This window comes from uncultured Roseibium sp., from assembly GCF_947494555.1.
Taxonomy (GTDB): domain Bacteria; phylum Pseudomonadota; class Alphaproteobacteria; order Rhizobiales; family Stappiaceae; genus Roseibium.
Map to the genome: position 1 here is coordinate 631,036 of NZ_CANLVF010000003.1, position 115,343 is coordinate 746,378.

At 57.5% G+C, this 115,343-nt stretch carries 102 protein-coding genes, 1 other RNA gene and 1 pseudogene (2 of these 104 only partly in view); 43 read left to right on the plus strand and 61 right to left on the minus strand.

All coding sequences use genetic code 11. The features are described from left to right. Positions 1-432, plus strand: partial view of an ornithine cyclodeaminase gene (locus Q0915_RS17640; RefSeq protein WP_299476280.1) — the final stretch only. Its footprint begins 477 nt before the window's first position; the window shows 432 of its 909 coding nt (coding positions 478-909); the start codon falls outside the window, past its left edge; it ends in the stop codon at positions 430-432. Positions 433-729: 297 nt separating this feature from the next. On the opposite strand, the gene Q0915_RS17645 is transcribed toward Q0915_RS17640, so the two are convergent. From Q0915_RS17645 to Q0915_RS17720, 16 genes are all read right to left on the minus strand, one after another. Then, positions 730-1,116 carry a VOC family protein gene (locus tag Q0915_RS17645; protein WP_299476283.1) on the minus strand — a complete coding sequence of 129 codons (387 nt, stop codon included), beginning with the start codon at positions 1,114-1,116 and terminating at the stop codon, positions 730-732. Positions 1,117-1,204: 88 nt separating this feature from the next. Beyond that, positions 1,205-1,816, minus strand: a complete 612-nt coding sequence (locus tag Q0915_RS17650; protein ID WP_299476286.1) for a trimeric intracellular cation channel family protein — start codon at positions 1,814-1,816, stop codon at positions 1,205-1,207. A gap of 76 nt (positions 1,817-1,892) precedes the next feature. Next, positions 1,893-2,531, minus strand: a complete 639-nt coding sequence (gene grpE / locus Q0915_RS17655; RefSeq protein ID WP_299476290.1) for a nucleotide exchange factor GrpE — start codon at positions 2,529-2,531, stop codon at positions 1,893-1,895. A 143-nt stretch (positions 2,532-2,674) separates the two neighbouring features. Further along, positions 2,675-2,995, minus strand: a complete 321-nt coding sequence (trxA, locus tag Q0915_RS17660; protein ID WP_299476293.1) for a thioredoxin — start codon at positions 2,993-2,995, stop codon at positions 2,675-2,677. An 85-nt stretch (positions 2,996-3,080) separates the two neighbouring features. Further along, positions 3,081-6,593 (minus strand): double-strand break repair helicase AddA, encoded by a 3,513-nt coding sequence (addA, locus tag Q0915_RS17665; protein ID WP_299476296.1) that lies wholly within the window; start codon positions 6,591-6,593, stop codon positions 3,081-3,083. Then, positions 6,590-9,727, minus strand: coding sequence for a double-strand break repair protein AddB (gene addB / locus Q0915_RS17670; RefSeq protein WP_299476299.1), 3,138 nt, complete (start codon positions 9,725-9,727; stop codon positions 6,590-6,592). The genes addA and addB overlap by 4 nt, the downstream gene beginning before the upstream one ends. A gap of 275 nt (positions 9,728-10,002) precedes the next feature. Then, the gene (locus tag Q0915_RS17675) at positions 10,003-10,704 is read right to left on the minus strand and encodes a nucleotidyltransferase family protein (RefSeq protein ID WP_299476302.1); all 702 of its coding nucleotides are present in this window, start codon (positions 10,702-10,704) and stop codon (positions 10,003-10,005) included. 75 nt (positions 10,705-10,779) lie between these two features. Then, the gene (gene tsaE / locus Q0915_RS17680; RefSeq protein ID WP_299476305.1) at positions 10,780-12,306 is read right to left on the minus strand and encodes a tRNA (adenosine(37)-N6)-threonylcarbamoyltransferase complex ATPase subunit type 1 TsaE; all 1,527 of its coding nucleotides are present in this window, start codon (positions 12,304-12,306) and stop codon (positions 10,780-10,782) included. Positions 12,307-12,318: 12 nt separating this feature from the next. Continuing rightward, positions 12,319-14,829 (minus strand): PAS domain-containing sensor histidine kinase, encoded by a 2,511-nt coding sequence (locus tag Q0915_RS17685; protein WP_299476308.1) that lies wholly within the window; start codon positions 14,827-14,829, stop codon positions 12,319-12,321. 243 nt (positions 14,830-15,072) lie between these two features. Continuing rightward, on the minus strand, positions 15,073-16,461 hold the full coding sequence (gene ahcY, locus Q0915_RS17690) for an adenosylhomocysteinase (RefSeq protein ID WP_299476311.1): 1,389 nt from the start codon (positions 16,459-16,461) through the stop codon (positions 15,073-15,075). A 212-nt stretch (positions 16,462-16,673) separates the two neighbouring features. Further along, positions 16,674-17,984: a cyclopropane-fatty-acyl-phospholipid synthase family protein gene (locus Q0915_RS17695; RefSeq protein WP_299476314.1), complete on the minus strand. Its 1,311-nt coding sequence runs from the start codon at positions 17,982-17,984 to the stop codon at positions 16,674-16,676. A gap of 101 nt (positions 17,985-18,085) precedes the next feature. Then, positions 18,086-18,370, minus strand: coding sequence for an HPr family phosphocarrier protein (locus tag Q0915_RS17700; protein ID WP_299476316.1), 285 nt, complete (start codon positions 18,368-18,370; stop codon positions 18,086-18,088). Positions 18,371-18,378: 8 nt separating this feature from the next. Beyond that, positions 18,379-18,783 carry a PTS sugar transporter subunit IIA gene (locus Q0915_RS17705; RefSeq protein WP_029064232.1) on the minus strand — a complete coding sequence of 135 codons (405 nt, stop codon included), beginning with the start codon at positions 18,781-18,783 and terminating at the stop codon, positions 18,379-18,381. Positions 18,784-18,901: 118 nt separating this feature from the next. After that, positions 18,902-19,369 (minus strand): HPr kinase/phosphatase C-terminal domain-containing protein, encoded by a 468-nt coding sequence (locus Q0915_RS17710; protein ID WP_299476324.1) that lies wholly within the window; start codon positions 19,367-19,369, stop codon positions 18,902-18,904. Next, positions 19,366-21,183: a sensor histidine kinase gene (locus Q0915_RS17715; RefSeq protein WP_299476326.1), complete on the minus strand. Its 1,818-nt coding sequence runs from the start codon at positions 21,181-21,183 to the stop codon at positions 19,366-19,368. The genes Q0915_RS17710 and Q0915_RS17715 overlap by 4 nt, the downstream gene beginning before the upstream one ends. 24 nt (positions 21,184-21,207) lie before the next feature. Further along, entirely contained in the window at positions 21,208-21,906 is a 699-nt protein-coding gene (locus Q0915_RS17720; RefSeq protein WP_029064229.1) for a response regulator transcription factor, read from the minus strand. A gap of 486 nt (positions 21,907-22,392) precedes the next feature. On the opposite strand from Q0915_RS17720, the gene Q0915_RS17725 reads away from it, so the two are divergent. The 8 genes from Q0915_RS17725 (at position 22,393) to Q0915_RS17760 (ending at position 34,572) form a co-directional block, all read left to right on the plus strand. Further along, positions 22,393-24,003: a phosphoenolpyruvate carboxykinase gene (locus tag Q0915_RS17725; protein WP_299476328.1), complete on the plus strand. Its 1,611-nt coding sequence runs from the start codon at positions 22,393-22,395 to the stop codon at positions 24,001-24,003. Positions 24,004-24,142: 139 nt separating this feature from the next. Further along, positions 24,143-24,475, plus strand: a complete 333-nt coding sequence (locus Q0915_RS17730) for an XdhC family protein (RefSeq protein WP_299476329.1) — start codon at positions 24,143-24,145, stop codon at positions 24,473-24,475. Between the two features lie 13 nt (positions 24,476-24,488). Continuing rightward, positions 24,489-25,118, plus strand: coding sequence for a LysE family translocator (locus Q0915_RS17735; RefSeq protein ID WP_299476332.1), 630 nt, complete (start codon positions 24,489-24,491; stop codon positions 25,116-25,118). Between the two features lie 4 nt (positions 25,119-25,122). Next, positions 25,123-25,818 carry an XdhC family protein gene (locus Q0915_RS17740; protein ID WP_299476335.1) on the plus strand — a complete coding sequence of 232 codons (696 nt, stop codon included), beginning with the start codon at positions 25,123-25,125 and terminating at the stop codon, positions 25,816-25,818. Further along, positions 25,815-27,431 carry a molybdopterin-binding/glycosyltransferase family 2 protein gene (locus Q0915_RS17745; protein ID WP_299476338.1) on the plus strand — a complete coding sequence of 539 codons (1,617 nt, stop codon included), beginning with the start codon at positions 25,815-25,817 and terminating at the stop codon, positions 27,429-27,431. Before Q0915_RS17740 ends, Q0915_RS17745 begins: the two co-directional genes overlap by 4 nt. A 285-nt stretch (positions 27,432-27,716) precedes the next feature. Then, on the plus strand, positions 27,717-27,923 hold the full coding sequence (locus tag Q0915_RS17750; RefSeq protein ID WP_299476340.1) for a hypothetical protein: 207 nt from the start codon (positions 27,717-27,719) through the stop codon (positions 27,921-27,923). A gap of 378 nt (positions 27,924-28,301) precedes the next feature. Next, positions 28,302-30,881: a PAS-domain containing protein gene (locus Q0915_RS17755; RefSeq protein WP_299476342.1), complete on the plus strand. Its 2,580-nt coding sequence runs from the start codon at positions 28,302-28,304 to the stop codon at positions 30,879-30,881. A 325-nt stretch (positions 30,882-31,206) separates the two neighbouring features. Further along, a complete protein-coding gene (locus Q0915_RS17760; protein WP_299476345.1) occupies positions 31,207-34,572 on the plus strand; it encodes a PAS-domain containing protein in 3,366 nt (1,121 codons plus the stop codon). A gap of 84 nt (positions 34,573-34,656) precedes the next feature. Here the strand turns inward: Q0915_RS17760 and Q0915_RS17765 are convergent, their stop codons facing one another. The 6 genes from Q0915_RS17765 to Q0915_RS17790 all read right to left on the minus strand — a co-directional run bounded on the left by Q0915_RS17765 (position 34,657) and on the right by Q0915_RS17790 (position 40,513). Continuing rightward, positions 34,657-35,064, minus strand: a complete 408-nt coding sequence (locus tag Q0915_RS17765; RefSeq protein ID WP_299476348.1) for a F0F1 ATP synthase subunit epsilon — start codon at positions 35,062-35,064, stop codon at positions 34,657-34,659. Positions 35,065-35,158: 94 nt separating this feature from the next. After that, positions 35,159-36,592 carry a F0F1 ATP synthase subunit beta gene (gene atpD, locus Q0915_RS17770; protein ID WP_299477079.1) on the minus strand — a complete coding sequence of 478 codons (1,434 nt, stop codon included), beginning with the start codon at positions 36,590-36,592 and terminating at the stop codon, positions 35,159-35,161. 113 nt (positions 36,593-36,705) lie between these two features. Further along, the gene (locus Q0915_RS17775) at positions 36,706-37,590 is read right to left on the minus strand and encodes a F0F1 ATP synthase subunit gamma (RefSeq protein ID WP_299476351.1); all 885 of its coding nucleotides are present in this window, start codon (positions 37,588-37,590) and stop codon (positions 36,706-36,708) included. A 33-nt stretch (positions 37,591-37,623) separates the two neighbouring features. Then, positions 37,624-39,153 (minus strand): F0F1 ATP synthase subunit alpha, encoded by a 1,530-nt coding sequence (gene atpA, locus Q0915_RS17780; protein ID WP_299476354.1) that lies wholly within the window; start codon positions 39,151-39,153, stop codon positions 37,624-37,626. Next, entirely contained in the window at positions 39,153-39,713 is a 561-nt protein-coding gene (locus tag Q0915_RS17785; protein WP_299476357.1) for a F0F1 ATP synthase subunit delta, read from the minus strand. Before Q0915_RS17785 ends, atpA begins: the two co-directional genes overlap by 1 nt. A gap of 296 nt (positions 39,714-40,009) precedes the next feature. Further along, positions 40,010-40,513, minus strand: a complete 504-nt coding sequence (locus Q0915_RS17790; protein ID WP_366525294.1) for an Lrp/AsnC family transcriptional regulator — start codon at positions 40,511-40,513, stop codon at positions 40,010-40,012. 100 nt (positions 40,514-40,613) lie between these two features. Between Q0915_RS17790 and Q0915_RS17795 the strand changes: the two genes are divergently transcribed. Further along, on the plus strand, positions 40,614-41,000 hold the full coding sequence (locus Q0915_RS17795; RefSeq protein ID WP_299476363.1) for a RidA family protein: 387 nt from the start codon (positions 40,614-40,616) through the stop codon (positions 40,998-41,000). Positions 41,001-41,051: 51 nt separating this feature from the next. Here Q0915_RS17795 and Q0915_RS17800 read toward each other — a convergent pair whose 3' ends face one another. Then, positions 41,052-43,247, minus strand: a complete 2,196-nt coding sequence (locus tag Q0915_RS17800) for a primosomal protein N' (RefSeq protein WP_299476365.1) — start codon at positions 43,245-43,247, stop codon at positions 41,052-41,054. A 273-nt stretch (positions 43,248-43,520) separates the two neighbouring features. Here Q0915_RS17800 and fsa point away from each other — a divergent pair, with 273 nt between their 5' ends. After that, the gene (fsa, locus tag Q0915_RS17805) at positions 43,521-44,174 is read left to right on the plus strand and encodes a fructose-6-phosphate aldolase (RefSeq protein ID WP_299476368.1); all 654 of its coding nucleotides are present in this window, start codon (positions 43,521-43,523) and stop codon (positions 44,172-44,174) included. A gap of 180 nt (positions 44,175-44,354) precedes the next feature. On the opposite strand, the gene Q0915_RS17810 is transcribed toward fsa, so the two are convergent. Further along, entirely contained in the window at positions 44,355-44,867 is a 513-nt protein-coding gene (locus tag Q0915_RS17810) for an Hcp family type VI secretion system effector (RefSeq protein WP_299476371.1), read from the minus strand. A 358-nt stretch (positions 44,868-45,225) separates the two neighbouring features. After that, positions 45,226-46,134, minus strand: coding sequence for a sterol desaturase family protein (locus Q0915_RS17815; protein WP_299476374.1), 909 nt, complete (start codon positions 46,132-46,134; stop codon positions 45,226-45,228). Between the two features lie 123 nt (positions 46,135-46,257). Here Q0915_RS17815 and Q0915_RS17820 point away from each other — a divergent pair, with 123 nt between their 5' ends. Further along, entirely contained in the window at positions 46,258-47,217 is a 960-nt protein-coding gene (locus tag Q0915_RS17820) for a tyrosine recombinase XerC (protein ID WP_299476377.1), read from the plus strand. 11 nt (positions 47,218-47,228) lie between these two features. On the opposite strand, the gene Q0915_RS17825 is transcribed toward Q0915_RS17820, so the two are convergent. Continuing rightward, complete coding sequence (locus tag Q0915_RS17825; protein WP_299476380.1) at positions 47,229-47,804, minus strand: GNAT family N-acetyltransferase; 576 nt, start codon at positions 47,802-47,804, stop codon at positions 47,229-47,231. Between the two features lie 84 nt (positions 47,805-47,888). Here Q0915_RS17825 and Q0915_RS17830 point away from each other — a divergent pair, with 84 nt between their 5' ends. The 3 genes from Q0915_RS17830 (at position 47,889) to Q0915_RS17840 (ending at position 49,784) form a co-directional block, all read left to right on the plus strand. Beyond that, the gene (locus Q0915_RS17830; protein WP_299476382.1) at positions 47,889-48,293 is read left to right on the plus strand and encodes a serine/threonine protein kinase; all 405 of its coding nucleotides are present in this window, start codon (positions 47,889-47,891) and stop codon (positions 48,291-48,293) included. Positions 48,294-48,412: 119 nt separating this feature from the next. Beyond that, positions 48,413-48,649, plus strand: coding sequence for a hypothetical protein (locus Q0915_RS17835; protein ID WP_299476385.1), 237 nt, complete (start codon positions 48,413-48,415; stop codon positions 48,647-48,649). Positions 48,650-48,818: 169 nt separating this feature from the next. Further along, positions 48,819-49,784 (plus strand): metallophosphoesterase, encoded by a 966-nt coding sequence (locus Q0915_RS17840; RefSeq protein ID WP_299476388.1) that lies wholly within the window; start codon positions 48,819-48,821, stop codon positions 49,782-49,784. A gap of 9 nt (positions 49,785-49,793) precedes the next feature. Here the strand turns inward: Q0915_RS17840 and Q0915_RS17845 are convergent, their stop codons facing one another. Next, the gene (locus Q0915_RS17845; RefSeq protein ID WP_299476391.1) at positions 49,794-50,432 is read right to left on the minus strand and encodes a cation transporter; all 639 of its coding nucleotides are present in this window, start codon (positions 50,430-50,432) and stop codon (positions 49,794-49,796) included. 82 nt (positions 50,433-50,514) lie between these two features. Here Q0915_RS17845 and Q0915_RS17850 point away from each other — a divergent pair, with 82 nt between their 5' ends. Together Q0915_RS17850 and Q0915_RS17855 are read left to right on the plus strand one after the other, a co-directional pair. Next, positions 50,515-50,934, plus strand: coding sequence for a helix-turn-helix domain-containing protein (locus Q0915_RS17850; RefSeq protein WP_299476394.1), 420 nt, complete (start codon positions 50,515-50,517; stop codon positions 50,932-50,934). A gap of 16 nt (positions 50,935-50,950) precedes the next feature. Continuing rightward, on the plus strand, positions 50,951-51,730 hold the full coding sequence (locus tag Q0915_RS17855) for a methyltransferase domain-containing protein (RefSeq protein WP_299476397.1): 780 nt from the start codon (positions 50,951-50,953) through the stop codon (positions 51,728-51,730). Positions 51,731-51,737: 7 nt separating this feature from the next. Here the strand turns inward: Q0915_RS17855 and Q0915_RS17860 are convergent, their stop codons facing one another. From Q0915_RS17860 to Q0915_RS17910, 11 genes are all read right to left on the minus strand, one after another. Further along, on the minus strand, positions 51,738-53,243 hold the full coding sequence (locus tag Q0915_RS17860; protein ID WP_299476400.1) for a hypothetical protein: 1,506 nt from the start codon (positions 53,241-53,243) through the stop codon (positions 51,738-51,740). A 146-nt stretch (positions 53,244-53,389) separates the two neighbouring features. Beyond that, positions 53,390-54,793: a dihydrolipoyl dehydrogenase gene (gene lpdA / locus Q0915_RS17865; RefSeq protein ID WP_299476403.1), complete on the minus strand. Its 1,404-nt coding sequence runs from the start codon at positions 54,791-54,793 to the stop codon at positions 53,390-53,392. 47 nt (positions 54,794-54,840) lie between these two features. Then, a complete protein-coding gene (locus tag Q0915_RS17870; RefSeq protein ID WP_299476406.1) occupies positions 54,841-55,599 on the minus strand; it encodes an SDR family oxidoreductase in 759 nt (252 codons plus the stop codon). A 50-nt stretch (positions 55,600-55,649) separates the two neighbouring features. Further along, the gene (locus Q0915_RS17875; RefSeq protein ID WP_299476409.1) at positions 55,650-56,264 is read right to left on the minus strand and encodes a LysE family translocator; all 615 of its coding nucleotides are present in this window, start codon (positions 56,262-56,264) and stop codon (positions 55,650-55,652) included. Positions 56,265-56,302: 38 nt separating this feature from the next. Next, the gene (gene odhB, locus Q0915_RS17880; protein WP_299476412.1) at positions 56,303-57,814 is read right to left on the minus strand and encodes a 2-oxoglutarate dehydrogenase complex dihydrolipoyllysine-residue succinyltransferase; all 1,512 of its coding nucleotides are present in this window, start codon (positions 57,812-57,814) and stop codon (positions 56,303-56,305) included. 63 nt (positions 57,815-57,877) lie between these two features. Beyond that, positions 57,878-60,865 carry a 2-oxoglutarate dehydrogenase E1 component gene (locus tag Q0915_RS17885; RefSeq protein WP_299476415.1) on the minus strand — a complete coding sequence of 996 codons (2,988 nt, stop codon included), beginning with the start codon at positions 60,863-60,865 and terminating at the stop codon, positions 57,878-57,880. Positions 60,866-61,066: 201 nt separating this feature from the next. Next, the gene (sucD, locus tag Q0915_RS17890) at positions 61,067-61,972 is read right to left on the minus strand and encodes a succinate--CoA ligase subunit alpha (RefSeq protein WP_299476417.1); all 906 of its coding nucleotides are present in this window, start codon (positions 61,970-61,972) and stop codon (positions 61,067-61,069) included. Next, a complete protein-coding gene (gene sucC, locus Q0915_RS17895) occupies positions 61,973-63,172 on the minus strand; it encodes an ADP-forming succinate--CoA ligase subunit beta (protein WP_299476420.1) in 1,200 nt (399 codons plus the stop codon). It abuts the gene before it with no gap. A gap of 77 nt (positions 63,173-63,249) precedes the next feature. Continuing rightward, entirely contained in the window at positions 63,250-64,212 is a 963-nt protein-coding gene (gene mdh, locus Q0915_RS17900) for a malate dehydrogenase (protein WP_299476423.1), read from the minus strand. A 173-nt stretch (positions 64,213-64,385) separates the two neighbouring features. Next, the gene (gene zapE / locus Q0915_RS17905; RefSeq protein WP_299476426.1) at positions 64,386-65,567 is read right to left on the minus strand and encodes a cell division protein ZapE; all 1,182 of its coding nucleotides are present in this window, start codon (positions 65,565-65,567) and stop codon (positions 64,386-64,388) included. 244 nt (positions 65,568-65,811) lie between these two features. Beyond that, positions 65,812-66,273, minus strand: coding sequence for a MarR family transcriptional regulator (locus Q0915_RS17910; protein WP_299476429.1), 462 nt, complete (start codon positions 66,271-66,273; stop codon positions 65,812-65,814). A 201-nt stretch (positions 66,274-66,474) separates the two neighbouring features. Here Q0915_RS17910 and Q0915_RS17915 point away from each other — a divergent pair, with 201 nt between their 5' ends. Both Q0915_RS17915 and Q0915_RS17920 read left to right on the plus strand, forming a co-directional pair. Next, positions 66,475-67,239 carry an alpha/beta hydrolase gene (locus Q0915_RS17915; RefSeq protein WP_299476432.1) on the plus strand — a complete coding sequence of 255 codons (765 nt, stop codon included), beginning with the start codon at positions 66,475-66,477 and terminating at the stop codon, positions 67,237-67,239. A gap of 25 nt (positions 67,240-67,264) precedes the next feature. Further along, entirely contained in the window at positions 67,265-67,744 is a 480-nt protein-coding gene (locus tag Q0915_RS17920) for a Rid family hydrolase (protein ID WP_299476435.1), read from the plus strand. Positions 67,745-67,828: 84 nt separating this feature from the next. Here the strand turns inward: Q0915_RS17920 and Q0915_RS17925 are convergent, their stop codons facing one another. The 3 genes from Q0915_RS17925 to Q0915_RS17935 form a co-directional block, all read right to left on the minus strand. Then, positions 67,829-68,614, minus strand: a complete 786-nt coding sequence (locus tag Q0915_RS17925) for a hypothetical protein (RefSeq protein WP_299476438.1) — start codon at positions 68,612-68,614, stop codon at positions 67,829-67,831. A gap of 73 nt (positions 68,615-68,687) precedes the next feature. Then, the gene (locus tag Q0915_RS17930) at positions 68,688-69,212 is read right to left on the minus strand and encodes a protease inhibitor Inh/omp19 family protein (protein WP_299476441.1); all 525 of its coding nucleotides are present in this window, start codon (positions 69,210-69,212) and stop codon (positions 68,688-68,690) included. 100 nt (positions 69,213-69,312) lie between these two features. Next, positions 69,313-69,624 (minus strand): hypothetical protein, encoded by a 312-nt coding sequence (locus Q0915_RS17935; RefSeq protein WP_299476444.1) that lies wholly within the window; start codon positions 69,622-69,624, stop codon positions 69,313-69,315. 70 nt (positions 69,625-69,694) lie between these two features. Here Q0915_RS17935 and Q0915_RS17940 point away from each other — a divergent pair, with 70 nt between their 5' ends. The 10 genes from Q0915_RS17940 (at position 69,695) to Q0915_RS17985 (ending at position 79,522) form a co-directional block, all read left to right on the plus strand. After that, positions 69,695-70,189, plus strand: a complete 495-nt coding sequence (locus Q0915_RS17940) for an MAPEG family protein (RefSeq protein WP_299476446.1) — start codon at positions 69,695-69,697, stop codon at positions 70,187-70,189. Between the two features lie 107 nt (positions 70,190-70,296). Next, positions 70,297-71,202 carry a 1-acyl-sn-glycerol-3-phosphate acyltransferase gene (locus Q0915_RS17945; protein ID WP_299476448.1) on the plus strand — a complete coding sequence of 302 codons (906 nt, stop codon included), beginning with the start codon at positions 70,297-70,299 and terminating at the stop codon, positions 71,200-71,202. An 843-nt stretch (positions 71,203-72,045) separates the two neighbouring features. Next, positions 72,046-72,966 (plus strand): SMP-30/gluconolactonase/LRE family protein, encoded by a 921-nt coding sequence (locus Q0915_RS17950; protein WP_299476451.1) that lies wholly within the window; start codon positions 72,046-72,048, stop codon positions 72,964-72,966. A 22-nt stretch (positions 72,967-72,988) separates the two neighbouring features. Further along, complete coding sequence (locus tag Q0915_RS17955; protein ID WP_196896608.1) at positions 72,989-73,849, plus strand: xanthine dehydrogenase family protein subunit M; 861 nt, start codon at positions 72,989-72,991, stop codon at positions 73,847-73,849. A 14-nt stretch (positions 73,850-73,863) separates the two neighbouring features. Next, a complete protein-coding gene (locus tag Q0915_RS17960) occupies positions 73,864-74,352 on the plus strand; it encodes a (2Fe-2S)-binding protein (RefSeq protein WP_196896607.1) in 489 nt (162 codons plus the stop codon). Between the two features lie 11 nt (positions 74,353-74,363). Next, entirely contained in the window at positions 74,364-76,847 is a 2,484-nt protein-coding gene (locus Q0915_RS17965; RefSeq protein ID WP_299476459.1) for a xanthine dehydrogenase family protein molybdopterin-binding subunit, read from the plus strand. A gap of 8 nt (positions 76,848-76,855) precedes the next feature. After that, positions 76,856-77,782, plus strand: a complete 927-nt coding sequence (locus Q0915_RS17970; RefSeq protein ID WP_299476462.1) for a 3-keto-5-aminohexanoate cleavage protein — start codon at positions 76,856-76,858, stop codon at positions 77,780-77,782. Further along, positions 77,779-78,519, plus strand: coding sequence for a TetR/AcrR family transcriptional regulator (locus tag Q0915_RS17975; protein WP_196896604.1), 741 nt, complete (start codon positions 77,779-77,781; stop codon positions 78,517-78,519). The genes Q0915_RS17970 and Q0915_RS17975 overlap by 4 nt, the downstream gene beginning before the upstream one ends. 4 nt (positions 78,520-78,523) lie before the next feature. Beyond that, complete coding sequence (locus Q0915_RS17980) at positions 78,524-78,925, plus strand: hypothetical protein (protein ID WP_299476468.1); 402 nt, start codon at positions 78,524-78,526, stop codon at positions 78,923-78,925. Between the two features lie 204 nt (positions 78,926-79,129). Then, the gene (locus Q0915_RS17985; RefSeq protein WP_299476471.1) at positions 79,130-79,522 is read left to right on the plus strand and encodes a VOC family protein; all 393 of its coding nucleotides are present in this window, start codon (positions 79,130-79,132) and stop codon (positions 79,520-79,522) included. A 392-nt stretch (positions 79,523-79,914) separates the two neighbouring features. On the opposite strand, the gene Q0915_RS17990 is transcribed toward Q0915_RS17985, so the two are convergent. Further along, positions 79,915-80,772 carry a hypothetical protein gene (locus Q0915_RS17990; RefSeq protein ID WP_299476474.1) on the minus strand — a complete coding sequence of 286 codons (858 nt, stop codon included), beginning with the start codon at positions 80,770-80,772 and terminating at the stop codon, positions 79,915-79,917. 391 nt (positions 80,773-81,163) lie between these two features. On the opposite strand from Q0915_RS17990, the gene Q0915_RS17995 reads away from it, so the two are divergent. The 4 genes and pseudogenes from Q0915_RS17995 to Q0915_RS18010 all read left to right on the plus strand — a co-directional run bounded on the left by Q0915_RS17995 (position 81,164) and on the right by Q0915_RS18010 (position 85,918). After that, positions 81,164-81,637 carry a GNAT family N-acetyltransferase gene (locus tag Q0915_RS17995; RefSeq protein WP_299476477.1) on the plus strand — a complete coding sequence of 158 codons (474 nt, stop codon included), beginning with the start codon at positions 81,164-81,166 and terminating at the stop codon, positions 81,635-81,637. A 172-nt stretch (positions 81,638-81,809) separates the two neighbouring features. Then, complete coding sequence (locus tag Q0915_RS18000; protein ID WP_299476479.1) at positions 81,810-83,006, plus strand: hydantoinase/carbamoylase family amidase; 1,197 nt, start codon at positions 81,810-81,812, stop codon at positions 83,004-83,006. Positions 83,007-83,774: 768 nt separating this feature from the next. Continuing rightward, a pseudogene (gene metK, locus Q0915_RS18005) lies at positions 83,775-84,963 on the plus strand (methionine adenosyltransferase). Between the two features lie 85 nt (positions 84,964-85,048). Next, the gene (locus Q0915_RS18010) at positions 85,049-85,918 is read left to right on the plus strand and encodes a class I SAM-dependent methyltransferase (protein ID WP_299476482.1); all 870 of its coding nucleotides are present in this window, start codon (positions 85,049-85,051) and stop codon (positions 85,916-85,918) included. Positions 85,919-86,273: 355 nt separating this feature from the next. Here the strand turns inward: Q0915_RS18010 and Q0915_RS18015 are convergent, their stop codons facing one another. Next, positions 86,274-87,752: an oligopeptide:H+ symporter gene (locus tag Q0915_RS18015; protein ID WP_299476485.1), complete on the minus strand. Its 1,479-nt coding sequence runs from the start codon at positions 87,750-87,752 to the stop codon at positions 86,274-86,276. Between the two features lie 491 nt (positions 87,753-88,243). Here Q0915_RS18015 and Q0915_RS18020 point away from each other — a divergent pair, with 491 nt between their 5' ends. From Q0915_RS18020 to Q0915_RS18030, 3 genes are all read left to right on the plus strand, one after another. Continuing rightward, positions 88,244-88,753, plus strand: coding sequence for a GNAT family N-acetyltransferase (locus tag Q0915_RS18020; RefSeq protein ID WP_299476488.1), 510 nt, complete (start codon positions 88,244-88,246; stop codon positions 88,751-88,753). Positions 88,754-89,087: 334 nt separating this feature from the next. Continuing rightward, positions 89,088-89,885, plus strand: a complete 798-nt coding sequence (locus Q0915_RS18025; protein ID WP_299476491.1) for an ABC transporter ATP-binding protein — start codon at positions 89,088-89,090, stop codon at positions 89,883-89,885. Continuing rightward, positions 89,882-91,429, plus strand: coding sequence for a permease (locus Q0915_RS18030; RefSeq protein WP_299476493.1), 1,548 nt, complete (start codon positions 89,882-89,884; stop codon positions 91,427-91,429). Before Q0915_RS18025 ends, Q0915_RS18030 begins: the two co-directional genes overlap by 4 nt. A gap of 190 nt (positions 91,430-91,619) precedes the next feature. Here the strand turns inward: Q0915_RS18030 and Q0915_RS18035 are convergent, their stop codons facing one another. Further along, positions 91,620-92,810 (minus strand): MFS transporter, encoded by a 1,191-nt coding sequence (locus Q0915_RS18035; protein WP_299476496.1) that lies wholly within the window; start codon positions 92,808-92,810, stop codon positions 91,620-91,622. Between the two features lie 114 nt (positions 92,811-92,924). On the opposite strand from Q0915_RS18035, the gene Q0915_RS18040 reads away from it, so the two are divergent. Together Q0915_RS18040 and recQ are read left to right on the plus strand one after the other, a co-directional pair. After that, a complete protein-coding gene (locus Q0915_RS18040) occupies positions 92,925-93,836 on the plus strand; it encodes a LysR family transcriptional regulator (RefSeq protein ID WP_299476499.1) in 912 nt (303 codons plus the stop codon). A gap of 367 nt (positions 93,837-94,203) precedes the next feature. Next, positions 94,204-96,093 carry a DNA helicase RecQ gene (gene recQ, locus Q0915_RS18045; protein ID WP_299476501.1) on the plus strand — a complete coding sequence of 630 codons (1,890 nt, stop codon included), beginning with the start codon at positions 94,204-94,206 and terminating at the stop codon, positions 96,091-96,093. A 41-nt stretch (positions 96,094-96,134) separates the two neighbouring features. On the opposite strand, the gene msrA is transcribed toward recQ, so the two are convergent. The 7 genes from msrA to sdhC all read right to left on the minus strand — a co-directional run bounded on the left by msrA (position 96,135) and on the right by sdhC (position 103,155). Then, on the minus strand, positions 96,135-96,770 hold the full coding sequence (msrA, locus tag Q0915_RS18050; protein ID WP_299477082.1) for a peptide-methionine (S)-S-oxide reductase MsrA: 636 nt from the start codon (positions 96,768-96,770) through the stop codon (positions 96,135-96,137). 297 nt (positions 96,771-97,067) lie between these two features. After that, the gene (gene creD, locus Q0915_RS18055; protein ID WP_299476504.1) at positions 97,068-98,510 is read right to left on the minus strand and encodes a cell envelope integrity protein CreD; all 1,443 of its coding nucleotides are present in this window, start codon (positions 98,508-98,510) and stop codon (positions 97,068-97,070) included. A 309-nt stretch (positions 98,511-98,819) separates the two neighbouring features. Beyond that, complete coding sequence (locus Q0915_RS18060) at positions 98,820-99,602, minus strand: succinate dehydrogenase iron-sulfur subunit (RefSeq protein ID WP_299476507.1); 783 nt, start codon at positions 99,600-99,602, stop codon at positions 98,820-98,822. A 70-nt stretch (positions 99,603-99,672) separates the two neighbouring features. Then, positions 99,673-100,518, minus strand: a complete 846-nt coding sequence (locus Q0915_RS18065; protein WP_299476511.1) for an FkbM family methyltransferase — start codon at positions 100,516-100,518, stop codon at positions 99,673-99,675. A gap of 12 nt (positions 100,519-100,530) precedes the next feature. Next, the gene (sdhA, locus tag Q0915_RS18070; protein WP_299476514.1) at positions 100,531-102,357 is read right to left on the minus strand and encodes a succinate dehydrogenase flavoprotein subunit; all 1,827 of its coding nucleotides are present in this window, start codon (positions 102,355-102,357) and stop codon (positions 100,531-100,533) included. Positions 102,358-102,362: 5 nt separating this feature from the next. Further along, on the minus strand, positions 102,363-102,746 hold the full coding sequence (gene sdhD, locus Q0915_RS18075; RefSeq protein WP_299476518.1) for a succinate dehydrogenase, hydrophobic membrane anchor protein: 384 nt from the start codon (positions 102,744-102,746) through the stop codon (positions 102,363-102,365). A gap of 10 nt (positions 102,747-102,756) precedes the next feature. Then, a complete protein-coding gene (gene sdhC / locus Q0915_RS18080; protein ID WP_299476521.1) occupies positions 102,757-103,155 on the minus strand; it encodes a succinate dehydrogenase, cytochrome b556 subunit in 399 nt (132 codons plus the stop codon). A gap of 295 nt (positions 103,156-103,450) precedes the next feature. Between sdhC and Q0915_RS18085 the strand changes: the two genes are divergently transcribed. Next, entirely contained in the window at positions 103,451-104,158 is a 708-nt protein-coding gene (locus Q0915_RS18085) for an MIP family channel protein (protein ID WP_299476524.1), read from the plus strand. 64 nt (positions 104,159-104,222) lie between these two features. Here the strand turns inward: Q0915_RS18085 and Q0915_RS18090 are convergent, their stop codons facing one another. From Q0915_RS18090 to Q0915_RS18130, 9 genes are all read right to left on the minus strand, one after another. After that, positions 104,223-105,128, minus strand: a complete 906-nt coding sequence (locus tag Q0915_RS18090) for a glutaminase (protein ID WP_299476527.1) — start codon at positions 105,126-105,128, stop codon at positions 104,223-104,225. A 55-nt stretch (positions 105,129-105,183) separates the two neighbouring features. Further along, the gene (locus Q0915_RS18095; RefSeq protein ID WP_299476530.1) at positions 105,184-105,882 is read right to left on the minus strand and encodes a sulfate transporter family protein; all 699 of its coding nucleotides are present in this window, start codon (positions 105,880-105,882) and stop codon (positions 105,184-105,186) included. A gap of 118 nt (positions 105,883-106,000) precedes the next feature. After that, positions 106,001-106,606, minus strand: coding sequence for a recombination mediator RecR (recR, locus tag Q0915_RS18100; RefSeq protein ID WP_299477084.1), 606 nt, complete (start codon positions 106,604-106,606; stop codon positions 106,001-106,003). Positions 106,607-106,631: 25 nt separating this feature from the next. After that, complete coding sequence (locus tag Q0915_RS18105; RefSeq protein ID WP_299476533.1) at positions 106,632-106,952, minus strand: YbaB/EbfC family nucleoid-associated protein; 321 nt, start codon at positions 106,950-106,952, stop codon at positions 106,632-106,634. 85 nt (positions 106,953-107,037) lie between these two features. Then, positions 107,038-108,924, minus strand: coding sequence for a DNA polymerase III subunit gamma/tau (locus Q0915_RS18110; protein ID WP_299477086.1), 1,887 nt, complete (start codon positions 108,922-108,924; stop codon positions 107,038-107,040). 108 nt (positions 108,925-109,032) lie between these two features. Next, complete coding sequence (locus Q0915_RS18115) at positions 109,033-109,461, minus strand: hypothetical protein (protein ID WP_299476537.1); 429 nt, start codon at positions 109,459-109,461, stop codon at positions 109,033-109,035. Then, the gene (locus tag Q0915_RS18120) at positions 109,451-109,708 is read right to left on the minus strand and encodes a hypothetical protein (RefSeq protein ID WP_299476540.1); all 258 of its coding nucleotides are present in this window, start codon (positions 109,706-109,708) and stop codon (positions 109,451-109,453) included. Before Q0915_RS18120 ends, Q0915_RS18115 begins: the two co-directional genes overlap by 11 nt. Before the next feature lie 130 nt (positions 109,709-109,838). Further along, positions 109,839-109,936, minus strand: an RNA gene (gene ffs / locus Q0915_RS18125) — signal recognition particle sRNA small type. Between the two features lie 81 nt (positions 109,937-110,017). Next, on the minus strand, positions 110,018-110,650 hold the full coding sequence (locus Q0915_RS18130; protein ID WP_299476543.1) for a LysE family translocator: 633 nt from the start codon (positions 110,648-110,650) through the stop codon (positions 110,018-110,020). 142 nt (positions 110,651-110,792) lie between these two features. Between Q0915_RS18130 and Q0915_RS18135 the strand changes: the two genes are divergently transcribed. From Q0915_RS18135 to Q0915_RS18150, 4 genes are all read left to right on the plus strand, one after another. Next, a complete protein-coding gene (locus Q0915_RS18135; RefSeq protein ID WP_299476546.1) occupies positions 110,793-111,209 on the plus strand; it encodes an HIT family protein in 417 nt (138 codons plus the stop codon). 83 nt (positions 111,210-111,292) lie between these two features. Continuing rightward, the gene (nudC, locus tag Q0915_RS18140) at positions 111,293-112,237 is read left to right on the plus strand and encodes an NAD(+) diphosphatase (protein ID WP_299476549.1); all 945 of its coding nucleotides are present in this window, start codon (positions 111,293-111,295) and stop codon (positions 112,235-112,237) included. Next, positions 112,237-112,815, plus strand: a complete 579-nt coding sequence (locus tag Q0915_RS18145; protein ID WP_299476552.1) for a histidine phosphatase family protein — start codon at positions 112,237-112,239, stop codon at positions 112,813-112,815. The genes nudC and Q0915_RS18145 overlap by 1 nt, the downstream gene beginning before the upstream one ends. A gap of 65 nt (positions 112,816-112,880) precedes the next feature. Continuing rightward, entirely contained in the window at positions 112,881-114,095 is a 1,215-nt protein-coding gene (locus tag Q0915_RS18150) for a lytic murein transglycosylase (RefSeq protein ID WP_299476555.1), read from the plus strand. A 31-nt stretch (positions 114,096-114,126) separates the two neighbouring features. Here Q0915_RS18150 and Q0915_RS18155 read toward each other — a convergent pair whose 3' ends face one another. Beyond that, on the minus strand, positions 114,127-115,343 hold the 3' portion of the coding sequence (locus Q0915_RS18155) for an ABC transporter ATP-binding protein (protein ID WP_299476561.1). It continues 415 nt past the right edge of the window; 1,217 of the gene's 1,632 nt are visible here — the last part of the coding sequence; its start codon lies off the right edge, out of view; the stop codon is at positions 114,127-114,129.

Below are 115,343 nucleotides of genomic sequence, written 5' to 3' on the forward strand. Positions count from 1 at the left end.
GCGGGAACATCACCGGAAGTGCGGAAAAAGGCTGCCAGTCAACCGGCGTTGTCGAATGTGCATCTTGGCGAAACGAGCGAAATCCATGCCGCGCAGGAAGGGGCCGACATGATCTGCATCGCAGGTCCGGACATTAACACCGGCACGTTTCACGCACTTACCTATCTTGACCCGCCCGCCGGTTGTCACATCGACATACTGGATATGACCTCAAGTCTGTCCTCCGAGCTTCTGGAAGACGTACGCCTGTTCACTACAGATTTGTCAGACCCGCCCCGGGCCGAACTCGAATGGGCTGCCGATCTGTCGGAGCTTGCCAAGGGGAATAAAGCCGGGCGCCGGTATTACGGACAAAGGACCTTGTTCCTTCCGGGCAAGAGAACCGGGCTCACGGACTTCACACTTGCCGCACACATTTTTTTGAGAACCTGAGATCTGGATATTGTCCCATGCGACACCACATTTGGTTGCAGCAGGGGGAGAATTCCGGACTGCCACCTCTTTACCGGCTGGCAACAAAAGCAGGGAAGAGCCGCGGTTCACAGATACCGTTTTGCAAAGGAGCAGGACATGCTGAGGACACTTGCCTATTCGGCAAGCCTACCAGCAATTTCGATTGGTCTGATTTTTTACGTGTCAGCCACATCGGGGCTGGTCTACTAGGCCAAACAGAAGCCGGTTCTGAAAGGAACCGGCTTTGTTTGTTTTGAAAGCAAGTTCCTGCCTAAATCAGTTCGCCATTTCCGTTGGCGTCATCCATCCTTGAACAGCACCACCAACGTCCTTAAGGATCGCGATCCTGCCGATGCCCGGTACATCGAACGGTGGCCGCATCACATCGCCGCCGTGCGCAACGGCGAGTTCGAGACGCTCATCGACATTATCGACAGCGATATAGGACATCCAATGCTCGGGAACGCCGTCGAAATGCGGACCTTCCATAGTGAAGAGGCCTGCAACCGGATTTTCGCCAAGCTTTGCCAAGACATAAACACCGCCACCATCCATAGGCATCTCTGTAAATGTCCAGCCCAGGCACTTTTCATAAAACTCCCGGGCTTTTCCGGTATCCCGGGTCATCAGTTCATTCCAGTAGAATACACCGTGTTCAACCATTGCGACCTCCACGCATGACCAGTCTGCCGGGACCACGTTACCGTCATCGGCCGTACATTGCCACGCCAAGCACACATTTGAGGTCACTTCAGTTTTCGGCCTTGTTCCGATAGCCCGGCAACGTCCACCCGCGCAGGATCGCGCCGCCTCGCAGAACGAGTGCAATCGTTGCGGCAACAATCGCTGCCAGGATTTGCGGCGTGCCCAGAAGGCTCAGACACACAAAGCTGCCGGCACCGGCAAAAGCCGCACTTACGTAGATTTCAGGTTTGACGATCGCAGACGCTTCTCCGGCGATCGTGTCGCGAATGACGCCTCCGAATGTGGCGGTTGCAACGCCCATCAGGATTGCGACCAATACCGTGTCCCCCACCGACATCGCCTTCGCAGCACCCATGACCGAATAGGCCGAGATGCCGACTGCGTCCGCCCATCGCAAGGGTTTGCCCAGCCGTTCAATCCGATCCGCCAATACCCAGACACTCACGGAGACGACCAGACACACCAAAAGGTATGTTTCGTTCTCCACCCAGAAGACCGGGACGCCAAGCAGCAAATCTCTCAAGGTTCCGCCGCCGACGCCGGTGACCGTTGCAAAAAACAAAAGCGCAATGAAATCCAGCTGCTTTCTGGATGCGACAATACCGCCGGTTACCGCGAAAACGGCAACACCCAGATAATCAAGCAACTGTAGCAGCATCGGTTACTCCAGCAAAAAACCGCTTCCCGCATATGCCGGAAGCGGCTTCCAAGGACAAATTCGAAATATGCGCGCGTCAGGCGCTCTTGTCGACCGTCTGGCCAGCGTCGCCGGTTTCCTGGGCCTGCGGTGCCGGTGCCTCCTTCGGCCCGCCCTTGGAAACTCCGACCATCGCCGGGCGCAGCACACGCTCGCCAATGACGTAACCTGCCTGAACAACCTGGACAACCGTATTGTTCGGGACTTCCGTGTTCGGGACTTCGAACATGGCCTGGTGGAAGTTCGGGTCAAACTTCTGCCCTTCGGGCTCAAGCTTTCGCACGCCGTTCTTTTCGAGCTGGTTCAGCAGATCACGTTCGATCATTTCAACGCCCTCGATCAGTGCCGCGATACCCGCATCTGCATTTTTGCGGTCCTCGTCCGGCAAGGCGTCGAGCGCGCGGCGCAGATTGTCAGACACAGTCAGCATGTCGCGCGCAAAACCCGAGACGGCGTATTGGCGCGCGTCCTTGATTTCCTTTTCGGTCCGCCGCCGCAGATTTTCCATCTCGGCCATCGTACGCAGGGCGCGGTCCTTGAACTCCGCGTTTTCCGCTTTCAGAACCTCGATCGGATCGACTGCAGCTCCAGGCATTTCAGGTCCCGCCGCCGCGGCGTCGGCCTCGGGCGCTGCATCCGTCGGTTGTTCTTCCGGGGTGTTGTTCTCGTCACTCATGAATGTTCCGTTCGGCTCAAACTCTTTGCGGTTGCTTATAAGACCGGCAGCAGAGATTTCAAAGCAAATCGGCGGACAAGCCGTTGCCTGTCCGCCGGATGCGTTCCTTTTGTCCGCAGCCGGGCAGCCGCTGAAAAACCTTGTTAGATTGCGCTCTTGATCCAGTCGGACAATTTACCTTTCGGCGCCGCGCCGACCTGGGTCGCCATCGGCTCACCATCCTTGAACAGGATCAGCATCGGGATCGACCGGACGCCGTATTTCATGGCCATGTCCTGATTCTCATCGATGTTGAGCTTTGTGATTTTCACCGCACCATCCATCTCTTCGGAGATTTCTTCCAGGGCCGGTGCAATCATTTTACACGGGCCGCACCATTCAGCCCAGAAATCGACCACAACGGGGCCTTCGGATTTCAGGACCTCGGTTTCAAAGGATGCATCGGTAACTTGAGTGGTTGCCATAACTAGATCTCGTGGTTCGAAAATGCGCGCCTACACGATGTAAGCGCGCCAGTTGGCCCGAAGGTAGGTAGCAGGGCGTCCGTCGTCAAGCTGAAGTGCCGTCCGGTTTCAGTGAGGCCAGCGTCCGATCCAGAATATCGGCGGGAATTTCCATCAATGCGGGTCGAGCTGTCCACAATAGATAAGCCGAGACGGGACGATCCGGATAAATCTGGGAGAGCAATTCCCTGTAAACACAAAGCTGTGCGCGGTACTCGAGCGGAACGGCGTCCACCACACCGGGCGGGCGGGCGTTGGTCTTGTAATCCACAATCACAACCCGTTCATCGGTGACAATCAGGCGGTCAATCTGTCCGGAAACCTCAACTTGCGTGCCATCGCTCGCGCGAATCGTTCCGACCAGCGAGACTTCGGCCTGCGATGTGCCATCGAACAGCGGCGCAAACTCATCAGCATGCAAGATCGACGAGATCTCGTTCAGCAAATCTTGCCTGTTTGCCGAAAATTCCGGCTTTAGAACCTGTTTCAGAAATCTGTCCGCCGCACCGCTTCTTTCATCTTCGGGAACGCCTGGCAAAAGTTCCAGCAGCCTGTGGACCAGACGCCCCTTTTCGAGCGGCCAGGACTCCGGCTGGCTTTGCGCCTGGAGCCTGGCAAGGGCGGGAACAGGAACAATGCCGTCTTTTTCCTCCATGTCCTCAAAGGCTTTGGAGGGTTGCAGACGTCTGGTCTTCGGCAAGGGTACAACCTGTTCCCTGAGCCATTCCGGAATTTCAGTTGGTGCCGGTTTGCCAGGCTGTTCGCCCGGCGCCTCCTTCATGCGAACATCGCTTTCCTCCGCCGCCGGTGACTTTTGCCAGCGCCACCCGATCACGTTCCCGGATTGGTCGGTTTTCTCGCGCGCCTCCTGTTTCAACGCTCTTGCGACAAGCGCGTACCAGCAGTCTTCGTGAGCACCGCGTTTTGGCTCCCAGCCACAGACAATCAGGCGGTCTTCGGCGCGCGTGAGCGCGACGTAAAGCAAGCGCCTGTATTCTTCCGCCTGGGTTTCCCGCAGGCTTTCGACCGCTTCCTCGTGCCATGGCGTCCGATCGGCTTTCGGCGGCAACCAGATGAGCGCCGGTGGAAGAAGCTCATTGTCCATCCGCTGGCGCGGTAAAAACGCAGGATCGTGGATTGCGGAGACGGGCGCAGCACCTGGATCAACCAGGAAAACGGTCTTGGCTTCAAGTCCCTTGGAACCATGAACCGTCATGATCCGAACCATGCCTTTGGTGCTGGTCAATTCCCTTTTGATTTCTGTCGGCGCGGCCGCCATCCACGCCAGAAACCCTTCGAGGCCCGGGGTACCGGCCTGTTCGTAGGCCATTGTAAGTGCCAGAAACTCGTCGAGGACATCATCGACCTCAACACCGAGGCGGGCATGAAACGCCTTCCGGCCACCGTCGGCACCCAACAGTCGCGCATAGAATTCATATGGCGGGACAAAGTCGGCGCGCGCGCGCCAATCCTCGAAACGTGTCCGCACCGCCATCCACCTGTCAGATGTTTCGGAGCGTTTGACGAGCATTTGCCAAAGCGTGCCCGGACGGAGCTGTTCAGCACTTTCCCGCGCGACTTCCAACAGATTCTCATCAGTGAGCCCAAAGAGCGGGCTCTTCAGAACCGCCGCCAGGGACAGGTCGTCTTCCGGCAACAACAAAAAGCGCCCGAGCGCTGCAAGATCCTGCACCGCTATGTGCTCGGTCAACACAAGGCGGTCGCTGCCAGCAGCTGGAATTCCGCGCTCCTTCAGCTCTCTGTTCAACGCTTCCACAAAGGGACCGCGCTTGCGCACCAGGATCATGACATCGCCCGGGTCAGCTTCTCCGGTGCGCATCCAGTCTGCGATCTGCGATGCAATGCGCGCTGCGACCGTCAGCATCGGACTGCCAGAGCCGACGTGATCGACGGGCAGCCGCCAGTCATCGGGTTCTTCGATCTCTGCTTCTGCTTCAAGCGGCCAGATATCAACGATACCCGGATCGCGCCTTATGGCTTCGTGGACGGGCGCAGCCGTTTCCTGTGCCAGCCCGCGATGTGCCGATTCATCCTGAAAAACCGTATCCACCGCGCCGAGAACATCCGGCGTCGAGCGGAAGGACAGTTGAAGATTGACCGAATGAAACTCCTGCTCTGCCGCTTCTGCCTGTTTTGAAAAAGCCCGCCTCATGGCATCGAAATACGCAGGCACAGCACCCTGAAAAGAGTAGATCGACTGCTTTTCGTCACCGACAGCAAAGAGGGTTCTTGTCCTGTCACCGGCCCCGTCGCCAACGAAAAACTCGGATGCAAGCGATGTGACCACATCCCATTGACGCGGGCTCGTGTCCTGGGCTTCATCGACCAGAATGTGATCGAGTCCCTGGTCCAGCTTGTACTGCACCCATTGCGCCGCATCGGACTTTTGCAAGAGTGTTGCCGTCTTCACGACAAGATCCTCGAAATCCAGAAATCCGCGAGCGGTCTTGGCTCGTTCATAGTGACGGATCACAGCGTCCGCGAGCCGCAGCAAAGACGAGGTTCCCTCGAAGGTCCCTATTTTCCTGCGCGTGGACAACAAGTCCAGCAGGCGGTCCTGCTCGCCGGTCAGGGCTTCGATCATCTCGGGAAAATCCGCCGCGACTTTCTTGGTCGCAAGAGACTTTCTGGGTTCAAGCTTCGACGTCAAAAAGACCGCCAGCCAGGCGTCCCGAAACGTGTCCGGATCCTTGTGCCGCGCGGCACTCACCAGGGCATCGGCGCGTGCCTGATCTGTTTTGCTGCCGATCTTCAGAGCCTCTGCATAACTCAGGCACTGGTTCAAATCGAAGGGACATTCGGCACGGAAACGCTCATCAAAGCTCGCGAGCCGGTCCGTTGAAGATACCTCCAGCAAAACAGCAAGATCTGTGAGCGCGTTGTCCAGACCGCCGGCATCGACGATCCATCGGCGGAAGGAATCCCGGTTCTGGATCAGTTCCTCAAGCGCCTTTTGCGCACTCGCGTCGCTCATAAGACCGAGCACGGACGCGAGCGCCAAGCCCAAGGAGCTGCCGGGTTCGATTTCGGCCCTGTGCAGTACGCTCGCGCGTGCTTCAGCCATCAGTTCCGCGGCAATTCGGTCGTCAAGGACGGCGAAATGCCCCGCAACATTGGCTTCCAAGGGGAACTGATGAAGAAGCGCTTCGCAGAACCCGTGAATGGTCTGGATTTTCAACCCCCCGGGTGTTTCAAGCGCGCGCGCGAACAGCCGTCTGGCCAGCGCAATCCGTGCACTGTCCGGTGTCCGCCCCTCGATCTCCCGCAACTCCGTCGCCAGCGCGTCGTCTTCCATGGTGACCCAGTCACCGAGGATCCGGAACACCCGTGTCGCCATTTCCGCTGCTGCAGCCTTGGTGAAGGTCAATGCGAGGATCCGGCCCGGATCCGTTCCATCAAGCAGGAGGCGCACGACGCGGCGCGAAAGGACAAATGTCTTGCCCGACCCCGCATTCGCGCTAACCCAGGCAGACGCGCGCGGGCGTGACGCCAAGTCCTGCCTTTTGCGGGTCAGCTCGGGGATCTGGATACCGCTCACGCCGTGTCCTCGCTTCCAAGCGACCATTCCTTGGTGCGGGCGAGATGGTCATAGTCGCCATCCATCACCCGTTCGCGCATCACGCGTGCCCGTGAAAGATATCCGGTTTCCGCTTTTGCATAATGCGCAATCAGCTGTTCGAGACGCTGCCACGCGTCCTCGTTCAGGTCTTCCAGCGGCACGTCTTTCGGGTTGCGCAATACCGGTTCGACGCTGCTCTTCAATTGCAAATACAAAAGCTCGCAAACACGCTCCGTGGCCGGAACATCCTTGAATCCATAACGACTGATCATGGCCGCTTCGAGCGGCAGCTGTGGTGACAACAACGCATCGACCTGCTTCTGCGACGGCACCTGGCCGGTCTTATAGTCGATGACTGAAAGACCTCCTGCCTTCAGGACATCAATGCGATCCGCGCGGCCGCGCAACCGGAATTCAAAACCCGGCAACTTGAGTTCCACACCTCCACCGATTTCAAGGAACCTCTTGTCGATGGCCTTCGAGCGCTCGTCTTCAAAGGCCACGAAATCCGCTGCAATCTTTTGAAACCTCGGCCACCAGAGAGCCCGGATCGCAGGGAAAGCGTCCAAGGGACGGAAAAGACTTTCGCCGATCCGGATCAGGGCCTCAACGGCGGCGTCATCGAATGGTCCATTCCAGGTCGATAGGAACTGCGCCAGCGCATCATGGATCAGATTTCCCTTGTCGGCCGCGCCCGGCTCGCCGCCGATCGGGTCGACGGGCTGAAGGTCCAGAACATGGCGGGCAAATATCGCATAAGGATCCCGGATCAGCCTTTCTATTTCCGTGATCGAAAGCGACTTCGGCCGCGCGTTCAGGGGTGGTGCAGGCTTCGGTCGTGCAGCAGACCTGATCGGCCCATCCGGACGGTCCAGCCCTGCCGCCAGTCTGGAGTAGACGTTGCCGCGCTGTTCCATCGCGCCAGTGACTTCCGGTCCGGCCAGTGTGGTCAGTCTTTGCAGCCAGCGGGACGCGACCGTCGGCGCTCCGTCGGCGCGCCCGGCACGCGACAGCAGGATACGCTTTGCCCCCATGCCTTGCGCGAAATCGTGGGCAGCCGCACCCAGGCGGCGCTCCGGCGGTTCCAGGCCAATGTCCTGTTTCATCGGCCGGTTCAACCACGGGTCATTTCGGGTGCGCTGTGGCCAGACGCCTTCGTTCAGTCCGCCAAGAATGACAAAGTCGAAGCTCTGCAGCCGCGCTTCCATCGGGCCAAGGATCTGAACACGCTGATCACCCGGCAACCGGCGGCGCACTGCCTGTCCTGCCATCAGGGCGGGAAGCACCGTGGGCCATTCGGCAGGCGCAAATTCCAGACCGCCGCTGTCGGCTTCCAGAAGGTCGCCAAGAAACTGGGCGAGCGCTTCCCCTGCCTCGCCGGCAAAGAGTTCCGCAGAGCTGCCGTTCTCATCGATTGCGACAGCCTGAATGACTTCCAGATGACGCCGGGCAAGTTCCGTCACGGATACTGGCTCGGCACGGTCGGCGAGATCCTCAAGGGGGGCGAGCGCCGCCTTCAGCCGATCGACAAGATCGCCGATAACGTCCCAATCCGCCTCATGAACCTTTTTCCAGCGCGGTATGTGTGCCTTGCCGATCTCTTTTTGCGAAGCCTCAACCGCTGCCTTCAGCCCGTCCATTCCCGGAACAGCGCGAGGCCCGCGAACGACACCGCGCTCGAGCGCCCGGGCAGCAGACCGGATTTCCTTGTATGGCAGGCCGAGCCGGGCAAGCGGGTGCTTTAGCAGCGCAAGCAGGTCTATGGGTTCGCATCCGTTCAGCGCTAGCTTTGACGCCAGCAGCGAGAGGACCGCAGGCGCGGTCTGATCGAGCGGACGACCGGCGCTGTCATCCACCTGTATGTTCCAGCGCGACAGCTCGGCCGCCACGCGGCGTGTCAGCAGCCTGTCGGGTGAGATCAAGGCGGCAAGTTCTTGCCGCTCGATTGCCTCGCGAAGCGCGATGGCGAGGCTCAATGCTTCATCTGCTTCGTTACGTGCCACCAGGATGCCGACGTCCTTCAAGGCACCGCTGCGCTCGTCAATGCCTGTTTCACGAAGATAACCGGTCCAGCCATCCGACGTGTCGGCAGGACGAAGAGCCTGGGACACCAGTTTTTCTCTTTCCAGCGCTTCCCGGGCAAGGTTCGGGCCGAGATCGGTTATATCGGCTCTGGTGACACCCAGCCGGTCCAGCAATTGCTTGAGCGAATACTGCGGATGCGACGGCAAGGCCGATATACGCCTCTTGCCTGGCGGGCCCCTGCCGGGCTCACGCGCCTGCTGCTGCCCGATCGAGGTCCAGGATTTATCATCAAGATGCTGATCGACGCCGGGCAGCACGATCACGCCCTTTTCCAGACCCGCCACCACCTTCAACAGCTCTGACGTCGCCGGAACCGAGCCCGTAACGCCCGCGACTATCACCGGATCACGGAGCGCGGCATTCATAAGGCGTTGCGCTTCCCTGCGGATCAACGCGGATCTGCGCGCCTTCGGATCCATCCGCCCGGTCTCCTTCAAATGAGCCGGCCAGGCCTCCTGGACGATTTTCAGAAAGTCGAGAGTGATCTGCCAATACCGCGCAAAATCGTCCGGAACGAGCGTCGACAACTGTGTCCAGTCAGCTTCCTCGGTTTCGATTTCATCCATCAATGACAAGAGATCGGCGGCGAGCCATGCCGCGTCGGCCGTTGAAGCTGGAACCCCCAGTGGTTCGTCGAGGCGCAGGTCGAGCGCTTCACGCCGCAGAGTCCCCTTCCAGGCCTTGACGAGCCGCGTCATGGCCAGATGACGTTCCAGAAGCGGCATTGCCGGCGGAAGCGGCTCCAGATCGGCTTCCACCGCCAGGCTTTGAACATCTTCATCAGCGTCGCCTACCGGTCTGATCGTCGGCAGAAGCACCGGTTTGCCGCCAAATTTTTTCTGGAATACCCGCGGGAGGAGGCGCGCAGATCGCCGTGTCGGCAGATACAGGGTGACAGACGGCAACAGATGTGGCTCTGCCAGAGGGCAAAACCCTGGAATGAGGGTTCCATCGACGAGTGCATCAACAAGTGTTTCGAGAAATGGAACAGAGGGCGAGATGGAATAAAGACGCGCTCGTTCAGTCATGACCGGGCTCTAGGGTACGGACCCATAAATGAAGTTGATTTGGTTTGAATCGTTTTGGCCAGATGAAAGGAGCGAAAGCGCAGGAAATGTGGTTCATTTTCTAGCCTTTCGCGACGCTGCAGCTGGCCAAAACGGCCAAATCCGAAGGACGGCAAAATGGCTTCACCTCGCCGCGTCAACGTGCTTGACCGGGCACAAAGCCCGCTCTTCGCACGTTTCCTCGCGAGAATTCGCCATTTCTGCCGCCAAATCAGCCTCATTTATGGGTCCGTACCCTAGGCCGCGCTTTCGCGCACAGCATATTCCGCCGCCCGGATGGCATCGGGCGTGCCGATATGGAGCCACAAACCTTCCATCTGAACACCAAAGAGCCGCCCGGCCTCGATCGCCCTGTCGAAGAGAATGTTCATCGAAAACGGTCCGTCCGGGGCGCCGTCGAAAAATCGGGGATGAAGGATAGCTGCGCCCGCATAGGCGAACGGCGTCACGCTCTTTTCCAGACGTCTTGTCAGGCTGCCGTCTTTTGCCATTACGAAGTCGCCCTTGCCTGAATATCCGACCGACTTGACGGTCTCAGCAACCAGAAGCAGGGCGTCCATCCGTGTTTCGTCCCAGGCATCAATCATATGTTCCAGATTGGGCTTCACGCCTTCAATCCAGTAGCAGGTGTCGGCATTCAATTGAAAGAACGGTTCATCACCGAGCATCGGCAGCGCTTTCTTGATGCCGCCTCCGGTTTCCAGGAGCTGCTCGCGTTCATCGGAGATCAGGATATCCATGTCCTGGCGGCGGCGTACATGAACTTCAACAAGGTCAGCCAGGTAGTGAACGTTGACAACACACGCCTTCACGCCTGCGGCAGCCAGCCGGTCCATGCCATGATCGATCAGCGCCTGTCCGTTGACCTCAATCAACGGCTTCGGTGTGGTGGCAGTCAGGGGCCGCATCCTTTTACCGAGGCCGGCGGCCAGGATCATTGCTTTGCTCGGTCGGAACCGCTCTTGTTTCATCTTGTCACTCGAATGTTGTCCCCGGCGACGATACAAAGGTATCTATTTCCGGAAACGTCCGTACCAGTCTTTCAAGTCCGACATGCCCGGCCTGTCAAGCACCCGGTCGAAATAGGCTTGCATGCGCGGCAGATGGCCGAGGTAGGCCGGCTTATTATCGCGGCGCGCAAGCCTTACGAATATGCCGAGAATCTTCGAAACCCGCTGCGCAGCCATCACTGAATAGGCCCTTGAAAAGCTCTCCCTGTCAAACCCCGAAGACTGCTTTTCCATCCCTGAAACATAGGCATCATAGAGACCTGTTTCCAGTTCCGGGCTCATTTCGGTGCGGGCGTCGAGCAGAAGAGAGGCAACATCGTAGGCGACAGGGCCGATGACTGTATCCTGCAGGTCTATCAGGCCGATCCTGTCCGTCCCGGCAGCGCCATGTTGCCACAACAGGTTCGGGGAGTGGAAATCCCTCAAAACCCAGCCTTGCTGTGCTCCGGCAATTTCGTCCAGGTATTGCTGCCAAAGCGTTTCAAATTCGCGCCGCAGCTCTGCATCGACCGTTATTTTGCTGAATTCCGGTACATACCAGTCGAGGAACAGCGCCGCTTCGGCAATCAGGGCCTCATTGGAATAATTGGGGACAGTGTAGCTCCCACCATCAGCAAATTGCACCGTCCGCGGCCAGTTCCGGCCATGCATTCGCACCAGAATGTCGACCGCAACCCCATAGCGTTCGGGATCGGGACGACCGTCAACGACAATGGTCTCGCCGCCGAGATCTTCCGAAAGGACCAGGCCCTTTTCAAGATCAGACGCAAAAACCTGGGGCGCACGTATCCCCTGCCGGCGCAATTCAGAACCGATTGCCAGAACGGATCTGCAGTCCTGAGCCAGATGAACGCGGGACATGTAATCGCGAACAGCGTTGGAGACAGCGTCCTGTGAGAACGGCCAGCGCATCAAAATGGATTTCCCGGTTTCGTCGGTCACGGTTTCAAACGTGCGCAGAGAAGCATCCCCTGCCAGAAAACGGCGCTCTGCCGTTGCCAAGTCGGCTGCTTTCAAAAAATTGCGGACTTCAATCGTCTGCCTGATCCGCTGCTCCCAAGCCGGGTCATTGGAAAAAAACGCAAATTGGCGCTCTTCTCCATCGTCAACGGTTTCAGTTATCTGGATCCACAACGCTTTTGCAGGCAGCAGGTCTTCAGCAAGCTCGGGCCACTCGATGAGCGCAGCACCGGTTTCCAGGAGGTCATGGAGGCCAAGTTCCTCGAGCTCCTCCGGCTCCTCCAGCCGATAGAGATCGAAATGGGACAGATCAAAGCGCGGCAATTCGTAGACCTGGACAAGCGTAAACGTCGGACTTGGTACTTCCAATTCCGTATCGTCGGCGCAGGATCTGATCAGGGCACGCGCAAAGGTGGATTTTCCCGCTCCAAGATCACCGGAGAGGCAAACAACGTCACCCGGTCTCAGGATCATAGCGATATCGCCGGCAAGCCGGCGGGTTTCAGTTTCGTCCGAAGCTTCCAGTTCAAGGAATGTTGCAGGGAAACGCCGCAGCCGCTGTTGTGCCATGGGCTGTCCTATTTATTCGGCGGCGACCTGATCAGCCAGTTCGGGACGCGACGGGAAAACGCATGTTACCGTTGTGCCCTTGCCCTCTGCCGATTCAATATCGACCGTCCCGCCGTGCAACTCGACAAAGCTTTTTACAATCGCAAGACCAAGCCCCGCACCCTGGCGCCGACTGCCCGTGTCGTGTCCAACGAAGCGATTGAATACCTGGGTCAGGATTTCGGCGGGAATTCCATAACCGTGATCCTGGACAACGAAGGTAACCTTGTCATCGTCCCGATTGCAGCTCACGTCGACCACGCCGTTTTCTTCCGAATACCGCACGGCGTTGGCGATCAGATTGAACAGGACCTGGCGCAGCCGCCGTTCATCGGCGACGATCACACCAATATCGTCCGGAACATGCGTTCTGAGGCTGATCTTTGCTTCCGCAATCCGGTCCTTTAAGCCTTCAACGGCCGCCGAAACAGTCGAGGCGACGTCGACCTCACCAAGATCCAGCTCCATAATGCCCGCATCAAGCGTGGCAAGGTCCAGGATGTCGTTGATGATTGCCAGCAGGGCGGAAGAAGACGACTGAATGTAATCGGCGTATTCGCTCTGTTTTTCGCTGAGGTCACCGAATTTCGGATCGGCCAGAAGCTGCGCAAAACCGATAATGTTGGTCAGCGGTGACCGTAATTCATAGGAAACATGCTGGATGAAAGCGTTCTTGATCTGATCGGCCTGCTGCAGAGCTTCGTTTTTCTCAAGCAGGGCGCGTTCGACATTCACACTGTCGGTGACATCGACAAACGTGACGAGCGTGCCGCCATCCGGCAAGGGCACGGTTGCGTAATCGAGGACGTCACCGTTCCGGCGTTCCAGCCGGCTCACCTTGTGCGTGCGATTGTCGAGAAGTCCGGTGACGTTGCCGACAAGCTGTTTCCACGCTTCTTCCTCGATTTCACTGAGTGTGCAAGCGGACACGACCTCATTCACATGCGGCAGTTCGGCGAGCTTTTCTTCTTCCAGCTTCCAGATTTGCCCGAAAGCCGGATTCCAGAGCCGCAGGCGACCATCGGAACCGAACACGGCCACAGCTTCGGACAGATTGTCGAGTGTCTCGCCCTGCACCCGTGCCAGGGCGTTGTAGCGGCTTTCCAGATCCAGCCGTTCAGTGAAGTTCTCATAGATATATGTTACGCCCCCTTGCGGGTGCGGATTGGCAATCACGCGCAGCGTGCGTCCATCCGGCAAGTGCCACCAGTTTTCGCGTGCTTCCAGCGATTGATAGCTTTCCAGCATCTTGTTGCGCCAGACGCGATAATCGGCCTGTTCCGGCAGTTTGCGTGCAGCGCGCAGCGCATCAAGAACCGCGCCGTCTTCAGGGTGGCTTTCCAGAAGCGCTTCGTCCAGATCCCACAATTGCCGGAACGCGGCATTGTAGAATTGTAGCTTCCGGTCACTGCCGTAGATCGCCACCGCGGCCGCTAGCTGATCGAGCGTCCGCCCGTGATATTCCTCTGCCCGGCCGAGTTCCTTCCGGGCCTGCTCCAGATCACTGATGTCAACGGCAATGCCGGCACCACCGACACTCGCGTTGACATCCGTGACTTCAAAGACCCTGCGCTCTCCGGAGGCAACAATTGGAATACGCGCGCTGAAGCGGCCGTCTTCCGTGCGCTGCACGGCCATCGCCGTGCGCGCGGCAGCGTCAAGGAACGTCGCTTTTTCCTGAACCGCTCGTTCTGCATCATACATTTCAACAGCTTCGGCATAGGCCGCATTGGCCCAGGTCAGGTTGCCTTCAGCATCCCTTTGCCATGCGGGTGCCGGCATGGCGTCCAGCAGCGAATGCAACATATGGAGCTCGCCCGACAGTCCGGCATTGCGTGCGGCAAGTTCCGCCTGCATCTGCCGCTCGCCTGTCAGGTCGCGCAAACGCAGGACCACGGCACCACCTGTTGTGCGCCCCAGCGCCTCTACATAAGTGCCGGTTCTTGTCTTCAAGGTCGCGGAAAAAGCTTCGCCGGACCGGAACAACATGTCGAGATGACGCTCCAGATCGCCTGCGCATTTGGTGGTCAGCCAGCTGCCAAACGCGAGGAGCTGTGCAGGCGGGCGCGGTACACCTGATTTTTCGGGCAAAATCCCCCAGATCTGGGGAACAGCTCCGTTGCCGGTCCACACGATTACCCGCTGCTCATCGGTGTTGAGCATGGCTTCAAGACGATCGACCCGAAGTTTCAGGTCGCTCTTTTCCTTTTCAAGGGCAGCAGTGATCTGAGCGGATTGCTTCCGGTGCCTGACAAGCGAAACGGCGACTGTCACTGCAAAGGCGCACATTCCGCCGACCGCGCCCACGAGTATCATGGCACCCGGGTTGATGGCGGCGGATGTATCGGCAAGCATGTCGGCGGCAGCTGGAGACGTCAAAAATCCGTAACCCGCCAGCATGGTGCTGCCGAGCTTTACGTTTTTCAGACTCCGTCCTCGCCACGCCGCGCTGATTCGCACGCCGTTTCCGCCGCCTTTCGGCATATTCTGATCCCCTTACGCCGCTAGTCCCGCTGTACGGGTGCAGCCCCCGGTTTGTGGGAGCAAATCAAAGACATCCGCCTCCTGGCCTCTGATTCGCTTAAACCATAACCTTTTTGAGAATCACGCAGAAGAGTCCGTAACTGAAAAGTTAACAGAACCCTTCAAACTGAAGGGTTCTGCATTTTTTTGTTCACATGGTCGAATCGCGGCCATTACCATATGTAGTGGCATGAAACCTGAGAATCAGTATTTGTAGTGTTCCGACTTGAACGGACCGACCTTATTAATCCCCAGATAATCAGATTGATCGTCCGTGAGTTCGGTTAACGTGATGCCCAGTTTTTCAAGGTGCAAACGGGCAACTTTCTCGTCCAAATGCTTCGGCAGAACGTAGACCTCGTTCTTGTACTGATCGCCCTTGGTGTAGAGTTCGATCTGCGCCAGAACCTGGTTCGTAAAGCTCGCAGACATCACGAAGCTCGGGTGACCGGTTGCGTTGCCGAGGTTCACCAGGCGGCCCTGTGACAAGAGGATCATCCGTTTTCCATCCGGGAACTCGTACATGTCGACCTGGTCTTTGACCGGGCGGCATTTTGTGTTCTTCAGAGCGGCGACCTGTATTTCGTTGTCGAAGTGGCCGATGTTACAGACGATCGCCATGTCCTTCATGCCGCGCATGTGGTCGAAGGTGATGATGTCCTTGTTGCCCGTCGCGGTGACATAGATATCGCCTTCCGGCAATGCCTGTTCGATGGTCTTGACCTCGAACCCGTCCATGGAAGCCTGCAGCGCACAGATCGGATCGATCTCGGTCACGATCACACGTGCTCCGGAACCGGCAAGCGATTGTGCAGACCCTTTACCGACATCACCATAACCGCAGACAACGGCGACCTTGCCGGACATCATGACGTCCGTGCCACGACGAATGCCGTCAACAAGCGATTCGCGGCAACCATAACGGTTGTCGAATTTCGACTTGGTGACGCTGTCGTTGACGTTGATTGCCGGGAAAGGCAGCTGGCCGTTTTTCTGCATTTCATAAAGACGCAGAACGCCGGTCGTCGTTTCCTCCGAAACGCCCTGGATTAGGTCGCGCTGCTTGGTGAACCAGCCCGGATTGGACGCCATGCGCTTCTTGATCTGCGCGAAGAGGCATTCCTCTTCCTCAGACTGCGGGTTTTCAATGAGATCGGTTTCGCCCGCTTCGACGCGTGCACCAAGAAGGATGTAAAGCGTTGCGTCGCCGCCATCGTCAAGGATCATGTTCGCGCCGTCGGCGAAATCGAAGATCTTGTCCGCGTAGTCCCAATATTCTTCAAGCGTTTCGCCCTTGACGGCGAACACCGGGACCCCCGCAGCAGCGATCGCGGCCGCAGCCTGATCCTGTGTGGAGAAGATGTTGCAGGACGCCCAGCGGACTTCTGCGCCCAGCGCGACCAGGGTTTCAATCAGCACAGCCGTTTGAATGGTCATGTGTAGTGAACCGGCGATACGCGCGCCTTTCAGCGGCTTCGCGTCGCCGAACTCAGCGCGGCATGCCATCAGACCCGGCATTTCGTGTTCAGCGATTTCAATCTCGGTGCGGCCCCAGTCTGCGAGCCCGATGTCTTTGACGATGTAGTCAGTCATGAGTTTGTCCTGCAATTGGATCCAGCTATCTATGCCGGCCTTGTGTGAGCGGCCGCCTTCTCTGCCAACTGTAACGCTACAAGACATGAGACGGACGCCAGCCGGTTTCCGGATCACGCCGGAAGCCGTTGAGAGGGGTTATAGCGCTCGGCGGCACTTCTCGCAATAAAGATATAAAGAATTCTTTATATGGTTTTTCGAATGGTGAATTTTCACCTGTAAAGGTCTTCCCGCGAAGGCGGCAAGCCCGACGGTCCCTTGGTCCGGCGGGAGGCAACTGTCTGGAAAATTCCGATGGAACCGCGTTCAAAACCCAGCGAGACACCACAGAGATAGGCGAGCCAGAGCCGGTACTTCTGCTCTCCAATGTCCGCGATCGCCGCATCCTTGACCGCCATCAGGTTTTTGGCCCAGAGCTTCGTGGTCCGCGCATAATGTTCACGCCAGGCTTCCACATCGTGCACTTCAAAGCCGTGCGCTTCCAGGTTGGTCAGCGTCCAGCCGATATGATCGACCTCGCCGCCCGGGAAAATGTAGCGCACGAGTGCCTGGTACTCGGGCTTCTTCTGGCGAAACTTCTTGAGATCCTTCTTGCCGCGTCTCGTGATCGCGTGATGCAGGTAGATCCCGCGCGGCTTCAACAGGCGATGCACGCTTTGAAAATAATTGTCGTAGTTGTCGAGACCGACCGCCTCGAACATGCCGATGGAGGAAATCTTGTCGAACCGCTCGCCCTTCATGTCGCGATAGTCGATGAGTTCCACCGAAACCTTGTCTTCCAGGCCGCGTTCGGCAATCCGTTCCCGAGCGAGCTTCAATTGTTCCTCGGCAAGCGTCACGCCAACAGCGGTTACGCCGTAGTTCGCTGCCGCGTGGCAGATCAAGGCACCCCAGCCGCATCCGATATCGAGCATTCGGTCGCCGGGCTTCAGCCGCAGCTTCCTGCAAATCATGTCGAGTTTGTCCTTCTGCGCCGTCACCAGATCGTTGGACCAGTCGCGGAAGTAGGCACAGGTGTAGACCATCTCGGGGTCGAGGAAGAGCTTATAGAAGTCGTTGGACACATCGTAGTGGAAGGCGATGTCGTCTTTCCGGCTTCCAGAGCTCCGGTCAGCGACCTTACCGGCATCCAGACCGTCTTCCTGCTGCGGATCGCCCTTGTCTTTCGCGCCAAGCAACAACGGCACCGCGCTTTTCAAAATGAGGATCTTGTTCAGGCGCTTGCGCAATTCGCGGCTTTTGATCTTCGGTCTTTTTTCGGCGAACTCGAAGATCGTTCCGCCGCGCGGATCGATTTCCCCCGTCGAATAGAGGTCGACAACAGTCTTGATGCGCGGGCTGCGCAGGAGTTTCGTCAAAGCCGTGGGAGCAAGGGCAATCCGGAGACCTTCGGCGTCCATATCCGCGGGAACGCGGGATCCGTCCCAAAGTTCGAAACCGAATTGCAGGTCAAGCACCTGATGAAGATGTGTCAAAACCGAACGTGCTGCAAAGATCGTCCGCTCACCGGAATGGCTCGTCATACTAATTCCCAAGATCTGCGGTGCGTGACCCGTGTTTCAAAATTTTCAAGCGACCGTGGATCGCACGTTCTCAGGTACATGAAAGGCCCGCTGCCGGACAGTCAATCCGTTTCGCCAAACCCGCTTTCAACAAGATCCGCTATTGCGTCCAGAGCTGCTTCGGCGTCTTCGCCGCTGACGCAAACCCTGATGCAACATCCCGGGCTGGCAGCGAGCATCATCAATCCCATGATCGACGTTCCGCCGACTGTCTGCCCGTCCTTCGAAACGTTCACGTCTGCTTCGAAAGTCTCTACGAGCTTGACCAGTTTTGCGGAGGCACGCGCGTGAAGCCCGCGGCGGTTGACGATTGTAAGATCTTTTTCGAACAAATTCTGTGCTGTCATATTAGATGTTAGTTTTGTCCCGACAACACCTGGCTCGCAACCGAAATGTATTTCTGGCCGGCCTGACGCGCTTCGTCGACCGCGTCCGCCAATTCCCTATCCGCACGAACGCTTGCGAGCTTGATCAACATCGGCAGATTGACGCCCGCCACGACTTCAACGGACTTGCCGTCCATGACGGATATCGCAAGATTGGACGGTGTTCCGCCAAACATGTCGGTCAGCAGCACAACCCCATTGCCGGAATTCGCTGCTTCCACAGCGGACAGGATGTCCTGCCGTCTCTGCTCCATATCATCATCAGGACCGATGGAGATTGTTTCGATCTGTTCCTGGGGACCGACAACATGCTCCAGCGCCGCCTTGAATTCTTCAGCGAGACGCCCGTGGGTAACGAGTACTAGTCCGATCATTCGGTCTTCAGCCTGACTTTAATGTGCAATTGGCTCTTTGCGGGAGCCGGGCTTTAGCAGTCTGATGCACTCTCTTCAACCGCTTAACCAGTTGCAAGCAAAAAACGCCATTTGTGTACTAAATGTAATCCGGCACATTCGGGTATAGGGAGCGCAGTCCCCAACGGATAAGCCTCAAGGAAACACCCGGGTTGTTGGCAGGACAGACCAACGCCGGCACCTCAATGTCTTTCAGCACCCGAGCCGCAAGCGCTTTTTCCGGCAAGCGCTCAATCGTTGCGAGAGGCTGCAGGTCTACAATCAGATCCACTTTTGCAGCCGGCACGGTCGTCTGGTGCACGATACCGGTTCCACGAACTTCCATCAGACCTTCGATTTGTTCCGGCACACGCGCCATGAGCCGGTTCTGGTTCGCCGAAAGAAACAACCGGTCATCAGCAACCAGCGCACCGAGATTTCCCTTGGCCTTGGCGGCTTCAATCAGCGTGTCGGTCAGTTCGGACTTTCCGCTTCCGGAAACACCCAGGATCAGAATGCCGCGCGTGCCGACAATGACGCAATTGCCGTGAAGCGACTGTTCCGTCACTTCCCGCTCCCTGCGGGAAGGTAGATCGTGAAGCGTGCGCCGCCAATGCGCGTGACGCCGTCTTCACCCTGCTCCTGCCGGTTGGTGGCAGAGATCGTGCCGCCATGGGCCTCGATGATTTGTCTTGATATGGAAAGGCCCAATCCGGAGTTGTTGCCAAAACCCTCGCCGTCGGGACGATCCGTATAGAAGCGCTCGAAGATACGTTCCGTGTTTTCCGCGCGGATACCCTGTCCGTCGTCATCGACGATAATCCGAATACTCCGCCCCTCGCGGGCGAGATCTATCCGCACGCTGCCATCGGGGGGAGAAAAGGATCGCGCATTGTCGAGCAGATTGCTCATCACCTGGCCCAGGCGGATATCGTGCCCCTGGACCCGATAGGGCTTCGGACCCGGCGCATCCGCGACCGTCAGCTTCACCTTAGTTTCGTCGGCGCCGGTCCTCTGGTTCACAGCATCGGCCATATTGCGAAGGAGTTCGGCAATATCGATCGTTTCGGACTGAATGCGCGCCAGTTCGGCATCAAGGCGCGAGGCGTCGGAAATGTCGCTGATCAGGCGATCCAGCCGGCGCACGTCGTGCTGGATCACTTCCATGAGCCGGTCCTGGGACGCTTTTGTCTTTGCAAGCGGCAAGGTTTCGACCGCACTTCTGAGCGACGTCAGCGGGTTCTTGAGTTCATGGGCAACGTCCGCGGCGAATTTTTCGATGGCATCGATCTTGTTGTAGAGCGCATTGGTCATCTCGCGAAACGCCCGGGCAAGGTGGCCGATTTCGTCCTGGCGGTCCGAAAAGTCCGGAATTTCCTCTCGCGAATTGGATCCGCGGCGCACGCGGTCCGCAGCCGCAGCCAATCGCCGGACAGGTCCGGCAATTGTTCCCGCCAGGAGAATGGACAGCAAAATGGTGACCGTTGCCGCAAACAGAAAGACGCGAATGATCGCGATCCTTTCAGCGCGCACAATCGCATCAATGTCGCCGCCTTGTGTCGATAGCAGCAATGAGCCGAGGACGGCGCGGAACCGCTGGATCGGCACGGCGACCGAAACAATGAGCTCGCCGCGCTGCGAAATCCGGGTCACGCTGGCAGGGGATCCGGCAAGCGCGGCCTCGACTTCCGGATAGGCGCGTCCGTCCCCGCCACCAACCTCCTGGTACAGGGGCAAATCACCCTGCTGAAGCCAGCGTTTCGTCCATTGCCAAGTCGAATCCCAAAACCCTGTTTCCTGAGCCGTTGGTGGCGGCAGGTCGAAACGCAGGATCTGCGCGCTGGAATAAAGGTGGCGGGAATCGAGGATCAGGATCCCCTCGGGATCGTAAATCCGGGCCCTGGTCTTGGTTGGCGAGATCAGCCGCCTCAAAACCGGTCCGACACGCTCCGGGTTGATCGGAAAATCGAGGCTGTCCAGATCTTCGACCGTCGGCGTGATGCTCTCTCCGGCCTGGAGCTGCAGCAGCCTTTCAGGATCGACGGTTATGGTGCCGGTGTCGACGGTTGCCGATGCGGCGATGGCGCCAGCGATAATCTCGCCCTGGGTCAGAAGGCTCTGTACGCGCGCATCGATCAGACCGGCGCGGAACTGATTGAGGTAAAGGATGCCGATTACGAGCGCGAGCAGGCCGACGAGGTTGATCGCGATGATCCGGCGCGTGAGTGAGGAAAGAACGTAGGTTCCGAAGATGCGTCCAAGCTGATTGACCAGACGGCGGCGAATACGTTTGTTGCCGAGCCGGCGCAAGCGCGAGCGGTCCGACCCGTTTACCGGATCAGATTCTGAAATTCCCCCAGCACTTTCGCTATCAACCGCCATCTAAACTTTGTCTCAATGGCTACGTCAGACTTCCCGGAAACGGTATCCTACTCCATACAGTGTTTCGATCATGTCGAAGTCGTCGTCAACAACCTTGAACTTTTTCCGTAGACGTTTGATGTGACTGTCGATCGTCCGGTCGTCGACATAGACCTGATCGTCATAGGCTGCATCCATGAGCGCGTTCCGGCTTTTGACCACCCCGGGGCGCTGTGCCAGAGCCGACAGGATCAGAAACTCGGTGACAGTGAGCGTGACTGGCTTGTTGTTCCATGTACAGGTATGCCGCTCCTGATCCATGACGAGCTGGCCACGCTCAAGCAACTTATCGGCGTCTTCACGCGGCGCGCTTGCGTCTTTGGGTTGCGCACGGCGCAAGACCGCCCGCACACGCTCAACCAGCAACCGCTGCGAAAACGGTTTGCGGATGAAATCGTCAGCGCCCATCTTCAGACCGAAGAGCTCGTCGATCTCGTCGTCCTTTGACGTGAGGAATATGACGGGAAGGTCGGAATTCTGGCGCAGCCTGCGCAACAGCTCCATCCCGTCCATGCGCGGCATTTTGATATCGAAGATCGCCAGTTGGGGCGGGTCGCTCTGCAACCCGTCGAGGGCGGATGTGCCGTCCGTGTAAGTCTGGACGCGATATCCTTCCGTTTCCAAAGCAATAGAAACCGACGTCAAAATGTTGCGGTCGTCATCAACCAGAGCAATTGTTGGCATACTTCAATTTTCCAATTCGGTCAGTACGAACGGTACGCGTCAGTAATACTGTAGCACACAGCCTTTGGCCTTCTAAATGCGCATAAATTAAGGCAAACCCCACAATCAAACACCGTGAAGACTTAAACATCGCTTGGCAACAGGCGGACCGAAGCCGGGTTGAACCGCCGGTCATGTTGAGATTTCGACTCCCTCAAACCGGCCATTGCGTTGCACGCATCGGGCACCGCAGGCGCACTTGAAACGCGAATTCTTTCGCTTTGACCTTCAAATCGAATATTTCGAAGGTTTCGTTTTTTTCTTTGCCTATCGAATTAATCATCAGAAAATTCGAGCAGTATTTTAATCGATTAAACAAAGACATAGCTCCTTTAGTAGTCTTGCTGCCCCTTGGTCATTCAACTACGTTCGCACCCCTCATAACCGGATTTAGTCTTCCTGGACTTTCTCCGGCGGCCAAAATGCACCTTACGAGGATCGCGGAAAATGCAAGAAACTGGCGTCAGGAATCTCTCCAATGGCAGCGAAACTTTCGGCTTCAAGAACCTGAAAGCGCTCTATTGGAACCAGAACGAGCCGGCCCTTTACGAGCATTCCCTCACCCGCAAAGAAACATGTCTTGCCGCCGGCGGCGCCCTTGTCGCCGAAACCGGCAGCCACACGGGAAGGTCACCAAAAGACAAATTCGTTGTTTTGGACGATGAGACCCGCGATGCCGTCTGGTGGGATAACAATGCCCAGATGGCAAAAGCCCAGTTCGATCTGCTTCTGGCGGATTTCCTGGAACATGCTGAAGGCCGTGAGCTCTTCGCGCAGGATCTTTTTGGCGGCGCTGATCCGGTTCACCGCCTTCCTGTTCGCGTCTATACCGAATACGCTTGGCATTCGCTGTTCATTCGCAATCTGCTGCTTCGACCGGAAACGGCCGACCTTGCTGCTTTCGTGCCGGAAATGACAATTGTGGACCTGCCGAGTTTCCGTGCCGACCCGGCCCGCCACGGATGCCGCGGCGAAACTGTTATTGCCTGCGACCTGACACGCAAGATCGTGCTGATCGGCGGAACGTCCTATGCCGGCGAAATGAAGAAATCCGTCTTCACGATGCTCAACCATCTCCTGCCGGCCAAGGGCATCATGTCGATGCACTGCTCGGCGAATGTTGGAGACAAGGGCGATACTGCTGTCTTCTTCGGCCTTTCGGGAACCGGCAAGACGACGCTTTCAGCGGATCCGGACCGCACGCTGATCGGCGACGACGAGCACGGTTGGAGCGACACGGGCGTTTTCAACTTCGAAGGCGGATGTTACGCGAAAACGATCAAACTATCGGCAGAAGCGGAACCGGAAATCTATTCCACGACACAGCGTTTCGGCACAGTTCTGGAAAACGTGGTTCTGGACCAGAACAGGGTTCCTGACTTTGACGACGGTTCGAAGACGGAAAACACCAGAGCCGCCTATCCGATCCACTTCATTTCCAATGCAAGCGCATCGGGATGTGCCCCCATCCCCAAAACCATCATCATGCTGACGGCCGATGCATTCGGTGTGATGCCGCCGCTGGCCCGCCTGACCCCTGCCCAGGCGATGTATCACTTTCTTTCCGGATACACGGCAAAAGTCGCCGGTACGGAAAAAGGTGTCACGGAACCGCAGGCGACTTTTTCGACCTGTTTCGGCGCCCCGTTCCTGCCGCGCCATCCGTCCGAATATGGCAACCTTCTTAAGAAGCTTATCGCTGAGCACAATGTCGATTGCTGGCTGGTCAACACAGGATGGACGGGCGGAGCGTATGGCACAGGTGAGCGCATGCCCATCAAGGCAACGCGGACACTGCTGCAAGCCGCCTTGTCCGGCGCGTTGAAAGGATCAGAATTCCGTACCGATCCGAATTTCGGGTTTGAAGTGCCGGTGAGCGTACCAGGCGTCGACCCGGTCATTCTGACACCCCGCGAAACATGGGACGACAGAGCTGCCTACGACCTACAGGCTTCAAAACTCGTCCAGATGTTCGTCGACAATTTCGAAGGTTTCGAACGGCATGTCGACACGACCGTCTTGAGTGCCGCGCCTTCTTTAAGGACCGCGGCCGAGTAACATATCCCGCATGTCTCGGCATTCCGGACGGCACCTGAGCAATCAGGTGCCGTTTGTACTTTTGAAGAGCTTTCATCTCTTTGAGAAAATTCTATATTTGAGATGAGCCACACGCGTTGTTTGCAGGGGCAGTGAAACAATGACCACCGAAGAGACACAGATCGCAGACGTTCTCAAGACTGCGGAAAACTGGAGCAAGTCCGGACGTCAGGTGGCACTCGCCACGGTGATTGAAACCTGGGGTTCCGCACCGCGTCCAGTCGGCTCGCATCTGGTGATCGACGCCGAGGGCAATTTCGAAGGGTCCGTTTCAGGCGGTTGTGTCGAAGGCGCCGTTGTTGCCGAGGCCGTCGACGTGATCGACACGCGGAAACCGACAACCTTGGAATTCGGAGTTGCCGACGAAACCGCCTGGCGCGTCGGGCTTTCCTGTGGTGGCCGCATCCGTGTCTATGTCGAACCCGTCAACTGATTGAGATCCTGCCTTGCCTTCCGTTGAAACGCTTCTCGCATTCTTTGCCGCAACTGCGCTGTTCGCCTACATGCCAGGGCCAGCTGTGCTTTATACGGCTGCTCAAACGATTTCACGGGGTCGAAAGGCCGGCTTCATGGCAGCTGCCGGCATTCACCTGGGGTGCTATGCGCACGTGTTTGCCGCGGCCTTCGGATTGTCTGCGATTTTCACGGTGGTCCCGACACTCTATTTCGCCCTGAAACTGGCCGGAGGTGCCTATCTGGTCTTTCTGGGTGTTCAGATGATCCGTACCCGCATCGATGCCGGGCCAGTCCCGAGTTTGCCGAAAAAATCCGCGCGCAGGGCTTTCGTCGACAGCATCCTTGTCGAGGTCCTCAATCCGAAAGCGGCAATTTTCTTCATTGCCTTTCTGCCGCAATTCGTCAGCCCGGAGGCTGGTTTCCCAATCTGGGTGCAGTTCCTGATACTTGGAACCATCGTCAATTTCGCTTTTGCATCTGCCGATATCGCGACAGTGTTCTTCGCATCGGAAGTCAAGAAACGGCTAGTGAAGACGTCGAGGTTCCAGGATTTCACGCGGTGGATCGGCGGTACTTTGCTGGTTGGCCTTGGCCTCAAACTGGCAACGGACCGGACATAACGCCATGGATCGATCACTGCTCGAAACCCTGAATGCGGAACGGGACGCCCGCCGCGCTGCAATTCTCGTTACGCGTCTCGCAGACGGCTCGCAAACGCTGGTGCGCCGGGAAGACGATTATTCTTCCGATCCTTTGGAACACGAGTTCCGCAAACGGTTTCTGTCGGGCAAGTCCGGGACGGTCACAACGGAAGCGGGCGACGCGTTCCTGACCGTGTCTGTCCCTGCTCCAAGGCTGGTTATCATCGGGGCTGTTCATATCAGCCAGGCACTTGTGCCGATGGCGGAAATTGCCGGCCTGGACGTGACGGTGATCGATCCGCGTACCGCGTTTGCGACCGAAGAGCGGTTTCCCGGCGCTGCCCTAAAGGCGGAATGGCCGGAAGACGTCCTCAAGGAAACGCCTCTGGATGCCTACACGGCTGTCGCTGCGGTCACCCATGATCCGAAGATCGATGATTTTCCGTTGATGGAAGCGCTGCGGACGCAGTGCTTCTATGTTGGCGCCCTCGGCAGCCGCAAGACGCATGGCAAGCGCCTTGAAAGGTTTACCGCATCCGGCCTGGATCCCGCGCTTTTTGAACGTATCGATGCACCGATCGGCCTGGATATCGGAGCGGCTTCCCCGGAGGAGATCGCAGTCGCCGTTCTCGGTTCCATCATCCTGGCACTGCGGAAGGCCCCGGAGCCTGCCGCATGAAGTTCGGCCCCGTTTCCCTCAAAGAAGCCGTCGGCTGCATACTTGCACACAAGACGAACCTGCCAGGCAGGGTTTTGAAAAAGGGGCACGTGCTCAGCGGCGAGGATTGCCGGGACCTTGCGTCACAGGGTATTGCAAGCGTTGTTGCCGCCCGTCTGGAAGACGGCGATGTTGGCGAGAATGACGCCGCAACCCGGCTGGGACTGGCCGCCAAGGGACGCTGCGTCAGTGAAGACAGCGCATTTACAGGCCGCATGAATCTTTATGCTGACGCACCAGGCGTGCTGGTGGTCGACACCGAAGCCGTGACTGAGGCGAACCGTATTGATCCCGCAATCACATTCGCGACGCTTCCGGACCACAGCAAGGTTTCGCGGGACCGAATGATCGCGACCGCCAAGATCATCTCCTTTGCGGTCTCCGGAGCTGCGCTTGAAAGGGCTGAGGGCGCCGTAAGGGGTGCTGTTCGGGTCGCGGAATTCCAGGCCAGAAAAGTCGGTCTGGTGGCAACAAAACTGCCACACCTGAAACCGGTGACCATGGACAAGACGCGGCGCGTTCTGGAAGACAGGCTGCGGCCCAGCGGCAGCACTATCCTTGCCGAAGAGCGGGTTCCCCACGCCAGCGAAGACGTTTCTGCCGCAATGAAGGCACTTGTTGAAAAGGGTGCCGATTTCCTTGTTCTTTTTGGCGCTTCGGCGGTGGTCGACCGACACGACGTCTTGCCGGCGGCTGTCGACCTTGCAGGTGGCAGTGTTGCGCATTTGGGCATGCCGGTTGATCCTGGCAACCTGCTCATGCTGGCCGAACTTGACGGCATTCCCGTTCTGGGCGCACCGGGTTGTGCGAGAAGCCCGAAGGAAAACGGCTTCGACTGGGTCCTCGACAGGCTGCTTGCAGGCGTTGAGACGGGGCCGGACGATGTCACCGCCATGGGCGTTGGAGGCCTCCTGATGGAAATCGGTACGAGACCGCAGCCACGCGAAGCCAAGCGACAGACGGATGCACCCAAAGTCGCGGCCATCATCCTGGGGGCCGGTAAATCCACCCGTATGGGCGGCCCCAACAAGTTGCTGGCAACACTCGACGGCAAGGCGCTCGTGCGCCACGCCGGAGAAGCGGCGATCGGTGCCGGTCTCCGTCAGACAATCCTTGTCACCGGTCATCTGGCAGACGAGGTGCGCAAGCAAGTTGAAGATCTCGACATCGAGACTGTCTACAATCCTGACTATGCCGATGGTATGGCGACTTCAATCAGAGCGGGAATGAAGGCTCTTGAGGCAGACACTGAAGCCGTAATCGTTTTGCTTGGCGATATGCCACGCGTCGGTGAAGCCGCATTGAAGAAACTGATTGCCGCCTACAAGGAAAACGGCACCAGTCTTATTGTCGCGGCGACCGCCAACGGGAAACGGGGCAATCCGGTGCTTTGGGACAAACGTTTTTTCGACGACCTGAATGCGTTGACCGGCGATATCGGTGCCAGACATCTGATAGCCAGAAATCCCGGTTTTGTTGCCGAAGTTGAGATTGGTTCCGCTGCGAGGCTCGATCTCGACACCCCTCAGGCACTGCAAGAGGCTGGTGGCGCTCTTCCTGGGAAAGAGGGTTAATACATAGCATCGCTGTAGTCATTAAACAGCATACGGTACGCAACTAACCTCCTGTTAACCTGCTATGCGCAGAACGCAGGCCGGAATTGCGGGGTCTTCTATTGCAATTTTGTGACGTGCCGCTTATGTAATCCCTGCGCTTGCTGAAGGGCACTCCTTGTGGGTTGGACAACGTATGACGTCCCGGGCGCCGATTATATCCGATTTCTATCGAAAGCTGTTCGGATCCTCTCCTCCCGAGGATGCTCGAGCGCTTTTGTTGCTTGTAAGAGAAGGAAGAACAAAATGGCTGACATGTCCCTCCCGCGTCCGGGCTGCTGCAAGTGGGCAGAAGGCGATGCAGGAAGTTATGTATTCCCGTGCAACACGCGCATTGAACCGGGCGAATCCTATTGCACCGAACACCGCGCGATCGTTTACATTCCGCCTGAAGAGCGCCGCCGCAACCGTTCCGGTGGTGGCATGAGCCTTTCTTTCCGGCGCGCTGCTTGACAGGCTAAACTGCCTTTGGATTAAGCAGATTATACGTGGAACACTCCACGCACTTTCAGACCCGGCCCCCTGGCCGGGTTTTTTGCGTTCTGAATTCCTCGTCCTATTTCGCAAAAAATGTTTTCCCCACAATAGGTTACTTTCCTTTACTATCGAAAAGGCACAGGACGCATCCATTTTTTTGAATTTCTAAAGATGGAAAAGTGTTCTTTTCATCGAAACAATAGTACAGTTTATATCTTAGCAGATTTCTGCAACTATTTGTCATTATTACCAATGCCTAATTCAATTCTGAGTTTATTGCGGAATAGTTGAAATTAAATCGATACTGTTACTAGGCTGGTATGCGGCGCTCTAAAAACGGAGTTGGTGTCGACCATGACGCTCGCGCAGGTTCAAGTTGAGGAAGAAAGACTGGAAGCTCTTCACAGACTTTCCATTCTTCATTCAGAACAACTGCCTGAATTCGATGCCATTGTGGCAAACGCTTCCGAACTCCTGGGCTGCCCTATCTCAGTCATCTCGATTGTCGATCAGGATGAAATCTGGTTCAAGGCGGCGGTCGGCCTTGACGCGAAGGAAGTCCCCCGCGCGAACTCGTTTTGCGGCCAAACCATTTTATCCGACGATGTCGTGATTGTTCCCGACGCGACCAAAGACGATCGGTTCCGGGACATACCTCTCGTGACGGGTGACTTCGGCGCGCGCTTTTACCTCGGATGCCCGGTCAAGGTAGACGACAAGCATCGCATCGCCACCATCTGCGTCATGGACACCAAGCCACATTCGGTCAGCCAAGCCGATGTTGAGCACATAAGAAATGCAGCGCGGGTGGTCGAGGGCCTCTTCAAAGCCCACAAGGCCGGCAATGAAACGCAAGATGCGTTGTATCAGGTCGCACGCGAACGCGACAAAGCCCGGCAGAAACAGGAATTGCTCGACAAGATTACGCAGGTTTCCGGCGTCGGCGGCTGGGAATTTGAAATCGGCTCCGGTCTGCTTTCATGGACGTCCAGCACCCGAGACATTCACGCAGCGCCAGAGGGTTTCGAACCCGATTACGACGCGATGCTGTCTTTTTACACAGACGAAAGCCGCGAAGGGTTCGAAGCGGCCATGGACCTTGCCATTCGCACCGGACGCGAATTTGCTCTGGAAATGCGTCTGCTGACGGATGAGACTGATGACAGATGGGTGCTTGTGACCGGACGCCCGGTTTTTGAAAACGGCGTCGTGAACCGGGTTGTCGGCTCTATTCAGGACATTTCAAACAGCAAGCGCAGCCCTGCAGAAGCTAGTGCGTCAGAGCATCAACAGCGGTCAACCTTCGAAGCCTTGCGAGAAGGTGTTCTGCTGCTGAACCAGTCAGGCCGGATTGAGGCGGTCAATCCAGCTGCCTGCGAGCTACTGGGATGTGAGCAATCCGCATTGGACGGCGCAAACGTCCGTGACCTTGATATCGGTCTGCGGGACTGTTTGAGTTCCGGAAGCGAGCGGGTCAGTCCGCTCCTGCTTGCGACGCTGGAACCTGACAGGGTTCTCGACCTGGAGATCCAACTGACGAAACCGCACTCCGGTACCATGAAGTGGCTGCGCATCAGCGCTAAACCACTCGGAGAGGAAAAGAGTGTCAACACGGTGGTGGTTTCGCTTACCGACATTACGGGCGTCAAACAGCAGGCTGATACGCTTCAGATCTTCTTCGACAATTTTCCCGGAGGCCTGGTCCACTATGACAGCCAGTTGCGGCTGACATTCTGGAATGAAGAGTTTTCACGCCTGCTGGACATTCCCCAAAGCTTCCTCGAAACGAGCCCTGATTTGCCTGAAGTCATCCAGTATTTCGCCAGTCGCGGGGATTACGGGCCAGGAGACCCCGCCCGGATTGCATCGGAGCGGCTGGTAAAATTCGGCACCGGCGGGCTGAATGCCTATGAACGAAAAACGCGCAGTGGCAGGGTCCTTGAAGTTCGAGGCACGGCTCTTCCAGATGGTGGCAATGTTTCGAGCTTTCTGGATATCACCGCCCGCAAGAACATGGAAGTTCAGCTCGTTGAAAAGGAGAAACTCGCCAGCGACCGATTGCACAAGCTGGAGGCGGTTATCGCCAACATGCGCCAGGGTGTCAGCGTATTCGACAACAAAGGCTGCATCACGCTCTGGAACCAGCACTTTTTGGACCTTTTTGGCAAATCCGAAACGGAGATCAAGAAAGGCATGAGCCTGATCGACGTTCTGGAGTTCGAAAAGGAACGCGGCGAGTTCAATGGCGACCCGTCCACCTTCTATGCGGAGCTCAAGGCCAAGCTTGATGCGGGCGAAGTGGTCAAGTCGACTTTCAAGCACCCAAATGGGACGATCATAAGCATTGTCCGCACGCCCCTGCCGGATGGTGGTTGGGTAGGAACGCACGAAGACATTACGTCGCGCGAAAAGGCGACCGAAAAGATCACATATGCCGCCCACCACGACACGCTCACAGGGCTGGCAAACCGGACGCTATTTAGCCTGAAACTCGAAGAAGCAATCGGCCGATCCGCGCGAGATGAGGAAGCGAGCGATCTGTTGATGATCGACCTGGACCGCTTCAAGCCGGTCAACGACACTTATGGCCATGATGTCGGCGACAAGCTTCTGCTCCAGGCGGCGACACGACTGAAGGAATGCGTGCGCTCGAATGACACTGTTGCCCGTCTCGGCGGAGACGAATTCGCAATCATTGTTCACAATCCTGACGGTGAACAGAGCCTTGCCTCCAAGATAGCCCGACGCATCGTAGAAAAACTGAAGGCCCCTTACGTCATTGATGGACATGCAATTGAGATAAGCGGGAGCGTTGGCATTGCATCTGTCACCGAACACGAACGCGGTGCTAATTCAGTTCTCAAAAAGGCGGATCTTGCTCTCTACGCCGTTAAACATGAGGGTCGAGACGGCTTCAAATTCTTCGAGGAATGATAACGGCTATCATTTCCTTGGCTGTGCTGTGCCGGGTTGCCTGAGAACCAAACGCATATCGTCAATCTATAGCATTGCATTTCAATAACTCAACCTATAGCTGCGTCGCTCTATGAACCCCAATTTTATTTTGATGCCTAAAATAATATTGACTGAAAAAACAAAGCCGTGAAAAGCAAAACCTGATTTTGAAACTGTCTTTCCAAGCGATCTGTTTGATCAAAAAATGGGCAAACTTAATCATTTGTTGCGCTTCTCCTCTCATGATGGGGCCATGTAATTTACAAACGTGCTTCAAGAGATTCCCCGGGAGGCGAATCGCAGAATGAAAACAATACGGCCGGAAAACGAAGAGGAGCGTTTGAAAGCCCTGCATGGACTTCAGATTCTCGGATCTGAACGCCTGCCGGAATTTGATGCCGTTGTCGAAACACTCGCCGCTATTTTCGATTGCCCCATTGCTCTTGTTTCGCTTGTGTCCGAAGACGAACAATGGTTCAAGGCCAAGTGTGGACTGGCGGCTGACAGCACCTCGCGTGACGTTTCTTTCTGTCAACATGCGATTTTGTCAGACAGTCTGTTCGTTGTGCCCGATACGCATGAAGACGCGCGCTTCAGGGACAATCCTCTGGTCACAGGTGAACCGCATATCCGCTTTTATGCAGGGTGCCCCGTTTCAATCGACGGGACAAACCGTCTGGGTACGTTGTGTGTCATCGACCGCGTTCCGCATGCGCCTTCGAAGCAACAGCTCGATCAATTGCGCAACCTCGGAACTGTGGTCGAAGGCCTTATCAAGGCCCACAAGATGCGCCTCGACAAGGAAGCCGCACTCGCCGAAGCAGCGCAAGAACATGAACTTGCCGCGCTTGAGGGGGAACTCCTGGAGGAAGTGGCAAACGTGTCCGGCGTCGGCGGGTGGGAGCTTTGCATCCGGACCAATACGCTTACGTGGACTGAGAAAACCAAAGAAATTCACGAAGTTCCAGAGGATTTCAATCCGACGGTGGACTTCGCACTGTCATTTTATCCTCCGGACAGCCGGGATACGATTTCCAAAGCCGTTCAGGATGCAATCGAACACGGCATTGGCTGGGATATTGAACTACCCTTTGTGACAGCGAAGGGGCGAAGCATCTGGGTTCGAGCTGTCGGCAGACCGATTTTCAAGGATGGCGAAGTCATTCGACTCGTCGGTGCCATTCAGGACGTTACCGAACGCAAGAAAACCGAACAGTCCGTCAGATACTCCGAAGCTCTGCAAAGAGCTGTCGTGCATACGCTTTCTGAAGGGGTCGTATTTCTGAGCAGGTCAGGGCGCATCCAGTCGATAAACGCCGCCGGTTCTGAACTTCTTGGATACGCACAAGAAGAAATAGCCGGATCGAGATTTCAGGATCTTGATCTTGCCTTTCAGTCCGAAGACGGCCAAAGCCTTGATCCAAAGGACCTGTTGCGACTGTCCTTCAACACGCCAGACGAGATCAGCGGCACCGTCGTTCATGTTCAACGGAATGGCGATGCCAAAAGGATCTGGCTCCGGATCAATGCGGCACCGATCGACAACGCAAATGAATTCGGGCTCGATGGTGTCGTGATTTCCCTGACGGACATCACGGAAACCAAGCGTAACGGAGATACGCTGCGGGCGATTTTCGACAATTTCCCCGGCGGCATGGTTTACTTCGACGAAGCCATGCGGCTTGAAAGCTGCAACGATGCCTTCCGGAAGTCTTTCAAACTTCCTGCAAGCTTGCTTACTCAAAAGCCGCATCTGAAAGACGTGATGACGCATGTCGCCCGGCGGGAAAATCATGAGCACGGCGACGTCGACACCGTTGTTGAGCAAAGGTATTCACCGTTCATGAGCGGAAAGCCTGTTCAGATGGAACGTGTGACTGCGGACGGCACGGCACTGGATGTCCGGTCAACCCCGTTGCCCAACGGTGGTCTCGTCTTCAGCCTTTTCGACATCTCGGATCGCAAACGCAAGGAACTGGCGGTTCGTCAGGCCGAAGCCGTTCAACGCACCACGCTTGATGCACTGAGCGAAGGTATCCTCCTCCTGTCGAGATCCGGAATGGTTGAGTCAGCCAATCCGATGGCTGAAAAGCTTCTGGGCAGCGAAGGCCGTTCGCTGACAGGCACCAGCATCGGCAGCCTTGGGCTTTCGCTCACATGCGCATCGCTGGATGGACTTGAGCTTAGTGATCCGTTTGAGCTGGCAATTCAAGATCCAGAGGCTGTCACGGATCTTGTCGCCAGCCTGCATTCGCCCGCTCGTGGCGGCTTGACATGGGTTCGGCTTAACGCGCGACCGATAGACCCATTGGGGGAGAACGGACTGGACGGAATTGTTGTTTCTGTTGCCGATATCACGGAAACGAAGGAACAGGCCGACACGCTACAAGCCATTTTCGACAATTTTCCCGGTGGATTTGCGTATTACGATCAGAACTATCAGCTCGGGTCCGCGAACACAGAGTTCGCGCGGCTGCTTGACTACCCGCAGGACTTTGTCGACCAGAAACTGCATATGCTGGACTACCTGAAATACAACGCAGAACGCGGTGACTATGGCGAAGGGGATCCGGAGCATCTCGCGCTGAATAAGTTCCATTCCTATGACCGGAACCAACCACACAGCTACGTGCGAAGTGCTGCGAACGGAGCGTTCCTGGAGATTCGGGGAACGCCGTTGCCATCAGGTGGGTTCATCTACAATTTCTTTGATGTAACCGACCGCAAACAGCTTGAAGAGCAGCTGGAAGAAAACGAGCGCAATGCGCGTTTGCGCTCTGAAGAACTTGAAGCAATCCTTGCCAACATGCGACAGGGTGTCAGCGTCTTTGACAAGGACGGCCGCTTGAAGCTCTGGAACAAGCAGTACATCGATGTTTTCGACAAGCCCGAGACAGACGTGCGGATTGGTGCAACGCTTGTCGAGCTTATTGAAGCTGAAAAAGAGCGCGGCGAATTCGAAGGCGATGTTCGTGAGCATGTCAGGGAATTGCTCATTCGCCTGTCTTCCGGCGAGGTCGTCCGCTCCAAGTTCAAGCATCCGGGTGGCAAGTTTATCAGCGCCGTTCATGCCCCCCTTCCGGGCGGCGGCTGGATTGGAACGCATGAAGACGTGACGCAGTCCGAGCTCGCGGTTCAAAAGATCGAGTATGCCGCGCACCATGATACGCTCACCGGACTTGCCAACCGGACCCTCTTCAACGGCAAACTCGAGGAAATCCTTCAGGATCTGGAGACTGGTACGGAAAGCGCTTTGATGCTGCTTGATCTGGACAAGTTCAAGCCGGTCAACGACACCTATGGTCACGATGCGGGCGATGAACTTCTCAGGCAGGTCAGCGATAGGCTGAAGGCCTGTGTTCGATCCACCGATCTAGTCGCGCGGCTTGGCGGTGATGAATTCGGCATCATTCTGGAGAGATCGACGCGAACGGTCGCCGAAGTCATTGCGAGCCGGATCGTGCGAAAGATACAGATGCCCTTTTCCATCCAGGACAAGTCGATCACGATCGGCGTGAGTGTCGGCATTTCGCCAATATGCACCGAAGTCACCGATGCGAGCGCCATCATCAAGAATGCAGACATCGCGCTTTATGACGTCAAGAACAGTGGCAGGAACGACTTCAAATTTCTGGATCTCGACCCTGAACGCCAAGCCTTGAAGGCTTGAATCAGCCGGCCTTTTCATCATCTAGCCAAACAAAAACGCGGCCCGTTTCCGGACCGCGTCTGAATACTTTGATGGAGCTGGACGTCAGGCCTGCTTCAATGCCTCGGCAACGTCCTTCAACCGGCGAAGCGTGCGATCCGCTTTCTGTTTGGCTGAATCATCCTTCGCATCCACCGCATCTTCTTCTGCGTTTTTGATCGCCTGATCGAGCTGTTCCCGGCTGATTTCGGCAACCGGAACAGCCTGCTCGGCCAATACTGTCAAGCCTCCGGCCGCCACATCGGCAAAACCGCCGCGCACAAAGTACTCGTCCCACGCGTCACCGTCCTTGCGCACTTTAAGGATGCCCGGCGCGATGCTGGACATGAACGGACTGTGATCCTTCAGAACGCCGAATTCGCCTTCGGCACCGGGAACAACAACCTCGGCCACCTGTTCGGAGATGAGCTGGCGTTCCGGGGAGACCAACTCGAACTGGAAAAGTTCAGCCATTTGGCGTCTTCCTTGTCAGTCTGCGTTTCGATGGCAGAGCCATCACACATAAAGAAGACCGGACGCCATGGCAGGCGTCCGGTCAATCCTGAAATCAGGCAGCTTCGGCAGCCAGTTTCTGAGCTTTCTCGACAGCTTCCTCGATGGATCCAACCATGTAGAAGGCAGCTTCCGGCAGGTGATCGTATTCACCGTCGACCAGGCCTTTGAAGCCCTTGATCGTGTCTTCCAGAGCGACCAGCTTGCCTGGCGAACCGGTGAAGACTTCAGCAACGAAGAACGGCTGGGACAGGAAGCGCTCGATTTTACGGGCACGTGCCACGGTGAGCTTGTCTTCTTCCGAAAGCTCGTCCATGCCGAGGATGGCGATGATGTCCTGCAGAGCCTTGTAGCGCTGCAGCGTCCCCTGGACCGTACGGGCCGTGTTGTAGTGCTCTTCGCCGATGATACGGGCATCCAGCATACGGGAGGTGGAGTCCAGCGGATCCACGGCCGGGTAGATGCCTTTCTCAGCAATCGCGCGGTTCAAAACGGTCGTTGCGTCCAAGTGGGCGAAGGTCGAGGCCGGCGCCGGGTCGGTCAAGTCATCGGCCGGAACGTAGACGGCCTGAACAGACGTGATCGAGCCCTTGTTTGTCGTCGTGATGCGTTCCTGCATCGAGCCCATGTCGGTCGCAAGCGTCGGCTGATATCCCACAGCAGACGGGATACGGCCAAGAAGCGCGGACACTTCGGAACCGGCCTGGGTGAAGCGGAAGATGTTGTCAACGAAGAACAGAACGTCCTGACCAGCGTCACGGAAATGCTCGGCAACCGTCAGACCGGTCAGTGCAACACGTGCACGCGCTCCGGGAGGTTCGTTCATCTGACCGTAAACGAGGGCCGCCTTGGAGCCTTCTCCGCCGCCTTCCTTGTTCACGCCCGATTCGATCATTTCCCAGTAAAGGTCGTTGCCTTCGCGGGTGCGCTCGCCGACACCGGCGAAAACGGAGTAACCGCCGTGCGCCTTCGCGACGTTGTTGATCAGCTCCATGATGAGAACGGTCTTGCCGACGCCTGCGCCGCCGAACAGGCCGATCTTACCGCCCTTTGCGTACGGAGCGAGAAGGTCGACGACCTTGATGCCCGTCACCAGGATTTCAGCTTCTGTCGACTGTTCGATGAACGTCGGAGCTTCCTGGTGGATGCCGCGCTTGTCGGTGTGCGGAATGTCACCGGCTTCGTCAACCGGCTCGCCGATCACGTTCATGATGCGGCCCAGTGTGCCGTCACCAACCGGCACTGCGATCGGTGCGCCCGTGTCGACAACGTCCTGTCCACGCACCAGACCCTCGGTCGAGTCCATCGCGATGGTGCGAACCGTATTCTCACCGAGGTGCTGTGCAACCTCAAGAACCAGTCGTACGCCCTGGTTGTCAACTTCCAGAGCGTTCAGGATCAGCGGCAGATGGTCATCGAACTTGACGTCGACAACGGCGCCGATGACCTGGGTGACCCGTCCGACCTGTTTGTCAGCCATATCCCTAATCCTCGTCTCGATCCCGTTAGATCAACCTGCTTCCAATTCCTTTGCATTTTTCCGGAAGAGTCGATCGACAATGTTGTTAGTCCGGCATTCGCGCCCTGACGGGCGCAAATGCGCTAGAGCGCCTCGGCGCCCGAGATAATTTCAATCAGTTCCGTCGTGATCTGCGCCTGACGCCGACGGTTGTAGTTGATCGTCAGCTTGTCGATCATATCACCGGCATTTCGGGTCGCGTTGTCCATAGCGGACATCCGGGCACCCTGCTCGGACGCGGCATTTTCCAGGAGCGCCCGGAAAATCTGAACGGAAATGTTGCGCGGCAGAAGATCTTCAAGGATCTCCGTCTCGTCCGGCTCGTATTCATAGACCGGGTGGGCTCCATCGCTCTCGCCATCCCCTTTGGCCTCGAAGCTGCCCGGGATTAGCTGCTGCGCTGTGGGCTCCTGAGCAATCACCGATATGAACGTCGAGTAGAACAGCGTGCAGACGTCAAATTCTCCGTCTGCGAACATAGACAGTACCTTTTTGCCGATCTCGTCGGCATTGGCGTAGCCTACGCTCTTGACGCTGCGAAGATCCACGGTTTCGATCACGTGCTGGCCTAGCTCACGCTTCAGGGCATCAAAGCCCTTCTTGCCGACACAGATGATCTTGACCGTCTTTCCGTCCGCGATCAGGCTGCGCGCCTTCTCACGGGCCAGCTTGGCGATATTTGTGTTGAAGCCACCGCAAAGTCCGCGTTCGGCCGTGGCGACGAGCAGGAGATGCACCTGATCGTTACCTGTGCCGGACATCAGCTTCGGAGCGTCATCGCGACCCTCGAATGCTTCCGCGAGGTTGGCCAATACGGCACCCATGCGTTCCGCATAGGGGCGTGCGGCCTCCGCAGCTTCCTGTGCACGACGCAGCTTCGCCGCGGCCACCATCTGCATGGCCTTGGTGATTTTCTGCGTCGCCTTCACGGAAGCGATGCGGTTTCGTAAGTCCTTCAGGCTCGGCATGGCCGCCCCTGCTCCTTATCCCGGCGTGTCGTCTTAAGCGAAGTTCTTGGCGAACGCGTCGATGGCAGCTTTCAGCTTGCCAGTCAGCTCGTCGTCAAGAGCCTTCTTTTCCCAGATGGCATCCAGAAGATCCGCATGCTCACCACGAAGGAAAAGAAGCAGACCTTCTTCAAAGTCCTTCACGCGATCGACACCAAAGCTGTCGAGATAACCGTTCACGCCGGCATAGATCACTGCGACCTGTTCCTGCGTCTTCAACGGAGAGAACTGCGGCTGCTTCAGGAGTTCGGTCAGGCGCGCACCGCGGTTCAGCAGGCGCTGCGTTGTCGCGTCAAGGTCTGAACCGAACTGCGCGAACGCGGCCATTTCGCGGTACTGGGCAAGCTCACCCTTAACCGGGCCGGCGACCTGCTTCATGGCCTTGATCTGAGCAGATGACCCCACGCGGGAAACCGACAGGCCGACGTTCACCGCCGGACGGATGCCCTGGTAGAAGAGATCCGTTTCAAGGAAGATCTGACCGTCGGTGATCGAGATCACGTTGGTCGGAATAAACGCGGACACGTCGTTGCCCTGCGTCTCGATAACCGGCAGCGCGGTCAGAGAACCGCTACCATGCTCTTCGTTGAGCTTCGCCGCGCGCTCCAGCAGACGGGAGTGCAGGTAGAAGACGTCACCCGGGAACGCTTCACGTCCCGGCGGGCGGCGCAGAAGCAGGGACATCTGACGATAGGCCACGGCCTGTTTGGTCAGATCGTCGTAGCCGATCACGGCGTGCATGGAGTTGTCACGGAAGTACTCGCCCATCGCGCAGCCGGCGAATGGTGCAAGGAACTGTAGCGGCGCCGCATCAGACGCGGTCGCAGCGATGACGATGGAATATTCCAGTGCGCCGTTGTCTTCCAGAACCTTGACGAACTGGGCAACGGTGGAGCGCTTCTGGCCGACGGCAACGTAGATGCAGTAGAGTTTCGCATCTTCGTCATCGCCCGCATGCAGCGGCTTCTGGTTCAGAAATGTATCGAGGATAATCGCGGTCTTGCCGGTCTGGCGGTCGCCGATCACGAGCTCGCGCTGACCGCGTCCGACCGGGATCAGTGCGTCGATGGCTTTCAGACCAGTGGACATCGGCTCGTGCACGGACTTGCGCGGCAGGATGCCCGGCGCTTTCACGTCCACACGACGTTTTTCCGTCGCCTCGATCGGGCCCTTGCCGTCGATCGGGTTGCCGAGCGGGTCAACAACGCGGCCAAGCAGGCCCTTGCCGACCGGGACTTCCACGATGGCGCCGGTCCGCTTGACGGTGTCGCCTTCTTTGATGTCACGGTCGGAGCCGAAGATAACGACACCGACATTGTCCGATTCCAGGTTCAGGGCCATGCCCTTGATGCCACCTGGGAATTCGACCATTTCACCGGCCTGAACTTTGTCCAGACCATAAACACGGGCGATACCGTCACCGACGGAGAGCACTTGACCAACTTCAGAGACTTCGGCTTCCTGGCCAAAGCTCTTGATCTGGTCCTTGAGGATTGCGGAAATTTCCGCGGCCCGAATATCCATCAGCCGACCTCTTTCATCGCGAACTTGAGTGAATTGAGCTTGGTACGCAGGGACGTATCGATCATGCGGGACCCGACTTTGACCACAAGGCCTCCGATCAGTGCAGGATCAACTTTCGCTGCGAGATTTACGGTTTTGCCAGTGGAAGCAGACAATGCCTCCTTAAGGGCAGCGACATGCTCATCTGACAAAGGCGCAGCAGACGTAACTTCCGCTGTTTCCTCGCCACGCTTTTCGGCAAGAAGTGCACGAAATGCCTTGATCATGTCGGGAAGAACGAAGAGGCGCCTGTTACGGGCGGCCAACTTCACGAAATTTGCGGCGAGGCCCGAAATGCCTGCCTTTTCAAGAAGCGCAGTGAGCGCGGTTAGCTGCTCTTCTGCACTGAATGCCGGGCTCTTCACGAGACGGTCGAGATCCTCGCTTTCGGCAAGCATGCCTTCGAAAGCGGCCAGATCCCGTTCCACGTCAGCCGTAGTGCCGTCACCCTCTGCCAGGTCGAGAAGGGCGGACGCATAACGCTGTGCCACGCCGGATACGAGAGATACGTTGTCAGTCACCAGGTCCGTGCTCTCTGACGTTTTTCAAGCCCGCAAAACGGTAAGCGTTCGCAAGGCATTGAAAATAATGAAAGATTTCGAGGTCAGAAGGTATGACGGTTAAACCGTTCCCCCAAAGCCGCGCCTCAATTAGCACAGGGTTTCTCAGTGTGCAACTTCGCCAAAAGACTGTTCTGAAGGAATCTTAGGTGTTTTTTGCTGCAGGACGAAAAAAACGCGTTCCGGACAACGCTTTCGCGGAATTGCCCATAGAGGCCTGGCCGCCAATTTCCCAACACGGAAATCGCACAGATTCATCAGCCTTGAGGTGGCAGAAACTGGCCGACAGTCGGCCAATCCTCCGTCGTATCCGCCTGGACCGGACGTTCGAGAAATGTCGACAGAACCACGTAGCTTTTCGTGCCGGTAACGCCGGGCAATTCGTAGATCTGCGCCAAGAGCTGCTCAAGGGCATGGGAATCACGGGTTCTCACCTTGATGATGAGCCCCGTATCCCCTGCGACAGAGTGCATCTCCTCGACTTCGGGAAAGTCCGCAAGCTTCAGCATCTTCTGTTCCTTGCCCCATCCTGCGACATCGACATGGACAAAGGCCAGAAAAGGACGGCCGACGGACGGACCGTGAAGGCGTGCGCACACCGAGCGTATGACGCCGGTTCTCTTCAAGCGCTTGACCCGTTCGAATACCGCAGGTGCGGAAAGACCCACAATCCGCCCGAGTTCGGCAAAACTCGATTCAGCGTTGCCCACCAGGACACTTAATATCTTTCGGTCAAACCTGTCCGGGGATCGATCGGGCATGCTTGAGCGCTTAAGATTTTTCGTTTCTTTGCTCATGCCGAATTTTATTCTTGCTTGATGTACTTTTTCAATCTCTTCATTCGGCAAAAGGAGCGTCAAAATGAATTTTATTCCGATCAATCCAACAAAGGACATTTATCAGGCAACGCCGGACTATATACATGCCATCGCCGTCGACGCTCCGCAGAGGCTTTTGTTCGTGAGTGGAACAATGGGTTTGGATACTGACGGCACACCCGCGGAGACCCTCGACAGTCAGCTGCAGCTGATATGGCGCAATATCTCGACGATCCTGCAAGATGCCGGGGGTGACATTGACAACGTTGTCCGCGTGACCAGTTACCTGCGTCACCGCGACTATATGACCGCCAATCAGGACGCCCGTGTCAGCGCGCTTGGAGGCCGTGTGGTGCCCTGCACCACGATCGTCGCGGAAACACTGAGCGAGGACTGGCTGGTCGAAGTCGAGGTTATTGCCGCGCTCTGAATCGTGCAGTTTTCAATTCGGAAGCGCCTGCGATCTGAGCAGAAGCCCCTTTCACAGAAAATGCAGCGGATCGATGTCGACCTGTACCCGCAATCCCTTGGTTGGCTTCGGTCCTTTGCCGAGCCACTGCCGTAAATAGGACTGTAGGTCGTATTGGCGCGGCGCCATTGTCAGAAGCCGGTAGCGATGGCGGCCACGCACCATGGCAAGCGCTGCTTCTGCGGGACCCAGCAACGTTACGGCCTCGTCGGACGGTGCGGCCCTGGCGAGCGCGCGGGCGTAGCCTTCTGCAAAGACCTTATCCGGACCGGAGACGACGACAGCGGCCAGCCTGCCGAAAGGCGGCAGGCCCGCAACCTTCCGCGACTCGATCTCCGCCTTGTAGAACGCATCCTTGTCGCCGCGATAAAGTGCTTTGATCACTGGATGGTCCGCATTGTAGGTCTGAAGAAATCCCAGGCCGCCGCCGGTAACGCGACCGGCGCGGCCGGTCACCTGTGCAAGCAGCTGAAAGGTTTTCTCCGCTGCCCGCGGGTCTCCATGCGCAAGGCCCAGATCAGCGTCGACGACACCGACCAGTTTCATTTTCGGAAAATTGTGCCCCTTCGCGACCAGCTGGGTTCCGATGACAATGTCGGCGCCGCCCTCCTCGACGATCTTCATTTCCCGTTTTAACCGCTCCGGACCGCCCGGCAGGTCGGAAGACAGGATCAGCGTGCGCGCCTGGGGAAACAGGTCGGACACTTCTTCCGCGACACGTTCGACACCCGGCCCACAGGCCACCAGGCTGTTGGCGCTCTGACAGGAGGGACAGGTTTCGGGGACAGGCTCGGTATGACCGCAGTGATGGCAGACGAGTTTTTTCTGAAACCGGTGCTCGACAAGCCAGGCGCTGCAATGCGCGCACTGAAACCGGTGACCGCAGGTGCGGCAGAGCGTCAAAGGCGCATATCCGCGCCGGTTCAGAAAAAGAAGAGACTGATCGCCGGCCGCGAAGGTGTCCTTGATCGCGTGCACCAGCTGAGGCGCAAGCCATCTGCCCCGCTCAGGTCCTTCGCTGCGCATGTCGATAGCCTTTAGCTCTGGCAAGGCAGCGCCAGACGCACGTTCGGGCAGTTGGTAAAGCGTATAACGCCCGACGTCCGCATTCACATGGCTCTCGACAGAGGGCGTTGCCGAGGCAAGAACGACCGGAAAGCCGGAGATATGGCCCCGAACGACCGCCATGTCCCGCGCACTATAAGGAACCCGGTCATCCTGCTTGAAGGCTGTATCGTGTTCCTCGTCGACGATGATCAGGCCCAATTCCTTAAACGGAAGAAAGAGGGATGACCTTGCACCGATGACGACACGCACGTCCCCGGACGCCACACCGCGCCACACCCTTGCGCGGTTTTTCGGCGTGATCTCCGAGTGCCACTCTGCGGGATAAACGCCGAAGCGCTGTTCGAAGCGACGCAGAAACTGCTCGGTGAGCGCGATCTCCGGCAACAGCACCAGCGCTTGCCTCTCACGCCGCAACGCTTCCGCGATGGCCTCGAAATAGACTTCCGTCTTGCCTGACCCGGTGACGCCGTCGATCAGCGAGACACCAGCGCCCCTATCGAAACTATCGATCAGGCCCCCGGCCGCCGCGGTCTGTGCCGGTGTCAGGTCCTTTTGCGCAAAGTCCAGCTGAGGCCGAGGAGGTGGTGGCGCCGCCGGCATGGAAACGACTTCCAGCACGCTTTGCTGGATCAGTCCGTCAATCACGGATGATGACACACCCGCAGCATGGGCAAGACCGCTCTTGGTCCAGGCAAACCCGTCTTCCATTGTCGCGAGGACCCGGCTTCTCGCAGCGGTCTGACGGTCCGGCTGAGCGCCCTCGATCCGGCGCACACCGGGCACCGGGGGTTCGGGTTCCAGCGCTTCTTCCGAACGCAAGACCATGCGCAGCACCATTCCGGGCGCGCCGAGCGTCCAGTTCGCGACCCAGTCGACAAAGCGGCGCAAGTCCTTGTCGAGTGGCTGCGTCGTTTCGTACACCCTCGAAATGGTTTTCAGTTTTTTCGGATTGATCGCCGCATCGGGCTCGATATCCCAGACTGCACCGATGACTTCGCGCGGTCCCAACGGCACTTTGACGATCGTCCCGGGAACGACGTTTTGTCCCGCCGGGACCTTGTACGTATAAGCGCCGGGCACCGCGACCGGCACCAGCACGCTGGCAATGGTTTCCTCAATTTCGGGATCGTCGAACAGCACGAGGATTCAGTTTCCTGGCATCTAATGTGGCCGGTACTCTGGAACGCCGGCAAAGATCATTGAAGCGCAAACGTTTGCCCGCTCATGGCCACGGATCAAGAGTTGCGCGTTTTGAGGTACGTACCACAAAAAAATTCTCCACCGGAGAATCAGGGGTTCTTCTTGTCATCATCCTAGGGTAAAGAGAGCGCGAGTGACCACGCATTCGTTCTTCGCCTCAGACAAACGCCTGCATTTGGCGATCAAACGGCGCTTCACAGGGAGCAAACACATATGAAATTTTTTGTCGACACAGCCGACACCGCTGTCATCAAGGAACTGGAATCTACCGGGCTCCTTGACGGCGTGACCACAAATCCCTCGCTCATCGCCAAATCAGGTCGCGACTTCAAGGAAGTGATTGCCGAGATCTGCGAAATCACCGGAGGCGACGTTTCTGCTGAAGTTGCCGCCACCGAGTTCGATCAGATGATCAAGGAAGCCCATGTGCTCCGCGCGATTGCCGACAACGTCGTCATCAAGCTGCCGCTGACCTTTGACGGACTGAAAGCCTGCAAGCAGCTGACGGAAGAAGGCACGAAGACGAATGTCACGCTGTGTTTCTCCGCGAACCAGGCGCTGCTGGCCGCCAAAGCCGGCGCGACCTACATCTCGCCGTTCATAGGCCGTCTCGATGACATGAATATCGAAGGCTTGGATTTGATCCGCGAAATCCGCGTGATCTACGACAATTACGGTTTCGATACGGAAATCCTGGCCGCGTCCATCCGCACAGCGAACCACGTCAAGGAGTGTGCACTCATCGGTGCGGATGTCGCCACGGTTCCGCCGTCGACGCTTCAGGGCCTGGTCAAGCATCCGCTGACGGACAAGGGCCTGGACGCGTTCCTCGCGGATTGGGCCAAGACAGGTCAGAGCATTCTCTGAAGCCCGGTTCAAATCAGAGTACCAGGAGCGGCCCGGTTTTCCGGGCCGTTTTTCTTTGATGTTTGAGCCTGCTTTCCAAAAACAAACCGCCCGGCACGAAGACCGGGCGGCTGCGGCTGACAGACGAGGCAGTCCTGCCAGCTCAGGGCCGGATCAGATCCGGCCCCTGCGGGACATAAATCAGGTGACCGGAGCGCGGTAATCGTCGGATGCGCTTGTGCCGGCAACTTCGTGGGTCCACTCGCACTTGCGGTAGGTGAAGGAGAACTGGTCGATGTCACCACGCGAGGCGTTGGCTTCGTCGTTGACGTCCGGAAGGATCGTCTTGCCTTCAACAAGAACCGCGTCGATGAACTTGATCGTGTAGTAGTGCTCCTGAACGCCGGCTGTGGACGTGCGCCAGAACTCGACTTCGATTTCGAGCGCTTCACCGGTGGCAAGCGCCTGCCAGAAGAGCGGGGTTGCCTTGTCGACCGGCTTGACGAAAGTCGTCGGCAGGTGGCGGCGTGTTGCGATGATGGAACCGGACTGCGGGTCACGCGGTACGACTGCGTTCTGTTCCAGGGCGTAGACCAGGGACTGGCCTTCATGGCCTTCCTGCCACAGGTTGCCGATGCTGTCGCCTGTGGTTGCGTCTGCGGTTATGTCGCCTTGGGTTGCGCCTGTGGCTTTCAGGTATGCGATATTGGACATTTTGATCTCCTGGCTCTGTGCTGCTTGGCAGCTTTGATTTGAATTCCGGGGCGCTTGATTTGTGTTTGGCGCCGATGCCAGGAGAATTGCAACGGGTGTGCCAGTTTGCCGATTTTTCGACAAGATATTGAAAAATATGAAGATATTTTATTTTTGCGGCTCATTAACGACCATGTCACTGTGCAGATTTCTGCACAGCTGCGGCTAAGCTGCGAGAAAACACGCGCAGGTCCGGTGTGACGAACATCACAAAATGCGTTCTGAAGCCCTGCCGGGAGGCAAGTTGGACCGCTGATCGTGCGAAAATCCCATGCCGAATACATCAGCTTTCAGCCGTTAAGGCCGAAACGTTCACATATCAGGCCGGATCTGCCGGTTTTTCAGTCTCGGGAAGGTCTGGCGTTCCGCTCTTTGAACGAAACGCGGTGCGAAGCCCGGCTCTTGCCTGACGGCTCCACTCGGCAAATGGATAGAGAATGAGTTTTACAACGTCGTTCTGGGGCACGTCGTGGACACCGAACGGTTCTTTGCAGGGTCCAGGCACGTAGTAGGTCCCGAACATGAGATCAAACACCGGGAAGACGTTTGCCAGGTTCTTGCCATACGCCTCCGGCAGGTCGGCGTGGTGCCACTGGTGCATACGCGGCGAGGCAAGGACGTATTTGAACGGGCCGTGCCCCCAGTCCACGTTGATGTGCACATACATGTTATGCAGGGTCAGAAGGATCGCGCCGTATCCCATGATGTCGGTCGGGAACCCCAGCCAGCTGAGCAGAAGGATATAGGACGTCGTCATGACCAGCGATTCCAGAAAGTGGATCCGGTAGCTCGTCAGAACGTTGAGGTCTGGATCGGAATGATGGATCGCATGGATCGGCCAAAGCCACCGATGGTGCAGGATCCGGTGGTTCCAATAGTCCGCAAAATCATAGCAAACGGCGGCAAAGGGAACGAGAAGCCACCAGGGAATGCCGGACCATACGGCCTCATCAATGCTTGGAATGCCCAAAGTGTCATAGGCCTGCTTCACATAGCCGGCTGTCAGGAACACGATCGGAGCAAACAGCAGGTTAACCCACCAGAACCCGACATTGGCGCCGACGCTTCGGATCAGGCGGCGGGGCCAGTTGAACCTGTAACCGCGCCGGTGCAGATCGAAAATGAGCACGGCAAAAGCAAATGCCAATGTCGCCGCAAACGAGACGCTGTAGACCCGTGTTGTAACGAGTAGCTCGAAAAATTCGTATATCCTGCCGACGAAGTCCAACGCACTACCTATCCGGACGCAACTTGCTCAAGTCCCCTTTCTAACCGTGCGCGGCTTAACTGAGCGTAAATCGGGCGAGGCGCGTTAACTAATCAGAACCTCCAATCACGCTAGGTTTCGGTCATGAAAACTCAGGACAACGAGACATCCGATCTTCTCGTCACAGCACGCCCGGATCTTAAAAACCGGGTCGATGCCTGGCTTGATCACCTGTCGGACGAGCGCCGCCTTTCCGACAAGACGTTGCTCGCCTATGAAAGGGATCTGCGTCAGTTCCTGCGTTTTCTCACGAACCATCTTGGTGGTGCCCCCGCGATCAAGGATATAGCCGCCCTTCGGCCTGCCGACTTCAGGGCTTTCCTGGCTTCGCGCCGTAAGCAAGGTGTGCAGAGCCGGTCTCTTGCACGCGGGCTTGCCGGAATTCGTTCCTTCCTGAAATTCCTGGAGCGGCGCGGAGAAGTGAATGCTGCGGCGTCTGCCGCTGTCCGGCCGCCACGCCAGGCGAAATCGTTGCCCAAACCTGTTTCCTCGCGCGACGCGATCGATGTGACAAGCGGTGATTTCGCGCTGGAAAGTGCCGCCTGGATCGAAGCACGCAACGCGGCGGTCCTGACCCTTCTTTACGGATGCGGCCTTCGGATCTCCGAAGCCCTGTCGCTGACCGGCGGTATGGCACCGGGACCAGGCACGAAGACCCTGCGTATCGTCGGCAAGGGCCGTAAGGAGCGCATCGTTCCGATCCTGCCCGCTGTCTGCGAGGCGGTCAGCGAATACATGAAGCTTTGCCCCTATGCCATTGACCCTTCCGGCCCCCTGTTCCTGGGAGCGCGTGGCGGCCCCTTGAACCCGCGGATGATCCAGCTCGCCATGGAGAAGTTGCGCGGTGCGCTTGGATTGCCGGACAGCGCGACGCCGCACGCCTTGCGGCATTCCTTTGCCACACATCTGCTTGCCGGAGGCGGAGACCTCAGGACAATTCAGGAGCTGCTCGGCCACGCCAGCCTGGCGTCGACACAGATCTACACCGAGGTCGACAGCGCTCATCTGCTCGCCGCTTATGACAAGGTTCATCCCCGCAAGTAGTTGAGCAGAGCTCAATCCGGGCACGGCAACTCGTAGACCGAACGCACGAGACCGTCCGGAAAGACTTCTCTTGCAATTTCTTTTCCGTTCAGCTTCCGAACCAGACCCCTTGCAGCGTGATTGTCGTCATTCATATGCGTTTCGACCAGCGTCCAGCCGTAATCCTTGTAAGCATGGCGAATGGCAGATCTTGAGGCTTCGGCGGCAAGTCCACTGCCACGCGCTTCAGGGAGGAGCCACCAGGTAAGTTCGCGCCTGGGCCATCCTTCCGGCCAGACAAAACCACACCCGCCGACGGCCTTGCCTGAAGACTTCATCTCGATCATCCAGATGCCGTAGTTGCGAAGATGCCAATGGCCGATATGGGCCGCCAATACCCGCCAGGCCTGATCAGTCCGAAGCGGCCCACCGTAAAAATGCGATGCCTCCGCATCCATGAAGAATGATTTGTAGATTTCGAAATCACTGGCCATCGGAGGACGCAGCACAAGCTGCTCTGTCGTGATTGAATGCATGTCGGCACCTTGTTGGATCGTCTGCGAATCGACGATTGTGTTCAGCATACCGTCAACGATTTCTGGTGGCATGCCCGTCAATCGCATAGGCTGGGAATCGGTTTGAAAACGCGCCGTGCTCAGCTATTTCGGCCGTCACGTTGCAGGAGAACATGAATGCGCTTCCTGGTTCTGGCTGCTGGCCTGCTGCTCTTGTCTTTTACATCCGCCCAGGCACAGAGGATTTATTGTCCACTTCCCGAAGACGGCATCTGGGTCAATCCTGATGCCAAGCCCAAGGAAATCAGCCGGATCGAAGTTGAAAGCAAATGCGAAAACGAGCAGGTCCTGGTGCGCGTCAGGGCCTTCACGTCCTGTATTCCACGAGACTGCAAATGGGGCTGGACCAAGGCAGAGCTGCGCTCCGATGGCGCAATTCAGGTCGTGTTGATCGGTTTCCTGAGCAGCAAAAAGATCACGCTGCGCGCTTTCGGAAGTTTGCTCGACACGCATGTCGTCAACGTTGTCAATGACTTGTCGGAGCCTCAGACGAAAAAGACTTATAACCTAAACAGAAAGTAAACGCACCGATCTTAACCTTGGTATCAATTTCCACCCGCTTTTTCCTTGTCGGATTTCATTTTTGCTTTACCCTACATATTACTGCGCCAGTCCCGCGCAGCAACAGACGGAGGCTCATCATGCGTCTGATTAGCACAGCTATTGCAGGTCTTGCCCTGACCGCGTTCGCCGTTGTACCGGCAAGCGCATGTTCCTGGAACAAGACTGCCAAAGCCGACGAGAAAATGTCTGTCGCGGACACATCAATCGTTCCGGAAGTTGAAACAAATATCGCGATCGCGACCAACGATCTCAGCGATGAGGTCGTGCAGGAGGAAGCCATCCTGCCGGTTCCTGTCGAGGAACCAACCGAGTAATCCAAGTTACTTTTGCTCCAATCAATCTACCGCTGCTTCGGCAGCGGTTTTTTTTTGCGCTCATGCATGAACTCCTGAAAAAATGCTGAAACTCGCCCATCTTAAGCCGCTGGAAATGCTGATCGTGCCATAGGTACAAACGTAATCAGCTGCGAAGATTTGAGATTCAATGTATTCCAGACGATTTTTCCTGCAGGGACTTGGAGTGGCCGTTTTGGGGTCGCTCTCAACAGCCGCCTATGCGGTTGGCATCGAACCTTTCCGCTTGCGTATTCAGCACCACCATCTAACGCCGCCGCGTTGGCCCCGGGACCTGAACCTCACGGCGGCCCTCATTGCCGATCCGCATATCTGCGATCCGTGGATGGGCCTTGAACGGGTGAAGTATATCGTGGAACGCACAAACGCCTTGAAGCCCGACATCATACTCATGCTGGGTGACTATGTCGCCGACCACAAGATGCAGTATGAGCCTATCCCGCCTCAGGCGTGGGCCGACCTCTTTGCAGAGTTCTCGGCGCCCCTTGGAACGCACGCCATCCTGGGCAATCACGACTGGTGGGATGACGAGGACGCACAGCAATCGGGAAGCGGACCGACAAAATACGGCCAGGCGTTGCTGAATGCGGGCATTCCACTCTACCAGAATCGTGCCGTCCGGCTTGAAAAGGACGGAAAAGCTTTCTGGATTGCGGGACTGGACGATCAGATTGCGCTCGTCCCGAACTGGAAGCTGAAGCGCGGCAACTGGCTCGGCGTGGACGACCTTTCAAGCACGCTCGCCCAGGTCACCGACGACGCGCCAATACTGCTGATGGCCCACGAACCGGACATTTTCGACGAGGTGCCGGAGCGTGTCAGCCTGACAGTGAGCGGCCACACGCACGGAGGCCAGATCAATTTCTTCGGATACCGACCGGGTTATCCTGCAAAACACGGCAACAAGTTCCCTTACGGGCACATCGTAGGAACCAATGGAACAAGCATTGCCAGGCATCTGGGCCTGACAGCCGAACCCAGGCATCTGGTCGTGTCAGGCGGTCTCGGGTGTTCCCTGTTGCCGATCAGGTTCGGTGTTCCACCCGAAATCACGCTCGTCCATCTCGGTGCGGAAGAGAGCACCGCTTCGGTTTGACAAGGCCGCTCATCCTGCCGAGGCCGTGTGTAGCCCGTTTTGCCTGAACTCGCGAATGCCCTGGCTCAGGATCTGGATCGAAGAACTCAAAAAGAGTGATGCCATCAGTCCCGCGACGATCAGGTCCGGCCAGGCCGTGGCCGAACCCCAGACACCGAGGGCCGCAATCATAACTGCGACATTGCCGATCGCGTCGTTGCGCGAACAAAGCCAGACGGAACGGACATTTGCATCGCCATCCTTGTAGCGAACCAGCAGCAGAACGCTTGCGAGGTTGACCACAAGTGCCAGAAAACCGATTGAGCCCATCACGCCAGCCTGCGGCACACCGAGTACAAAAACCTGGTAGAGCGTGGAGGATGCGACCCAAAGCCCCATCAGCAGCAGGCTGCCACCCTTTGCCAGCGCCGCAAGGGCTCGCGTTCTCAAGGATGCACCGATCACGGCCAGCGAAATTCCGTATGTCACGGCATCACCGAAGAAATCGAGCGCATCGGCTTGTAGCGCCTTTGACCCGGCTGCCTGGCCGGCTGCCATTTCCACAATGAACATTGCGGCATTCATTGCGATCACCAGCCAGAGACGGCGGCGGTAGTCGCGCGACATGCCATCGAATGGTTGCTGGGATTTTGCGCAACATGCTCCCATCACATAACTCCGCGGGCCACTTGATTTCTTCCTGTCAGGCCTTTCTAATTCCTATAGCGACTAGAGCTTCAAGAGGTTTTTGATGGATTTTTCAATCGGTGAGCTGTCGAGACAGACCGGCGTAAAAGTCCCGACAATCCGGTACTACGAAAAGGAAGGCCTGATTGACGCGCCGCTGCGCACTGAAGGCAATCAACGGCGGTACCAGGAAACGGATCGCGAGCGTCTGCGTTTCATAAGGCACTGCCGGGACCTCGGCCTGCCGATGCCGGCTGTCCGCGACCTGATCGAACTCAGCCAGCACCCGGACAGGCCCTGTGATGAGGCTGACCGGATAGCGGCTGAACAACTCAGATCGGTGCGCGAACGCATTCTGCATTTGAAAAAGCTCGAGGCAGAACTTGAACGGATCGCGGTGAGTTGTCAGGGCGATCACACGGTGACGGAATGCAACGTGCTGAAGGCCTTTGGCGATCACGGCCAATGCCTGAGCAATCACTGAGGCGGACGGCGATCAGATGCTGCAATTCGACGAACGCACGACCCGGCTCCTGGAAGAGGCTTATCTTGGGGCGGATTTTTCAAGACGCAGGCGAGCGTCCTTCGATGCACTTCAGCCGAAACCCGGCGACGTTGTTGCGGATATTGGCTGCGGCAACGGTTTGCTGACGCTGGAACTTTCGCGCTCCATCGGCGCCGACGGCAAGGTTATCGGCATAGACCCGAGCGACGACATGCGCGGCGCTGCTTTAAAACGCTGTGCACATTGCTCAAATGTCGAGATTCTAAACGGCACCGCCACGCATTTACCTCTTGACCCGGCCTCTGCCGACAAGGCGGTATCGCTGCAGGTTTTTGAATATCTGGACGATCTTCCCGGCGCTGTTTCAGAGGTCAAACGTATTCTGAAACCCGGTGGCCGGTTTGTCGTCGGTGACATGCACTGGGACACGACTGCCTGGTTCAGCGACAGGCCGCAGCGCATGAAGACAATGTTGGACATCTGGGACAAGCACCTTGTGGAACGCTGCGTCCCCGCTGTGCTGCCACCGATTTTACGCAAGGCCGGATTTCGCGTCGACAGCGTGACAGCTGTTCCCTTCGCCAGCACCCACCTCCATCCGGACGGATTGGCGAACATGATGATCCTTCTCATGAAGCCATTTGCCGTGAGGAAAGGTGAAGTGTCCGAAGAAGAGGCAAATGACTGGGCCGAAGAGCAGGTTCAACTTGCAAAGTCCGGGCGTTTCTTTTTCTCAATAACCCACTTTGTCATCACAGCCACGATGCCGGACTGAAACGCACTCAATTTCCCGGGACGAGGAAGACACGCTCCAAAGCGTAGTCGGTCACCCTGACCTGATCGCCTTCCCGTTCAAGACGGAGCATTGTCCAGCCGTCGGCAGGCAACCGGCACGAATGGCGGCCCATCACACAGGGCAGCTGGGGCGTTCGCCGATAGGTCACGTCAGCCTCGAGCGCTTTCGCGATTGCCGTATGTCCCTTCAGATACGCAAAGAGCGTATAGGGGCTGAGATACCAGACTTCACCGTCCCGCAATTCACTCAGCTCTTCAGCGCGCGCGAGCGGGAACTTCCTGCCCCATGTCCAGGAGATCGCATCCCGCGTCTGATGATCGAGATAGTGATGCGCCATGGTCTCGTCGATGAAGACCCGCTTGTCAGCCTCGATATCCGACCCGTAGTCACGGGCGGCCGCTTCAAGACCAGGTGCATGGCCGGAAAGGACATAAAAGATCAGGAAATTGGCCGAGACGGCGAGAAAAACCAGCGTGTAGAGCACGTAGGCGGCTCTTTGGAACCGATCTCTCGTGACTGCATCAAGCCCCACCAGGAACACCATGCTGGCGGCAAGGTTCCGGACAAGAACCTTGTCATGAAGGATTGCGGCAAGTCCCTGGCCGGCAGACAACATCAGGCAGAGCAAGGCGGCAGAGCGGGACCACCGCGTCAGGACGCCGGCGACAACGGCAAATATCACTGCCCTGCCGAGCGCCTCGTCGTTGATGCCTTGACCCGTCGACCGCGCTGCGTGGAAGACAATCTGATCGACGAATTCGCGATACTGGAAATCTATGCTGAGGGAAAAGATCAGAAGTCCCAGAAGCAGAGCGGCGGCATTTTCAAGGACCAGTGGAACGATCCTCACCTCCCGGAAGGCGATCCGCCAGATGTCATGAATGACGATCGCGCCGAGGCTCCAGGCAAAAAGTGCAGGGGACGCAAGCGGTGCGAAGGCGAGCGCGAGTTTGGCCGCGGTCCTCAGAGACGACACTCCAAGGCCCGACGTCCGGTGATCCTGCCGGTTGGCGGCCCAAAACAACAGGAATAGCCCCAGCACCCAGAAGACGCATGCGGTTATTTCCAGCCGGAAGCCCGTGACCACATACATCGGAGCGAACAGCAAGGGTGCAAAGAGCGCAGCCTTCGGCAACCTGACCATCAAGCACAGACCCGAAAAGGCAAGTGATGTCAGAAGAAAGCAAAGGTACTCGTAAGTGACCACGCTTAGCCTGTTCGTTCCGAACAGCTCGAAAAAGTGGCCTGCCAGGATCAGGTGAAAACGGGTGTAGAGGTGATAATTTTCAAGACCGGGAAACTGAACAGCGAGCAGCGGATTGATATGGTTTCCCGTCGCAGCATACTCGGCTGCCCAGGGCACAAAGAACAGATCGTCGACATGTGCGATCGTGTGGTCTGGCCAGAAAAAGACAAAAGCGGACAGAACCGTCAGGATCAGCCAGACCACCGCATGCGGTCGCTTAAAGCCGCCATTATCGACTTTGTGCACGATTGCTCCCCAGCACTTTCAAAGACTTTCTTCGCAACGCCCTTTGTTGAAACGTCGACGCCTTGGGCTTTACAAACAAAAGACGCTGCAGGCAATGTTGCCTGCAGCGTCTTTGTTCGGAAATGCAAATTTCGGCGAACTGAGAATCAGGAGTGAATCGGCTTGGCGAACGTCGCCATTGCTGCTTCCTTGACTGCCTCGGACATGGTCGGATGTGCATGACAAGTCCGGCCGAGATCTTCGGAAGAGCCTCCAAACTCCATCAGAACCGCTGCCTCATGGATCATTTCACCTGCTCCAAAGCCAACTATATGTACACCCAGGACACGGTCTGTCTTGGCATCCGCAAGGACCTTGACGAATCCGTCTGTCTGGGCCATTGCGCGGGCGCGGCCGTTGGCGGAGAAATTGAATTTGCCTGACTTGTATTCGATACCAGCCGCTTTCAATTCCTCTTCGGTCTTGCCGACGGAGGCCACTTCCGGCTGCGTGTAGACCACACCCGGGATGACGTCGTAATTCACGTGACCTGCCTGACCGGCGAGGATTTCGGCAATGGCGACACCTTCATCCTCGGCCTTGTGCGCCAGCATGGGGCCGGCAACGACATCGCCGATTGCGTAGATCCCGTCAACGTTGGTCTTATAGTGCGCATCGATCTGCACACGCCCGCGGTCGTCAAGCGCGACACCGGCAGTGTCCAAGCCAAGGCCTTCGGTGTAAGGGCGGCGACCGATTGCGACCAGAACGATGTCAGCCTCGATTTCCACGGCATCTCCGCCTTTCGCAGGCTCAACCGATACCGAAAGACCCTTGCCCTTTTTCGCAACACCCGTGACCTTCGAGGAGAGCTTGAAGGTTATTCCCTGCTTCTTGAGCATGCGCTGGAAATTCTTGGAAACGTCGGCATCCATGGGCCCGAGGATCTTGTCCATGAATTCGACCACGGTGACTTCCGATCCCAACCGGTTCCAGACGGAACCCAGCTCAAGACCAATGACACCACCGCCGACAATGATCATCTTGCCCGGGATCTTTTCAAGCTCGAGCGCGCCAGTGGAGGAGACGATCTGCTTTTCGTCAATCTCGACCCCCGGCAGAGGCATGACGTCGGACCCGGTCGCGATCACGATGTTCTTCGTTTCAACGACAGACACGCTTCCGTCGTCTGCCGTTACTTCGACCTTGCCGGTTCCGAGGATCTTGCCGGTGCCCGTGTGAACGTCAATCTTGTTCTTCTTCATCAGGAAGGCGACGCCATTGACGTTGGCATCCACGACGTCGGACTTGTGAGTCATCATGCCCGGCAAGTCGACCTTCGGCTTGGAGACCTTGATCCCGAGTTTTTCAAATCCATGACCGGCTTCTTCGAACATTTCCGACGCATACAGAAGCGCCTTGGACGGGATGCAGCCGATGTTGAGACAGGTGCCGCCAAGCGTTGCGCGTTTTTCAATCACCGCGGTTTTCAGACCGAGCTGAGCCGCCTTGATTGCGCAAACATACCCCCCCGGGCCGGTTCCGATGACGACAAGATCATATTGGGACATTTTTGGTCGCCTTTGCCTCTTACAGTTTCAAGTCCTGGTCTGCAGGATTAAGGAAGAATCGCCCGTCCTCCGGACACGTCGATAATGGCCCCGGTCGTGTAGCTGGATTGATCGGACATCAGCCAGAGAATGGCGTCCGCAACTTCATCAGCGGTGCCGGCACGTTTCATGGGCAATTTGGATTGCAGTTGGGCAACGCGGTCGGGCAGGCCGCCGGATGCATGCAGTTCGGTGTCGATGATGCCCGGGCGCACCGCGTTTACACGGATGCCTTCGTCAGCAACCTCGAGCGAAAGCCCGACCGTCATGGTATCGATCGCTCCCTTGGACGCCGCATAGTCGACATATTGAGCCGGGGAACCGAGCTTGGATCCGGCGGATGCCAGATTGACAATGCCCCCGCCCTGACCGCCGTGCTTCGTCGACATGCGCTTAACCGCTTCGCGCGCACACAGGAACGAGCCGACAACGTTGATGGTGAAGATCCGGTTGAGCCGCTCGACGCTCATTTCGTCGACGCGCTGGGACATGTCGACAACGCCGGCATTGTTGACCAGCCCCGCAAGGCGGCCGAGCTTGTCCGCCTCTTCAAACAGCTTCAGGATATCGCTTTCGCTGCCAACATCGCCCTGAACGGCTACGGCCTTGCCGCCTTTCGCTTCAATTTCGGAAACAACTTTTTCGGCAGCCGCCTTGTTGGCCGAATAATTGACCACGATCGTGTGGCCGAGCTGGCCGAGTTTGCGGCACACGCTGGCGCCGATTCCACGGCTTCCCCCGGTCACGATGACAACACTGTCAGACATTTACGCTCCAGAACTTAAGTGATCGGCACCAGCTGCCGAGTTGAACCCCGTTATCGCTCTGCGACCGCCAGACGCAGGCCAAAGCCGGCGAAGGTCGCCGCGATCGTTCTTCTCATCCAGATCATCACCCGCTCACTCTTGAGGACTTTTTCTCCGATCAACGATGCGAACAATCCATAGCCGAGGAACACAACGAACGTCATGAGCATGAACACGCCACCGAGCAGCAGCATGTCCAGTGTCGGGTTTACGGCAGACGGGCTGACGAATTGAGGAAGGAAGGCGAGAAAGAAAACCGTCAGTTTGGGATTGAGAATATTGATCAGGAACCCGGTGCGCGCCGTTGCCACGAAACTCTTGCGTGCGCTCCTGTCGGCCTTGAGCTCCACCGGCCCGCTGTCGTTGAGCGTCTTCCAGGCCAAATAGAGCAGATAGGCCACGCCCGCATATTTCACGAGCTGAAAGATCAGGGCACTGGTGTGCATCAGGGCCGCGAGACCAGCAACCGATGCGAGGATCGCCGGCACGATCCCGAGCGTACAGCCAAGGGTGGCGGCAACCGCTGCCTGCCGCCCCTTGCCGAGCCCGATTGCCACCGTGTAGACGACCCCTGTCCCAGGGACCAGCACCACGATCAGGGCGGTGATCAGAAACTCAAGACTCATACTGCTCTTCCCCCGTCGCGTTCGCGTCCCGGGTCCTGTCAAAGGTCCAGAACCAGGCGCTGCGGATCTTCCAGGCTTTCCTTGACGCGGACCAGGAAGGTAACCGCCTCCTTGCCGTCGACGATCCGGTGATCGTAGGAGAGTGCCAGATACATCATCGGACGGATGACCACCTGCCCGTTCACGGCCATCGGCCGTTCCTGGATCTTGTGCATACCGAGTATGCCCGACTGGGGCGCGTTCAGGATCGGCGAGGACATCAGCGAGCCGTAGACGCCGCCATTGGAGATTGTGAAGGTGCCGCCGGTCATGTCGGCCATGCCGAGCTTGCCGTCACGCGCCTTGCGTCCAAGATTGCCGATTTCCTTTTCGACTTCGGCAATCGACATCTGGTCCGCGTCCCGCACGACTGGAACCACGAGGCCCTTATCCGTACCGACAGCGACGCCGATGTGGCAGAAGTTCTTGTAGATGATGTCTGTACCGTCGATCTCTGCGTTGACGGCAGGTATCTCTTTCAAGGCGTGGGTGACCGCCTTGGTGAAGAAACCCATGAAGCCAAGCTTCACACCTTGTTTCTTCTCAAAGAGGTCCTTGTACTGCTTGCGCAGTTCCATCACGGGGCCCATGTCGACTTCGTTGTAGGTCGTCAGCATGGCTGCCGTGTTCTGGGCGTCTTTCAGACGGCGCGCAATTGTCTGGCGCAGCTTGGTCATGCGCACACGCTCTTCGCGCACCTCATCCTGTGCCGCCACCGGACCACGGGCAACCGGAGCCGCTGCCGAAGCAGATGTAGCCGCTGTTACGCCGGCTGCGATTGCGCCGATCACATCTTCCTTCAGAACCTGGCCACGTTTACCCGACCCCGCCACCTGATCCGCCGAAAGGTTGCTCTCCGCCATCATCTTCTGTGCGGACGGGGCTGGCGGCATCGACGTGCCGGTTGCCGCGGACGGGGCAGGTGCAGCTGCCGCCGCAGGAGCAGCGGCAACGGCCGAGCCCGATGGATCGATCTGACAGAGAAGCACACCCGGCTCAACCGTGGCACCGGTCTCGGCGGCAATCTTTACCACCGTACCGCCAACGGGCGCTGGAACTTCCTGTGCCGCTTTGTCGGTTTCCAATTCAACGAGCGTGTCGTCGGCCTTTACGACGTCGCCGACTTTGACGCTCCACTCACCGACCTCTGCCTCGGTGACCGATTCACCGGCACTCGGTGTGACAACATCGACCAGTTCCGCCGCAGCTGCCGGAGCCGCGTCTTCCTTGGCAGGAGCAGGTGCTGCCGCAGCAGGAGCCGCCGCAGCGCCTGCGCCTTCAGCGATCTGTCCCAGAAGCGCCCCGACTTCCACCGTGTCGCCTTCTTTCACCACGATGCTTTCAAGCGTTCCGGCGGACGGGGCCGGCACCTCAACCGTCACCTTGTCGGTTTCAAGTTCAACAAGCGGCTCGTCCTGATTGACGGTATCGCCCGGTTTCTTGAACCACTGTGCAATCGTTGCTTCAGAAACGGATTCACCCAGAGTGGGCACTCGGATTTCGGTTGCCATGGTCGCCTTCTCTTAAAATTACCCGGCCAAGTATTGAAAGAGGGCGGTGCCGCCCTCTCAAGATCAGTTTCCTAACGATTCTTCTAGGAATTCCTGCATTTGCGCGAGATGCACGGACATCAGACCCGTCGCGGTCGAGGCCATCGCCGAGCGTCCGGCATAACGCGGGCGCCGGTGCTTGGCGTCTATCTGCTCCAAAACCCACTCGATATACGGCTCGACGAAGAACCAGCTGCCCATGTTCTTCGGCTCTTCCTGGCACCAGACCATTTCGGCCTGCGGGAATCGCGCGAGCTCCAGCATCAGAGCCTTTTTCGGGAAGGGATAAAGCTGCTCGACACGCATCAGATAGACGTCGTCGACACCGCGTTTCTCACGCTCTTCGAAGAGATCGTAATAGACCTTGCCTGAACACATCACGACCCGGCGGATCTTGTCGTCGGAGACGAGCTTGCCATCGGAGCTGAGGTTCGGACCCCAATCGTCCCACAGCAAGCGGTGGAACGTCGTGTCCGGACCGAGTTCGTCGATCCTGGAGACCGCTTTCTTGTGGCGCAGAAGCGACTTGGGTGTCATCAGGATCAGCGGCTTGCGGATATCGCGGCGCAGCTGGCGGCGCAGGATGTGGAAGTAGTTCGAGGGTGTCGAACAGTTCGCGACCTGCATGTTGTCTTCGGCACAAAGCTGCAGATAACGCTCCAGACGGGCGGACGAGTGCTCCGGTCCCTGCCCCTCGTAGCCATGCGGCAGGAGGCAGACGAGACCGGACATGCGCAACCATTTGCGCTCACCGGATGAGATGAACTGGTCGAACAGGACCTGGGCACCGTTGGCGAAGTCGCCGAACTGGGCTTCCCACATGGTCAGGGCACGGGGTTCTGCCAGCGAATAGCCGTATTCGAACCCAAGCACCGCCTCTTCGGAAAGCATCGAGTTGATGACCTCATAGCGCTGCTGATCCGGCGAGACGTGGTTGAGCGGGATATAGCGGCTTTCGTTCTCCTGATCGTAAAGCACCGAGTGGCGCTGAGAGAAGGTGCCGCGCTCGCAATCCTGGCCCGACAAACGCACCGGATGACCTTCCTTGAGAAGCGAGCCGAAGGCCAGCGCTTCGGCTGTCGCCCAGTCGATCCCCTCACCGGTTTCGATCATGCGCTCACGGTGGTTCATGAAGCGCGCGATCGTGCGATGGATGTTGAAGCCTTCGGGCACATGGGTCAGGGCCCGGCCGATTTCCTTGATTTCGGCGATGGTGAGGCCCGTTTGACCCCGGCGAGGGTCTTCCTCGTCGTCGGCGCGCTTCATTCCGGCCCACTTGCCGTCGAGCCAATCTGCCTTGTTCGGCTTGAAGGCCTGACCGGAATCGAATTCACCATCCAGATGGGCGCGCCAGTCCGCCTTCATTTTGTCGACGTCTTCCTGACTGAGAACACCTTCCTTGATCAGGCGTTCGGAATAGCGCTGAAGCGTCGTCGCATGCTTGCGAATCTTGCGGTACATGATCGGCTGCGTGAACGCCGGCTCGTCGCCCTCATTGTGGCCGAAGCGGCGGTAGCAGATCATGTCGATAACCACCGGACGCTGGAAGGTCTGGCGGTACTCGATCGCGATCTTGGCAGCGAATACGACCGCTTCCGGGTCGTCTGCGTTGACGTGGAAGATGGGCGATTCAATTACCTTCGCCATGTCCGACGGATACGGCGAAGACCGCGAGAACCGCGGGTTTGTGGTGAAGCCGATCTGGTTGTTGATGATGACGTGAACCGATCCGCCGGTGCGATGGCCGCGCAGGGCGGACAGGCCGAAACATTCGGCAACGACACCCTGACCTGCAAAGGCCGCATCCCCGTGCAGCAGCAGCGGCAACACCGTACTGCGCTCGACTTCCGTCGTCTCCACGAAGTTGCCGTTCTTGTCGGCGGCAAGCTGATCCTGCTTGGCACGCGCCTTTCCGAGCACCACGGGATTGACGATTTCCAGGTGAGACGGGTTGGCGGTCAGCGACAGGTGAACATTGTTGCCGTCGAAGGTTCTGTCGGACGATGCGCCGAGGTGGTATTTGACATCGCCGGAGCCTTCGACTTCGTCCGGTGCGTATGAGCCGCCCTTGAACTCGTGAAAGATCGCGCGATGCGGCTTGCGCATCACCTGGGACAGGACGTTCAGGCGGCCCCGGTGGGCCATGCCGAACACGATGTCCTTCAGGCCCATCTGACCGCCGCGCTTGATGATCTGCTCAAGTGCCGGGATCAGGGCCTCGCCGCCATCAAGGCCGAAACGCTTGGTGCCGGTGTATTTGACGTCAAGAAACTTCTCGAAGCCTTCCGCCTCGACCAGTTTGTTGAGAATTGCCTTTTTGCCCTCTGATGTGAAGGCGACCTGCTTGTCCGGCCCTTCAATGCGTTCCTGTATCCAGGCCTTCGCAGCCGGATCGGAGATATGCATGAACTCAACACCCAGCGTCGAGCAATAGGTGCGTTTCAGAATATCCATCATCTCGCGGATCGTGGCGTATTCCAGACCCAGAACATGATCGATGAAAATCTTGCGGTCCCAGTCGGCCTCGACAAAGCCATAAGAGGAGGGATGCAGCTCTTCGTGGTCACCCTTTCCGGCAAGACCCAGGGGATCGAGATCGGCATGCAGGTGACCGCGCATGCGGTAGGCGCGGATCATCATCAGGGCGCGGACGGAGTCGCGTGTTGCCTGATGCACCTCGGTGTCGGAAACCGGTTCGCCCTTGACCTCGGCTTTTTTCTTGATCTTCTCGCCGATCTTTTGCTCGATCGGACCCCAGTTGCCGTCGAACGCGTTGACGAGGTCGCCATTGGCTTCGATCGGCCAGTCCTTGCGTTTCCAGGGAGCTCCGCGGGCCTCTTTCAGGACGGCTTCCTTTTCGTCCTGGAAGGCCGCAAAGAAGTCCCGCCAATCGGCATCGACCGAATTCGGATCCGTCTTGTACTGGGCGTAGAGGTCTTCGATATAGGCTGCGTTGGCGCCGTAAAGCAACGACGTCAGTGCGAATACGTTGTTCGCTTCCTGCCGTGCCATGTCCTTTAGCGGAGGGCTGCTCCGCCCTTTTTGTTATGGCGGGCCGAAAATGAACCCGCTGCCGGTTCCCTACAAAGACCGGTGGAACACCGGCCCCTCGAAAAGTATTACGACACGTTGTCGCGTCGTAATCTATCCTTTCACCATGCAGCAGGAAACGTAAACAGTTTCCGTCACCTGCTGCATAGAATTCTTGTGATTTTAGCCTTTCAACGCTTCCAAAAGCGTCTCGCCAAGCTTTGCAGGTGATGGCGAGACCTTGATACCGGCTGCTTCCATCGCCGCGATTTTGTCTTCCGCACCGCCTTTGCCGCCGGAAATCACGGCGCCCGCGTGACCCATGGTGCGGCCCGGAGGCGCTGTGCGGCCAGCGATGAACCCGGCCGTCGGCTTCTTGCGGCCCTTTTTCGCCTCGTCGATCAGGAACTGCGCAGCATCTTCTTCCGCGGACCCGCCGATCTCACCGATCATGATGATCGACTCGGTTGCATCGTCCGCCAGGAACATTTCCAGGACGTCGATGAATTCCGTACCCTTGACCGGGTCGCCGCCGATACCGACGGCAGTTGTCTGACCGAGACCCGCATTGGTGGTCTGGAAGACGGCTTCATAGGTGAGCGTACCGGAACGGGACACGACGCCGACGGAACCCTTCTGGAAGATGGAACCCGGCATGATGCCGATCTTGCATTCTTCCGGCGTCAGGATGCCCGGGCAGTTTGGACCGAGCAGGCGGGAATTGGACTTGTCCAGCTTCGCCTTGACCTTGACCATGTCGGCAACCGGGATGCCCTCGGTAATGCAGACGATGAACGGGACTTCCGCATCGATCGCCTCGATGATGGCGGCACCTGCGCCTGCCGGCGGGACGTAGATCACGGAGGCGTCCGCACCGGTTGCCTCCTTGGCTTCGCCAACGCTTGCGAAGATCGGCAGCTGAGCCGCGCTTTCGACGCTGCCCCAGGTCTCGCCACCCTTTTTCGGGTGGACGCCCGCGACCATCTTGGTGCCGTAATATTCAAGTGCCTGTTCGGTATGGAACGTGCCGGTCTTGCCGGTCAGGCCCTGAACGATAATTTTCGTGTCTTTATTTACGAGGATGGACATTTACGCGCTCCCCTTAACGGCTTTCACGATTTTCTGGGCAGCGTCGTCGAGATCATCGGCGGCGATCACGTTGAGGCCGCTTTCGTTGATGATCTTCTTGCCGAGTTCCACGTTGGTGCCTTCAAGGCGGACAACGAGCGGAACCTGCAGGCCGACTTCCTTGACAGCTGCCACCACGCCTTCCGCGATTACGTCGCAGCGCATGATGCCGCCGAAAATGTTGACCAGGATGCCTTTCACATTCGGATCTGAAGTGATGATCTTGAATGCAGCCGCCACCTTCTCCTTGGACGCGCCACCACCGACATCGAGGAAGTTCGCCGGCTCAGCACCATAGAGCTTGATGATGTCCATGGTCGCCATCGCAAGACCGGCACCATTGACCATGCAGCCGATGTCGCCGTCGAGCGCCACGTAGGCTAGGTCGTGCTTGGATGCCTCGATCTCTTTTTCGTCCTCTTCGGTAACGTCGCGCAGTTCCATAATGTCCGGATGGCGGAACGTCGCGTTGCCGTCGAAGGATACCTTCGCGTCGAGAACACGCAGATGACCGTCCTTCATCACGATCAGCGGGTTCACTTCGAGAAGGCTCATGTCCTTTTCGACGAAAGCCTTGTGCAGGATCGGGAACAGGGTCATGCCGTCAGCGCGCGCCGCGCCGTCCAGCGCCAGTGCATCGCACAGCTTTGTGGCGTCGGCTTCGGTGACGCCGGTGTCCGGATCGATCGGAAGCGTGATGATTTTTTCGGGCGTTTCCTCGGCAACAGCCTCAATGTCCATGCCGCCTTCGGTGGAGACAACAAAGGCCGGACGTCCAACGGTGCGGTCTACCAGGATCGAGAGATACAGTTCGCGCTCGATGTCGGCGCCGTCTTCGATATAGAGACGGTTGACAACTTTACCTGCTTCACCGGTCTGTTTGGTGACCAGTGTGTTGCCTAGCATTTCTTTCGCATGCGCAGTCACTTCCTCCAGGGAGAAAGCCAGACGGACACCGCCTTTCGCGTCGGCAGGCAGCTCCTTGAACTTGCCCTTGCCGCGACCGCCGGCGTGGATCTGCGTTTTGACGACCCAGAGCGGTCCGGGAAGTTGCTTGGCCGCCGCTTCCGCCTCATCGGCAGAAAAGATGGCCACGCCGTCTGCCACAGGTGCGCCGAAAGACTTCAGCACCTGTTTGGCCTGGTATTCGTGAATGTTCATGTGTTTCCCCCGTTGTCGGAGGACCGCTCTTTCAAGGGGTGAAAGAACGGTCGCTGCTTACCCGAGACAGACGGCGCTTAGGCCAGCGCCGGCTGAATTTTCTTACAGGCTTCCACCAGACCGTCGACCGAGCCGACGGACTTTTCGAAGTTGGCCTTCTCCTCACCCTGAAGGTCGATTTCGATAATGCGCTCCACACCGTCTGCACCGATCACGACCGGCACACCGACATAGGTGTCCTTGAGGCCATACTGGCCATCGAGTGCGGCGGCGCACGGCAGGACGCGCTTCTTGTCCTTCAGATAGCTTTCCGCCATCGCGATGGCGGAAGCCGCCGGGGCGTAGAAAGCCGAACCGGTTTTCAAAAGGCCGACGATCTCAGCGCCACCATCTCGTGTGCGCTGAACGATTTCGTCCAGACGTTCGGCGGTGCACCAGCCCATCTTGACCAGATCCGGCAACGGGATACCGGCAATTGTGGAATAGCGGGTCAACGGCACCATCGTGTCGCCGTGACCACCCAGAACGAATGCCGTCACGTCTTCAACGGAAACGTTGAATTCCTCCGCAAGGAAATACCGGAAGCGGGCGCTGTCGAGGACACCGGCCATACCGACGACCTTGTTCTTCGGCAGGCCGGAGAATTTCTGCAGTGCCCAGACCATCGCGTCGAGCGGGTTGGTTATGCAGATGACAAAGGCGTTCGGCGCGTGCTTGGCGATACCTGCGCCGACCTGCTCCATGACTTTCAGGTTGATTTCCAGAAGATCGTCGCGGCTCATGCCCGGCTTGCGCGGAACGCCGGCGGTCACGATAACCACATCGGATCCCTCAATCGCGTCGTAGCCGTTGGCACCGGCCAGCTTGGCGTCAAAGCCGTCGACCGGGGACGATTCTGCGAGGTCCAGCGCCTTGCCCTGCGGAATGCCTTCCGCGATGTCGAAGAGAACGATGTCCCCCAGTTCCTTCAAACCTGCCAGATGAGCGAGCGTGCCACCGATCTGACCAGAGCCGATCAAGGCAATTTTGTTCCGCGCCATATCGAAAGTTTCCCTTTACGTAAGATGGAACCATATGCCATCCGCTGATGACTGAAGATGGCACTACCCCCTTTGCCGCCCCTGCGCAACCTCGCCAAAAGAATATTGCGCTCGAGCCGACAAAATATTTCATTTCTTCCCGTCTGCATAATTCCCCTATGGGGAATGCAGACTTAAGCGTGTACTTCCCGCCGATCACCCGCGAGATAGGCTTCTGAGCGCATTTCGATCAGGCGTGAACTTGTCCGATTGAACTCAAATGCTTCTGTTCCGTCCTCCGACACATATAGATCCTGCGGCTCGGCTTCCGCGGACACAACCAGCCTGATGCCATTGTCGTAAAGCGTGTCGATGAGGTTGATAAAGCGTTTCGCCTCGTTCCGGCGGGCCTTGGACAATACCGGTATGTGGTCGATGAAGACGGTGCTGTAGGCATTGGCGATCCGAAGGTAGTCACTAGCGCCCAGTGGCTGCATGCACAAATCGTCGAAACTGAAACGGGCGGCACCAGAGGCAACACGCGGGATCGGTATCTTTCTGCCCTTGTTCTCAAGCTCTTCGGAATGCGGCGTCATACCGTGTGTGAGCTTGGTCCAGAGCGTCTCCATTTCCCTGTCCGCCTGATCTCCGAGCGGCGTCACGTAGACCGGCGCACCTGCCAGTTTTTCCAGACGGTAATCGGTCGGCGAATCCAGATGGAGCACTTCGACCTGCGACTTGAGCATGGTTATGAAGGACAAAAACAGCTGGCGGTTTAATCCATCCTTATAAAGGTTGGACGGTTTCACATTCGATGTCGCGACAACAATCACGCCCTTCTCGAAGAGCTTAGTAAACAAGCGCCCCAGGATCATCGCATCGGCGATATCCGTGACCGAGAACTCGTCAAACAGCAACAACCTGGTTTCGGCCGCTATCTGGCTGGCAACTGGGGGGATCGGGTCATCGCCCTTGACCTCACCCCGCTTGTGCGCCTGCCTGTGTTCGTGGATCCGCTCATGCACATCCGTCATGAATTCGTGGAAGTGCACGCGCCGTTTGCGCTGAATGACCGTCACCTCATAGTAGAGATCCATCAGCATGGTTTTGCCGCGCCCGACACCGCCCCACATGTAAAGGCCCTTCACCGCGGACCATAGCTGGTTCTTCTTTTTCGCAAAGAGCCAGCCAAGCGAACTTTTCTTTGACGCGAGCCGCGTTTCGGCAAGTCGGGTATTGAGGAGATCCAGGTGCCTGACGGCTTCCCGCTGAACAGGGTCTTCGGTAATCTCGCCGGATGCGATGAGGGCATCGTAGCGGGCGCTCAAGGCGCGGTTGACCGGCAGTTCCATCTTCAAAGGTGCTGCTCCCTCCATGAGGACTCATGGGGTCGGTGGCCAGGGCTGACCTCGACTGTTGGTTCGGCGGAATAAGGTCAACAGGTCGCAGATGCAAGTCAAGTTATGGTTTGAAATTGTTACAGTTATTCACCTTGTGGCTTTCAAACGATTGAAACGCTATGCCGGGGGGATTGGCGATGACCTGGACGCCGCTTTCCGGTGCTACTCCGCTGTCCTGCACACGGGATACCCGGCACAAACGCAGCTGAGCACCTGAGCCTCACTCTTCGTTTTTCTTTGCAATAAACGCCTTGATATTGTTCAGCTCATCAATGAGTTTCTTCGCGCGGGCCTGATCGACGCCGATCGCACAACCAAGGCCATGAGGAACGGCAAGTGCCGTCTTGTAGAGCTCCTTGCCTGTTTCAGTCAGATATACCTCAACCCGCCGCTCATCTGCAGCGCTTCGCTTCCGGGTCACGAAACCCAGTTTTTCAAGCCGTTTGACCAATGGCGTGGCCGTCGCCTGATCGACTTCGAGCCCCTTGGCAATATCCTGAACGAGAATTCCGTCACGCTGCCAAAGGACCATCAGCGCCAGGTACTGCGGATACGTGACACCCATTGTTTCCAGCAATACTGCGTATTCCTTGGTGATCGCCCTGGAAGTGGAATAGAGCGCGAAACAGAGCTGGTCCTCTATCTTCAGCAGTTCCCCCTCATCCACTTTACAGCTGTCCATCGAAGCACCCCATAATTTTGGCCCCTAATCTTTAGGTGACCCGATGCGCATTTTCAATATGCCGCACATGTAACCGTATGAATTGAAAGTGATTTTCCACGCTGCATTTTTAACGCTTGACAATCTCAATGTTAGATAGCCTATTATTAATTAGTACACTATTTATTTGCTTGCTAGATTTTCTCAACACAGGATGACCACATGCCCAAGCTTCGAAATCTCATTGCCATAGCCGCACTTGCTTCAACCGCGGCGTTTTCCGCCAGTGCAGCATATGCCGCGGACCTCACGGCAAAATCCGTCGTTCTTGTACACGGCGCATTTGCGGACGGTTCCAGCTGGAACAAGGTGACACCCTTGCTCGAAGCTGCGGGCCTCAACGTGATCGCTGTTCAGAACCCACTGGACTCACTTGCAGGAGACGTTGCATTCACAAACCGCGCGATCGAACGCGCAGAAGGACCAGTGGTCCTTGTCGGTCATTCCTGGGGTGGAATGGTCATCACGGAAGCCGGTGGACATGACAAGGTCTCGTCGCTTGTCTACGTCGCGGCCTACGCCCCTGATGCGGGCCAGTCGCTTGGCGAGGCCGCCGAGCTGGAGAAATTTCCCGCACCGGGCATCGGGGCACTTCAGCAGGATGCCCAGGGATATTTCTTCCTGCCGAAGGAAGCGACCGCACAGTATTTCGCGCAAGACCTGCCAAAACAGGAAACGGACCTGATCGCCGCCAGCCAGGGGCTGCTCAACAGCAAGGCGCTTGGCGAACCCGTGTCGAACGTTGCCTGGCAGGACAAACCGTCTTTCTACGCCATTGCCGGCGACGACCACATGACACCAACCGAGCTGCAGCGACAATTCGCCGAGAAAATCGGTGCCGTTTCACGCGAAGTCGATGCAAGCCATTCCGTCATGGTGTCACAACCTGAATTCGTCGCCGACCTGATCATCGAAGCTGCCAAGTAAGTTTTACCATAGAGGAGGATCAAGGATGAAGAAGACATATTGCGTACTACTCGGCGCGCTCGCCATCGTTTCGATGGCCGGTGAGCCGACCCTTGCCGGGGATGCGCGCACGCCGGTCTACGTTGAGGGCAACAAACCCATTGCGCCCTATTCACCAGGGATCAAGCTGGCAAACGGGATGCTGTTCGTCTCTGGCCAAATTCCCTATGTGAACGGTGAAATCCCCGAGGAGGCGCGCAATGACGTCTCCGCGCAGACCAGGATCGTGATGGAGAACCTTCAAAGCGTCCTGAAAGAGGCCGGTTACAGCTTCGATGATGTTGTCCGGGCCACGGTCTTCATGACCGACATGGGGAATTACGGCGCGTTCAACAAGGTTTACGGAACCTATTGGGACGAGGAAAGCGTGCCGCCCGCCAGAGCAGCGGTGGAAGTCGGCGCGCTGCCGGGTTCAAAGCCAGGCGCACCGGTCCTTGTCGAAGTGTCGATGATTGCGGCGAAGTAACTGACGCCTTCATCAAAAAAAAGCCGCGCCTGAACAAATCAGGTGCGGCTTCAGTTTGGCAGGCAGCGCCTTGGGGACGAGACTTCAGCGAAGCAAAAGCGTGCAATTGCGCCCGCTTTGCAGCTCCTGGAGGTAGAGCAGCTGTGCAACGAGATAGCATTCCGACTGGTCGTCAAGGTTTGCCTTCCGACCGCGGCCATCTGTCAAAAGCCAGGCGTTTCCGGATTTTACCACATCACATTCGACGGGAGCGTCCGGATCAAATCCAGCCCGCTTGATAAGCTCGGGCCCGACGCGGGCATCATCTTCCGCATCATGGCCCTTAATCTCGAGCCGCAGCCCGCGGTAAATCTTTGAGACCGAGAGCGTTGCAACAAGTGCCGTGACAACTTTGTCGCCGTCAAGCGCGGCAAAGCGCACGACGCCGCCCTGCTGCGGAATGGTGTTGCTCGAACAGGGGGTGTTTTGAACGTCGCCGAGCGTCGTCCACTCGGACCGGAGCGTGACCGTCGCAGGCTGACGCAGGGCGGCCATTTCCTTGGTCAGCCGCTTTTCAGCGGAACGTTGAGGACTTTTGGCAAACCGATCGGACGATACGGCCTTGCCGACGGCGACCGTCCCCCCGATACGCAGCCGCCTGAACACGATCACATCGCGCATCAGGTCCGTCCGCTCGACGCGCCATCCCGCATCCAGCCAGGCATTCTGGTGAACCAGGCTACCGCCGGAATTCGCCCACCATGTCCGGTGCTCCCGCGCACTTCTGGGGAGAGATGTTCCGAGAATATTTTCGACTTCGTCGAGCTTTGCCGCCCAGACGACATCTTCGCGTCGTGCCAAGTGTTCGCGTAAAGGTTCGTATTTTGACATTACACAGCCTTTCCGATTGCCATGTAAATATACACCTATAACGCGCAGTGTCCAGCAAAAATACCGAGGGTTTTTAACGGTACAACGAAATAGGCGATCCTGTCGAGGTTTGACCGTTAAACTTCCCGGGTTCACTGGAATAAAGTTGTGCCACGATCAGACCCGAACCATCCTTCAAAACCACCTGATTACCGTTAAGATCCCATGCCGAGATACCGGACAGCGAGGGGGTACTACAACCTCTGGTATTTGCACGGTAGCCGCCGGACCATGTTGTCAGCGTCATGAATGCCATGCAGTTGTCGCCGGCCGAAGCCAGTTTCCAGCCACCCAGAAGATCCGTTCGTCCGACCTGTTGAGCATTTGTCGGAGCCGCAACAGGATTTGTTGCAAGGTCGGCCGGTGCCGCGGCAACATCGGTCGTCGTGCCAATCGGAGGCGCGGCATTGGGGTCCAACGGGTCCAGCGTGCCTGTCCCGACCGGTGTTGTCGGGGTTGCAGGAAGAGGCGCAACATTATTGCCCCCTGACAGTCTCTGGCATCCGGCGACCAGAACCACCATTCCCAAAACCAAAACCAGTTTTCCCGCACGCTTCATGACGAATCAATCCCTCATCTCCGTCTCATTATGGAGGCAACTCTTAGACTACAATTTGTTTAAAATCCAAAATACCAGAAAAATTCACGTACTTTCATAATCAGGCCACTTGCCAGCGCTTTGTAGCGTCATGACGCCTTGAGGGTTCAACCAGCCTATCGATCGCAAACCGTATCTTTTGAAAACCGGAGATGCAGCGGCTGAACTTGTGAAAACCGCAAACGTCATTTTCAATCGACCGCCAGTGTCTGGACGCTGTGGATTTCCAATGCGCAGGCAGAGCGATCGCTTCCATTTCAGTCAGATAAATGACGCGGCCTGGCACGATTGCATACGGCAAAAGAAATACGCCGAACGGCTTGGGCGCCAGTCCGCGTGCCTCTACGCCATGAGCGGAAAGCAGTCTTTTCACATGCCGGTTCAGGTGGCTGGCAGGCGCGACACCGGAAGAAAATGTGACAAGGCGTCGTTTTGATGAGGAAATGACCGTCACCCAAGTACATCTGACAATGTTCCAAGGATTTTCCGGCATCATTCTTCTGCGCCTTTCGCCGCAGATGCACTATGTGATTCGGGACTTGGACAATGAGGAACAATACATGCCGACCGCCCTATGGTGCATTCTAGCCGCCGCCATCCTGCCCGTTCTTTCCGTCGTTCCGGCCAAGCTCAGCAGGGAGTTTGACAACGCCCGGCCGCGCGATCCGGACTATTGGAAGGACGGCTTTCGCGCACGCGCGCAGGCTGCACAAGCGAACGGGTTTGAGGCGTTTCCCTTCTTTGCCGTGTCCGTTTTTGTGGCGATGAGCCAGGGTGCCTCGCAATACTGGATCGACCAATTGGCAGTCCTGTTTGTCCTTCTGCGCGTGATTTACATATTCTGCTACTGGACCGATCGGTCCAACCCCCGCTCTCTGGCATGGACTGCGTCCTTCATCACAATTGTGGCACTTTTCACAAGTTCACTGTGGAGCTGAGACGTCCATTGATCGCAAATTTATTTCAGGGAGTGTTTGCACCGCGCGGCTGATTTCGCTAACGATGCAAGTGTGTAGTACAGGTTACCGACGGGCAGAGGTGCATTGTGCGGACGACAGATCAGACGACGGATCAGGCGACTGGCACCTTGCCGGCGCGCCGAAGAGAAGCGTTGCAGCGCCAGCTCACGGACCAGCATGTTGTTGATGCTCTGATCGCTGAGCGAGGCAAGCTGGTGATGGCAAGCCCTTGGTGGCCGTTCATCAAGCCGTTCGCTTATCGTATTTTACGGTACCGGTCCGCCGTGGACATGGCGGACACCATCTCGCAGATGGAAGCGGTTGATGTGTTCGCACACCTGAGCAACCTGCTCACGCTCGACGTGACCACGTTGGGACTGGACCGTGTACCGACGGAAGGTCCCGTCGTCCTGGTGTCAAATCACCCGACCGGGATTGCAGACGGCATCGTGCTTTATGATGCCATCAAGTCCAGGCGCACCGACCTGGCGATTTTTGCCAACAGGGATGCGATCCGGATCAATCCGCGTCTTGCGGAGATGATCATCCCGGTCGAATGGCGCGCCGATTTCAAGAGCCGGGCGAAATCCAAGGAAACGATCAAGATCGCGTCGTCCGCCTTCGCGACGGAACGGGTCGTGGTATTGTTTCCGTCCGGACGTCTCGCCTATTGGCATCAGGGCAAGCTCACCGAACGCCCGTGGATGACGTCCGCCCTCGCACTTGCGCGAAAGAACAAGGCACCGATCATTCCAATGCACATGGGTGGGCGGAATTCCGGCCTATTCTATTTCCTGGCGCGCGTTTCAACCGAGTTGCGCGACATGACGGTGTTCAACGAACTGCTCAACAAGCAGAACGCCAAATTCAGCGTGCATTTCGGCAAGCCCATCAGGCCTGACCGGCTGCAGGGCGACCTGACAGAACTGACCGAGCAAATGCGCATCCATTGCGCGGAGACCCTGGCAACCGACCCGGACGCCGAATTCTAGCAGCCACGGCAAACGCCTAAGCAAAACAGCATCCTTGGACGCAGTCCCGCGAAATCGGGAGGCGGCCCAAATCTCCAGGCTTTGTGTCACATTGGTTTCCGGCAGATCTGAAACGTTGCTGTCGGTATCTGGTTTCGTCGATCGCACGGAGCCGACCGCTTCATGTCCTCAATCTAGGCGTTGGCCGAATTACGGCTTCATCTCGTGCGCAGTCGTCTGATTGTTTCGGCACCGGGTTTTGAGATGCGCACGATGCGGACATGTGTGCGACCTCTGCGAATGGCAGTTTTGGAGCCGCGAATGGACTGTCGGGTTTCGTTGGCACTGACAGGTATGCGGACATCAGCATATGACTGACAAGTCGCTGCTTCCTGTCCTTTTCGGACACTGTCAAATCAAGAGATTCTGACGCCCTGAGACTTTTTTTTAGTTTTCGCGGCGATGCCGAAGATTGGATTTTTTGTTTGTCGCAGCGCTAGCTCTCTTTGATTTGTTGCCAAACTTCGCACACCTGATGACGATTTCAGAGCCGCGACCAATGTAAATAGCATCTCTGTTCGCGATACGCATTTAATTGTTTTCACTTTTTTGTTGATTAATAACCTAGCTTTTATTTATGCTGTCAAATAAATAAGGCAATTTTTGTTTTATTATACTTCTAGACGATTTTGCTTCAGCTTTCCACCGAACGTCGGGCGCAGTCCAAACACGATATCAGCAACCAAACGAGGAGAGCGCTGCGCGCCTTGCGGCAGGCGGTGCGGGATACCCTTAATGCGAAGACACTTGATTTATACGTACGTCTAATATAATAATTGAACTCAACGATGACTGGAGGATCATGTGGCTCGACATTTTACAATTGAATGCGTTCTGGATTGTGAGAACCATCTTGGTGAAGGGCCTATATGGGATCATGGTTCCGGCACGCTTTATTGGGTGGACAGCACAGGGTCCAGGGTCGGAAAGGATGCTATCTGGCGTCTTGACCCCGAGAACGGCGATGTCCGCTCGTGGCCGCTCGAACAAGATGTCGGCGCCATGGCGCTGCGCAAGAATGGCGGCGCGGTCCTGGCGCTTAGCGACGGCTTCTACACCTTCGACTTTGATACCGGGCGCACTGAGTTGATCGCCCAGGTGGATGACGATCCTTCGCGTGCGCGCCTCAATGATGGAAAGTGCGATCGTGCAGGACGCTTCTTCGCTGGTGGCATGGATGATCAAGAGGAACTCGGCATTTGCGGGCTCTGGAAGCTCGACCCCGACATGACGCTGAACAAGGTCGAAAGTGGCATCATCTGCTCGAACGGGCCGTGCTGGAGCCCGGACGACAAGACCTTCTACTTCGCAGACACGTTCAGGAATGAGATCTGGGCCTATGACTATGACTTAAGCACAGGATCGCTCACGAACCGGCGAGTCTTCGCTTCAACGGCCGACGACAGCGGCTTCGCCGACGGCTCTACCGTCGATGAAGAAGGCTGCGTCTGGAATGCGCAGGTAATCTCGGGTGACCTGATCCGCTATGCCCCCAACGGCAGCATCGAGCGCAAGATCACCATGCCGGTGCGCAATATCACATCGGTGATGTTCGGCGGGCCGGACCTGATGGACATCTATGTCACGTCTATGGCGCGAGTCAGCCACCCGGCCGCCCACGACAATTTCGAAAAACAGACCAAGCCTCAATTCGCCGCGGGTGCATTGTTCCGCATCCGGGGCTTGGGTATCCGTGGCGTACCGGAGCCTCGGTTCGCCGGATGAGCGCGTCTGAAAGGGAGGAAGCATGAAACCCGCGAAATTCGACTATAGTCGGCCTGAAGACCTGCCCACGGTGTTGGCACTCCTGGCGGAAAAAGGAGACGCACGTATACTAGCCGGAGGGCAAAGCCTTGTGCCCATGATGAATTATCGCATGGCTCAGCCATCGCACCTCATCGACATCAACCGCGTGCCCGACATCGACTATATCCGCCTGGAAGGAGACATGATCGCCATTGGCGCGCTCGCTCGCCATGCGGATGTCAAAAGCGCGCCACTCGTTGCCGAGCACCTGCCCATTGTCGCCGACGCTTACGACTGGGTCGCGCATTCGGCCGTGCGCAACCGCGGCACCCTTTGCGGCAACCTGTGTCATGCCGATCCGGCATCGGAGATGCCCGCGCTAATGCAACTACTCGACGCGGTGATGATCGTCGCAAGCCAAAGCGGCCACCGCGAGGTGCCCGCAACTGCCTTCTTTACCGGCATCTATGAAACTGCGTTGCAACCTGGCGAGATGCTGTCAGAGGTGCGCATTCCCGTGCCAGCGACAGGCACTGGCTGGGGCTTTGAGGAAGTCTCCATGCGCAAGGGTGACTTTGCCTGGACCGCCTGCGCGGCGACGTTGCGACTAGAGGCAGGGCGGATAGCCGGCGCACATGTCGCTGCCGCCGGGATCGGCGAGCGCTCACTACGCTTGACACAGGCGGAAGCTGCCTTGAACGGGCAAGCGCCCTCGGGCGATCTGTTCGCGGCGGTCGCCGCAGACGCCGCGTCCGCAATAAACCCCGCCGACACCATTGGTGCCAGCGCCGATTATCGCCGCGACTTGGTGCGCGCACTGATACCGCGCGTTCTTGGCGCAGCGGTTACACGCGCCAGATAAAAGGGGAGGAAAACATGGATAAAATCGCGATTTCGCTGACTGTGAATGGGCGCGTGAGGCAGGCCTTGGTCCCGTCACGGATGCTGCTGTCGGACTTCATCCGACATGAGTTGGCATTGCCGGGAACCCATGTGGGTTGCGAGCACGGGGTCTGCGGCGCTTGCAATCTGCTGGTCGACGGCAAGGCTGTCCGCTCCTGCCTAATGTTCGCGGTGCAGTTGGATGGCTCGGCTATTACCACGGTCGAGGGCTTTGGTCAGGACGATCTCCACCCGATCCAGCACGCCTTTTGGGAAGAGCACGGCCTGCAATGCGGCTTCTGTACACCGGGCATGCTGGCCGCGGCGAAGGAGCTGCTCGACCACAACCCCGACCCGACGGACGAAGAAATCCGCGAAGCCATCGCCGGTAATCTTTGCCGCTGCACCGGCTACCAATACATCATCAACGCCATCCGTTCCGCCGCCGCCAAGCTGCGCACGACCGAAACAGAAGCGGCATGAGGGAGAGACCCGTGGCATCCCATCTCGATAACAACGTCATTCCGCCCAGCCGCCAGCGTGAGCTGCCCCGCCAGGGCCTGACCTGGATCGGCCAGAGCATGAAGCGCGTGGAAGACCCCCGCATTCTTTCCGGTAAGGGCGGCTATATTGACGACATCGTCGTACCCGGAATGGCTCATGCGGCCATGGTCAGCAGCCCACATGCCCATGCGCGTATCGTCAGCATTGATACGTCCAAGGCCAAGGCATTGCCGGGCGTAATCGGGGTCTATACCGGCGAGGACCTCGCCACCGTCGTCGACCCATGCCCAAGCTTTGCTTCCCCACCGGTACCGCAGCACGCCATGGTGATAAACAAGGTCCGCCATGTAGGTGAAGTGGTTGCTGCCGTCGTCGCCGAGGACCGGTACATTGCCGAGGATGCGGCGGAGCTTGTCGAAGTAAACTACGACGTGCTGCCGGCCAATGTCGACATCGAAGCTTCGCTGGAGGCAACCGGCGACGCGGTCATCCATCCGGACGATCGAGAGAGTAACTGCGCACTCGATGAAAGCTTCAAATTCGGTCCCGTCGACGAGGATTTCGCCTGTGCCGACCGCATCATCAAGCGTCGCCTGCGCTGGAACCGCTCCTCAGCGCAGGCCATAGAGACGTGCGGCGTGGTTGCGAATTATGATGCTTTCAAGGGCGGTTACTCGATCCATGCCAACACGAACTTCTACAACTTCATCCCATTCGTGATCGGCGGGTCGCTGCGGGTCAGTCCGGGCGAGCTGAGGATTATCCCCGTACTCGCCGGCGGCAGCTTCGGCTCCAAGGTATTTATCCACAAAATCATCATTTTGACGGCGGGCCTCGCCCGGCTCGCAGGCGTTCCGGTGAAATACATCGAGGATCGCCTGGAGCATTTCACCAATTGCGACAGCCACGGCTCGGATCGGCTATACGACGCCGAACTTGCAGTGATGAATGATGGCACTTTCAAATCCATGCGCTTCACGGTGCTGGATGATTACGGCGCCTATCTCCAGTTCGGCGTCGGCACCCACGGTAACGCCATGGCACAAGTAACCGGCCCTTATCAGATACCAAGTTTCGGGATGCGGGTCATCGCAGTGCTTACCAACAAGTGCCAGCAAGGCCCTTATCGCGGCTTCGGCTCCGAGGTTACCAACTGGGTGATGGAGCGCCTGGTCGACGCTGCCGCCGCAGAGCTTCAGCGCGATGGAGTGGAGTTGCGCGAACAAAATATGATACAGCCCGATCAGTTCCCATACATGATCTCGACCGGCAACATCTATGACAGCGGCAACTTCCAGGCCGTACTGAGCGAGGCTAAGCAACTGTTCGACTACGATGCCTGGCGCACGAAGGCCGCTGAAATGCGGGCGCAAGGCCGTTGCGTGGGAATTGGACTTGCCACCTGTATGGAGCGCAGTGTCTATGGGCCGACAGAGTGGTGGTCGCTCAACAACAAGGAAACGCCTGGCTTCACACTGACCTCAACGCCGGAGGGCATCAGCGCGCGGATCGACCCATCAGGCAAGCTGTTTGTCACGCTGAACTCGCCGATGGTCGGCAACTCCCCCGAGACCGTGGTAACGCAGGTTCTGGCCGAACGGTTGACCATCGCACCGGAAGACGTGGTGATCAATTACGCCGACAGCCAGTCGGGCTTTAACGGCGTAGGCCCACAGGGTAGCCGCTTCACCGCCATGATCGCCGGGGCCTGCGTCAGCGCCTCGATCAAGCTGGAGGAGCGTCTGCTGCGCTTTGGCGCGAGTATGCTGCAACGCAGGCCAGAGGATCTGGAATTGCGCAACGGCGCAGTCGGCGTCAAGGGTGTGGCGGATCAGGAGAAGTCCTTTGCTGAGATAGCGTTGACGTCTAGCTTCTTCCGCTTGAGTTTCCCTGATGAGGAGGCGTTCGACAGTGGCCTCGAAACCACCGCCGTCTATGATCACCCGGTCTCCGCTGATCCCGATCCCGACCGGAAACACCTGGGCATCTTCTACCCAATCGTAGGCCATATCTGTCATGTCGTTGCCGTCGAGGTCGATCCGGGCACAGGAAAAGTTGAGATCCTCGATTATGCCGCGGTCCACGACAACGGCACGATCGTGAACCCCCGTACCCTCGGTGGGCAGGTTTGGGGCGGTACAGCCAACGGGATCGGCTCAACGCTGTTCGAGCAGTTTGTCTATGATGGCGATGGACAGTTCACAAACCCCAACTTTGCCGAGTTCGCCATGCCAACGGCTAACGAGATGCCACGCAACTTCAAGCTGGGTCACATTGAGACACCCTCCCCTTTTACCGAATATGGCATCAAGGGTGGCGGGGAAGGCGGTCGGTTGGGTGCACCTTCTGCATTGACGACGGCCATCGAGGACGCTTTGTCTTCTTTCGGGGTTAAAATCAGCACGCTACCGGTAACACCGCCGATCTTGCGTGGTTTGATCCGTGAGCGCGAACAGGCCGTCGCGGCGGAGTAGGAGCAGATATGGCTGACCGCCAACCTGTCATCATCACCTGCGCACTGACGGGCGCAATTCATACCCCTTCGATGTCGCCGTATCTGCCGGTGACATCGGACGCGATCGTGGCACAGGCTGTTGAGGCAGCCGCCGCAGGGGCCGCGATCCTGCATCTCCACGCCAGGGATGGTTCGACCGGACGACCCGATCAGGGCGTGGAGGCTTTCCGGCGCATTGTTGAACCTATCGCAGCGCAAACCGACGCGGTCCTGAACCTCACCACGGGTGGTAGCCCCTACATGACCGTCGAGGAACGGGTGAAGCCGGCACAGATGCTTGCACCCCAGCTTGCATCGCTTAACATGGGTTCGATGAATATCGGGCTTTTCCCCATGCTAAAGCGCCATCCGCAGATGGCAGGGTGGGAGCGGGAGCATCTCGAGAACTCACGGGAGCTGATCTTCCGCAACACGTTCAAGGACATCGCCTACGTGCTTGATGCATGCAGCGCAAACGGCACCCGGTTCGAGTTCGAATGCTACGACACGTCTCACCTCTACACACTCGCGTACTTTGTTGATATCGGGGCGATCGAGCCGCCTTTCTTCGTTCAGACAGTCTTTGGCCTTCTTGGCGGCATTGGCGCGCATCCCGACGACATCGCCCATATGCGCAGAACGGCGTTGCGTCTATTTGGTGACGATCTTGTGTGGTCTGCGCTCGGCGCCGGGGCGCATCAGATGCGGGTCGCTGCGACGGTCGCCGCCTCAGGAGGGCATGTGCGGGTGGGTCTTGAGGATTCTCTGTGGGCAGGGCCCGGCCAACTAGCAATCTCAAACGCTGAGCAAGTAGAGGCCGCAAAGTTCATGCTGGACGGTCTGGGCTTGCGCCCGGCGACGCCAGCCGAGGCGCAGCGCATCCTCAGTCTCACGCCGATTAGGGTTACCGCATGAAGGAGAAGAGCACAGCGTCGTCCGTTTTTCTGCTGGAGGGTACGCCGCCTGCGCCTGCACGCAAACTGCAGGGCAAACCCGGTCGACCAAAAGGTGGACGCCCCGACGAGACCCGCGACCGGATACTGAACGCGGCGGAAAGTCTTTTCGCTGATCGTGGCTATGATGGTGCGTCGATCCGGGATGTCGCCGCAGCTGCAGACGTGCAGATCAACGCGGTGGGCTACCATTTCGGCCCCAAGGAAGACCTCTTCGACACTGTCATCGCACGGCGGGCAGCCGTCATGGAGTCGCTTCGACTCGACGCGCTCGCAGACGCCCGTCGCGCCGCCGGAGAGGCTCCGATCCCCGTGGAAATCCTTGTTCGCGCCTATGTTCGACCCTTCATCGAAAGCGCTGACCACGGCGAACCTGGCTGGAGGAACTATGCTGCATTGATGGGACGCTTGGCTAACTCTCCACTTGGCACCGAAATCATCGCCCGTCACTACGACGATACGGCCCGCACTTACCTCTGCGAGTTTCATCGCACGCTGCCCGGGGTCGAGCTTGAGGACATCGTAGATGGTTTTTCCGCCATGGTGGCCGCAATGCTGGGTATCTGCGCGAATACAGGCCGTCGGGAGAGGCTGGCCAATGCTGACCGCGCTCGCGCAGCCAAAAAAAGCATCGACGTCCTTGTCAGTTTTCACGCGGCAGGGTTCAACGCGCTTTCTCACACCAATTGGAGAACATGAAGCTATGGTTCAAACACTTGAGGTTGGCGCGACCCATACGCTCGACGTTCTTGTCACAGATGCGAACACTGCAGAATATCTAGCCGAGAGCGGTGAAACGCTACCGCCTGTTTTTGCCACGCCGTTTATGATAGCCGCGATGGAGCGCGCCTGTGCCGCTCTTCTCTCTGTTGCTCTGGAAGAGGGCGACGTTTCGGTCGGCGCCAAGATCGACGTATCACACGTGGCGCCATCCCCGGTTGGCGTCGAGATTCTGGCCACAGCGCGGTTCACTGACCGCGAAGGGCCACTTTTTTGGTTTGACGTGAGCGCGGAGGATCCTGGTGGCCTTATTGGAAAGGGCCGTATCGCTCGCGCGATCCTCTCGATGGACAAAGTTAAGGCTCGTGCGGAGGTGCGACGATAGTTGATCTGAGGACGCTACGCTTTCTGAGATCGAGCGGAATGTCGTCCTTTGGCTTGCCAATGAGGCTCGGCACGACAGGCATCACGTCAGACACATTAATTGCTCGCGCCAAAAACGACGCCGAAATGTCAACGACCGAAAAACGCCGGGGTTTGAGAAAGTTGACGCGGTGGGAGCCGCACCAGACGAATAGGGAGATTCTCGATGTTGACCGCGCTTGACCATGTAAATCTACATACCGATAAGCCCGATGCCCTCGCACAATGGTACGAGAATATCCTTGGCCTTGAGCGAGGCCCGCGCCCGAACTTTTCAATTCCAGGCATTTGGCTCTATCTCAACGACCAACCGGTCGTTCACGTGGTCAAGGTAGATCAACCTCCCGAGCGCGCCGCCGTCTCGCTGGAGCACTTCGCGTTTCGCGCCGAGGGCATGGCGGCCTTCGAGGCAACACTCAAACAGCACGACCTGCAGTTCGAACGAGTCGATCTCACCGAGATCGATGTGGACATTGTCCAATATAATTTACGCGACCCAATGGGTACACATATCCATGTCGACTTTAAACCAAGCTTGGAAGCAGAAATGGTTGAATGATTGCGCTGAAGGAGCCTGAACGGGGCAACTCGGCTGCCCAGTGCTGTGTAAGTCTCAGTCGTTCCGGCAGCCCCCCGTGAGGTAGGTACGTCAGCCAAGAAGGCTGCGATGGAAGTAACCGCCACGTGTTGACCAGTGTCGGCTTTCAGAGAGCAAGAATGTGAGTTTGCACCAGCGGCGAAAGTCGACCTGATGCCCTACCTCGGATGCCGCTGGATCCCAATTGAGTGTCCGCTTTAATGCGTCGGTCTTCAAAAACTCAGTGTCCAAATAGGCTGCGCAAAGCTGCCGTTCAGAATACTCGCAGCGAAGGTCGGTTTGAACCGGAGAAGGGACTGCCGGGAAAAGCGCGCCTTCTCGCGGCAGAAAAGTTGACCCCAGCCAACGGAAAATCAGTTCAACCCGTTCAGATAACCTGACGCAGAACCGCTTCCGGACATGGAGAAAAAGACCCTGTTGTCGCGCTCGGCGCTGTTTGCCTTCTGCCGGACCCTGTTCCTCAAGGCCTCTGCTGTAATGGAGACTCCAACTTGAAGATTTGAGTGGTGTTCGCCAAGGCTTGGATCGATCAGGCCATGCTGGTAGCGGTCGACAAGGGCTTCAGGGAGATCAACCAGCCAGAAGTTTTCGTCAGACTGGAAGGACAGAAGGATCGTGTAGGGGTCAATCCCGTGTTCCTTGATCATCGCCTCAATCAGAACCGTGCTGTTGTCAGATGAAAGGCCTAACTCTTCGCGAACGGCCTTTGGTCCTGCAGTGTATCTGTAGGCGGGTGGCGCCCTGCGCGGCAGCCGAAAGAACAGTGGCGGCTTTTCAAGCAGGCTGGGGCAGAGTGCTCCAATTTTTTCGATGAAGACTTTTCCGACACCGAAATCGTCGCCTTGAAAGGCAATCATGTGTTCAACCGATTTGTAGGCAATCTGTTCGTGCCCGGCGAATTCGGCGGAAGTCGCATCACCGATCCAAACATCGTTCTGGTAATCGACATCCAAAAGCGTGAATTCACATCCGGTGATCCCGATGCTGAAATTCCACTGGTGCTCAAAGAGACGATCCGCGTCTCCCGGATTGCACATCAGGATCTTGATCCCAATGACGCCAAACGGCGCTTCGCGTGAGATCATCTTTTGAACGGCGCCGTCCTGAATATCAAAGACCGTGGAGGTGTTCCACAAGTCGATGAGATGAGACTGGAACTCTGCGCCTATCGCATCAATCAGTCTTTCAACGCGGCCCTTACTTGGTGACACATCAGTCTCCGGTCTCTGTTTGGTCACTCAGTCTTTCAGATCAATATATGTCATCCTCGCATTGTCAGTAACTCCCTGCCTTTGAAAAAAACACATCTGGAAAAGCGACCCTGAAGAGGTTTGGAAAAGTCCGGCACATAAGACCTCCATCCAACCCACAATGAACGGCTATTCCGCGCCCGACTTGTGAATTCAATCCGTCTTCGGTGAATGACGGCTTTCGGGAGCAAAGGCAAAACCGGCACACGTCCGATATGCGGGCGCATTGCGGCCGTCGGCACCATTCGCAGCGAATGTCAGTTTCGAGTGCGGAGTTACAAATGCCGGGCGCTGCGCTGATGTTGGTTTTGTTGGTTGGCAGCATGCCCAGTCCGGGTGCACTAATACATCTATGGCAATCACTATTGAACACCAGACAGCCGCAGACTCAGAGGGTCTTTTTCTGGCGCTACAGGATGAGCGGATTTACGAATTTCTCGACGAGGTCCCTCCAGACTCCATCGATGCGGTTCGCGCAGTCATCGAAAGGCGTCTGAAAGGCGCACCACGTTCCAGCGGCGAAACATGGTTGAACTGGACAGTGTTTGAGGATGACGTTGTCGTCGGCTATACGCAGGCGACCTTAAGCAAGGCTGGCACGGCAAGCCTTGCCTACGTTCTGTCGCCAAACGTATGGGGACGCTCGGTTGCATACACTGCTTGCGTTTTGACGATAGCAGAGCTTAAGGCGACTGGATCAATCACCGCGTTAACAGCCGACACGAAAATAAAAAATGTGCGTTCACAAGCGCTTTTGGAAAGGCTTGGCTTCAACCGCAACTATGCAGATGAGCATAACGTATTTTATAAGCGGATATTGGCCTGACAGCGTTGGCCGACCGTTTCGTCCCGCGTTTCGGAAGTTCCTGGTGCCCGGCCTGAGAAATGGGGCGAAATACCGGCGTCGGCCACGCGCAACCGGAAAGTGCTGAAAAGAGAATGTTCCAATTGAGGAATGTCGGGCAAATTCAGGGAGTTTTCAGTTTGGAAAGGTCAAGATGAACGTTCTGCCAGACAGGTTTTTAAGAGATCTTCACACGCTCCGCTCCTTCGGCGCGAGTGACGTGGGCAAGGGAGTGGTGCGTCCGGCATTTTCCGAACCAGACGTGGCTGCCCGAAAGTGGTTGATCAACCAGTTTGAGGCGGCGGGCCTGGCCGCACATGTGGATCCTGCGGGCAACGTCTTCGGCCTGACCGATGCTCCATCCATACTCTTGGGATCTCACACCGATACCCAGCCCGAAGGAGGCTGGCTCGATGGGGCATTGGGTGTCATCGTCGCATTGGAGATCGCGCGTGCTGCGAAAGAGGTGGGCGGTCCGCCAGTGTCAGTCGTGAACTTCCAGGATGAAGAAGGGCGGTTTGGTGCGCTGACTGGATCCAGCATTTATTCAGGCAAGACCACACTTGCAGAGGCCGACGAATTCACGGACATGAACGGGGTCGCTTTCCACGATGCACGGTCTTCAATGGCGGATCTTGCAGGCGCGTTCGTGCCGCATAACCAGTTCTCGGGTTTCATTGAACTCCATATCGAACAGGGCAGCACATTGGACGACGCGGGCGAGGCGATTGGCGTTGTCACAGATATTGTCGGATCCCGGCAGCTGCAGGTCACCCTGACAGGTCAGCAAAACCACGCCGGCACCACGCTGATGCACCAGCGAAGAGATGCGTTTCAGGCGCTGTCGGCATTCAACGCCGCGCTAAACGACCGCCTTCGAAACATCGTGACACCGCGCACAGTCTGGACGATTGGCCGGATACAAGTTAAGCCCAATGCACCCTCCATTGTGCCCGGTGAAGTGGTGTTCGACGTGCAGTGGCGCGATGTTGATGACGATCGGCTTGCCCGGATGGAAACTCTTATTCGCGATCTTGTTGCCGAAATTGCCGTTGACCATGGAATGCAGGTCGAAATTGTGCCGATCAAGGCACTGCAGCCGGTTCCAATGGACGCCACCTTGCGCGCGGCTTTGAGAGCCGCAGCCGAGGCGCAGGCCCCGGGTAAATGGCGCGAGATGCCGTCGGGCGCCTTACACGATGCTTCAAACGTGGCGCAGGTGATGCCGTCAGCGATGTTGTTTGTTCCGTCGATTGACGGGATCAGCCACGATTTTGCCGAGGACACGCACGAGGCCGACTTGATAACCGGCCTGCGTGTGCTGGCGGATGCCGTCAGCCGACTAAACTGAAACAATTGTCAAACCAGAACTCTGTTGCTCAAACGCTTGTGCTCTCCGATAAACTTGCCGCCGGACAATAGACTTCCCGAAGCTGGCCTGGCTCTTCGAGGTCAACTTGTTGCCGCAGAACCAACAGGAAGAGCTTCTCCAGTCGGCGGACCAGCCAAGCAAATCGGCCATTCGATCTGACTGCAACGAATGGCCGCTTCCCACTCAACTCGTTTATTTGGTGCGTCTTGAACGAACGTCTGCTTTCAGGCTCAAGCTTCAACCGGCGAACGTCCGAATTGGAAGCGCAAAGCAGCAGTTTCAGTGAAAGAAGCTAGATCATGCTAGGCGCGACAGCAGCTCGCGATTCCGTTAGAAATATTTCGTAAAAAAATTTAGTCATTATTTTCAATAGCTTATATCTGAAAATCGAGTCAGATGCGGGATGACGAGACCTGCGCCTGTTGCAATGCACCCGCAGCTTGTTAGGGTCCGCTCGAAATTTAGCGCTCAGATTTGCGCTATTCAGAGAACTGGCAACAGACCCCGGGTCTGTCGCACCTGCAGGTCGGAGCACCCCGCTCCATCGCGGTGCGCATCGTGCCTCACAGTCCGACTGTGGTCCGCAACTCCCCAGGGCCGCTCCATCATCACGTGCATTTGCCATGCATATTTTGTCGGACGCAATGCAGAAAAGAACCACTTGAACCCACCAGCCGCGCAGGTGGTGGGATCGCGCGCGTGCGCCCTGGACAACGTCGATCTGTGGAATTCAACGAAGGAAGACCAATGAACGCTAAAACTTGGCTTTTCACCAGCGAATCTGTGTCTGAGGGCCACCCAGACAAAGTGTGCGACCGCATCTCCGATTCTATTCTTGATGCCTTTCTAGCGGTGGAGCCGCACGCACGCGTCGCTTGCGAAACACTCACCACCACAAATCACGTCACCGTTGCCGGAGAAGTGCGTGGTCCACAAAGCGTTCTAGCCGACGTCGAAAATTTGGTTCGCACTGCCGTCAAGGACATTGGTTACGAACAAGATGGCTTCCATTGGCAGACAATGGAAGTGGTCAATCGGTTGCACCAACAATCCTCAGACATCGCGATGGGAGTCGACGAAGGCAGCAAAGGCGAAGAAGGTGCAGGCGACCAGGGCATCATGTTCGGATATGCCTGCAATGAGACTGAAGAACTCATGCCGGCGCCGATCATGCTGTCGCACAATATTCTGCGCAAGATGGCCGAGGCACGCAAATCCGGCAGGGAACCAAGGCTTGGACCGGATTCAAAAAGCCAAATAACGCTCAAATATGAAAATGGCCACCCCATCGGAATCGACGCTGTCGTCGTTTCCACGCAGCATCATCTAGATGTCACCCAGGATGAAGTCCGCGACGCGGTATTGCCTTTCATCCTGCATGAACTCCCGGTCGGCTGGTCCGTTCCTCAGGAGCGCATTTTCATCAATCCGACAGGGCGTTTCGTCATCGGCGGACCCGACGGTGATGCGGGTCTCACCGGTCGCAAGATCATTGTCGATACCTATGGTGGCGCCGCCCCTCACGGTGGCGGAGCGTTCTCCGGAAAAGACCCGACCAAAGTGGATCGGTCGGCAGCGTATGCCGCACGGTATCTGGCGAAAAAATTTCGTTGCGGCCAACTTGGCGGATCGCTGCCTTATCCAACTGGCCTATGCGATCGGGATTCCTGATCCGGTTGCGGTTTATGTCGATACGCAGGGCACAGGCAAAGTTGACGAGACAGAACTTGCAACGGTGCTGAGGGAGATGGTGCGCCTGACACCACGCGGTATCCGCGACCGTCTCGGCCTTTCGAGGCCGATTTATGCTCGCACCTCTGCATATGGCCACTTCGGCCGCACTCCGGAAGAAGACGGCGGTTTCGGCTGGGAGCGGACTGACCTTGCCCAGGACCTGGCACTCCATTTCGGCGCGCGCGCTGATGCAGCCGAGTAACTATCCAGTCCAGTTTTCAAAAGATCCTCGTGCGGTGATTTCGACGCCGCACAGCGCCGCTATGGACAATTCACGGAGTTAGCAGATGACGAAGAATCCCGATTTTGACGAGATCAATGAAGCCAAGGCGTGCATGGATAATATTTATGACCAGGCAGATCCGGGGCCCTATTTTCGTGAGTTGCAAAAGCTAGGCTATGTTATCCCGAACGAAGCTAAACCAGTCTTTCAGAAACTGATCAGTCAAATGAAACTACAGCGGGACGGCTCCTTGAACGTGCTGGACCTCGGTTGCTCTTACGGCATCAATTCGGCAATTCTCAAACACGATTTGTCGATGTCCAAATTGTATCGGCACTGGGGACAGAAGCGTGCCGAAAGCGAGACCCTGAAGGAAAACGTTGAGTATCATAAGCAATATTTTGCTGCCCTTGATCGACCGGAAGACATAAAAGTGATTGGGCTAGATGTGGCAAAAAACGCTGTTTCATACGCTGAGGATATAGGCCTGTTGGATAGTGGCCTTACTTGTAACCTGGAAACTCAGCCGGTCCCGGCCTCGGCAAAAGGTGATTTGGAGGCGGTTGATCTGGTCACCTCGACAGGATGCGTTGGTTACATCACCGAAAAGAGCTTCGATCACTTGTTACCAACGATCACGCACGGACGCCCGCCCTGGATCGCCAACTTTGTGCTGAGAATGTTCCCTTATGACGCGATCGAGGAGACTCTTTCACACTGGGGTTACGTTACCGAGAAATATGAAGGTCAGACCTACATTCAGCGCGAATTCGCCTCTTCAAAGGAACAAGACCAGGTATTGGAGCGGTTGATTGGAGAAGGAATAGACCCGAAGGGCAAAGAGACTGAAGGTGAGCTCCTCGCTGAATTCTATCTATCTCGTCCGAAAGCAGACGCGGCCGACGTACCAATTGAGCGCCTTTTTGCTGCTTAAATTCGTTGCTTTGTATCGGCTAGGCGGGATCTGTAATGTCAAGGCACGCGGAGCAACCAGGTTGCGGTTCCGTCAGTCGAGAGGCGCGGAGTGTCAGGTATTGCGATGTCATTCAGCGCCCGCGAATGTCCGAAAAGGGCGCGCAAACCGGCAGGTGCTCGCGCTCGCCGATTACGCGGTCCTTGGTAAGCAGAAAAAGTTCCATGACGGCTCTGCCAACGGCAAGCCATTGTGCGCCAAGGTGCCCGTTTCGGCATTTGGATGAAGCGCGACGGAAGGTGGCTGCAGCGCTACTAACAGGAGATCGACACCATTCTGCATAACTCGTAAGACTTATGCAGGAGCCAGACATGGTTCACGCGTCCCGTTCGTCGTCCGCTGCATTGCGCCATTGGGCAATCACCGGCAGCAGTGCAATCAGCAATAGACCAACGCCCAGGGCGAGCAGACCATAGTCGAGAAACGCAGCCTGGCTTGTCGCCACTTTGCCGGCCAGGCCCGTACCCTCGGGAACCGCTGCGAGCTTCGCAAGAAGGCCACTGCCATAGTTTCCAAGCGCGTGAACCATGAACCACATGCCCATTGCAAAGCCCATCAACTCACGGGTTGCGAGGCGACTTACCATGGAAAGCCCGATCGGCTCGACGAGAAGCTCCGCGACACTGAACAGCAAAAAGAAAACGATCAGCCACAGGGGTGATACCAACCCACCAGCACCCGGAGGTGCCAACGCAAGCGAGCAATAGGCCGCACCGAGCAGCAGAAGCCCGACGGCGAACCTGATGCTTTCGGACGGTGTTATGTCACGCCCCGCGAGCCGGAACCACAAGATCGACATCAGTGGCGCGCCGATGATGATGACGAGCGAATTGAGCGACAGAAAAGCACTCGAAGGGATTTCGAAGCCTATGACAGTCCGATCGACCCCCTGAGCTATGAAGAGCAGGATTGTATCGGCATCCTGGTTGTAGACCGCCCAGAAAATGACACCGAAGGTAAAGAGCATCAGCATGACAAGCGCACGCTGCCGGCTTTTTGCATCCAGGCGCAGAACCGTGAAAAGGAAATAACCGAAAACCGCGGCGCAGACGACAGCGATGATCTCGCCGGTGGCAAAGGCATGAAACAGGAGCAAGTTGCTGAGCACGACCAGAGCGATTGTACCGACCGCAAGCCATAAAAAGTTAGGGAGTCCGGCAAAGTCTGCCCGCATCAGCGGCCGATCAGCGGGTGCGGCGCCGACACTGCGAAACACGCGACCGCGCGCCAGCAGCGCAGCAAAGGCGAGTAATTTACCAAGTCCGGCGACGAGGAAGGCCGTGTGGTAGCCGAATTCGCGTGACAACAACCCCGCGCCAAGTGCCGCGGCGCCGGCACCAATATTGATGCCCATGTACAAAAGCGTATAGCCGCTGTCGCGCCGCGGATCGTCCTTTTCGTAAAGCAAGCCCAAAAGGCTGGAAACGCTGGGCTTGTAATACCCATTGCCGACGAGCAGCGCGGCCAGGCCGACAAAGGCGGCCGCCTTCACGCCGGTGGCGAGAAGCAGGCTGCCGCTGGCCATGATGGCAAGACCGATGAGTGTTGCCGCGCGGAAGCCGAGCAACCGGTCTGCGATGATGCCGCCGGCAAAAGTCGTCGAATAGATGAGCGCCGTATAGGTGCCATAAAGCAGCGACGCCTCGACCTCGGAAAAGCCAATCCTGCTAACGGCATAGGGAATAAGGAGAAATACGGCCGTATAAAAGCCGTAGCGCTCACACAGTTCAACGAGGAAGAGAAGGTAAAAGCCTTTGGGCTGCGGCGTCATGGCGGGACTCGGCGGCGTGCGCATTTCGGCTCCGTGAGCCGGGACGATAGTATCGACCGTTGAACAGATCCTTTATAGGAGTGCAGCGCGATTCGGCAAAGCGCCTTCTTCCGAACCGACAACCGGACCCTGAAAGCGTCATGCAGCGTGCCCACTTCCCTACAGAACAGAAAAACCTTGTCGCCGCATATCAACCTCCTTCCAAGAAGTTGCCGGTTAAAAGGGAACGACCAGAAAAGCGGTCAATCAGACCACCTAACCTTATGGCGGCTTAATCCGCCCGCGTAACTGCCGCTCACCGCGAACGCAGCGAAGGTCTTCTTCCCGCCCATCCTGTGAATTTGCTGCGTCTCAAATGAATGTCCGCTTTCGGGCGCAGGCTTCAACGCGGCGAACGACCAATAAGGCGGCCCATTTCAGTCGCTCTGTCCCGACGTAGCGAAAGACGCTCTCGAGCCCAATCACCTCTCAATTATTGGCATTGACGCCCACCCGAAAGCTGACACCTATAGGTCATGACTTTGCGCAAGCCAAAAAAATCAGATGCTTCTAGCATTGCAGCAATCTCGATTGAGGTATGGATAGGCACTTACCTTAAGCGTGGTGTAAACGCCTTTTTTGCAGACTATGCTTTGGAAGAGTTTACACCCTCGAAGATCGAGAGCCTCATATCTGACCCTAATCAATTCATCCTCGTTTCTGAGAATGAGGAAGGAATTGACGCGTTCATACGCGTATCCTCAGCAAGCAAAGCGCCGGTATCAGGCTGTTCGGAAACGGAGATTGCAACTTTTTATGTTCAGCCACGCCATCATGGCAAGGGCATCGGTAAACGTCTGCTAAATGCGGCGCTCCAACACTGTCGTGAAAAAAATGTCGATTCTGTTTGGCTAACAACCAATGCCGAAAATGATCCCGCAATCGCTTTCTATCTCGCACAGGGTTTTGAGCATGTCGGGGAAACCCACTTCCGAATCGACGACGAGGGATATCTGAACAATGTTTACTCGTATCGCTTGTCATGATCTTGCCTTGTCATTGGCGATGACAGCAAAGTCCACATTTTCGCGATAGGGTCTGAAAGCAACGAAGGTCGGCTGCCAGGATAAACCTGCGAAACAACGAACGACCGAAACGGAGGCGCGAAGGAGCCATTCATGCTGAGCTCATCATCCTTCGCTCCGGGCTCAAAGGCGACAATCCCTATGTATGAACCGAACGACTGAAAAGCGTCCTCAAACCGGTCTTTCGAAATTCTTGTTCGCTCAGGGTGCCTGGTGCGTGGCACATAACCGGGCTTTACTCTCGCGAAAGGTCCCCCCGGTAAGCTGGCAGAAACCTCTTTTGGACGAGAGAGAAATGCCGCCTTACAGTACCCCTGCCCTTCAGATCCTCAATCTTCACAAGTGCTTCACCGAACCGGCCGTCAACGAACTCTCGCTGACAGTGCGTGGCGGCGAGTTCTATGCCTTGCTGGGTCCGAACGGTGCGGGCAAGACCACCACTCTGCGGATGGTCGCGGGGCTGCTCGAGGCTGATGCGGGCTCCGTCAAGATCTGCGGTATCGACGCTTTTTCCAACTCGATTGCCGCCAAACAGGTCCTGGCCTGGGTGCCTGACGAACCCATGGTCTACGACAAGCTGACGCCGCTGGAATATCTTGAATTCGTGGCGGGCCTCTGGAGCATGGATCCCGATCTTGCGCGTTTCAAGGCAGACACCCTGCTTGAGTCTTTCGGACTTGCGCCTCATTCCAATGAACGCTGTGGCGGGTTCTCCAAGGGCATGCGTCAGAAAGTGGCGCTTGCCGGTGCCCTGATCCATGAACCGCGTCTGATCATCCTCGACGAGCCGCTCACCGGACTTGATGCAGGGTCTGCGCGTCAGGTGAAGAAGGTGCTCTCCGGCCTTGTTGCCCAAGGCGTGTCGATCATCATGACGACACATATCCTTGAAGTCGCGGAGCGCATGGCTGACCGGATCGGGATCATCGCGCGCGGACAGCTCGTTGCCGAAGGAACGCTGGCGGAATTGCGCGAGCGCGCGAACGCTGACGGCAATTCCCTGGAGGACATATTCCTCGAGATTGTGGGCGGCGTCTCCGCCGGTGACACACACACGGGCATCGCAAATCGCCTCGACGAGAACGCCGCATGAGCGTGATCGCAGTCCCTTCCGCCCTGGTGCGGTTTTCACGGCACGAATTGCGGCTCGCCTGGCGGGACTGGGCCTGGATGTTTTCAGGCTGGCGCAACACCAGCTTGCGGCGGGCTCTCACCGGCATGGGCATATTCTATGCGATCATGCATCTGATCGCCTACGCCGTGCTGTCCCCTCAATTTGTAGCCGGGTTTGTGCTGGATCAGACCGCACTTGCAATGCTTTCGGTCACTGTGCTGCTCAGCTTTACCATGATGCTGTCACAGGCGATGGAGTCGGTGACGCGCGCGTTCTATGCCCGTGATGATCTCGACCTGATCCTGTCTTCGCCCGCGCCCTCGCGGGACCTGTTTCTTGTGCGGATCGTCATGATGGCTTTGACAAGCTGGGTGATGTCGGCGCTTGTCATTTCTCCGTTCCTCAACGTTGCAGTGGTGCTCGGAGGGGAACGTTGGCTTGCCGGATACTTGGTTCTCCTGACGGTATCGCTGTCTGCAACTGGAGCAGGTGTTTTGATCACGCTCGCGCTGTTCCGAACGATGGGCGCGCAGCGCACGCGCCTTGCTGCGCAAATTCTGGCTGCCGTCGTTGGCGCGGCCTTCCTGATCGGCATGCAGGTTGTTGCGATCCTTTCCTTTGGATCGATTTCCCGCTTCGCGCTCTTCGACCCGGCTTTTCTGGCAAACCATGCGCCGGCTGCAGGCTCTGCGTGGTGGTTCCCCGCTCGAGCGGTGGCCGGACAGACCAATGCGGTGTTTCTGTTTTTTGCCGCGTCCCTCGTGTTTTTTGCGGCGGGAGCCTGGCTTGGCGCGGTTCAGTTTCGCCGCATCGTCGTGTCGGCACTCGGTGTCACGGAAAAGACCCCGCGCGGACGTTCATCCGAACGGGCCTTTCGCAGCCACGCACCGCTCGGCGCCCTCGTCTACAAGGAACTCAAGCTGATCGCCCGCGATCCCTGGCTCGTTTCCCAGACGTTGATGCAGGTGCTTTATCTGATCCCGCCCGCTGTCATGCTCTGGGTCAGTTTTGGCGAGAACACGGAGATCTCGGTGATCATCGCCCCCGTTATCGTTATGGCGGTCGGACAGCTGGCCGGCGGTCTTGCGTGGCTGACCATTTCCGGCGAGGACGCGCCCGATCTCATCGCAACGGCACCCATCTCTGCGTTCACACGTCTTTGGGCAAAGGTTTTGTCGGTCCTGACGCTTGTCGCGGCAATCGTGCTGCCTCTTACGCTGTGTCTGGCGCTGTTATCTTTATGGGGTGCAGCGGTTACCTTCACCGGTGCAATGATCGCGGCCGCCAGTGCCATTCTGGTTCAGCTCTGGTTTCGTGCGCAGGCCAAACGCACCACTTTCCGCCGAAGGCAGGTCGCTTCGAAAGCCTCGACGCTCGCGGAGGCAGGAGCGTCCATTTCTTGTGCAGCCGGCACAGCACTCGTCGCGGCTGGGAGCGCGCTGGCGCTCCTTCCCGGTGTGCTGCTTTTGATTTTGCTCGGGGTCTCCTGGTGTATTCGCCCGAAACAGAGCGCAATGACCTAGTGTATTTGCGCCTTCCAGACGGGTGCCTCTCGATCCAAAGTTCGCTTTGGGCCGATGGAAACCGCGGTGCTTGAGCTAGCCATGGAATTTCAGCGTCGCACGCACTGGCACGAATTGCGCCCTGCCATTTGAACCCAGGCATCGCGTTGCCTTTGCGAGGAAAACAGACGGCTTCTGCCGTACACTATGCTTACGTGTATGCCGGATGATGGTGCTCTTTCGCGACAAGGAGCAGAACGGCGACGCCAAATACCAAAGACGGAACTAGAGAAAATTCCAGCCAATCCAACTGGTTGGCGAACCAGCCACCCGCCATAGGCAAGACAAAGGCAACGCCATACCCAATCAGCGTCATTCCCGCAGTCAGCCGGGTAACTGCTTGTCCTTTTGCAACGGTTGCCGGCAGCGACACCAACAGGATGAGTTCCACCGAAGCTGCGAAACCGGTGAGGAGGGCTCCTGACCACGCGATCCATCCTGAGAAAAAGGTAAAGACGGCGAGCCCGGTCACAGACAAAACCGCTGATACTGCTATTGGCCCTGGCCTGCCGATCCATCCCGGTATCGCCAAGACCAAAAAGGAGGCCAGCAATGGCATTGCATTGTAGAGCAGGAGCAACCAGGTGAGCGCCCCGGTTTCTCCTCGCGCTTCCAGAATAGCTCCGGCATAGGAATTTATGACATAGAAAAGGGCTACTGACCCTGCAAGGAGTAAACCATACTGCCAGACTGTTCCGTCATTCCAACTTGGGAGTGATGGTTTCGGCAGCCGCTTCCCTGAGATGACTTCAGATGTTGCAAAATTTGCTGACGGGGTTCGCACGAACAAGCTTGCCAGCGCGATGAGGATAATCGGAACAGACCATAGCAAAAGTGCCGTGCGCCAATCGTCTCCTGCCAGTGGCAGCACAACGGGCAAGGTCAATCCCGCGCCGGACATCTCGCCAACCATCATTCCGTTCAGGTACACAGCGTTTCCGAACGCAATGTGGCCGGGCGTCCAAACCCGTGTGGCTGAGGGCAAAGCCGTCTGAAATACGGCAACGCCAAACCCCATCAAAACCGAAACTGAAAACAGCGTCAGGATCGAAGGCGCATGTCCGCGGGCGATTGACGCAAACGCCATCAACAAAACACCGGAGACAATTGATGCCTTCAGACCGAAGCGCCCAATCATGAGCGCAGCCGGTATGGCGCCAAAGGCGATGGCGACCACAGGCAACATGGTCAACGCGCCTATACCCGCAGCTTCCAACCCATAAGACTCGGCAATCCGGGTTGCGAGAGGCGGCGCCGCCAGAACCGGCACGCGAAGCGTCCAGCCGACGAGCCACAAGATGACAAACGCGAAAATGGGAGACGAATGCGGGCGCTGTCCCATATGAAGATCCTTCGGTGTTTTTCGAAGAGAGTGTCCGCCCTGAAAATATAATTTCTAAAAATTAGTGGTAGATGAGATAAATAGAAAACTGATGTCTAATTTTCGGAAAACAAAATGAACCGGTTTGCCGAAATTGAATCCTTTGTGGCCGTTATCGAGACGGGCTCTTTTTCTGCGGCAGCAAAACGACAGAACGTGGCAATTTCTGCGGTCAGCCGCAGAGTTGATGAGCTGGAAGCAAGGCTTGGCGTAAAACTCACACAGCGTTCAACTCGCGGCGTCAAAACGACCGAAAGAGGCCGCGCATATTACGGACACTGCCTGCGCCTCCTGTCTGATCTGAGAGAAGCAGACAGCGCTGCTTCCGGTGAGGAGGGTCCGATCAGGGGCCTGATCCGCATTGCCTGCCCGCCTGCTTTCGGCCTGCGCTATCTTTCGCCTCTCGCCAACGAATTCGCAGCGTCAAATCCCGAGGTTCAGTTTGACATCGAAATGAGCGATCGGCCCGTCGATCTGATCGAAGGAGGATTTGATTTCGCAATACGTCTCGGACGCTCGGAAGATCCGACGCTCATCTCAGAGCCGCTCTTTTCCGTCCATTACGTGGTCGCCGCCAGCCCCGCCTTCTGGGATCAGCATGGCCGCCCGCGCACTCCGGAAGACCTGGCTGGTCTTTCGGCGCTGGCTTACCGCGTTGGACCGGATCCCGCGCGGTGGCGCTTTTCTCGTCCAAACGGGCAGAGTGTGGATGTGCAATTGTTACCACGCATTGTCGCCAATAACGGGACTGTGCTGGTCGACGCGGCCAAGGCAGGTCTGGGTGTCTGCCTGGAACCTGATTTCGTTTGCAACGACGCCATGCAGGCCGGAGCGTTGGAGACCGTTCTGAACGATCATCGTACATACGGACGAGATGCGGAAATTGTACGTCCGGCTGCCCGGCCTCTCTCAAGGAGAGCGGAAGAATTCGCCAATACCGTTCGAGAGATGTTCGCAGTTTCCGCGCCGTGGGAAATGAACGACTAGGTGATTTCCAAGGACTTTGTCGGATCGAACCAACACGGAATGCAGGCATCTGGGCAGGACAAAGCGTTCGCCAGGTAGTCCTTCAAACAGACTTTCGCGCCAGTGCTTGGGACCCTTGCAGTCTCCGCACTATCACTTTCAACCCAATGCCAGTCTTTTGTAACTAAGGCGCGCAGAACGTGAGGTCCGGCTGGAGCCTCTGGCTGGTCCCTAACCGCGAGATCACAACCCGGTCCAAAGTCCTGTTCACGTGCGGCCTCCCAAAGTCATCCACAGGACTAAAGCGCCGGCCGCTTTGATCTGCGCGACGAATAAGACATGGTGCGACGGATAAGCGTCGATTGGCCGAACAGGAATCATCAGCAGCATGCCCGTTTCACCCGCTCTTTTCGCGGAGGATACAGAACCCTATCACCACGATGGCGTTCCGGGCATTCGCGTGGAGCCAAAACCGCTTGCCGTTCTTCAGACCGTCTTCGGATATGACAGCTTCCGTGGCAAGCAACGAGAGGTCATCGAAACGCTCGTCGACGGCGGAGACGCTGTGGTGCTCTTTCCGACCGGTGCAGGAAAATCCCTCTGCTATCAGATCCCGGCGCTTTGCAGACGCGGGGTCGGTGTCGTTGTGTCACCGCTTATCGCATTGATGAAAGATCAGGTCGGCGCGCTTCGTGCGGCCGGCGTCCGCGCCGCAGCATTGAATTCAACGCTCCTTCCAGAGGAGCAGGAGGCCTTGAAAGAGGATATTCGGCGCGGCGAAATCGACCTTCTTTATGTAACGCCGGAACGGCTTGGAACCGAAAGTTTCCGACGGTTCCTGGACACGCTCGAAATAGCGCTCTTCGCAATCGACGAGGCACATTGCGTCAGTCAGTGGGGGCACGATTTCCGGCCGGAATACATGTCACTTTCCTGCCTGGCGGAGCGTTATCCGGGTGTGCCGCGCGTCGCGCTGACCGCAACTGCCGACCCGCATACGCAAAAGGACATCCTTGCCAGATTGAAGCTGGAAGAAGCATCAGTCTTCGTCACCAGTTTCGACCGGCCCAACATTCGTTACGAAATCGTCGAACGCTCGAACCAGCGTCAGCAATTGCTGGATTTCCTGTCCAAGCACAAGGGTGAAAGCGGCATTGTTTATTGCCTCTCGCGGGCGAAAGTCGAAGAAATCGCCGAATGGCTGACCGCCAAGGGAACGAGGGCACTCCCCTATCACGCAGGGCTTCCGGCCGATCAGCGCGCCGCCAACCAGGATGCGTTCCTGCTTGAGGAAGGTCTCTGCCTCGTCGCGACGGTCGCATTCGGCATGGGCATCGACAAACCGGATGTGAGGTATGTCGCACATCTCGACCTGCCGTCTTCTGTCGAAGCCTATTATCAGGAAACCGGCCGGGCTGGTCGAGACGGTGAGCCTTCAGAGGCTTTCCTGGCCTACGGCATGGCCGACCTTGTGCAGCGCCGGCGCATGATCGCGGAGGGCGATGCACCCGATGAGGTCAAGCGTTCTGAAAATGCCAAACTCAACGCCCTGCTCGGCATCTGCGAGACTGCCGGGTGCCGGCGGCAGGCCCTGCTTGCGCATTTCGGGGAAACCTATCCCCAGCCCTGCGGCAACTGCGATACCTGCCTTTCACCCGTTGAAACCTGGGACGGGACAGAGGCTGCGCGAAAGCTGATGTCCGCGATCTACCGCACGGGTCAGCGTTTCGGCACAGGGCACGTGATTGACGTGCTTCTCGGCAAGACCAACGAAAAAGTCATACGTTTCGGGCACGACAATCTGTCCGTCTTCGGAATCGGCCAGGATCTTTCACAAAAAAACTGGCAATCGATTGCACGGCAGCTTGTGGCAGCGGGGTTCGTCGACGTCGATCACGCACAATTCGGGGCGCTTGTCCTTACCGAGAAGGCGCGTCCGGTGCTGCGCGGCGATGAAACAATCCTGCTTCGCAAGGACAGAAGCGCGGCCGGTCTCAAGCAGACCCGCTCGTCGCGGTCGGCATCCGTCGCGGATGAGCTAGATGAAGACGGCAAACTTCTGTTTCAGCGCCTTCGCAGGCTGCGCACACAGATCGCGCGGGACCAGAACGTTCCGCCCTATGTTGTCTTTCCCGATGCAACACTTGCCGGCATCGCGGCCTCCAGGCCGGTCAGTCCGGATGCACTGCTCGCAATTTCCGGGGTCGGTCAGTCCAAGCTGGAAAAATACGGGGAAGCGTTTATCGACCTCGTGGAGGCTTTTGAGGCCGGTGTTTGACGGCTGGCCCGGTCTGAACCGGGCCGCCGAGTTTTTCAGCTTCAGGAACCGGCCTTGGGCAGTCCTTTGTAGGCTTCACCGCCCCAAACGGACTTCACCCGTGCGTCCCGGCCACAAGCCTTGCGATACCCTTTGTAGGCTTCCGCGCGCGTGACATACCCGAACCGGGTCAATGTGCGTTTGTTGCTCTTGTAGTAGGCCTGATGATAGTCCTCCGCCGGCCAGAAGACGGCAGAACTTTCGATCGGTGTCACAACCTTGCCGCCAAGCGACTTGTTGGCCTTGTCGATTTCAGCCTTGGCCGCGGCAGCCTGTTTTTGATCCAGCGGATAGATTGCGGTGGAATAGCCAAATCCACGATCACAGAACTGACCACCCGGATCGGTGACGTCCACAGTGCGCAGGAAAATGCCGACAAGATCACCGTAGCTGATCTTCGTTTCATCGAAATCGACTTTCACGACTTCGCGGTGGCCGCCGCGCTCGTAATTCTTGTATGTCGGGTTCTGCGTCTGGCCACCGGCATATCCTGAGACGACATCGCGAACGCCCGGAAGCTTTTCAAGATCGGATTCCACACACCAGAAACAGCCGCCAGCAAGAATGGCTGTTTCAGCCTGGACGGATGCAAGAGGGGTGGCGCTGACGAATGCAGCAAGGAAAGTTAGCGGCAACATGCGCTTCATGAAAAGTCCTCCATCGGTTGCTGATAGAGGTAACGCATTCTCCTGCCGAGACAACTCAACTCCGTTCGCACCCCTGCACATCGCCGTGAGCTGGCCGTGACCGTTCCGTTTCAAACACTGCGACAGAGACGTCTCTTTCCCTCGTGAGGCGCGGAAGAAAATCCCCAGTCAACATCGTGGAATGCGTTGTTCGAGCGCTCCGCCCGGGCGGTATCAACGCGAGACAGGAATTTGAATGACATAAGACGGGTCATGGACCCGCCTTATGTCAATCGTCAATTTCGTGGATCACACGGGTTCGGTTGAAAGCCTGTCGCGCGTTCCTTGCTCACCCGTCCAATCGATCCGCTGCGTGACGAACATCGTGATTGCCAGGGCAATGAACGCGATAACGGAGCCAATCAGAAGCGCGTAGTCCTGTTCCCGCATCAGGGCAAACAGGATGGCGAAAATGCTTCCCAGTACCACCAGCATGACCAGCCCGGCCACCCTGCTCTTGAGCGACGTGCCGATGTAAAAAGCGTTCAGCAACGTGGCGGCAGCGCCGGCAATCAGGTAGGCGGTCCCGTAGCCGACATGTTCTGCGAATGCGAGCAGCATGACGTAGAAGATGATCAGTGCCAGGCCGACAAGGGCATACTGGATCCAGTGGAAGCGCCATCCGGACCGCATCTCAAGAACAAAGACGGCCAGGAAGGTCAGACTGATGAAACCAATTGCGTATTTCAGGGAGCGTGAGATCGTCTGGTAGAAATTGACGGGTTCCACGAACTTTACACCAAGCAGCTTGTTCTGGAGCGGAACCTGGTTGGTTTCCAGAACTTTCGGAATGCCGCGAGCGAGATAGGGAATGGTCCAGTCCGCCTCAAAGCCGCTGTCGGAGATGGATCGTGTTTCCGGCAGGAATGCGCCCGTAAAACCGGGATGAGGCCAGTCCGACTTGAGGGCCACTTTGGTGGTTTGCCCGGCGGGCGCAAAATAGATTGCCGTGGACCCGTTGAGCTGCAAGGGAATGTCGAAGGAAAAACCTTTTCGCCATGTGGCCGGCGTGACGGACGTGTTGATTCCTGATGGCGCAATGGCACCGTAAACATGTCTTCCAGCGCTCATGGCCAATGGGCCGAGACCTGGTTCGAAAGGCACCGGCCTGCTTCCGTCAAGGGCAAGTGCGATCTCGCTTTTCAGCGCCCGGACGTCACTGATTCCAACCACGAGAACAGCCTTGTCGGCTGCCACATCGATCGTACCACCGTGTTTCGGCTCGAACATATTCTCAGGGGGTGAGGCAAAGGCTCCGCCAAGGTTCATCCGGCCTTTGTAGACGGGAAGCGCGTAGATCGATTTTTTGCGCTCCTCGACCGTAATATCACCTTCCACGGTCAGTCGTTCAGGAAACAGGACCGCTGTTCTTTGAACGGTTTCCGTCTTCAGTTTGTCACCCAGACCAGTGGTGAAGGTCTCGGTGAAGGGAATTACGAGATAAGGCCCATTGATCTGTTGCGTGCCGCCCCAGGATCTGGCGATATCCCGCGCCACTTCGCTGGCCCTGTCGGAACGTTCCTCAACCAGTATCCAGACAAAAACGCTCGGGATCAGCAGCAGGAATGTCAGAACCCCGATCAGAACAAATTTGACCGCTGGAGAACTCAGGAAAGTCGTAACTTTGGCACCGGACGGCGGCTGCGTCGTCGCCGGCGCCGAGGAAGAATTCAGGTCGTTGTCTTCTGTCATAAATGAAATCCTCAATCGCAGGGGCGCGGCAAGGAGACGACGCCCGGTCAATAGGTCGACCTTTACCCATTGATTGGGAGATAGCCGGGCGAAACAGAGGAGGATTTTCAGGGTTTTTCTGCAGATCCCGTGCAGATCGGAAAATATGGGACGGATCTGCGTCCTTAGCCGCGCTCATGGTTGGCCTCAGCTGAGGCCCGGAGCGGCGACTTTGCTTTCGAGACTTTTTGGGATCCCGCACCCACCGAAGAACACAAAAGAAAGGCCGCCTCAATGGGCGGCCATTGCGATTGTCTCAAACCGGCGGGCTTATACCCGCCGCTCCACCATCATCTTCTTGATCTCGGCGATAGCCTTGGCCGGGTTGAGGCCTTTCGGGCAAGCTTCCGAGCAGTTCATGATGGTGTGGCAACGATAGAGCCGGAAGGGGTCTTCGAGATTATCGAGACGCTCACCGGTGGCTTCGTCGCGGCTGTCGATCAGCCAGCGATAGGCCTGCAGCAGGATGGCGGGGCCGAGGTAACGATCACCGTTCCACCAGTAGCTCGGACAGGACGTCGAGCAGCAGGCGCACAGGATACACTCGTAAAGACCGTCGAGCTTGACGCGGTCGTCGTGCGACTGGAGCCATTCTTTTTCCGGTGCCGGCGACACGGTTTTCAGCCACGGCTCGATGGAGCGGTGCTGAGCGTAGAAGCGCGTGAGATCCGGCACCAGATCCTTGACGACAGCCATGTGCGGCAGCGGATAGATCTTCACGACATCGCCGGCAATTTCGTCCATGCCCTTGGTGCAGGCCAGCGTGTTGGTGCCGTCGATGTTCATGGCGCAGGACCCGCAGATGCCTTCGCGGCAGGAGCGCCGGAACGTCAGCGTCGGATCGATCTTGTTCTTGATGTAGATGAGACCGTCGAGAACCATCGGCCCGCAATCGTCGGCATCGACAAAGTAGGTATCGACGCGCGGGTTTCGGCCATCATCCGGATTCCAGCGATAGATCCGGTATTCGCGCAGGTTGGCCGCGCCTTCCGGCTTGTCCCACACCTTGCCTTCCGTCACCGTTGAGTTCCGGGGAAGCGTCAGCTGAACCATCTCGTTACTGCTCCGCGTTGGGCCCTTTCAGTTCGCCGGTCAGGGCATTTGGGCCGTACCGTCTTTTCGCTCAGCCTGTGAGCTCAAAGACCATGTTGTCATTCGTCCGGCCGGTCACCTCATAGCCTCGGTTTGCCAGCTCGGGCAGGCAATCCTCGGACCAATAGGGCCGGCAATTCGTTTCAAGAAGGATCACGCGGGGCCACATGGGCTTGTCCGCATGTCTCAGGAAAGGCAGGACCACACGGTCCTCAAATCCTTCCACGTCCACTTTCAGAACATCAATCCGCTTCAGACCCTGCTGATCGGCAATCGCAGTCAATGGACGCACGTTCACATAGGTCGGCGACCAGTCACCTGCCCATTCGCCCGTTGTCAGGTCCTTCACAAAAGTGGCGAAGCCGCAATTGCTCGGTTCATGCCAAAGCGGAAGCGAATCTTCCTTGGGTCCGACCGCCGAGTTCACGACTGTGACATTGTCCAATTCGTTCGCGCCAACATTGTAGCTGAGCTTGTGCGCGGTCTGCGGATTGGCCTCGATTGCTACCACGTCGGCCCCGCGGCGCGCGGCAAAGACCGCGTAGGAGCCAATATTGGCGCCAACATCAACAAACACGGTGCCGTCCCGCAAATGCGGTTCCAGCAGCGTGTGCTCGGCGCGTTCCGGAAGGCGGCCCTTGGCCAGGATCTTCCGGTCGTCGTAGTTCTCACCGGGGTAAATCCGGAATTTCAGACCATCGGCTTCAAGGTCGTAAGGCCCCTTGAAGAACCTTGCGACCAGAGACCGGATACGTTTGCGCAAGCCTCTGGAGAGTTCGTGGCGATCCGCGAGACGCCACGCAACGCGAACCATCCGTTCGGCGGGGTAGGTGCCGAACGGGCTTCTCGTATCCAGATGTGCCGCGGCCTGGCTCACCTTGCGCGCTCCTTAGTAGACGCGCGCTTTCGGCGCGATCTTTTTCGGGTCGATCCCGCCCTCGTCGAAGGTTGTCAGCGGATCGAGCACGACGGGACGGTAGTCCAGCTTGACGTCGCCTTCATCGTTGACCCAGGCAAGCGTATGCTTGCGCCAGTTCTCGTCGTCGCGGCCGGAGAACGGACCGTCCTTGAAGTCTTCGCGGGCGTGCGCACCACGGCTCTCCTTGCGTGCTTCGGCGCCATAGACGGTGGTGATCGCGTTGGCCATCAGGTTTTCAAGCTCGAGCGTTTCCACAAGGTCGGAGTTCCAGATCATCGAGCGGTCAGACACCTTGATGTCTTTCATCTCACCCCAGATTTCAGACAGGCGCTTGCAACCCGCTTCCAGGCTTTCCTGCGTGCGGAAAACGGCAGCGTCCTCCTGCATGGCGCGCTGCATTTTGTCGCGCAAATCCGCCGTCGGAATGGAACCGCTGGCGTTCCGCAATTTGTCGAAGTGGTCCATGATCTTTTCGCAGGACGCTTCATTGGGTGCAGGCGTTGCTTCCTTCGGGTCGACAACCTCGCCGGCCTTGATCGCGGCCGCTCTGCCGAAGACAACAAGGTCGATCAGCGAATTGGAGCCGAGACGGTTCGCGCCGTGGACGGAAGCACACCCAGCCTCGCCAACGGCCATAAGCCCTTGCTGAATCCGATCCGGGTTTTTCGCGTCGGCGTTCAGGACCTCACCCCAGTAGTTGGTCGGCACGCCACCCATATTGTAGTGAACCGTCGGCAGAACCGGGATCGGGTCCTTGGTCACGTCGACACCGGCAAAGATCCTGGCGCTTTCGGAAATGCCCGGGAGGCGCTCAGCCAGCAGCGCCGGATCGAGGTGATCGAGGTGCAGGAAGATATGGTCGCCGGACTTTCCAACGCCGCGGCCTTCGCGGATTTCCATCGTCATGCAGCGGGAGACAACGTCACGTGAGGCCAGGTCCTTGGCCGATGGCGCATAGCGTTCCATGAAGCGCTCGCCTTCGGAGTTGACCAGATAACCGCCCTCGCCGCGTGCACCTTCGGTGATCAGACAGCCGGAGCCGTAAATCCCCGTCGGATGAAACTGGACGAATTCCATGTCCTGAAGCGGCAGACCGGCGCGGGCGACCATGCCGCCGCCGTCGCCGGTACAGGTGTGCGCGGAAGTCGCCGAGAAATAGGCCCGGCCATAGCCACCGGTGGCCAGAACGACCATCTTGGCGGCAAAACGGTGGATCGTCCCGTCATCGAGGTTCCACGCAATCACGCCCTGGCAGGCGCCATCTTCCGACATGATCAGGTCGAGTGCGAAATATTCGATATAGAATTCCGCATTGTGGCGCAGCGATTGGCCGTAAAGCGTGTGCAGGATGGCGTGACCGGTCCGGTCGGCGGCAGCACAGGTGCGCTGAACGGGGGGACCTTCGCCGTAGTTCTGCATGTGACCACCGAACGGGCGCTGGTAGATCTTGCCTTCTTCGGTTCGCGAAAACGGGACACCATAGTGTTCGAGTTCATAGACCGCCTTGGGAGCTTCCCGCGCTAGGTATTCCATGGCGTCGGTGTCGCCGAGCCAGTCTGAGCCCTTGACGGTGTCGTACATGTGCCATTCCCAGCAGTCCGGCGTCATGTTCTTCAGCGACGCGGCGATACCGCCCTGCGCTGCCACCGTGTGCGAGCGGGTCGGGAAAACTTTGGTGATACAGGCTGTTCTCAGCCCCTGTTCGGCCATGCCGAGCGTTGCGCGCAGTCCCGCGCCGCCCGCACCGACAACAACCACGTCGTAGGTGTGGTCGACAAATTCATAGGTTTTGGCCATCCGGGTTAGCCTCCAAAGCCAATCTTGAGCACTGCAAAGATGCAGCCGAAGCCGATAAAGGCGCAGAAAAATGTGTTTGCCATCAGCGTCAGGAACTTGAGGCCTTCACCGTGGATGTAGTCCTCGATAATCACCTGCATGCCGAGCTTCATGTGGTAGACGCCGGACAGAATCACCAAGAGGAAAATGATCGAAACCAGCGGATTTTTCAGCGTCTCGATGACGTCGCTGTGGCTGGATCCCTGAACCGAGATCACCAGGATCACAAAGAAGCTGATCAGGACAACGTTGGCCACGGCCGTGACCCGCTGTTTCCAGAAATGATCCGTGCCTTCCTTGGCCGAACCCAGTCCGCGAACCTTGTTGAGGGGCGTGCGCATATCCGTCATGACACTCTCCTTAGCGAACCATGTAGCCGATGATCCAAAGGATCAGCGTGATGGAAACGGATCCGATGATCGTGGCTTTCGCGAGCCACTCGCGCGCGTCCTTGCCGAACCCCGCGCCCATGTCCCAGATGAAATGACGCAGACCGCCAAGCATGTGGTGTACAAGTGCCCAGGTGAACCCGAAGAGGATCAGGCGGCCGAAGAAGGAACCGTAAATGCCGTTCACAAAGTCAAAGTAGGACGGGCCAGCCGCCGCGGCGATCAACCACCAGGCCAGGAGAATCGTCCCGAAATAAAGCGCCGCACCTGTGATGCGGTGCAGGATCGACATGACCATCGTCAGAATCGGCTTGTAGATCTGAAGATGGGGTGACAGCGGGCGATTGCCCCGCATATCGGCATTCGACATGGAATTCCTCTCCCGTACGACGCGACCTAACGTTTACGCAAACGTAAGGAAATCAGTGCGTTGTCTAGAAAGGTTCTAGCGCCAAGAAGGCGCCGCGTCAAAACATCAAAAAGGAGAATCTGGAAAGTTACTTTGCCACCCGGCGGCAAAAACTGCCACGCGCACAGTGTTTCACTACCGCAACGCACAACGTTCGACACTTTTCAACCGATCAAAATTGAGCAACTGTCCTAAACGTCACCATTCTTGCCGGAGGCGTGGACCGATTTCCCGGCATTGTCAGGAGGCTGGGCGCATGAAGAAAGCAGTTGCTGAGTTTATCGGAACCTTCACACTTGTCCTTTTCGGTTGTGGCGCTGCCGTCATTGCCGGCATGGGCACTGGAGCAACCTCGATCGATGTCCTCGGGATCGCGTTTGCCTTTGGATTATCCATCGTGGCCATGGCTTACGGGATAGGCATGATCTCCGGATGCCACATCAATCCTGCCGTCAGTCTCGGGGTCTTTCTGGCCGGACGGATGCCAGCGGGGGAGATGATCACCTATTGGATCGCACAGGTTCTGGGCGCATTGGCAGGTGCGATGGTTCTGGCACTCATCTTGAGCGGCAAGGCAAGCGGCTGGGATGGCAGCCTCGGCCAGAACGGCTGGGGCGCAGGTTATCTTGGCGAATACAATCTGTTGTCCGCGCTCGTTTTCGAAATCGTTGCAACATTCCTGTTTCTTGTGTGCATTCTCGGTGTGACTCAAAAAGGCGCCCCGTCTCATCTCGCCGGACTGGCCATCGGGCTGACACTTGTCGTCATCCACATCGTCGGCATCAATGTCACGGGCGTCTCGGTCAATCCGGCACGGTCTCTCGGACCGGCGATTGTTGGCGTTGGCAGCAACCCGGCGGCCCTGGCTCAGGTCTGGCTGTTCATTGTCGCACCACTTATCGGAGCGGCGGCTGCGGGAATGCTGTTCAAATCCGGTCTGCTGGCTTCCGACGAAGAGGACTAGTTGCAAAAGCGAAGCACTGGGCTGGCGCGCGCAATCGAACCTGCGAGCCAGCTCAGCGGCATGATCAGCCGAAAACGGACCATCCCATGCGCTTTGCGAAGGTTTCCATCGCTTCAGTGCCGAGTTTAGAGTTTCCGTATCGGTTGAGCCCAGGTGACCAGACCGCGATTGACGCCCGTCCCGGCGATATCACCAGTATGCCGCCGCCAACACCGCTTTTTCCCGGAAGTCCGACGCGAAACGCGAAATCGCCAGAGCCGTCGTAATGGCCGCAGGTCATCATCAGCGCATTGATGCGGCGACGGCGCTGCACCGCGACCAGGGGCGGCATGTCGTCCGCATCAATCAAAAACCGCCCGGCAAGTGCCAGCTGGCGGCAAGTCATCTCGATTGCGCATTGATGGCAATAGGTGCCGAGCACCTTGTCCACCGCAGAGCGCATATTGCCGTGCGACGCCAGATAATGGGCGAGCGAAAAATTACGGTGGCCCGTTGCGATCTCCGATTGCGCCACCCGCTCATTGATATGAATGCTGTCATCATCGGCCGCGGCACGGATAAACCGCAGAAGCTCTCCAAGCGCCTCGCGCGGATTGGATTCAGCAAGATAGGTATCCGTCGTCACCAATGCGCCGGCATTGATGAAGGGATTGCGCGGAATGCCGTCTTCGCGTTCCAGCAGAAGAATGGAATCGAAGGACAGCCCGGACGGTTCCCGCCCCACCCTGTACCAAAGCTGATCCCCGACCCGGCCCAGAGCAAGAGCCAGCGCAAAGACCTTGGAAACCGACTGGATCGAAAACGGGACATCCGCATCTCCGGCGGTTAGAAGACGCCCGTCCTCGAGAGCGACGGCAATCCCGAACTGGTCCGGGTCAACGCCTGCGAGTTCTGGAATATAGGTGGCTACATTGCCTTTGTCCGGACTGCCCGCAGCCGCCTCGGCGATTTCCAGCAACAATTCCTGCATTGTCTTCCTCCGGCGGGCTTGCGCACAAATCAGCTCGCCCGGCGGTGGCAGTTCGTCAGATCGCCGCCCCGGACGCAAGTCTCTTATAGAGGTGCAGCATGAAGATGGTTGCGAATATCGGTGTCACAAGATTGAGGATCGGCACGGCCAGCAGACAGGCAATGATCAACCCGGCCATGAATACCGTGCCTCCTCTGGCCCTCCTGAAGGCCTTTGCTTCGGCAGGCGGCATGAACCGCATCGCGGCGAACTCGAAAAACTCTCGTCCGAGCAAATAGCCGTTTACCACGAAAAATGCGATCAGATTGACGCCCGGCACCAGAAGCAACAGAAGCGCAAAGAAGTTGCCGGCAATCACGACACCTGTGAACTTGATCGTGTGGACCAGCGATTTGGACAACGGCAGGGCGGTGCCCGGCCGGTCACCCGGATAGTCCCTTGCGTCAACAATATCTGCGATATCATCCTGGAACAGGCCGGCCAGCAGGGCCGAAATCGGGGCGATCAGAAAGCCGAGAACGAAAACGGCCCCGATCCCCGTAAGCAGCGAGATCGACCATTCCGTCCAGCTGATCCAGGCGCTGCCGTCGCCCCACTCGGTTGCCGCGACACCGAGGAAGTGACTGACGATGCCCTGCAACGCGATCCAGATCACGATGAGGATCGCGAGCGTGAAGCCCAGCATTTTCAGGAAAATTTTTCGAAACGACGGCTCGAACACCTGCGACATGGCGCGGGAAGCGGCTTGGAACATGAAACCTTCAAGTCTTTGTGATCGACCGGCTCGACATAGGTGCGACGGGGTGGCGGTGCAAGGGGATTGCAGGAGTTGTCTTTCCACAAAGCCGCGCACATTGAATAAGTAGATGCTCCTAAAACCGCGTGCGCGCCTTCAAGGCCTGGGCGAGCGTGCCCTCGTCGAGATAGTCGAGTTCGCCGCCGACCGGAACACCGTGGGCGAGCTTTGTGACATTGACTCCGAGCGGAGACAGCTGGTCCATGATGTAATGGGCCGTCGTCTGACCCTCGACGGTCGCACTGATGGCCAGGATGACCTCCTTGAAGTCATCAGTGCTGCAGCGATCGATAAGCGAGGCGAGGTTGAGGTCTTCCGGGCCGATACCGTCAAGCGGAGACAGTGTGCCACCGAGGACGTGATAACGGGCTTTCACAGCGCCGGCACGTTCCAGCGCCCAAAGGTCCGCAACATCCTCGACAACAACAAGCACCGTCTCGTCGCGCTTCGGATCAGCGCAGATCGTGCAGGGGTCGCACGTATCGACGGTGCCGCAAGTGGAACAGATGCCGATTTCATTGACGGCAACGCCCATCGCTTCAGACAGCGGAACGAGAAGCTGATCTTTTTTCTTGATCAGGTGCAATGCCGCGCGGCGCGCAGAGCGCGGACCCAATCCGGGCAGCTTGGCAAGCAACTGGATAAGCCGCTCTATTTCCGGTCCCGCTACGCCGCGTTGCACCATGGATACCTGCCTGTGTCCGCTATCAGAACGGGAGTTTCATGCCGGCCGGAAGGCCAAGACCGCCCATGAGTTCCTGGGTTTTTTCCTGGATCGCCATTTCGACCTTGGCGCGTGCATCGGTGTGAGCGGCCATGATCAGGTCTTCCAGAATCTCGCCTTCGTCTTCCTTCAAAAGCGAGGGATCGATCTTCAAGCCTTTCAGATCGCTTTTGCCGTTGAGTGTCACCTTCACGAGACCGGCGCCGGCGACACCTTCCACCTCAATGTCGATAATCTGTTCCTGCAAGGAGCCCATCTGCTCCTGCATCTCTTTGGCCTGCTTCATCATCTTGAGGAAGTCCATGGGATCTCTCCTTGAAGTCAATTCGGCGACAAGCGCCGTGTGTCTATTATCTGGGAATTGCGTTTAGAAGAACAACGCGTTTGGTTCAATCGTCTTCGTCGTCACCCAAGGCTTCATTCAGCAATGGGTCTGTGAGCATCGGATCGGCCAGAGCAGCCTCGTCTTCTTCCGTCACCTGCACCTTGACGTCCACTACCTTTGCCCCCGGGAACTGGGCCAGCAAAGCTGCAACGGTCGGATGTGATCTTGCATCCGACAAAAGCTGCTGCTGGTTGGCTTCCTGTTCCTCGTGAATGGTCGGCCGGCCGTGCTCGCGCGACACGACAACGAACCAGCGCTGGCCGGTCCATTCCGTGAGTTTGCGGCCGAACTCGCCGGCGATGTCCGCAGGTGCATCTTCGGTCGGCTGTATTTCGATTTTTCCCGGCTCGAACTTGACCAGCCGCATTTGCCGCTGGATGGCAACCTTCATCGGAATGTCGCGCTTTTCCGAGGCAAGGGCCACGCAGTCGTGAAGGTTCTTGAGCGCATAAACCGGCTCTTCCGCGATCTGCGGCCGGGGCGCGGCTTCTGCTTCCACCCGCTGCGCCGGCGCTCCACCCTGGATTGCCGACAGTTGGGGCCTGGCGCCGCCTTGCATCACAGGATTGCCACTGCCATCGCCGGGATTGCCGCCGCTTGCGCTTTGCGGCATGCCGACCGCCATCGCCTGATGGCCTCCCCCTGGTGGGTTTGCTCCGGGGTTTCCTGAACCGGAACCGGCTGCGATCGGGTTTTCACCCTTTCGGACCTGCGCAAGCAGCTCACCCGGGTCGGGCAGGTCGGCCGCGTAAGCGAGACGAACGAGCACCATGTCGGCCGCCGCCAGCGGTTTGGAGGCAGCCTGTACCTCCTGAACGCCCTTCAGAAGGATCTGCCAGGCGCGTGACAGCAGGCGAACGGAAATGATGTCCGCAAACTCGCGGCCGCGCAGACGCTCGGCCTCGGTGACGGATGCTTCGTCGGCCGATTTCGGTGCGACCTTCATCCGGGTCACCAGATGGGTAAAATCCGCAAGATCGGTCAAGACGATTGCCGGATCCGCACCGACCTCGTACTGGGCCTGCAACTCGCCCAGTGCCTCTTCAATCCGCCCGGCCATAAGGTGCGCAAAAAGCTCGATCACGCGGGCCCTGTCTGCCAGACCGAGCATCTGACGAAGGTCGTCTGCCTCAACCGCGCCTGTCGCATGTGCCATGGCCTGATCGAGCAAGGACAGGGAATCGCGTGCCGAGCCTTCACCGGCACGGGCGATCAGCAGCAGGGCTTCGTCGGAGATGCGGATGTTTTCCGCATCAGAGATTTTGCGCAGAAGACCAATCAGCTTCGATTGCCCGATCCGCCTCAGGTCGAACCTTTGGCAACGCGACAAGACCGTGATCGGGACCTTGCGGATTTCGGTCGTCGCGAAAATGAATTTCACGTGTTCCGGCGGTTCTTCCAGCGTCTTCAAGAGCCCGTTGAAGGCCGCGTTGGACAACATGTGGACTTCGTCGATGATGTAGACTTTGTAGCGGGCTGTCGCCGGCCGGTAGCGCGCTGCGTCGATGATCTCGCGAATGTCGTTGATGCCCGTGTGGGAGGCGGCGTCCATCTCGATAACGTCGACATGGCGGCCTTCCATGATCGCCCGGCAATGCGTGCCTTCCCGCTCCAGCTTCACGGTCGGCTTGTCGGCTTCACCAGGCAGTTCATAATTGAGGCCGCGTGCCAGAATGCGGGCGGTGGTGGTTTTGCCGACCCCGCGCACGCCGGTCAGCATCCAGGCTTGGGCGATCCGGCCCGTCTCAAACGCGTTTTCAAGCGTCTGAACCATCGGCTCCTGCCCGACAAGGTCCTCAAAGGTCTTCGGGCGGTACTTGCGCGCAAGAACGCGGTAAGCGCCGTCCTCGTTCTGCACGCCGGAAGCTGCGTTGCTGGCCGTGTCCGTCATCGACGCGCCGTCGCTGGGAAAACCTGACTCATCCATGAGCCGCACCATAGCGACTTTTTCAAAAATGGGGACGGCTTTTGAACGTTTTTCTGTGAACTCGAAGCGGGACTATCCTGTTGCCGGCTCGGCGGACCTATCGGCTTTGAACCTGTCGGGTAACAGGAATACTTGTCTGGCCGTAGCGCTCGACACACGTTCACTAGAGTACCAGGTGTCCATGAGCGATCGTGAGAACAGATCCGGGTTCCGAACCAGAAACTCATCGAAATTCTCATGGGCGGTGACTTCCATGCGTTCAGCCAATATTCCAAGAAAAGCGAGTGTCACCGTTGTGTTGAACTTACCGGCTGCGCCCGCGTTTGCCGCAATGTCCTTCAGAGCACTGCCATAGCGCGCGGCAGCATCCAGGAAGTCATATCTTTGAAGCATCTGGCAAGCGACGCCGATGTGATCCCGGTGTGTGAAGGACCTCGCATCCAGGTCACGCGCCTCGAATAGATCAGTCAGATCGACATAGTTCCGCGGCTCAGCTTTCATCAGCCCTATCCTTCAATTTGTGACTGTCTGCTGCGGACAAATCGAGATCGTAAACGCTTTTCAACTGCTCGATCTTGCCGAGTGTTTCTTCCGAAAACGGCGGTTTGTTTTCAAAGCTGTGAAGAGCCAGACCTTCAATCAGATCGCCCAATGATAGGTCCAAGTGCTCAGCAAGACCCTTCAGGACCTTCAAGAGCCGCTTTTCCAGACGAACACCGGTCTGGATTCGTTCAACAGATTTACTCATATTTGTTATATTGGTACCAATGTACCAAAATGTCAAGCATTGGTGTCTTTGCGATCCGCGTTGTGCATAGCGCAACAAAAAACACCGCACGAGACCGGGCGGTGTTCGAAACAAGACACGAATTAAGAGGGTGGGAGGCTGGCACGGCGACCCGTGCCGAGGCTCGTTAGGGCTGCTTCCTTCCGGATCTGACCCGGTTGGCGAGTGGCTCGTCCACCACCAACCTCCCGAGTGCCTTATATCAGATGCCCCCAGGGGTTTGGCAAGGGCCATCGCGGCCTTTTTTTCCTTGCCGGAAAATGCCGTTGTTCAGGGCCGCAGCGTGGCCAGCTTCAGGCCAAAGCCCATGAACACCAATCCCGTCACGCCTTTCAACCAGCGTTGAAAGGAGGGATTGCCCGCAGCTGTCGAGAGCCGGGCGAGCAGGAGAACCATCGCGCCGAACCACAGAACGTTTATCAGTGCGTGGATGCCGACCAGCGAAAAGGCTGCCGCAACCGCGCCTTCGCCAGCGGGTATGAATTGCGGGAAGGCAGCGAGATAGAACATCGAGACTTTCGGGTTCAGGGCATTTGTCAAAAAACCCTCACCAAATGCCCGGACCATCGTGCGCCGCCGCCTGGCAGGTGCCACGGGCGCAGCGATTATCTTTCCCGAAAAGGCATCCTTAAGAGCTTTCAACCCGATCCATATCAGGTAAGCGGCGCCAACCATCTTGACGACAAAAAAGGCTTCAGCCGAATGTACGAGGATCACCGAGATGCCCAACACCGACAAGGTTCCGTGCAGGAAGAAGGCAGCCACAAAACCGCCGATGTTCGAACCGGCCGCCAAACGTCCGGAGGTCGGTACGGTTTTCGCAATCAGGACGCCGTTGGGGCCAGGCGACATCACGAGAAGGCCTGCGACAAGCGCGAAGCTCAAAAGCGTTTCCAATGACATGACAAATCCGCCGCAACAAAGGGAGTAAGCGCGAAAAACAGGTTCGCTTCTCCTGCAATCTACCCATATGCTCACCGAATGCAATCCGAGCGTTGTCTTGCAGGTGCTCGGAGATACTCATCAACACAACGGTTAGCCCAAGATGTCTTCCTTTTCCCTCAACCCCCGTCTCGAAGGCGACAGCTATTTCGTTGCGGATCTGACGCTTTCGACAGTCCGGCTTATGAAGGACGCGAATTATCCGTGGCTGCTGCTCGTCCCACAGAAGTCCGACCTTGTCGAAATCATCGACCTTGGCGATGCAGACCAACTGCAGCTCATGAGAGAAATTGCGAAGATGAGCCGGCTTCTACGATCCGTGACCGATTGCGAGAAGCTGAACGTGGGTGCACTCGGCAACCAGGTGTCCCAGCTCCATGTCCACGTCATTGCACGCTTTCGGAGCGATCGCTCCTGGCCTGGCCCGGTCTGGGGAACCGTTCCAGCAGAAGATTATGAAGCTGAGCAAGCCGACACCCTGATCGGCCGGTTGCGGGATGCCATTGCATCCGAACTCTGACCAGGCCTTGCTGGACACACTCTGCGCACCGCCCTAAAGTCCGGCGCGTATAAGACCTGCCATATTCTTTCAAGGATCTCAGCATGCGCGAAGCCGCCGCCAGTCTCCAGGCAATGGAGATGAGCTTTATTGCCAACACTCTCGACAGGCAGTCGGAACGGCGCGGCGATACCGCCTATCTCAAAACGCTGCTGGAGCGATCAGACACACGGATCGTGCTCTCGACCGACAAGACGCTTGTCTTTGAAAAGAGCGAAGATCCTCATATCGGTCACGCGCTGACGTCGGCGCTGAAGCTGGGTGCCTCGCCCGACGAGATGGTGTTTCTTGGCCTCCGGCAAGACACCGGGCAGCCTCTCTTTGCAACGACCCTGCCGCGCAGCGATGAAGAATTGTCGGCGCAGCCGGATCTGATTGTTCAGGACCTCAGGAACCTCGCTCTGCAAAACGCTTTTTCGGCGGAAGACCTGAGCGCGCTCGCTCAGGCGCGAGCGCTGATCCATTGGCACCGGACGCACCCGATGTGTTCGCGCTGCGGCGAAAAAACCGTGATGGCCGAAGCTGGATACCGACGGGACTGCCCGTCATGCGGCGCAGCTCATTTTCCACGCACCGATCCTTGCGTCATCATGCTGATTACCCACGAGGACAAAGCATTGCTCGGCCGTCCTGCCCGTTTGCCGGAAGGTGTTTACACGACCCTTGCGGGCTTCATGGAGCCTGGCGAAACCATAGAAGATGCGGTTCGCCGCGAAGTCTTCGAAGAAAGCAGGATCAGGGTCGGTGACGTCAGTCTTGTTTCCAACCAACCCTGGCCGTTTCCCGCAAATCTGATGCTCGGCTGCATCGGCACGGCGACGTCATTTGATATCGAGATTGCGGATGACGAGCTGGAAGCCTGCAAATGGTGCGACCGCGCGGAAGTCCGGCAAATGCTCGAAGGCACGCACCCGGAAGAACACAGGATCCCACCCTCGATTTCGATTGCCTATGAACTGATCATCGGCTGGCTGGAGAACCGTATCTGATGACCTGGTGCATTTACCTGACCCATCCCGAAGTCGAAGTGGATCCCAACATTCCTGTGCCACAGTGGGGCCTTTCGACAGTTGGGCATGCGCGGGCCGAGCAGGCAACCGCTCTGCCTTTCACAAAAGAGATTGGTGCCATTGTCTCAAGCGGCGAAACCAAAGCGATCGAAACGGCCCGGTACTTTGCCGACAAGCTTTCGCTGGAGCCCCGGATCAGAGAGGACCTTCATGAGAATGACCGGTCCGCGACGGGTTTTCTGCCACCGGACGAATTCGAGCAGACAGCCGACCGCTTCTTCGCCGACCCGAAAACCTCGGTCCGTGGCTGGGAGCGCGCCATCGACGCTCAACATCGCATCGTCGGCGGCATTCAGGCCGTTCTCTCCGGCATCGACCCGGACCTACCCGTGCTTTTTACCGGCCACGGCGCTGCCGGTACGCTGCTGATGTGCCATCTGATGGGCGTTTCGATTTCCCGTTCACACGATCAGACGCGCGGAGGCAGCTGGTACAGGTTCGAAAAAGACTGGTTGACGACCGGTGCCGGACAGGATTTGCGCTGGATAGAAGTCTGAGTTCAGTCGGCCTCTTGCCATGATCATGGTAATGTTGAACGAGTGGAACTTTACGGGAGCCTGCCGTGATCAAGGGTCTGACATCTATCATTGCCGGAGCGCTGCTTGCGGTCGTCGCTCAACCGATTGCCTCACATGCCGGCAAATATGATGCTCAGTTCCGGCAATTCCTTGCCAATGATGTCGTACCAGCCGCAAAGCGTGCCGGCATTTCGCAAGGAACACTCGACCGGGAACTTGCCGGCCTAACGCCCGATACGTCCCTGCCCGGTCTGGTTGGCCCCGGCGGCAAGGGTGCACCTCCGAAGGTCAATTTTCAGGCCGAGTTCCGCTCACCGCAGCGCTATTTCCGGGACAGCCAGTTCAATTCCCTGGTTCCCGGCGGCCGGCGGCTGATGCAGAAGCACGCGGCGACGCTCCAGAGAATTGAGGCAAAGTACGGCGTTCCCAAACGCATCATTCTTGCGATCTGGGCACGCGAGTCCGGTTACGGCGGGGCCAAGATCCCACACGACGCCCTTCGTGTTCTGGCAACGCAGGCCTTCATGGGTCAGCGCGCTGACTTCTTCAAAGGCGAGCTCATATCCGCGCTGAAGATCCTGCAGAACGGTGATGTGTCCCGCCGTGCCATGAGAAGCTCCTGGGGCGGCGCAATGGGTCAGCCCCAGTTTCTGCCGTCCTCCTACCTGAAATACGCGGTCGATTTCGATGGCGACGGCAAGCGCAATATCTGGACATCGGAAGTCGATACGATGGCGTCGATCGCCAACTACCTGTCCGCCCATGGCTGGCAGAAGGGACGTGACTGGGGATACGAAGTTTTCCTGCCGGAAAGTGTCTCTTGCACACGCGAGGGGCCGGACAACCGGCAGAAGATCTCAAAATTCGTCGGAGAGGGCGTGAAGCGGGTCAGCGGTAAACCGTTTCCCGGCAACGAACTCAACCAGCCCGGCAACATTCTCCTGCCTGCCGGCCGCTACGGTCCCGCCTTCATTGCCACGAACAATTTCTATGTGTTGAAGGAATACAACGAGAGCGACACATATGCGCTGTTCGTCGGTCATCTTGCCGATCGCTACGGCAGCAACAAGGCGTTTGCTGCGGGCTGGAAGCCGATGAAAGACACGACAAGGGGTGCTGTACGGAACCTTCAGGTCCGGCTGGAGGGCCTTGGTCATGATGTCGGCGGCGCGGACGGGTTGATCGGCTTCAAGACCCGGCGCTCCATCGGCAAGGACCAGGAAAAGAACGGGTTCTTCGCAACCTGTTGGGTTGGCTGACTTTTAAGCGGCATTTGACGATACGTCCGGCTCAGGCGTTCACCACGCCTTCAGGTGCTGTTTCCAGACGGAACGCGGCGGCCATGAGCGCGCGGGTGTAGTCCGTTTGCGGCGCATCGAAAATACGTTCCGCGGGGCCGGACTCCACCACCTTGCCTTGCCGCATGACGATGACCTCGTTGGCGAGGGCGCGAACCACTTTCAGGTCATGCGAGATAAACAGATATGCCAGGCCGTGTGCCTTCTGGAGATCTCGCAAAAGGTCGACCACCTGAGCCTGCACGCTCATGTCGAGCGCGGATGTCGGCTCGTCCAGCATCACGAATTTCGGTTCCAGAACCATTGCACGTGCGATCGAGATCCGCTGACGCTGACCGCCCGAAAACTCGTGCGGGTAGCGGTTCCGGGTCGAGGCATCCAATCCGACTTCGACCAGAGCATCGGCAACTTTCCGGTCTCTTTCTTCCGATGAGATCCCTGGGAAATGGACCTTGAGCCCCTCTCCCACGATGTCCGAGACGGACATGCGCGGTGACAGTGCGCCAAAGGGATCCTGAAATACGATCTGCATGTCCCGCCGCAGCGGACGCATCTGTTTCCAGGAGTTTTTCTGAATTTCCTCACCATAGAATGCGATGCGGCCCGTTGAGGAAATCATGCGCAGTATTGCAAGGCCCAGGGTTGTCTTGCCCGAGCCGCTTTCGCCAACGATACCGAGCGTCTGGCCCTGCCTGACCTTGATATCAATTCCGTCGACGGCCTTGATATGGTCGACTGTCCTGCGCAGAAATCCACGTTTGACCGGAAACCAGACCTTCAGGTCGTCCGCCTGCACGACGATGGGTTTGGTGTCATCCCCCTGCGGCGGTTCGCCCTTAGGTTCTGCCGCGAGCAGATGTTTCGTATAGTCGTGCTGCGGCTTTTCGAATATGTCGGCGACAACGCCCTGTTCCACGATCTTTCCGTCTGTCATCACACAGACGCGGTCGGAAAACTTCCTGACGATGCCGAGATCGTGTGTGATAAACAGCATCGCCATGCCCTGCTGGCGTTGCAATTTCTTCAAAAGCTCGAGGATCTGTGCCTGAACCGTGACGTCGAGCGCCGTTGTCGGTTCATCGGCGATCAGAAGATCCGGTTCGTTTGCGAGCGCCATGGCGATCATGACGCGCTGGCGCTGGCCGCCCGATAGCTGATGGGGGTAGGAGCTCAGACGTTTTTCGGCATCCCGGATACCGACCTGGTTCA

Excerpts from the sequence above, each read along its gene's own strand:
- Q0915_RS17645 (WP_299476283.1), bottom strand. The coding sequence starts at position 1,116 with ATGGTTGAACACGGTGTATTCTACTGGAATGAACTGATGACCCGGGAT.
- Q0915_RS17650 (WP_299476286.1), bottom strand. The coding sequence starts at position 1,816 with ATGCTGCTACAGTTGCTTGATTATCTGGGTGTTGCCGTTTTCGCGGTA.
- grpE (WP_299476290.1), bottom strand. The coding sequence starts at position 2,531 with ATGAGTGACGAGAACAACACCCCGGAAGAACAACCGACGGATGCAGCG.
- trxA (WP_299476293.1), bottom strand. The coding sequence starts at position 2,995 with ATGGCAACCACTCAAGTTACCGATGCATCCTTTGAAACCGAGGTCCTG.
- addB (WP_299476299.1), bottom strand. The coding sequence starts at position 9,727 with ATGACTGAACGAGCGCGTCTTTATTCCATCTCGCCCTCTGTTCCATTT.
- Q0915_RS17675 (WP_299476302.1), bottom strand. The coding sequence starts at position 10,704 with ATGATCCTGGCCGCCGGCCTCGGTAAAAGGATGCGGCCCCTGACTGCC.
- tsaE (WP_299476305.1), bottom strand. The coding sequence starts at position 12,306 with ATGGCACAACAGCGGCTGCGGCGTTTCCCTGCAACATTCCTTGAACTG.
- Q0915_RS17685 (WP_299476308.1), bottom strand. The coding sequence starts at position 14,829 with ATGCCGAAAGGCGGCGGAAACGGCGTGCGAATCAGCGCGGCGTGGCGA.
- ahcY (WP_299476311.1), bottom strand. The coding sequence starts at position 16,461 with ATGACTGACTACATCGTCAAAGACATCGGGCTCGCAGACTGGGGCCGC.
- Q0915_RS17695 (WP_299476314.1), bottom strand. The coding sequence starts at position 17,984 with ATGACGAGCCATTCCGGTGAGCGGACGATCTTTGCAGCACGTTCGGTT.
- Q0915_RS17700 (WP_299476316.1), bottom strand. The coding sequence starts at position 18,370 with ATGACAGCACAGAATTTGTTCGAAAAAGATCTTACAATCGTCAACCGC.
- Q0915_RS17705 (WP_029064232.1), bottom strand. The coding sequence starts at position 18,783 with ATGATCGGACTAGTACTCGTTACCCACGGGCGTCTCGCTGAAGAATTC.
- Q0915_RS17715 (WP_299476326.1), bottom strand. The coding sequence starts at position 21,183 with ATGGCGGTTGATAGCGAAAGTGCTGGGGGAATTTCAGAATCTGATCCG.
- Q0915_RS17720 (WP_029064229.1), bottom strand. The coding sequence starts at position 21,906 with ATGCCAACAATTGCTCTGGTTGATGACGACCGCAACATTTTGACGTCG.
- Q0915_RS17725 (WP_299476328.1), top strand. The coding sequence starts at position 22,393 with ATGCAAGAAACTGGCGTCAGGAATCTCTCCAATGGCAGCGAAACTTTC.
- Q0915_RS17730 (WP_299476329.1), top strand. The coding sequence starts at position 24,143 with ATGACCACCGAAGAGACACAGATCGCAGACGTTCTCAAGACTGCGGAA.
- Q0915_RS17740 (WP_299476335.1), top strand. The coding sequence starts at position 25,123 with ATGGATCGATCACTGCTCGAAACCCTGAATGCGGAACGGGACGCCCGC.
- Q0915_RS17745 (WP_299476338.1), top strand. The coding sequence starts at position 25,815 with ATGAAGTTCGGCCCCGTTTCCCTCAAAGAAGCCGTCGGCTGCATACTT.
- Q0915_RS17750 (WP_299476340.1), top strand. The coding sequence starts at position 27,717 with ATGGCTGACATGTCCCTCCCGCGTCCGGGCTGCTGCAAGTGGGCAGAA.
- Q0915_RS17755 (WP_299476342.1), top strand. The coding sequence starts at position 28,302 with ATGACGCTCGCGCAGGTTCAAGTTGAGGAAGAAAGACTGGAAGCTCTT.
- Q0915_RS17760 (WP_299476345.1), top strand. The coding sequence starts at position 31,207 with ATGAAAACAATACGGCCGGAAAACGAAGAGGAGCGTTTGAAAGCCCTG.
- Q0915_RS17765 (WP_299476348.1), bottom strand. The coding sequence starts at position 35,064 with ATGGCTGAACTTTTCCAGTTCGAGTTGGTCTCCCCGGAACGCCAGCTC.
- Q0915_RS17775 (WP_299476351.1), bottom strand. The coding sequence starts at position 37,590 with ATGCCGAGCCTGAAGGACTTACGAAACCGCATCGCTTCCGTGAAGGCG.
- atpA (WP_299476354.1), bottom strand. The coding sequence starts at position 39,153 with ATGGATATTCGGGCCGCGGAAATTTCCGCAATCCTCAAGGACCAGATC.
- Q0915_RS17790 (WP_366525294.1), bottom strand. The coding sequence starts at position 40,513 with ATGCCCGATCGATCCCCGGACAGGTTTGACCGAAAGATATTAAGTGTC.
- Q0915_RS17795 (WP_299476363.1), top strand. The coding sequence starts at position 40,614 with ATGAATTTTATTCCGATCAATCCAACAAAGGACATTTATCAGGCAACG.
- fsa (WP_299476368.1), top strand. The coding sequence starts at position 43,521 with ATGAAATTTTTTGTCGACACAGCCGACACCGCTGTCATCAAGGAACTG.
- Q0915_RS17810 (WP_299476371.1), bottom strand. The coding sequence starts at position 44,867 with ATGTCCAATATCGCATACCTGAAAGCCACAGGCGCAACCCAAGGCGAC.
- Q0915_RS17820 (WP_299476377.1), top strand. The coding sequence starts at position 46,258 with ATGAAAACTCAGGACAACGAGACATCCGATCTTCTCGTCACAGCACGC.
- Q0915_RS17825 (WP_299476380.1), bottom strand. The coding sequence starts at position 47,804 with ATGCCACCAGAAATCGTTGACGGTATGCTGAACACAATCGTCGATTCG.
- Q0915_RS17830 (WP_299476382.1), top strand. The coding sequence starts at position 47,889 with ATGCGCTTCCTGGTTCTGGCTGCTGGCCTGCTGCTCTTGTCTTTTACA.
- Q0915_RS17835 (WP_299476385.1), top strand. The coding sequence starts at position 48,413 with ATGCGTCTGATTAGCACAGCTATTGCAGGTCTTGCCCTGACCGCGTTC.
- Q0915_RS17840 (WP_299476388.1), top strand. The coding sequence starts at position 48,819 with ATGTATTCCAGACGATTTTTCCTGCAGGGACTTGGAGTGGCCGTTTTG.
- Q0915_RS17845 (WP_299476391.1), bottom strand. The coding sequence starts at position 50,432 with ATGGGAGCATGTTGCGCAAAATCCCAGCAACCATTCGATGGCATGTCG.
- Q0915_RS17850 (WP_299476394.1), top strand. The coding sequence starts at position 50,515 with ATGGATTTTTCAATCGGTGAGCTGTCGAGACAGACCGGCGTAAAAGTC.
- Q0915_RS17855 (WP_299476397.1), top strand. The coding sequence starts at position 50,951 with ATGCTGCAATTCGACGAACGCACGACCCGGCTCCTGGAAGAGGCTTAT.
- lpdA (WP_299476403.1), bottom strand. The coding sequence starts at position 54,793 with ATGTCCCAATATGATCTTGTCGTCATCGGAACCGGCCCGGGGGGGTAT.
- Q0915_RS17870 (WP_299476406.1), bottom strand. The coding sequence starts at position 55,599 with ATGTCTGACAGTGTTGTCATCGTGACCGGGGGAAGCCGTGGAATCGGC.
- Q0915_RS17875 (WP_299476409.1), bottom strand. The coding sequence starts at position 56,264 with ATGAGTCTTGAGTTTCTGATCACCGCCCTGATCGTGGTGCTGGTCCCT.
- odhB (WP_299476412.1), bottom strand. The coding sequence starts at position 57,814 with ATGGCAACCGAAATCCGAGTGCCCACTCTGGGTGAATCCGTTTCTGAA.
- Q0915_RS17885 (WP_299476415.1), bottom strand. The coding sequence starts at position 60,865 with ATGGCACGGCAGGAAGCGAACAACGTATTCGCACTGACGTCGTTGCTT.
- sucD (WP_299476417.1), bottom strand. The coding sequence starts at position 61,972 with ATGTCCATCCTCGTAAATAAAGACACGAAAATTATCGTTCAGGGCCTG.
- sucC (WP_299476420.1), bottom strand. The coding sequence starts at position 63,172 with ATGAACATTCACGAATACCAGGCCAAACAGGTGCTGAAGTCTTTCGGC.
- mdh (WP_299476423.1), bottom strand. The coding sequence starts at position 64,212 with ATGGCGCGGAACAAAATTGCCTTGATCGGCTCTGGTCAGATCGGTGGC.
- zapE (WP_299476426.1), bottom strand. The coding sequence starts at position 65,567 with ATGGAGGGAGCAGCACCTTTGAAGATGGAACTGCCGGTCAACCGCGCC.
- Q0915_RS17910 (WP_299476429.1), bottom strand. The coding sequence starts at position 66,273 with ATGGACAGCTGTAAAGTGGATGAGGGGGAACTGCTGAAGATAGAGGAC.
- Q0915_RS17915 (WP_299476432.1), top strand. The coding sequence starts at position 66,475 with ATGCCCAAGCTTCGAAATCTCATTGCCATAGCCGCACTTGCTTCAACC.
- Q0915_RS17920 (WP_299476435.1), top strand. The coding sequence starts at position 67,265 with ATGAAGAAGACATATTGCGTACTACTCGGCGCGCTCGCCATCGTTTCG.
- Q0915_RS17925 (WP_299476438.1), bottom strand. The coding sequence starts at position 68,614 with ATGTCAAAATACGAACCTTTACGCGAACACTTGGCACGACGCGAAGAT.
- Q0915_RS17930 (WP_299476441.1), bottom strand. The coding sequence starts at position 69,212 with ATGAAGCGTGCGGGAAAACTGGTTTTGGTTTTGGGAATGGTGGTTCTG.
- Q0915_RS17940 (WP_299476446.1), top strand. The coding sequence starts at position 69,695 with ATGACCGTCACCCAAGTACATCTGACAATGTTCCAAGGATTTTCCGGC.
- Q0915_RS17955 (WP_196896608.1), top strand. The coding sequence starts at position 72,989 with ATGAAACCCGCGAAATTCGACTATAGTCGGCCTGAAGACCTGCCCACG.
- Q0915_RS17960 (WP_196896607.1), top strand. The coding sequence starts at position 73,864 with ATGGATAAAATCGCGATTTCGCTGACTGTGAATGGGCGCGTGAGGCAG.
- Q0915_RS17970 (WP_299476462.1), top strand. The coding sequence starts at position 76,856 with ATGGCTGACCGCCAACCTGTCATCATCACCTGCGCACTGACGGGCGCA.
- Q0915_RS17975 (WP_196896604.1), top strand. The coding sequence starts at position 77,779 with ATGAAGGAGAAGAGCACAGCGTCGTCCGTTTTTCTGCTGGAGGGTACG.
- Q0915_RS17980 (WP_299476468.1), top strand. The coding sequence starts at position 78,524 with ATGGTTCAAACACTTGAGGTTGGCGCGACCCATACGCTCGACGTTCTT.
- Q0915_RS17985 (WP_299476471.1), top strand. The coding sequence starts at position 79,130 with ATGTTGACCGCGCTTGACCATGTAAATCTACATACCGATAAGCCCGAT.
- Q0915_RS17995 (WP_299476477.1), top strand. The coding sequence starts at position 81,164 with ATGGCAATCACTATTGAACACCAGACAGCCGCAGACTCAGAGGGTCTT.
- Q0915_RS18000 (WP_299476479.1), top strand. The coding sequence starts at position 81,810 with ATGAACGTTCTGCCAGACAGGTTTTTAAGAGATCTTCACACGCTCCGC.
- Q0915_RS18010 (WP_299476482.1), top strand. The coding sequence starts at position 85,049 with ATGACGAAGAATCCCGATTTTGACGAGATCAATGAAGCCAAGGCGTGC.
- Q0915_RS18015 (WP_299476485.1), bottom strand. The coding sequence starts at position 87,752 with ATGCGCACGCCGCCGAGTCCCGCCATGACGCCGCAGCCCAAAGGCTTT.
- Q0915_RS18020 (WP_299476488.1), top strand. The coding sequence starts at position 88,244 with ATGACTTTGCGCAAGCCAAAAAAATCAGATGCTTCTAGCATTGCAGCA.
- Q0915_RS18025 (WP_299476491.1), top strand. The coding sequence starts at position 89,088 with ATGCCGCCTTACAGTACCCCTGCCCTTCAGATCCTCAATCTTCACAAG.
- Q0915_RS18030 (WP_299476493.1), top strand. The coding sequence starts at position 89,882 with ATGAGCGTGATCGCAGTCCCTTCCGCCCTGGTGCGGTTTTCACGGCAC.
- Q0915_RS18035 (WP_299476496.1), bottom strand. The coding sequence starts at position 92,810 with ATGGGACAGCGCCCGCATTCGTCTCCCATTTTCGCGTTTGTCATCTTG.
- Q0915_RS18040 (WP_299476499.1), top strand. The coding sequence starts at position 92,925 with ATGAACCGGTTTGCCGAAATTGAATCCTTTGTGGCCGTTATCGAGACG.
- recQ (WP_299476501.1), top strand. The coding sequence starts at position 94,204 with ATGCCCGTTTCACCCGCTCTTTTCGCGGAGGATACAGAACCCTATCAC.
- msrA (WP_299477082.1), bottom strand. The coding sequence starts at position 96,770 with ATGTTGCCGCTAACTTTCCTTGCTGCATTCGTCAGCGCCACCCCTCTT.
- creD (WP_299476504.1), bottom strand. The coding sequence starts at position 98,510 with ATGACAGAAGACAACGACCTGAATTCTTCCTCGGCGCCGGCGACGACG.
- Q0915_RS18060 (WP_299476507.1), bottom strand. The coding sequence starts at position 99,602 with ATGGTTCAGCTGACGCTTCCCCGGAACTCAACGGTGACGGAAGGCAAG.
- sdhA (WP_299476514.1), bottom strand. The coding sequence starts at position 102,357 with ATGGCCAAAACCTATGAATTTGTCGACCACACCTACGACGTGGTTGTT.
- sdhD (WP_299476518.1), bottom strand. The coding sequence starts at position 102,746 with ATGACGGATATGCGCACGCCCCTCAACAAGGTTCGCGGACTGGGTTCG.
- sdhC (WP_299476521.1), bottom strand. The coding sequence starts at position 103,155 with ATGTCGAATGCCGATATGCGGGGCAATCGCCCGCTGTCACCCCATCTT.
- Q0915_RS18085 (WP_299476524.1), top strand. The coding sequence starts at position 103,451 with ATGAAGAAAGCAGTTGCTGAGTTTATCGGAACCTTCACACTTGTCCTT.
- Q0915_RS18090 (WP_299476527.1), bottom strand. The coding sequence starts at position 105,128 with ATGCAGGAATTGTTGCTGGAAATCGCCGAGGCGGCTGCGGGCAGTCCG.
- Q0915_RS18095 (WP_299476530.1), bottom strand. The coding sequence starts at position 105,882 with ATGTTCCAAGCCGCTTCCCGCGCCATGTCGCAGGTGTTCGAGCCGTCG.
- Q0915_RS18105 (WP_299476533.1), bottom strand. The coding sequence starts at position 106,952 with ATGGACTTCCTCAAGATGATGAAGCAGGCCAAAGAGATGCAGGAGCAG.
- Q0915_RS18110 (WP_299477086.1), bottom strand. The coding sequence starts at position 108,924 with ATGACGGACACGGCCAGCAACGCAGCTTCCGGCGTGCAGAACGAGGAC.
- Q0915_RS18115 (WP_299476537.1), bottom strand. The coding sequence starts at position 109,461 with ATGAAAGCTGAGCCGCGGAACTATGTCGATCTGACTGATCTATTCGAG.
- Q0915_RS18120 (WP_299476540.1), bottom strand. The coding sequence starts at position 109,708 with ATGAGTAAATCTGTTGAACGAATCCAGACCGGTGTTCGTCTGGAAAAG.
- Q0915_RS18130 (WP_299476543.1), bottom strand. The coding sequence starts at position 110,650 with ATGTCATTGGAAACGCTTTTGAGCTTCGCGCTTGTCGCAGGCCTTCTC.
- Q0915_RS18135 (WP_299476546.1), top strand. The coding sequence starts at position 110,793 with ATGTCTTCCTTTTCCCTCAACCCCCGTCTCGAAGGCGACAGCTATTTC.
- nudC (WP_299476549.1), top strand. The coding sequence starts at position 111,293 with ATGCGCGAAGCCGCCGCCAGTCTCCAGGCAATGGAGATGAGCTTTATT.
- Q0915_RS18145 (WP_299476552.1), top strand. The coding sequence starts at position 112,237 with ATGACCTGGTGCATTTACCTGACCCATCCCGAAGTCGAAGTGGATCCC.